The sequence below is a fragment of the Paenibacillus doosanensis genome, assembly GCF_025060755.1.
In the GTDB taxonomy this organism is placed as follows: domain Bacteria; phylum Bacillota; class Bacilli; order Paenibacillales; family NBRC-103111; genus Paenibacillus_S; species Paenibacillus_S doosanensis.
In genome coordinates this window covers 1-115,343 of the sequence record NZ_JANYUY010000017.1, presented here as the reverse complement: position 1 = coordinate 115,343, position 115,343 = coordinate 1, and the positions used below count along the sequence as shown (strand labels likewise).

Genomic DNA, 115,343 nt, shown 5'->3' with positions numbered 1-115,343 from the left:
GTTCGAGCTGCAGGAATCGGCCTGGATGGACGGGGCGTCCAATTTCCGGCTGCTCTTTACGATCGTGCTCCCGCTGTCCATGCCGATTATCGCGGTGATGGTGCTGTTTTACGGCGTAGGCCACTGGAACGCCTATTTCAATGCGATGATCTACTTAAAAGACCGGGAGCTGTTCCCGCTTCAGCTGATTTTGCGCGAAATTCTCATTCTCAATCAGTCGGAAAATATGGGACTGGACGGAGCGGGGATGACCGAGCGGGTTATGATGGCTGAAAGCATCAAGTATTCGGTTATTATTATTTCCAGCCTTCCGGTTCTGCTCCTGTATCCTTTCGTGCAAAAATATTTCGTGCAAGGGGTTATGATCGGCTCGATCAAAGGCTAGCTATCAGGAAGAGACCGCCTCTCAAATTCATAAAGGGAAGGGAATACGGGGATGAATAAACCTAATCTATTATTGATTCAAACCGATCAGCAGACGGCCGAGACGCTGAGCTTGTACGGCAATCCGGCGCTCGCCACTCCGGCGCTGGAGGCGCTGGCGCAGCGGGGCGTTGTATTCGAGCAGGCGTTCTGCAACTATCCGGCTTGCTCGCCGTCGCGCTCCTCCATGTTTACCGGCCGCTATTGCTCGACCTTAAACCTTCACGCTAACCATATGCTGATCAATCCCGCCGAAACGACGCTGCCGCAGGTGCTGAAGCGATGCGGTTATCAGACGGCGATTATCGGCAAAAATCATGCTTTCATGAATCAAGCCGAGTCGTATTATCCGGGAGGCGTTCCGGAGCAGCCGAGCACGCTGCGCGAGGTATTCGATTATGTCCGGCTTGCGGATCACGGCCATATGGTGGACGGCTACCGCGACGACCCCGGCGCCAGAGCGGCGCATGAATGGGCTGTGAAGCATTGCTGGAGCAGTCCGCTCGGCCATGGCATCAATCCGGCTCCGGCGGAGAAATGCGGCACGTTTCTGCTCGGAGAAACGATGCTCGATTATTTGGAGAACGTGCGCGACGAATCGAAGCCGTTCTTCACGTGGCTGTCGTTTCCGGACCCGCACACGCCTTATCAAACGCCGGAGCCGTATGCGAGCATGATCGATCCGGCGGACGTGCCGATGCCTCCCGTCGATACGCTGGAGGGCAAACCGGAGCGGGTGAAGGTCGCTCACTTGATGGATGCTATGGATACGGCGGACGAAGCGCTGATCCGGCGCATTCGCGCGATTCACTACGGCATGATTCGCTTTATCGACGATATATTGGCGAAAATATTCGCCAAAATGGATGAGCTGGGGCTGACGGACAATACCGTAATTATGTTCACCTCCGACCACGGAGACTCGATGGGAGCGCATGGCGTTATCCAGAAGCATAACTTTTTTTACGATTCCTTTAATCATGTGCCGCTAATTATGTCCGTGCCCGGCTATTCGGGCCCGAAGCGGACGGCGCATCCCGTCGAGCTGATCGACATCATGCCGACGCTGCTTGAGCTGGCCGGCGCGCCGGTCCCACCGGGCTGCCAAGGAAGAAGCGTCGCGCCGTTTCTGCAAGGCGATCCGTCGTACATTCCGCGGGAGTTTGTCGTCATAGAGAGCGGGGAGCACGGAACGCCGGTGAAAGTGTCGGATATTACGCTGCGTCCGGAGCATCCGCTGGACGAACGGTATTTTGTCTGGTGCGCGTATGCGGACGCGTGGATCGGCAAAGGCAAGGCCATTCGCACGAACGATTGGAAGCTGTGCGTTTATGCCAACGGGGAGGGCGAGCTCTACGATTTGAAGCAGGACCCGCATGAGCTGGACAACCGGTTCGACGATCCCGCCTGCGCCGGGGTCCGCACGGATATGGAGCGCAAGCTGCTGCAATGGACGATGGACAAGGAAGACCGGCTGCCGTTAAACCATACCGTCAAAATCTCCATGCAATCGATGCGCGAAAAATATCATTGTTCATAGTATGGGAAGCCGGGGAATGATCCATTCGTAAGCTGTAAAAGATAGATAAAGAAACGAAAAACAGCAGCTTCAGCGATTGAATGCGCGAACATGCGATGAACAAGCAGCCGGTGTTTGTTCATCGCGCCGCTGGAAGAAAAAATGACGAACACCGTTCTTTACGAACGGTGTTCGTTGTCGTATAATGAGGTCAGCAAAAGCTGCAGTATAACGAATCATAAAGGAGCTGATCATGATGACATTCGTTTCACATAAACAACAACCGCGCATCGCTATTATCGGGGGAGGCCCAGGGGGACTGACCTTGGCTTTAATACTTCAGCGTCACGGCATTCCGTCTATCGTCTACGAACGCGAAGCGAGCGATACGAATCGGGAGAGAGGAGGATCGCTGGACATTCATGAGGATTCCGGGCAAATCGCGCTCCGCGAAGCGGGTCTGCTCGACCCGTTTTTGGCGGTCGCCCGGTTTGAAGGAGAGGATTTCCGGCTATTGGACAAATCGGGAACGCTCTATATGGATGAAAGGGCGGAGGAAGACGAGCAGGGAAGCCGGCCCGAGATCGACCGCGGCGAACTGTGCGATCTTCTGCTTCATGCGCTGGACCCCGGCCGCATCCGCTACGGCTGCAAGCTGACGGATGCGGCGCCGTTAACGGACGGACGATATGAGCTCCGCTTCGAGAACGGCCTTACGGACGTCGCGGATCTCGTCGTCGGCGCCGACGGAGCCTTCTCGCGGGTGCGTCCGCTGCTGACGGAGGCCAAGGCCGAGTATGCCGGCATCAGCTTCATCGAGCTGAACGTGGAGAATGCGGCCGCCGCTCATCCCGATCTCGCCGCATTGAACGCGCGGGGCAAGCTGTTCGCTTTGTCCGGCGGCCAAGCGATTCTGGCCCAGCTGAACGGAGACGGGCGGATTAAGGTGTATCTCGCCTTCAAGACGGATCGAGGCTGGCTCGATACATGCGGCATCCCGTTCGACCGGCCGGAGGAAGCGAAGCGGCAGCTTCTGGGCTATTTCGAAGACTGGGACGACTCGCTGAAAAATTACATCCGCTATGCCGGCAGCACGGTGCTCCCGAGACGGATTTATATGCTGCCGGTCGGCTTGCAGTGGCCGCATAAGCCCGGCGCGACGCTGATCGGAGACGCCGCGCATCTGATGTCTCCCTTCGCCGGCGAAGGGGTCAATCTGGCGATGCTGGACGCAGCGGAGCTGGCGCTAGCCATCGTCGAGCACAAGGATGTAAACCTGGCGACGGCCGCTTACGAGGCGAAGATGTTCGCATATTCGTCCCGTTCGGCAAAAGAATCGGCCGATAATTTGGAGCTTATTTTCGCGGACAATGCCGCGCAAAAGCTGAAAGAGCTGTTCGACCATTATTATGAACATACCGCTTCCTCCGAAGATTTACAAACGGGTGCGGACATGCTATAAGTGACTTATGGATACTTCAAACCGAAACATTGTCAGCCGCCGGTCAAGGCCGGCCAAGGAGCCGTTAAGCCGGGAAATTATCGTGAATACGGCCCTGATTTTATTGAAGAACGAAGGACCCGCAGGTCTGAGCATGCGCAAAGTAGCCAAGGCGCTCGATACGGGACCTTCCTCGTTATACGTCTATGTAGCCAACCTGGAGGAGCTATGCGCTTACGTTCTCGACGCGGGACTCGCCGCCATCGAGCGGCCCGACCCGGGCGAGGGGGACTGGAAAGCCCGTCTGTTCGATGCCGTATATGCCTATTTGAAGGTACTGTACGAAGCGCCCGGCCTCGCCGAGCTCGCGCTGACGACGATTCCTGTCGGCCCGCGTTCGCTCGAATTGACGGAGTACATTTTGCAAAGACTGTACGAAGGCGGCATCCGCGCCGCGGCTGCGGCGTGGGGAGTGGATTTGCTGCTGCTGTACGCCTCGTCCGTGGCCTTCGAGCAATCTTCGCGCGACCGCAAAGGGACGACCTTGAACCTGTTGGCCGCTTCGTACCGTTCCATCGACCCGCAGCGATATCCGCTGCTGGCGAGTCTTAAGGAAGAGATGCTGTCCGGCGGAGACGGCCCCGACGGCGGCAAGGAACGTTTCCGCTGGGGGTTCGAGTCGATTGTGCAGGGGATTCTCCGGCACAATGAATAGGTTGGACGCAAAAGGGGCTGTTCTTAACGGGGCAGCCTCGTTTGCGTGTTGTAGAGCCCGGCGAAAAAGCAGTCTTCGCTAAGCGAGGGCAATCTGGAGAAGCGTCAGCGTTCGCCTTACAACAGCGAGTGGAGACTTCTATCGACCGCAGGACACGAACCAATCACCACTCTTTTTATAAGTTAAGAAAAAGTTTATCTTTGCCCTGCTTTTTGTTAAATGAATTTCCTTATCCTATCTGTATAACAGGCAGGGAGGAATCATGATGAAGAAGTGGTTGTGGGCATGGATCGTCATCTTTGGACTAATAAGTTACGGAGCTTATCAGCTGAAACCGATCGTCGCCGGCGATAAACAGAAGCAGGCGGACGTTCAGACCGGGCAGGGAATTTCTCCGAAGAACGGCCGGACGATCAAAGTGGAAAGCAAACAAATCTACCAAGGAAATCTCATCTTGGTCAATAAAGATTATCCGGTGCATCAAGAAGGCGTTCAATCCGATATCGTGAAGCTGTCACAGCACAAAGAACTGGTGCAAGGGTACGGCTTACTCGACAACACGATCCGTTTGTCGCAAAGCGTGGCGCAGCGGTTTGAGTCGATGATCGATGCGGCCGCCAAAGACGGGGTGACCCATTTCTTGATCAGCAGCGGCTACCGGGATAAGAAAGAACAAGACGAGCTTTACCGGGAAATGGGAGCCGATTACGCACTGCCCGCAGGCTACAGCGAGCATAACTTGGGCTTGTCGCTGGATATCGGGTCGAGCCAGATGGAGATGAATCGCGCTCCCGAAGGAAAGTGGCTGGCGCAACATGCCTGGGCTTACGGGTTTATTCTGCGTTATCCGAAGGATAAAACGGAGATTACGGGCATCCAGTACGAGCCGTGGCATTTTCGCTATGTCGGGTTGCCGCACAGTGCGATTATGCAGGAGAAGCAGTTTACGCTGGAACAATATTTGGACTATCTGAAAACGCAGAAGACGATTACGGCGACGGTAGAGGGGAAGCGGTATGAAGTTTCTTACTATCCGGTGTCCCGAAACGCATCGATTCAGGTTCCGGCGGGCCGCCGCTACGAGCTGTCGGGGAACAACACGGACGGCGTCATCGTCACCGTATTTCCTTGACAGCTTGGAATGAATCGCCAAATGTGTTAACGGACGTCAAAATTTTGTACAATAGAATGGTTAACTTCATGCAAGGGATGGGTACATATGAAACGTATCACGATTTTAGTTGCGGATGACGAGAAGGAAATTGCCGATCTGATCGGCCTGCATTTGACCAAAGAGGGTTATCATGTCATTAAAGCGTCGGACGGGCAGGAAGCGCTGAAGGCCGTGCAGACGAATTCCGTCGACTTAGCGATTCTGGATATTATGATGCCCAGAGCGGATGGATATGAAGTGACGCGGCAAATTCGGGAACAGAGCCCCATGCCGATCATTTTCTTGAGCGCCAAGACGTCCGATTTCGATAAAATCGCGGGGCTGGTGAAGGGTGCGGACGATTATATGACCAAGCCTTTCAATCCGATGGAGCTGATCGCCCGCGTGAACGCGCAGCTGAGGCGTTCCATGCTGCTGAATCAGTTGTCGTCCGACGCCAAGCCCGTGCTGGAAGCGGGCGGGCTGGCGATTTTCCCCGACCAGCGCACGGTTACCTTATACGGCGAGCCGGTGGAGCTGACGCCCAAAGAATTTGACATTTTGTATTTGCTCGCCAGCTATCCGAAGAAGGTGTTCAGCGCGGAAAATATTTTTCAGCAGGTGTGGGGCGAAGACTACTACGAAGGCGGCAATACGGTTATGGTGCATATCCGGAAGCTGCGAAAAAAGCTGGAGGAAGACGAACGCAAGCAGAAGCTGATCAAAACCGTATGGGGGGTGGGGTATACGTTCAATGGCTAGCATGGTACGAAGCTTCCGTTCCAAAATGCTCGTATTATTGGGGCTGAGCATGCTGTTTTCGGGCCTCATTACTTTTTTGTTCTATAAGGTGCTTCAGCTTTATTACCACACGTTTGTCAAATTCGAAGAGCCGCTTGCGTATGTGCGTCTGTTTATAAATAAGGTCGGGGATATTAACTTTTTCTTACTGTTTTTTGTCCCGCTCGCGACCTTGTTTTTCTTTTTTTTGACCAAGCCCTACGCCATGTATTTTAATGAAATTTCGAGCGGTATTCGTCATCTCGCAAGCGGCGACTTTCAACAGCGGGTGCATATTCCGTCCGGGGACGAGTTCGAGGACATTGCGACGGACATCAATCTGGCCAGCGAGAAATTGCAGCAAGCCGTGGAAAGAGGCGACTTCGCGGAAACAAGCAAGGACCGGCTAGTCTTGAATTTGGCTCACGATCTGCGCACTCCGCTCACTTCCGTGATAGGCTACCTCGATTTTATTCTGAACGACGAGCAGTTGACCCGTGAGCAGGTCAGGCAGTATGCGGTGATTGCATTTCAAAAGTCGCAGCGGCTGGAGAAGCTGGTCGACGAGCTGTTCGAAATTACAAGAATGAATTACGGCATGCTGGCCTTCGAGAAAAAAACGATCGATCTCAGCGAGCTGCTGATCCAATTGAACGAGGAGCTGTACCCGATCTTCGAGAAGCATCGGCTCGAGACCCGGCTGAACGTGGCTCCGGGCTTGCTTGTGGCGGGCGACGGAGATTTGTTGGCCCGCGTCTTTGAGAATTTGCTGACCAACGCCGTCCGTTACGGAAGAGACGGCCGGTTTATCGATATGAACGCGCATCCGGACGCGGAGGCGGCCGTCGTTCAAGTGGTCAATTACGGCAGCCCTATTCCGCCGGAGGAGCTGCCGCATATTTTCGATATGTTCTATACCGGCGACAAGGCGCGCTCTCATCTAGAGGGCGGCACCGGTCTCGGGCTGTTCATTACGAAGAACATAGTGACGCAGCACGACGGAACGGTGGCAGCCGAAAGCAGCAAGCAGCGCACCATATTTGAAGTTCGTCTTCCGCGAATCCTGCCGTCCGACAATTAAGAAAAATTTTAAGTTTATCCTACTTCTTTTTAAACAGTTTTCGTTACCCTATCCATCAAGGGCAGAAAAAACTGGGAAAAGGAAGTAGGTTTTTTTGTTTTCATTTCTTGCCTGACGAACATGACGAAACAGAAAGCGGGGATGATTCGATGATTGCGAAGCGGCGACTCCGAAGCGATGCGGCGGCGGCTCTCTTGTTTCTTGCGCCGAGCGGGATCGGGTTTGCGCTGTTTTACCTGATTCCGTTTGCGATGGCCGTCTATGACTCCTTCATAAACGGTGCGGCTTCGAACCGGTTCGTCGGTTTGGAAAACTACCGCGAGCTGCTGATAAGCGGCTCCTTTCGGAAAGCGGCATCCAATACGTTTTATTTTACTATGATTAGCGTTCCGCCCATGGTGGGGCTGTCTCTGGGCTTGGCGCTGCTGATGAACCGGGATTTGTTCGCCCGAAACGGGCTGAGGACGGCTTATGTGCTCCCGCTGGTCGTTCCTGTAGCCTCGGTTGTGTTCGTCTGGCAAATGCTGCTCGATTGGAACGGCTCGCTGAACGCATGGCTGGGCCATCTGGGAATCGCCCGTGTGGATTGGATGAAAACCGACACGGCCCGTTATGCGATAGCCGCGGTCTCCTTGTGGAAGAACATCGGCTATAACATGATTATTTTTTTGGCGGGACTGCAGCAAATTCCGAAGGACTATTACGAAACGGCGCGTATGGAAGGGGCCGGCCGCTTCCGGCAGTTTCGCAGCATTACGCTCGTGTATGTGACGCCGACGATGTTTCTGGTCGTCATCATGTCCATCATAAATTCGTTTAAAGTGTTTCGCGAAGCGTATTTGATCGCGGGCGATTACCCGCATGACAGCATCTATATGCTGCAGCATTACATGAACAATATGTTCATGTCCATGGATATTCAGAAATTGACCGCGGCCGCGGCGTTAATGGCGGGCTGCATGCTGCTGCTGACGCTCGGGCTGTTCGCGCTCGAACGCCGGTTCCGGCAGTTTATCGATTAACCGAGGGGAAGGAAAGTCTATGCAGCGTACAGGACGAGGACGTTCGGGAATAGGGCAAAAGATGGCGATTACGTTCATCTTGGCCGTCATCGCGGCGGCGATGCTTATGCCCGTTATCATTACTTTTACCAATTCGCTCATGAGCGAGAAGGAAATCGGGATCAATTACGGCTGGATCGGCAAGATGAGCGACGCCTCCGCAGGCGGTACGAGCCGTTTCGTGAATATGAAGCTGCTGCCGGACAGAGTGACGCCGGAGCAGTATGCGAGCGTACTGGTTCTGAACGCAGGCTATCTGCGAATGTTCTGGAACTCCGTAGGGATGGCGCTGCCGATCGTCGCAGGACAGACGCTCGTCGGCGCGCTCGCTTCCTACGCCTTCGCCAAGCTGCACTTTCGCGGGCGGGACTCATTGTTTCTCTTGTATGTCTTGACGATGCTCATGCCGTTCCAAGTGACACTGGTACCCAATTATATCATGGCCGGCAAGCTGGGGCTGTTGAACAGTCCGTCCGCGATCATAGGGCCCGGGATTTTCGCCGCATTCGGGGTATTTATGCTCCGGCAATTCGCGCTGCATATTCCTTACTCCTATATCGAAGCGGCCAAGATGGACGGAGCCGGGCACCTGAGGATTTTCCGCTCGATTATGATGCCGATGATCAAGCCGGGTGTGGCCGCGCTCGCCGTGCTGCTGTTCGCGGATTATTGGAATATGGTGGAGCAGCCGCTTATTTTTCTGAGCGATCCTCTCAAGCAGCCGTTGTCCGTTTATTTATCGCAGGCGAACGAAGGAGAACGGGGGATCGCTTTCGCCGCGTCGATGCTGTACATGACCCCGATGGTGCTGCTGTTCTTCTATGCGGAAACGTACTTCATCGAAGGCATTCAGCTATCCGGGATCAAAGGATAATGCAAATACATACAGGAGGCGGAGGACGGGGAAATGGGACCGTACGAAGAGGCTGAAGCAAGCAGCCGCAGAAGAATCGTCCGAACGGCTTTCGGCCTGTTTATGGGGCTGCTGGCGCTGCTCACGTTATTCGGCAATACGCTGCAGTCGCTGGCTTTGCCGAAAGTAAGAACGGAAACGCCGATTCCGGGGAGTCTTACCTATACGCTGGAGGGAAGCGGGATATTGAAACCGGCGGTTCAAGTTCCGTTAACGAACTCTGCCGGCTGGAAGGCTGCGGCCGTTCATGTGAAGGAGGGGGAGCGCGTGAAGCAGGGACAGCTGCTGATCGCCTATGACAGCTCTGCCGCCGAACGGGAGCTGGAGGATGAAACGGCGCAGCGGGAAAAACAAAAGATCGATCTGCAGACGACGCGGGAACGCTTCATCGCGGCGGCTCAGGAGGGGGATGAGGCGAAGCGGCGGAGCGCAAGCCGCGATCTGGAGAAAGGCGTCATCGATCTGAGCGTGCAGGAACGCAAAATCAAGCAATGGACCGATATGCTGGCCAGCCAAAAGGAGCTGACCGCTCCGTTCGACGGGATCGTGACGAGAGTGAATGCGGTCGCAGGCTTAGCCTCCGCGGGAGAGCCGGATATCGTGCTGTCGAACGAAAGCCGGGGCTACCGGTTCGAGTTTGCAGCCGATGCGCTCTTGCTATCCAATCTGGGACTGGCTCCGGAAGACAGCATCCAAGTCGAAGTAACGGCGGCCGCGGACCGGCAGGCCGATATTATGGACGGGGTCGTTGCCGAGCTGGCGGATGCGGAACCGCGGGCGGACAGCCCGTCAAGCGGGGCAGGCGGCAAGAGCACAGCGGTCGCGCAGAAAACGGTGCGTGTGAACGTATCCGCTCCCGGGCTGAAAGGAGGTGAGCAGGCGCATGTCAAGATCGTCAAACGATCCGGCCGGGAAGGCATCAAGCTGGCTAACGGGGCTATCCGCCAAGACCGCGCAGACCCGTTTATTTATACGGTGGAAGAAAGAAAAGGAGCTTGGGGCAATGTGTTTATCGCGCGAAAGATTCCGATTCGCCCATTGGAAACGAATGGAATCGAAACGTTGATTGCGGAGGATGGCGTGAGCCGAAACGAGCAGATTATTGTGGAAAGCAGCGAGCCTCTTCAGGACGGCAACCGGGTACGGCTGCAGTGAGGAAGCACAAACTAAACGTTGAATAGAAAAGGGGAAATGTTGCGATGAGAAAACGACTGGAGCTTGTATTCATCTGCCTGCTGCTGACTGCGGCGACCGCATGCCAAGCAGGAGGCGGCAGAGAAACCGTTGGCCGGGAGAAGCCGAAATCGAAGGACGGCAAGACGATCGTCGCCTTATCTGTCAAAGAACAGACGGCTTACTACGAAGCGGCGGCGAAGAAGTTCAACGAAAAGCATCCGGACATCGAACTGCAAATCCATAGCTTTAAGCCGCCGGGCGAGAAATGGGGCGGAGGCGATATGGAAAAATATGCAAAGGCGACGAACACGGCCGTACTCTCGGGAAACGGCGCCGATCTGCTCGAAATGACGGACCTGCCCGTCGGCGCGTATGCGAATAAAAAGCTGCTTCTGAACTTGAACGACATGCTGGAGCAGGATCCATCGCTCAATAAGAGCGATCTGCAAACGAATATTTTGGATGCGTTGAAAATGAACGGAGGCTTATATACGATACCGGGCGGTTTCATGCTAAGAGCGTTCGTTGGGGATGGAAACGTGCTGAACAAGCCGGACGTGAAGATCGATGATGCCGGCTGGAGCTGGAAGGAATTTGAAGATACAGCCCGCAAGCTTGTGCAGAAGACGGGGAGCGGCAAGGACCGCCGCTATGCCTTGGCGGATGACCCGCCGGAAGTTATTCTGCAAGAATGGGTAGCGGACAGCTACGGAGAATTCATTGACCGCGCCTCCCGGAAAGCGAGCTTCGATTCTCCCGCGTTCACGGCATTGCTGCGGCAAATCAAACAATTATACGACGAGAAAATGATGACTTCCGAGCCGATCGACAACGGGAAGCAGCTATTTTACTCCGCGCGGTTTATGTCCCCGGACGACATCATCAATGAGCCTTACCGCGTCTTTACGAATCCCCGGCTTCTCCAAAAGCCGCATCCGGAAGGCTCATCCGGCGGAATCCGTATCATTCCCTTCAGTGAGCTGGCGATACAAGCCAACTCCCCGGTCAAAGAGGAAGCATGGGAGGTCATCGCCTTTTTGCTGTCCGAGGAAGCGCAGTCGCTTCCCGACAGGGAGGGATTTGCGCTGCTTAAATCGGTGAACGAGAAGAGGCTCGGCGAGATGCAGAAGCAAGTCCGGAACGGGTCGTATAAGCTCTCCACGGGTCAAACGGTCAAGGTGCCGGACGACTACTTCGCCCGATTCAAACAGTTTCTGAATACGGCCGGTCGTTACTCGGAGATGGATGTGAAGGTGCTGTCCATTATCTATGAGGAATCCGAAGCGTTCTTCGCCGGTCAAAAGTCCGCAGAGGACGTGGCCAAGCTGATCCAGAACCGGACGACCACCTATTTGAACGAATAAGACTCCAGATTGCCTCAGGCTGTCGCGGCTTAAAGCGGCAGCCTTTTTGGGGCGCTTAACGAGGTGGGCAGCCGAACGATCGTATTGACTTACACGCTAAGGGGCAGTATGTTGGACGATAGGGGTCGAAAAAAAGATAACGAATAGGAGAAAGCACAGAGTGGGGAAGCGTACGGGAACATTCAATAAGATTTACGCTTTGCAGCTGGTTACGATTTTTTTAGGATTCGTCATCTTCGGGTTTTCGGAAAATATTAAAGGACCGGCCATTCCGCGCATACAATTCGATTTTATGCTGAACGAATCGCAGCTGGGCACCTTATTATCCCTTAACGCCCTCGGCTATTTGATCGCCTGCTCCTTTACGGCTTATTTAACCAGAAAATGGGGCATTAAGCCGGTAACGGTGACGGCATTTGCGGTGATGGCCGTCTCGGGCGTATTTATTTTTTGCTCGCGCTATTATCCTATGTTCTCGGCTTCTTACTTCCTGATGTACATCGGAAACGGCATGCTGGAGATCGGCCTGGCCATTCTCGGCGCGCGCATTTTTGTGAAAAACACAGGGACGATGATGAATTTGTCCCATGGCTTCTACGGCCTCAGCTCGACGGTCGCCCCGCTGATCGCCACGGGACTGATGGAGGTTACGGTCTACGGCCATGCGTTGGACTGGCGCGGCATGTATCTCGTTATGCTGCTGTTGTCCGTGCTGCCGATGATTTCCGCATGGTTCAGCACGTTCCCCGGGGACGACATTCATCATGAAGAACGCGTGCCTTTGCAAGCTTTGCTCAAAGATCCGGTGCTATGGTTCATGGTCTTTATTTTGTCGTTCGGCGTCGTATCGGAGATGGCCGTCGGAGGATGGCTCGTGAACTTTCTGGAGAAAGCTTACGGCTGGGATACGGTTGCCGCTTCGGGGATGCTGTCCGCCTTTTTCTTATGCTTTGCGCTGGCGCGGCTGCTGCTGGGACCGTTAACCGATAAAATCGGGTTTATCTTATCGCTGATCCTGTTCTCGGGATTTTCGGCCGTCTGTACGTTTGCCGCCGTTTGGGGCGGAGAACCTTTCGCCTTTCTGTTCGCGGCATCCGGCGCAGGCATTGCCATGATCTATCCGACGGTTATGGCTTTCATAGCCAGAAGATATCCGAAGGGCAGCGATACGGCCATTACTTTTACGGTGACCCTTATGGGATTAGGCAGCGTGATCGGCAATTACGTGATCGGGGGCGTCATCGAAGCCGTCAAACGGCTTTTCGGCGCAGAATCGCAAACGGGGCTGCTCCGCGGGCTCCAGGCCGGATACGGCGTCATCGGCTTGTGCGCTGCGTTATGCGCGGTCAGCGGGATGATTTTATTCCGCTATTTGCTTAAGCGCAAAGAAATCATTTAGACTGCGGGACGGCGAGCTATTTCGAGGCTGTCGGCATAAAGCCGGCGGCCTCGTTCTCATTGCATTCGGCGGGCGGGCAAAAACAGGAAAGTTTCCATGCTTTATTTGCTCTTTTTCCAAGGCGGGCGCGCCTATATTCTTAGTAAAAGATAAGGCGCTTATCACAACCGAGGTACAACACGGAGCGCCTTGGAGGGAGATCCATCCAATTGAAACCGATCATTCAACTGCTGCATTTCGGCTATCATCAGGCGATGAGCTGCCTATTTCCCGTCGCTATCTTCGGTACCTTGGCAATTACTAGCGTCGTGCAGATCCCGTTCATACATCGTTACGATGCCATTTTACTTATACTGCTTGGAGTGCAGTTCTTCATGTACCGCAGCGGATTAGAGACAGGCGATGAAATCAAAGTGATCTGCGTATTTCACTTCATCGGGTTGGCGCTGGAAATATTCAAGGTGCGGATGGGCTCGTGGTCGTATCCGGAGCCTGCGTATACGAAGCTGCTCGGCGTCCCGCTCTACAGCGGATTTATGTACGCAAGCGTAGCCAGCTTTATGTGCCAGGTATGGCGGAGGCTGCGGATGGACATGACGGGCTGGCCCGGGTTCATGCCGTCGATGCTGTTGGGCGGAGCCATTTACTTCAATTTTTTCACGCATCATGTTATGCCGGATTTTCGCTGGTGGCTGACGGCGCTTGTATTTATCGTTTTCCGGAAAACATGGATCATCTATCGGGTGCGGACGATCGCTTATCGAATGCCTTTAACGCTCGCTTTTCTCATTGTCGGTTTTTTCATCTGGCTGGCTGAAAATGTGGCCACGTTTCTCGGGGCTTGGAAATATCCCGATCAATACCAAACATGGCATATCGTTAGTTTCGGCAAAATCAGCTCGTGGTTCCTGCTCGTCATTATTAGCGTCATCATCGTGGCCCAGCTCAAATATGTGAAAGCTCGCCGGGCTGCAAAGGATTCATGGTTCAGCAGCTTCATCTAGCTTGCTTGTCTTGGTGATCGTGAGGCGGCGAAGATGCGAACGCGTTGTCCTTATTCCTCACTTTTTGATCCGTTAATTGTATTTACGGCTTCCTGCGGAAAGGATTACTATTACATGGTAAGCCTTGGATCGAACAATACCTATTCGAAAGGAAGTAACGCAATGCTCATTCCAAGACCTGAATACCCGCGCCCGCAGTTCGTTCGCGAGGAATGGATCAATTTGAACGGATCATGGGAGTTTGAGATGGACTTTGGACGAACAGGCAGAGGACGCGACCTTCACCGGGCGGATCGGCTGCAGCAGTCGATCCTGGTCCCTTTCTGCCCGGAAAGCCCGTTATCGGGTATAGGATATACCGATTTCATGCCTGCCGTCTGGTACCGGAGGACCTTTACGCTGCCTAAGGACTGGTCGGGCAAGCGCGTTCTTTTGCATTTCGGCGCCGTCGATTACGAAACGGAAGTATGGGTTAACGGCGAATCGGCGGGTACGCACCGCGGCGGGTACAGCTCGTTTCAGCTCGATATTACGAAGCTGGTTCGAGAAGAAGGCGATAACGTCGTGACCGTATGCGCGGAGGACGATGTGCGAACGGGAAGGCAGCCGGGAGGCAAGCAAAGCGGGAAGTATCATTCATATAATTGTTACTACACGCGGACTACCGGCATTTGGCAAACCGTATGGCTGGAATGCGTTCCGGATTTCCGTCTCGACTCGTATCGAATCGTAACCGACCCTGCCAACGGTCAGGCCAATTTGGCGATCCGCTTGAAGGGAAGCTTCCGAAAGGGGCTGTCGCTGCGAATCGACGCGTATTACGACGGAAAGCTCGCAGGCAGCCGTACGGCGCAAATTAGCAGCCATCAGCTTCACACGCAAGTAGCGCTGGACGAGGTGCATCTGTGGGAGCCGGGGCAGGGCAGGCTGTACGATCTCTGTTTTACGCTGGAAGAGGATGGCCGTGCGATCGATCGAGTAACCAGTTATTTCGGCATGCGGGAGATTACGCTGACCGATAAAGCGGTATTGATTAACGGACGGACCGTATTTCAGCGTCTCGTGCTGGATCAGGGCTTTTATCCGGACGGGATTTATACGGCGCCGACCGACGAGGCGCTCCGCCGGGACATCGAGCTTGCGATGGATCTGGGGTTCAACGGAGCGCGGCTGCATGAGAAAATGTTCGAGCCCCGCTTCTTGTATTGGGCCGACAAGCTCGGCTATCTGGTTTGGGCGGAGCACGCCAACTGGGGGCTAGACATTACAACGCCGGCAGGGCTAAGCAGCTTTTTGCCGGAATGGCTCGAAGGGATGGAGCGCGACTTCAATCATCCGTCCATCGTCGGCTGGTGCCCCTTCAACGAAACCTGGGACCGCGACGGCACGAAGCAGGACAACGAAGTGCTGCGCATCACTTACGAGGTGAGCAAGAGCGTCGATCCGACCCGTCCGGTGAAGGATACGAGCGGACATTTTCATGTGAAGACGGATCTGTTCAGTCTGCATGATTACGATCAAGATCCCGAATCGTTTGCCGCTCGATTGGAGACGATGAAAAACGGCGGCGAAGTGTACGTGCGGCATCCGAAACGGCAAAAGTACGAGGGACAGCCTTATCAGGTGGCGGAATATGGAGGCATCTGGTGGGACCCTGCCCAATCTCACGAAGAAGGCTGGGGATACGGCGACCGTCCGAAGAGCGAAGAGGAGTTTCTCGCCCGGTACGAGGGGCTGATGACGGTAATATTAGACAACCCGCATATTAGCGGCTTGTGCTATACCCAGCTGTATGACGTAGAGCAAGAGGTGAACGGCTTATATACATACGACCGCAAGCTGAAGTTTCCAAGGGAAGCGATTCGCAGAATCAATATGAAGCCGGCGGCTATTGAGCAAGCGGAGGGGCCGAACGATTAAAAGAACAGCGAACAGGCGGCCGGCGAGTCGATAGGAGCGACAACAGCGAGCGGAAATCTCTGTTGGCCGCCGGCGGGTCGTTCGTTGTTCACCGCGCTTGCAGGAAGGCTTTCTTGCGGTACCCATCGCATGAAAAGCCGCCTCCTCGCGCAGGGGTTAATCCATCGTGAAACCGCTTCAATCACGAGCTTTTCTTATCGGTGTTCGCTGAACCGGCTGCGGAAGGCGGTAGGGCGCACGCCGTTTTTTTGTTTGAACAGATTGGAGAAATAATGGGCATCCGAATAGCCCAATTGCTCGGAAATCTCGTTGACCGTTAAATTCGTCTCGATCAGCATCAGCTTGGCCGACTCCATTTTTTTGGTCAGCACATAATGATAAATGGTCGTGCCCAGCTCTTTTTTGAACACACGGTTCAAATGCTTGGCCGACATGCCGAGCTCCTTGACGAGCTGCTCCGTATGAAACGGCTGCAGTATCTGGTTATCCAGGTGCAGTTTAATCTGCCGTACAAGCATGGATAGAAGCTCGCCCCGGCTGCTTTGAATTTCCGATAGCCGGATGACGATCTGCATGAACAGCAGCTGCATGGCTCCCTGCATCTCCTCGATCGTCTTGCTCTCGGACCATTCAATCCCTTGCCTGAATAACGGTTCCATGGACGCATTCGGAACAACGACGGTCGAGAGCAGACGGTAAGCCTCCAGTACGTTGAGCGCCCACAGGCTGTGAACGTTATACCATATAAATACCCAAGGCTCCTCCGGCGTCGCTTCGGATATGACCTCGTGGAAGCAGCCGCTTCGCATGAGGAAGACGTCGCCTTGCTGCACGCGGCTTGTTTGTTCATTGACGCGAACCTTCCCTCGGCCTGACAGCACGCAGCCGATGACCGTAATTTGGGCCACTTTTCTCACATTGCGGTAAGCAGGGGTGCAGTAGTTGATGCCGATAAACGGTACGCTGATGGGGGGAGAGATTTCGCCGATTGACGGAATATGATAAATAGGCCCGTATTTGTCCATAATTCTCACCATTTCATCTGAAATTTATCGTCTGCAAAGGCCGTTTTTTTCTTATGCGCGATGAATGTATTGTACCATACTGCAACGAATCGCTGCGATGTCTGGAATACTCACTTTTTCGGCCCATAATTGTATTCAAACCTGCTGTGCCTCCTTGTATGATCATTATGACAAACAAATTAAGGGGTGTTTTCCGATGAAAGGAAAAAAAGCACTGTTGCTCGCTTCTGCCGCTATGCTGATCATGACCTCCGCCTGCTCCGGCTCCGATACGCCGAAGCAAGCGGCTCAAGAGGAGGAGAAGCAAGAACCGATCAAGCTTACCGTCCTTCAATATTTGCTCAATGTGACCGACGAAGACTTCAATAAGCTGATCGCCGAGCCGGTCAAAGCGAAGTTCCCGAACATTACGATGGAATTAGTGCGCAAGCCGGCCAATCAGTCTTTCGAAGATATGCTCACCGCCGGCACGTTTCCCGACATGATGCTGCAGGCCAATTTTGACATTTATAAGTACACGCCGCTCGGGCTTGCCGAGGACTTGAACTCTTATATTAAGAAAAGCGGCCTCGACATGTCCAAATTCGACCCGAACATTATTCAAACTCTGCAAAGCTATGGAAGCAAAGGCGAGCTGTATATGCTGCCTCTGTACAGCAATCCTGCGGCGCTTTATTACAACAAGGATATATTCGACCGGTTCGGCGTTCCCTATCCGAAGGACGGCATTACTTGGGACGAAACGATCGACCTCGCCCGCCAGCTGAGCAAAACGGACGGCGGCCAGCAGTATTACGGGCTGGATCTGATCGCGTCTCCGCGCATCTCGGCCTCCATGATGCTCCCGCTTCACGATCCGAAGACAGGCAAAGCGTTCCTGACGTCGGACGCCTGGAAGTCATATTTCGAGATGTACAAATCGATCAAGGATATACCGGGCAATCAAACGAAAGGCATATTCAACGATTTCGAGAAAAACAAAAATTTGGCGATGATGGTCGCCTATAACCGTCTCAATCAGCTGGAGGAGCTGCATCAGGCCGGTACCGAGCCGAACTGGGATATCGTTACGTTCCCAAGCCGCAAAGAGGCTCCGCTGGTGAAGGAAACCGACGTGTCCGGCCTGCTGCTGTCCACGCAGAGCAAGCATAAAGAAGAGGCGTTCAAGGTGATGGCCTTCTTAACGGAGATGGATAGTCAAGCTCGCATGGCGCGAAGAGGGCTGATCCCGGTGATCCAAGATAAAGACGCGACGAAGGATTTCGGGGCGGATCTGGCCTCGCTGCAAGGCAAAAACATACCGGCGCTGCTGAAAATGAAGATCGGTCAAAATCCGCCTCCTACCGAGTATGAGGAAATTATTAAAGACGTCATCAATAAATCGATGAACGAGTATTTGAAAGGGAAGCTGGATGTCAACACGGTTTTGAGACAGGCCGAGGATGAAGCGAACAAACGAATCGAGGAAGCCAAAAGATAATCGGATATTCGAAAAGGAGGAGAAACCATCAATGTCTCAATTCAACCAACCGGAAACCGCAGGAGGAGCTCCCGCCTATGTCATGGGATACTTTCGGTCCGGACCGAACCAGATGCATAAGGAGGAAAAGCTGCATTACGCCTATAGCAGGGACGGGCTCCACTGGTACGAGCTGAACGAAAACCGCCCCGTCTTCACAACATCGGTGGGGGAAGGCGTCCTGCGCGATCCATTCATCGCCAAGGGCGCAGACGGCTGCTGGCATATGGTGTTCACCATCCGCCCGAGGGGAATCCATATCGGGTATAGCCGTTCAACCGATCTGATCGTCTGGGAGGACGAGAGGAAGCTTCCGGTCATGCAGGGTATAGACGATGCAAAGAACAGCTGGGCGCCGGAATTTACTTACGATCACGGGCGCGATCAATATTTGCTGTATTGGGCTTCCAGCTGCGGACCGGATTTGGGCAACAGCAAGCATTATGCGGTCTGGACGCCGGATTGGCTTACGCTGACGGAGCCGTCGCTCTTCTTCGATCCCGGCTACCAGACAATCGACGCTTCGCTGGCGGAGCATGAGGGCAAATATTATATGGCCGTGAAAGATGAAAGCGTTGTATACGACCGCAGCGTCAAGCATCCTTGCCATAACGTTCTGGCCGTTGCCGACCGGCTGGAGGGGCCGTATACGGTCGTTCCGGGCGTGCGCACGCCGGACCACACGGAAGGGCCCGAGTTTCTGAAGCTGGAAGGAACGAATCGCTGGCTGCTGTTCTACGATTATTGGTCCTACGGCAAGTTCGGCATGATGGAGACAACTGATTTCCGCGAGTGGAGAGAGCTTGACCAGGACGAGTTCCGCATTCCGTACCGCGCAAGACATAATACGGTATTCCCGGTAAACGAATCTGAGCTGGCCCGGCTGCTCGACACGTACGCGCTGTTGGCCCAATACGGCACGCCGACCTATGCTCCCGTACGTTTGGCTGCGGAGGAGGCGGACGGCTTTCTGCACAACGCGTTTTCCTTGCGCACGATGACGATGCAGTTCTGCCCGAACCGTCTCGCAGGCACGCAAGTGTTATTTGACGAAGGGGACGGGAAGAACGGCTGGGCTTTGCGGCTTCGCGACGGGATGCTGGAAGCGGCCGTCGCGTCCGAGGGGGAGCGGATCATCCTTCAAACCCCGGTACAGGCGCATGCCGGCGATTCATGGCGTCATGCGGCGCTCAGCTTTGCCGAAGGCGCGGTTTCTCTATACCTGGACGGGAAGCTGGCGGGCAGCGTTCAAGCCGGTTTCGGCATCGTCGGACCGCATACGGGAGCCGGAGGATATGGCGGGCGCTTCGGCGGCGATGCGTTTGGTGACGCTTGCGGCGCGGATGCGTTTGACGGCGTGATCCGTCAAGTGAAGCTGTATTCGGTTCCGCTTCAGGAAGCGGATATCGCGATGATGATTCGCGGCCGATAGGCGATACGTATCGCGGGCTGCAAGACGAGCCGGCGACCGTCGGATGACAAGCCGTCTGCCATCTGCCATCTGCCGCCGGTCGTGTAAATAACGCGGGATAAACCGGGCAAAACGACCAATGCCGCCCTTTATGATGCAGTCAGAAAGCCGCCGATCGGCGGCTTTTTGCTTTTCATATGAAAATGTGAATATACATTGTAAATTTTTAACGCAATGGCGATCATTTTGTGGTATAACCGAAAGAGAGCAAGCCTTTCAACTGAAACGCGACTTGACGAAAGAGGTGTACGCATGGCTAATCATCGAAACTGGGCAGGAAACTATGAATACCGCGCTTCGGAGCTGCTGACTCCGGGCAGCGTGCAAGAGGTGCAGCAGGCGGTAGCGAGCCGCAGCAGGCTGAAGGTGCTCGGCACGCGCCATTCGTTCAATGGCATAGCCGACTCCGGTGAGTGTTTGTTATCGCTGCAAAATATGAACAAGGTGATCGGCTTGGACACAGCCGCCGGTCAAGTTACGGTCGAGGCCGGCATCCGCTACGGGGAGCTAAGCCGGTATTTGCACGATCACGGCTATGCGCTGCACAATTTGGCCTCGCTGCCGCATATTTCGGTTGTCGGCGCCATCGCGACTGCGACGCACGGATCAGGCGATAGCTGCGGCAATCTGGCCACCGCCGTAAGCGCTATGGAGATTGTGAAGGCGGACGGGAGCGTCGTCCGGCTTTCCCGCGATCAGCACGAAGACATCTGGGAAGGGGCCGTGGTCAATCTCGGCGGCTTGGGCGTTGTGACGAAGCTTACTTTGGACATCGTACCGGCATTTCAGATAAGCCAATCCGTGTACGATGATTTGGCATTCGAGCGTCTTCAAGACCATTTTGACGACATCACATCAAGCGCTTACAGCGTCAGCCTGTTTACGGATTGGAAACAGCCGGCGTTCAATCAGGTGTGGGTGAAGCAGAAGCTTGAAGACGGCAGCTCCGGCTCCGTGGCGGCGGAATTTTTCGGCTGCCGGCAGGCTGACGCAAACCGTCACCCGGTGAAGGGCTACCCGGCCGACAGCTGCAGTCCGCAGCTCGGGGTTCCGGGGCCGTCGTACGAACGTCTGCCGCATTTTCGCATGGAATTTACGCCAAGCGCCGGGGAGGAGCTGCAGAGCGAATATTTCGTGCCGCGCGAGCGCGCTTATGAAGCGCTATGCGCTCTCGACCGTCTGAGGGAGCGGATTGCTCCGCTGCTGTACGTTTCCGAAGTGCGTACGGTAGCGAAAGACAGCTTGTGGATGAGCCCTTGCTGCGGACGCGATTCGGTCGGCATTCATTTCACCTGGAAGCTGAATACGGATTCCGTGCTGCAATTACTGCCGTTCATCGAGGAGGCGCTTGCGCCGTTCGAAGCGCGCCCGCATTGGGCCAAGCTGTTCACGATGCCGGCGGCGCGACTGGAGGCGCTTTATGATAAACTGCCCGACTTCCGGGAGCTGCTGCTTCAGTTCGATCCGGAAGGCAAATTCAGAAACGATTACTTGAATCGTTATGTGATGAAAGCGCAGCCTTAAGCCGGCGAGAGCGATCATTTTCATAGAGAGGGGGTCGATTGGGATGGCAAATCATTTTGCCGGGATGACACGCGGCTCATGCAAAGCCTATTCTTAGGGCGAACCTTTGTATGGGCGGTGATAAGAAACCCTGTTCGCCTGCCGGACTCACAGGATGGGCTTTGCACCTTATAGTTCAATTCAAATAAGGGAGTGAAGCGCATTGACCAATCCATTGATTAGCAAACGTCAAGATCTTATCGATTTGCAGATTCAAGTCAAACGGCTGCTGGAGGAGCTTGCGGAAGAAGATACAGGCGCAGGCTTCCAGGCGGCGGCTTACTGGCACGGCGAGCCGATTCTTAATGTTGTTGCAGGAAGCGCGGATGCCGCAGGACAGCGGCCCGTTGCTGCGGATACGTTATTCGTGATCCAATCTTGCTCCAAAGGCGTCGTTTCAACGGCCGTTCATATTCTCGCGCAGCAGGGCAAACTGGCGTACGATGAGAAGATTGCCCATTACTGGCCCGAATTCGGAACGAACGGCAAAGAAAACATTACGCTCCGCCAGGTGCTTACGCATACGGCGGGAATCCCTCTGATGCCTGCGTACGCGGATATGCGGCTCGTCGCCGACTGGCAAGCGATGGTCTGCGAGATGGAGAAGCTGGAGCCCATCTGGGAGCCGGGCAGCAAGTCAGGCTACCATGGGCTGACCTTCGGCTGGATATTGGGCGAGACCGCATCCCGAGCGGACGGCCGGACAATTGCTCAAATTATCCAAGACGAGATAGGCAAGCCTTTGGGCATCGAACAGGGGCTGTACTTGGGCGCTCCCGCGGAAGCAGAAGCCCGTATCGCCGAAATTAGCGGCGAAGCCGTGCAGATTGCTTCCCTGCCGGATGACATGCTGTTCAAACGTGTTCTTCCCCCCGCTCTGGTTCCCGTCGCCAATCCGGAATGGAACTCGCCGTGGTTCCATGCTGCAGCCGTTCCCGCCGTGAATATCGTCGCTACGGCGCAGGCGTTAGCGTGCATGTATGCTTCGCTGATCGGCCAGGGCGTGAACGGCAGGCGCCTGCTCGGGCAGGACGCCATAGCGGCGGCGGCGGCGCTGCAGTTCGAAGGCATCGACGAAGTGGGGCTGGCTCCCAATCGATTGGGGCTCGGCTACAGCCTCGGCCAAGAAGGGGATGCGATGGGAGGCAGACCGACAGCTTTCGGCTATTCCGGTTTGGGCGGTATGATCGGGTATGCCGATCCGGAGAACCGTTTGGCTGCGGCGGTGCTGTGCAACCGCATGAAGGTCGGTAGAGGCAAGCGTTCCCCCGATCGGCTTGTCACCGATCTGATCCGCGAGAGATTGAGTTTAACGTAAACATAATTTTTACGATTTGGAACGAACAGCCCGGCATCTTATTAGAGCCGGGCTGTTTGCCGTTCGACTACATGGACTAAGCCCGGTGTTTGCCTTGCCGATAAAGCGTATCTGGAGTCGGGGGAGGCTCTGAATCATCATTTTTATTTGAGACATGATCATCAATAAGATCAGAATGGGGAATGTCGCGGAACATTATTCAATTTCACTCTGCATTAATGGTTCACGTGACATATCATGTTAGGTATTGAGACAGACTTCCGCCCTATATGACAATCAACCAGCTTTTCGCGCAATGTCAATTTATCATGACGAGAATCACGGAAATCGTCAATCAATCCAAATTATCGAACCACAGCAGGTCGGTTTCTAGTATAATCAATTATATTGAGCCGTCTTACATGGAAGACTGATCGCTAGATTTTTTTGCGGGAAAAAGCCCAAAACGTTTAAAAAACGTTACGGCATTACGCCGAACGATTACAAAAACTTTTTGTCGTAAATGAAGGAGGACAACAATGGTCATTGGCGCAATTGAAGCAGGAGGCACCAAATTTGTTTGCGGGATCGGCAGCGAGGATGGCGTGATTCTGGATCGCATCAGCTTTCCGACCGAGCAACCCGAACAAACGATGAGCAAAGTAATCGGCTATTTTCAAGACAAGCAGGTTGACGCGATCGGCATCGGCTCCTTCGGCCCTATTGATATCGATCCCCAAAGCCCGCAGTACGGTTACGTGACCACAACGCCGAAGCCCGGCTGGGGCGGGTATGATTTCCTGGGGACAATGAAGAACGTTTTCGACGTTCCCTGCGGATGGGACACGGACGTCAATGCCGCCGCCTTCGGCGAAGCCAAATGGGGAGCGGCTAAAGGGTTGGACAGCTGCGTTTATTACACCATCGGCACCGGCATCGGTATGGGCATTTACGCGGAGGGCCGGCTCGTTCACGGTCTTGTTCATCCTGAGGGCGGGCATATTCCGGTTCGCAGACATCCGGACGATCTCTTTGAAGGGTGCTGTCCGTATCATATGGATTGTCTGGAAGGAATGGCTTCGGGCCCTGCCATTGAGAAGCGATGGGGGAGCAAAGGGAGCGAGCTTGCGGCGGATCACACGGCATGGAGAATCGAAGCGCATTATATTGCGCAATCGATAACCTGCACCATCCTGACGCTGTCCCCGAAGAAAATGATCCTGGGAGGCGGCGTCATGCAGCAGAAGCAGTTATTCCCGATGATCCGCTCCGAGGTACTGCGCAATTTAAACGGTTATGTCAGCAGCCCGGTCATTTTATCGGATATAGACCATTATATCGTGGCTCCCGCTCTTGGAGCTAATGCAGGCTTGACCGGATCGCTGGCACTAGGGATAGCGGCTTTGACCAAATGTAACACGAAGGCGGATTAAAACGAGTATTTCTCTAGTTTCTCACATTTATAGATTAGGAAAAATGACATATGTCAACAGGCCCCTTGAGCATAGTTGCCAACAAATGATCTATTAATGACGACAGTTAGTCAGGTTACATAACATGTAAATTTTTTGTTGAACTATGAATAAAAATGAGGTAAAACTAATATATATTAGACATTTGTCTATCCCATACTAAGTTAAGGGTGGTTGAGCTGAGTGACTTTGCAAGTAGATAACGAAACCCAGGCAAAAGCATACGTACAATCCGTATATGAAACTGTAGTGAAGCGTAATCCTAATGAGAGTGAATTTCATCAGGCGGTAAAAGAAATTTTGGAATCTTTGACTCCCGTTTTCGCCAAGCATCCGAAATATATGCAGCACGGTATTCTTGAGCGTCTTGTAGAGCCGGAGCGCCTCATTACGTTCCGGGTACCTTGGGTCGACGACCAAGGGGTCATTCGCGTCAATCGCGGCTTCCGCGTCCAGTTTAACAGTGCGATCGGACCGTACAAAGGCGGTTTGCGCTTCCATCCTTCCGTAAATGCAAGCATCATTAAATTTCTCGGCTTCGAACAAACATTCAAAAACTCGCTTACAGGCCAGCAGATCGGCGGCGGTAAAGGCGGCTCCGACTTCGACCCCAAAGGCAAATCCGACAACGAAATCATGCGTTTCACCCAAAGCTTCATGACAGAGCTGAATAAATATATCGGGCAAGACATCGACGTGCCTGCAGGGGACATCGGCGTCGGTGCACGTGAAATCGGGTACATGTTCGGTCAATATAAAAGAATCCGCGGCGCTTATGAAGCGGGCGTATTGACAGGCAAAGGCATTATCTACGGCGGCAGCTTGGCGCGTACGGAAGCTACCGGCTACGGCTGCGTATACTTCGTTAACGAAATGCTGCAGTCTCAAGGTCTTAGCTTCGACGGCAGCACGGTTGTCGTGTCCGGCTCCGGCAACGTGGCTATTTATTCGATCCAAAAAGCGATGCAGCTGGGCGCCAAAGTTGTTGCTTGCAGCGACTCCAACGGTTACATTTACGATGAAAACGGAATTGACCTGGACACCGTCCGCCGCTTGAAGGAAGTCGAAAGAAAGCGGATCAGCGAGTATGTGAAAGAGCATCCGCATGCGACGTATCACGAGGGCTGCAACGGCATCTGGACGATTCCTTGCGACATCGCGCTCCCAAGCGCAACGCAAAACGAGATCGACGCTGAAGCCGCAAAAACGCTTGTGCGCAACGGCGTCAAAGCCGTCGGCGAAGGAGCCAATATGCCGTCCACACTGGAAGCGATCGAAATCTTCCTGGAAGCAGGCGTTCTGTTCGGACCGGCCAAAGCGGCAAATGCAGGCGGCGTTGCGGTATCCGCACTCGAAATGTCCCAGAACAGCATGAGATACTCGTGGCACTTCCATGAAGTAGACGATAAACTTCACGCTATCATGAAAAATATTTACAGAAGCTCCGTTCAAGCGGCAGAAGAGTACGGCCATCCGGGAAATCTTGTCGTTGGAGCGAACATTGCCGGCTTCATTAAAGTAGCAGATGCGATGATCGCGCAAGGGGTCATTTAAAAACCTCTGCCGATACAATTTTAAGCCATATGACTAATACTCCAGTTTCATTCATTTGGAGATGATGAAGGCCGCCGCGGGCAACCGGGCGGTCTTTCTTAATTGTTTAGGAAATGATGCGCAGCAATATCCTGTGGATATCCGTGGGCTCCCCCGAAAGTAATGTCTAACCATAGAACGATCCTGGCTGAATGGTTAGACGCCGATCCAGCTGAAGCTGGATGCGGACGGAATAAGCTTCAGAGCATCACGTCACTTTTGGGGGATTTGTTCTGCTCGGACAGCTTGACCGGAACGGATTTCCTGCACAAATGGAATTGATTACCGGGATGGATCGAAGTAATATAATTGTATGCACATGCCATTTACGTAAAATGTTCGCAGTAAAATGAAAACGTTTACTAAGGAGGCGGTGGAGTGGTAAGCATCATTATTGCCGACGACGAGCCGATTACAAGGCAAGGCTTGTCGATGTTGCCCTGGGAGGAAGAAGGGTTCGTTCTGTCAGGACTTGTAAGCAACGGGGTGGAGGCGCTTGACTTAATCCGTTCCTGCAGATCGGATATTTTATTGACCGATATCCGCATGCCCGGCATGAACGGACTTGAGCTGATGGAATGCGCAAGACATGAGCATCCTCAGCTCAAAGTCATTTTTATTACCGCCTATCATCAGCTGGAATATGCCCTGAAGGCGATTCAGCTGGGAGCTTCAGGCTTCGTGTTGAAGCCGACCGATCCGGATGAGATCATGAACGAATGTAGAAAAGTAAAGGAATCGATCGACAGCGAACGCGAACGGAAGAAAGCCGCCAAAGACATAGAGGAGCGGTTGAAGGAATATCAGTACATACTGGAGAGCAAGGTTAAAGCGGATGCTTCTTCCAACAGTGTGAGCAGCGTGATTGTGGATATTTTGCGCGAGATGGAAACCCGCTATATGGAAGACCTTACGCTCCAGCTATTTTCGCAGCGCTATCATTTTCATCCCGATTATTTGACCCGCTTGTTCAAAAAGGAAACCGGCGATAACTTCGTGAACGTCCTGGTGCGTATCCGGATGCAGCAAGCGGTTCATTTGTTGGCGGATGCCTCGATTAAAATCTATGAAATTGCGGAGCGCGTCGGAATCCGGGATTCGCGTTATTTCGGCCAGCTGTTCAAAAAGCATTACGGAGTCACGCCGCATGAATTTCGCAAGCGTCTTCATTCCGGGCAGGACGAAACGGAGGAATCTTGATGCGCGAAGCCGCATGGCTGTCGAAGCTGAAGAGAATCAGCGCCGACCTAAGTATTCGCAATAAGCTCTTTATCGCCTTCCTGTTGTTAAATTTCATTCCTCTCGCCATTATCGGCACACTCACTTACCAAAAATCCAACTTGCTCATTCAAGAAAAGACCAATGACTATACGATCGATCTTCTGAGCGAAGTCAGCAAAAATATTGAACTGAATTTGCGTGAGATCGACCGACTGTATTACGCCATCTTTACTAATCCCGAAGTGCGCCGCGCTCTGATGCAGGCCAATACGGGACAACTGTCCATGGTCGATTACTTATCGCTGTCTAACGCGGTAAGTCAAATATTGTACGCGGCTATTATCGACCGCGATGATGTGGAGAACGTTCATCTCATTTCGTTGAACGGACAAGTATTTCAAACGGGAGACCGGCCGTTTAAGACAAGCTTGAATAGGGACGACTGGGATCAGATTATAAGCAATAAGGGCGATCTGATCTGGATCAATCTGGAGAGCGATCCTCTATTTATCGCAGGGGGCAGCTCGATTTATGATGTCGATAATTTAAAGAAGATCGGTTATTTTATATTGGATTACAAGAAAACAGCAATATCCAAGTATTACAATCAGATTAAACTGATTGAGCAAGGAGATCTATATATTATCGATCAGAACGGTCAAATTATCTCACATGAAAACGAATCCTTGATTAACAGCCGACCGGACGCGTCGTACATTGATCGTATTCTCGGCGGAGGGAAGCAGGGCAACTTTGCGGAACAAGTGGACGGACGCAGGCAAATCATTACTTACCAGCAAATAGGTAACATGGGATGGAAGATAATTAGTGTCATTCCTGCAGAAAACTATTTGATCCAGTCGCTCATTTTGAAAAATTGGATGCTGCTTATTTTCTTGTCCGTATTCGTGCTGGCGATCCTTCTTGCCTACTGCATGTCGAACGGCATCTCCAGGCCGATTCGGCAGCTGTCGGAGATGATGAAGCATGTCGAACGCGACCGCCTCGATGTCAGCTTCCATTACCATTCGCGCAACGAAATTGGCGTTTTAAGCCGCAATTTTAACCGTATGATCGAAAGGATCAGCTATCTGATCAATCAGGTATATCAGGAAGAACTGTTAAAGCAGCGCTCCCAGTTAAAATACCTTATGTTTCAAATTAACCCGCATTTTCTGTTTAATACACTGGAAACGATTAATTGGTTGGCGCGCATTCAAGGGGCTCCCGATGTCGGCAGGCTGTCCAAGGCGTTAGGGGATCTCATGCGCGAAGCCATCAAAGGGAAGGAGCTGGTGACGCTCGACCGGGAAATCACGAATGTTAATAAGTATGTATATATCCAAAACTATCGCTATGCCGACAAATTTCATATGGTTATCGAGATGCATCCGGATACGCTTCGAGTGGTTGTTCCGCGCTTTATTCTGCAGCCGTTGGTTGAAAATGCGATCGTACACGGCCTGGAATTGAAGATGGGCCAAGGGACAATAGCGATCCGCAGCTGCTTCCGGGGCGATCAACTGGTGCTGAGCGTAACCGACGAAGGCCAGGGAATAGAGCCGTCCAAACTAGCGGACATTCAGACGGCGCTATCCGGGAAGGCGGAAAACCCGCAAACGGGTATCGGGCTGCTCAACGTTCATCAGCGTATCCAACTCCACTATGGAAAGGCGTACGGGCTCTCTATTCAAAGCATCCCCGGCAGCGGGACTTTCGTGCAGCTGACCCTTCCGGGCAACGGAGGTCCCGGGGAAAGACAGTCAGAATCTTCAACCTAAATGTCAGAAATACCGCATGGTGTCATGTGCAATTTACGATTATCCTAATTTTAGGAGGACCGGGGTGGGATTGGGAATGGTCAAATCGATAGCGTTGCTCTTGATGCTCGTCTTCTTTACCGCAGTAACCGCTTGCGCGAACACGCAGTTCCAAACGGGCAGGATGCCGTCCGTCGGGCATGCGGAGAAAGAAAAGGTAAGAATGGTTATGTATGACTGGATGCGGGAGCGCAACCCGATCACCGACATCTACAGCGAAGTCGTAGCCGAGTTCAATGCCCGAGAGGATGTGCATGCGTCCATGTCCGTTCGCCACATTCCCGGCACCCCATACTACGCGAAGCTCAATGCGGGAATTGCGGCGAACCACGGACCGGATCTTTTTATGAGCCATGCCGCCGGCGTATTGGGGAAATATGCCGCTGCGGATAGACTTCTTTCTCTGGACGATGCATTTGCTGTCGATCCGAAATGGAAGGAGAGCTTTAATCCCGGCGTGCTCGATCTATTGTCCTATCGGGATAAGATTTACGCGGTTCCCAGCTCTTTTGCGGTCGTAGCCTTATTTTACAACAAGCACATTTTCGAGCAGCACAGTCTTGTCCCCCCGCGGACGTACGAGCAATTGCTGTCGGTCGTCCGGGTATTGGCAGCGAACGGGGTGACTCCTTTGGCCTTCGGCGCGAAAACGCCGTGGACGGCCGCGCAGTTCAGCGAGATGGTGGCCAATCGCATCGGGGGCAATGAACCGTACGATGCGATCATGGAAGGCAGAGGAAGCTGGCTGCACCCGTCTTTCATTGAAACGGGCCATGTGATGCAGCAATTGCGGGATAACGGCGCTTTTCCGCAATCGTTCCTCGAGCTCGACAACGATGCCGTTAACTTAATGTTCAAACAGGGACAAGCGGCGATGCTGGTGACGGGCAGCTGGGCGATCAATCAGATGATTGCCGATGATTCCAAGATCAAGGACTCGGTCGGCGTCATCCCGTTCCCCGCTTTTCCGAACGGCAAGGGAGACATGGACACCTGGCTCGGGCAAACCTCCGTTAATTTTGCGGTCAATGCCGAGGCGAAGGATCAAGCGGCGGCGATCGAGCTTTTGAAGATGTTCACCGGCGAGAAATACCAGCGGAAGATCGCCGAGAAGGGCGGGGATATTCCTGTCATCAAGCTGGAGCTTAATCCCGGCCTTACCCCTCAGCTCACGCAGGCGCTGCAAGAGCAGCTGACGGGTATGAAACGGCTGTTTATCTTCTATGATGTGGGACTCGGCACAGTCATCGGCGATGAGTACAATCAAACCGTTCAAGCGATTTTGGCCGGGAAGCCGCCGGAGGAAGCGTTCGCGAATTTGGAAACGTTTACAAATCTTCATCGGGGCAACTGATGTGAGGTTTCCGCCGATCCATATGTAAGCGCTACGATAAGGAGGATTCCTATGGGTTTTGATGCAGATTCGGTAAAAATGAATTATTCCGCCCAGCTGACTGCAACTCGCCGCAAGAGACTCTGGAGACAAATCAAAATCGATTACCAGCTTTATGTCATTATTTTGCTTCCGTTCGCCTGGCTTCTTATTTTTCAATACGGCCCTATGTACGGTTTGCAGCTGGCGTTTAAGGATTTTCATGTATTTCAGGGAATATGGGGCAGTCCGTGGGTAGGCTTTAAGCATTTCGCCAAGTTTTTCGAATCGTACCAGTTTATCAGCGTCGTCAGAAACACGGTTTTGATCAGCGTCTATGAGCTGGTTGCCGGGTTTCCGATTCCGATTATTTTGGCGCTCGCCTTGAATGCCACCCTGCGGACCCAATTCAAGCAAGCCGTCCAATTCATTACGTACATGCCTTATTTTATATCTACGGTCGTGATGGTCGGAATTATCCTGCAATTTCTGAATCCGCGAATCGGCATTGTCAATCTCGCTCTTGGGCAATTGGGGATCGAACCGATGAACTTCATGGGGGACCCCTCCATGTTCAAGTCGATCTACGTATGGTCCGGCATATGGCAGCACGCAGGCTGGGGAACGATTATTTATTTGGCCGCCCTGTCCGGGATCAGTCAGGAAATTCACGAGGCGGCGACCATCGACGGGGCAAGCCGGATACAGCGCATCTGGAATGTGGATTTGCCCGGTATCGCGCCGACCATCACTACGCTGCTGATTTTGAACATGGGACATATTATGGGGATCGGTTTCGAGAAAATTTATTTGATGCAAAATCCGCTGAACATCGCTTCATCCGAGGTTATCTCGACCTATGTGTACTCCGTCAGCCTTGCTTCGTCGGCTCCGAACTATTCGTACGCGACGGCGATCGGATTTTTTAACTCCTTTATTAACTTATTCCTAATTATGACGGTGAACCAGATTGCCAAGAAAGTCGGAGAAACCAGCTTATGGTGAGGAGGCGAAGCGATGAAGGAATCGAAATTGGCGTTGACCCGGTCGGATAAAATGTTTTACTTCTGCAACGATTTGCTTCTGCTGCTTGCTCTCTTGATCGTATTATACCCTTTGATTTATATATTCAGCGCTTCCTTCAGCGGGAGAGAAGCGGTTGTCACCGGAAAAGTGTTTCTGTGGCCGGTCGATTTCTCCCTGGAAGGCTATGCAGCGGTGTTCCGCGACCCGCGCATTGTGATCGGCTATACGAATACGTTATTTTACACGGTGACCGGCACATTGATCAACATTACGTTAACGATTATGGCCGCCTATCCTTTATCGAGAAAGACGATGGTCGGGCGGAATATCATCATGTATCTGTTTGCGTTCACCATGCTGTTTAACGGCGGGCTGATTCCGAACTATTTGCTGATGAAAAACCTCCATATGATTGACACGAGATGGGCGATGCTGCTGCCGGCCGGTCTGAGCGTATTCAATGTGATTATCGCCCGGACGTTCTACCAGACGACCATAAGCCAGGAGCTGTATGAAGCGGCTGCGATAGACGGGTGCTCGCATGTGAAGTTCATTTGGCATATCGTCATGCCGTTGTCCAAAGCCATTACGGCCGTGCTGGTGCTGTTCTACGGCGTCTATCATTGGAATTCGTATTTCAACGCGTTTATTTATTTGAAGAGCGACACGCTCTATCCGCTGCAAATCGTTCTGCGCGATATTCTCGTCCAGAACAACATTGATCCGAGTACGATCACCGATCCCGAATCGATGATGCGCAAGCAGGGGCTAGCCGATCTGGTCAAATATGCCATCGTTGTCGTTGCCAGCCTGCCAGTCTGGCTGGTCTATCCGTTCGTACAAAAGCATTTCGTTAAAGGTGTGATGATCGGATCTATTAAAGGTTGACCGCAGCACGCTGGATATAGCCAACCGCAGCCCTTTATTCGGGGTTCCGGTTGATTTATATAAGATCCAATGGAAGGGAGAATGTATGTGAGAAAAGGGCTCATCGGCTTTCTAACGTCGCTTCTTGCAGTAACGATGGTTGTCAGCGCCTGCTCGAACCCGGAGTCGGCTTCCTCCTCGCAAACCGGCAATGACAGCAGCAACAAGACGGATCAACCTAAGGACGGCTCCAAGAAACTAACCCCCTTGACGGTCACGACACCGCGTTGGCCGAATACTTTATCGTACGAATACGGTGAAAACGAATTGACGACTTGGGAGCAGGATCAAACGAATATTCAGGTCAAATGGAATCTGTTTCCCGACGCCGACAAGATGCAGAAGCTGAACCTCGAGCTATCCTCCGGCGGTAATTTGGGCGATGTGGTTATGGGCGATTTCGGCGCCGACAACTCCTTCCTGGCGACCTACGGCTCCCAAGGCGCGCTCATTCCGCTCGAAGAGTTGATCGAGAAGTACGCGCCCAACATCAAGCAGCAGTTCGAGCAGTATCCGGATTTAAAAAAGTCGGTTACCGCGCCGGACGGACATATTTACGGACTTCGGGAGCTGGGGGTTTGCTATAACTGCGACCGGGCGATGCGCTTCTGGATCAACTCCGATTTTCTCAAAAAACTGAATATGAAAATGCCCGAAACGACGGACGAACTGGCGCAGTACTTGAGGGCGGTCAAAGAAAAGGACCCGAACGGCAACGGAAAAGCCGATGAGATCGGCATCACCGGATCGCCGAAAAGCTGGTACGCCAACGTTCATCAATTCATTTTGCATGCGTTTACTTATTTTGACGGGGACGGCCTCTACGTTAAAAACGACAAGGTTGCGGCCGCTTATGCAACGCCGGAATGGCGAGAGGGGCTGCGCTATCTGAACAAGCTGTACGGCGAAGGCTTAATCGATCCTTCGGCATTCACGAACGACGAAAATCAAATGAAGCAAACGGTCGAGCTGAACGGCGGCCTGACCGTTGCCGCAGTCGCCGGCGGCGGGCAGCATGTATTCGCAGCCAACGATTCCACGAGATTGAAGTATGAGATCGTTCCGCCGCTTAAAGGGCCGAACGGCTTCCAGAACGCTTACCGCAACGACTACGGCATTATTGCCAGCTACAAGTTCATGATCCCCGCATCGGTTAAAGACAAGGTCGCTGCGATCAAGTGGATCGATTTTCAATTCACGCCGGATGCGAGCGCCAGAGGACGTTACGGTACACCGGGCGTGAACTGGGAGAAGCCGAAGGCCGGGACGATTGCGGCCAACGGCGGCGACGCGCAATTCGCGATCATCGGCCACGACATTTGGCAGGACCCGCAGAAAGCGCATTGGCACGGCGCAAACAGCGTATGGCAGCGCTGGGGCTCCGATGCGCGGGCGAAGCTGGAGGCGGGCCAGTTCGACCTGGAGACCTCGTTGTTCGAATCAGCCAAACTGTACGATAAATACGCGGAAAAAGTTTCCGTGCCGAAGTTCTTCTTTAGCCCGGACACCGCACAGAAATACAATCAGCTCCGGCAGGACTTGAAAAAGTATTATGAAGCGGCTACGGCGGATTTTATCGTCGGCAACCGGAGCATCGATAAAGATTGGGATACGTATTTGGGCGAGCTGAAAAAAATCGGAAACGATGAATTTATCAGCATTCAGCAAAGCGAATACGACAAAAATTGGAAAGGTAAATAACCTATCAACCGGAAGGAGGGCGAAAGGAATGAACGATCTGCTGCAAATAGACCGGGATGTGAGCGCCAAGCTGCGCTCCATGAAAATCGGGGTACAAGGCAGCTTTTATCCAGCGCCGCCGGATATGCCCAAGGAAGACATCACGGAGTGGCAAATTCGCCGGCTGGCCGCTCTAGGCTGCACGGCGCACCAGATCGGATTCGGCGTGCTGCCGGACGACGAAGGCAAGCTGCTCGCCATCAAGGCGCTGGCCGATTCGCTTGGCGTAGAGCTGGAGCTGACCGCCCCCGGCGCTTTCGGGGTAAGCGGCCCTTATGCGGATGCCGAGGCCAGGCAGCGTTTCTTGAAAGCCGTCGGGCAGGCACGGCTTCTGGGTGTGCCGGTTGTGCGGACCGGCTACGGACGGTTGAATGTCAGTACGAGCCGCTTCAATCGAAGCATGAATGTTCGCGAGCATCTGGATTCTCTGGTTCCTGCTTTGCGCGAAGCGGGCCATATCGCTGCGGATGCGGGAGTGGGGCTGGCCGTGGAAAATCATTGCGATTTTACCGGACGGGAAATGGGTTATTTGTTGGACCAAACGGATTTGGCGAATGTCGGCGCCGCTCTGGATACGGCTAACGGATTTACGGTGTTTTGCGATCCGCAGGACGATATCGAAGCGCTGGCCCCCTATGCGTTCACGACCCATATGAAGGATATGGCTGTTGTCGATATGCCGGTCCGGGGATACATTCCGATGACGGCGCAAGGATGCGGCCTGGGGGAAGGTCATGTCGACTTGTCGCGGGCGATCGATCTTCTCGCAAGGCATAGTCCGCGCGCCGACGGCTTGCATCTGCTGATAGAGCCGGGATGGATGGCTTGGGACCCGAACCGGGACCAGTGGGAGCAGGAATATGAATATTTTGCGCAAGGCATCCGCTATTTGCAAGCATTGCTGGACGAAAAAGCGAACGGATCGGAGGAGCGCCCATGACGAAGCGGCGGATTCGAATCGGACATACAGCGATTACTTGGGATAACCATGAAGTGGATCAAGCTATTGAAGCCATCGGTTCTTGCGGTTATTGGGGAACGGAAACGTTCGGCTGGGTTCTGGATGATTGGGAGAAGAGCGGCCGGGATTTGCCGGAACGGTTTCAGCGAAGCGGGCTGCAATTAACCTCGTTATATTGTCATCTGGATCTCGTCGATCCGGGCAAACGCGAGGAAGGCATCCGGCAGGTGATGGATTGGGTACGGCTGTATAAGCAATTTAACGGGCCGGTTGTCGTCATCGGCGGTATGATGATACAGCGCAGCGGCTTCGACATTACGGAGTATGATTCCCATATTACGACAACGTTAAACGAGCTCGCCAGGCGGATTTGCGATCAAGGGCTGCTCTGCTGCTTTCATCCGCATACCGGAACGCCCGTTGAAACGGAGGAAGAAATACGCAGGGTGATGGACGGGGTGGATGCGGATGCGGTTACCTTCGCGCCGGACCTCGGCCAAATCGCCAAGGGCGGCTCCGACCCGTTCGAGCTGGTCAAGGAATATTACGAGCTGATTCGCATGGTGCATATCAAAGACTATATCGGCGGCCCGGTCGAGAGGGATGCGGAGGGGCGCGAAATCGACAAAACCGGATTTCTCGGCTACACGCCGCTCGGTATGGGGACGGTCAATATTCAAGGCATACTTGACTATTTGGAGGAGCGCGATTACAGCCACTATGCGCTGGTTGAGCTCGACGGCAATCAGTGGAGCCCGACCCGGAAGGGCCGTCCGATGATGCCGCCGCTGGAAGCGATTCAAGCAAGCAAGCGTTATTTAGAGCAGCTGGGATATCGCAACTTCCGCACGGTATAAGGGAGTGCATCAGTCAAATCAAGGGAAAGAAGGCTAGGGACGATGTCGACCAATAAGAACGTATTGATAACCGGAGGAGCCGGGCGGTTGGCCCGGTATACGATCGATTATTTGTTGGAGCGCAACTATCGAGTGACCGCCTTCGATATGGTTACGCCCGATCCGGACTCGTTTCCGAAGGGGGTTCCGTTCGTCAAAGGCAACTTAACCTCGCTTGAGGATAATATGCGCGCGCTTCACCTGTCCGGAGCGGACGCCATCGTTCATCTCGGCGCCATTACGCACGATACTTCGTTGCAGCCCGGGCGCAGCAGAATTCAGCGGATGCCGGAAGACGAGACGATGCGGGTCAATACGATGGGAACCTATTATTTGATGGATGCGGCGCGCCGATTCCATGTCAAGACCGTCGTTGCCGCTTCCTCCTACTATGTGCTGGGCCTTGGCTTTCGCATCAGCGACAGGCCGTTCCGGGTTCATTACTTGCCGATTGACGAAGAACATCCGCTGCAGCCGGAGGATTCCTACAGCCTTTCCAAGCTGATCAATGAGGAGACCTTGAAGGCATTCGGATTGGCGTACGGCATCCGCACCGTAGCGTTTCGTCTCAACGGGGTGGATTATCCGTTCCAAAGAGATACGTATAAATACAATATAACGCCCGAGGCGCGTCCGAATCATACGGGCGGCCCGATCGGCACGACGCATCAATATATCGACCCGCGCGATGCGGCGCAAGCGTTTGCCCTGGCGCTGGAGGCGACCAACCTGGAGCTGTTTGAGGCCTTTTATCTCCACACGGATAGCAGACATTGGGAGGATACGAAAACGGTCGTCGAACGGCATTGGCCGGATTTGAAGGAGCTCGCCGGCCATTTGGAAGGGACGGAGGGCGTGATCACCGGCAGGAAACTGCGCGAAAAGCTGGGCTACGAGCCAAAATATTCGTGGCGAAATCCGCCGCACGACTTCTAAGCCGCCGGAGAGCCGGGTGGCATGACTTTTAAAGACGCTTCCCAAACCACGTTCAGTGGAGACGGCAGCGTCTTTCTTCATTGGATCTCCCGTTTTGCCACCGGATTGCCTATGAAATTTAAAAATACAGTTGACACGACACTAAATGGTGTCCTATAATCCAAACAGACACCAAAAGGTGTCTCATATCGAAGCATCGCCTCATGCAAGGCGAAGGCGATATGAAAGACTGCCCTTTGGCAATACTATGTAGGAGAGGGTGTTGTGAGCAAGAATAGCCAGTTACGGGATGTATTTGACGCTATTGCAGACCCGACTAGGCGCCGGCTGATTCGTTTGTTAGCAGAAACAGAGGAGATGCCGCTTCATCAGCTAACGGCGCAATTTTCAATGGGCCGTACAGCGGTATCCAAGCATTTGAACGTTCTCAAAGAGGCGGGACTGGTGCTGGAACGAAAAGTCGGCAGAGAAACGCGATTTCGGCTAAACGCCGCCCCGCTTAAAGAAATACAAGATTGGGTAGCTTTCTACGGAAAATTCTGGAGCGCGAATATGCTGCGTTTGAACCAATTATTAGAGGAGGAAGAAACATGAGTTTATCATTAGCCTTGGATTTTCAATTTACGACATCGATTCAGAAGCTTTGGTCCGCCTTAACCGATTCCAGCAAGCTCGCCAAGTGGGTGGTTAATATTCACAGCGGCCAGGCGATGGATAACGATTTTAAGCCTGTCGTAGGGCACCGTTTTCAATTTCGCACTCAGCCGTCCGAATGGTGGGATGGGATTATTGACGGCGAAGTGCTTATTGTGGACGAACCTAACCGACTGTCCTATACTTGGGCCAGCGGAGGAGAGAAGCATACGGTCACCTGGACGCTGCAGGATTTAGGAGACGGAAAGGTAAACCTTCATCTCGATCAAACCGGATTCTCAAACCCGCAAGGTGTCGAAGGCGCCAAGTACGGCTGGACGAAATGGTGCGGCGAGCTTGAAAAGTTGTTGGTACAGTAATCGCACTCGGTACGAAATACCCGAAATGCCGTACCCGAATGAGCATAAACCGGCTGCAGCCTACTTGCGGCCGGTTTATGCTCATTTGGACCACTCTGACAAGCTTTTGTCGTGTAATTAGTATCATACCTTGTCGGAGCTCGCGCTGTCCGGCATTCCATCACGATGCATGGTACAATGAGTGAATAAGCCTAAATTGACATGATCGGAGGATGTTAAACATGAGCGAAGCAAATCAGGAATATATCGTCATCTCAGGTGCGAGAGAAAACAATCTCAAGAACGTATCGCTGCGCATTCCCAAACGGAAGATTACGATCTTCACTGGCGTATCCGGGTCCGGCAAGTCATCGATCGTCTTCGATACGATTGCCGCAGAATCGACGCGATTGCTGAACGAGAACTTCAGCATGTTCGTGCGCAATTTTCTGCCGCGCTATCCGCAGCCGGATGCGGACGCGATCGAGAACCTGAGCATGGCCGTCATTGTGGATCAGAAGCGGCTGGGCGGCGGGTCCCATTCCACGATGGGCACGATTACCGATATTTCTCCCATTCTCCGTCTGCTCTTTTCCCGAGTCGGCCGGCCCTATGTCGGACAAGCGCATATGTTCTCGTTTAACGATCCCCAGGGCATGTGTCCCGAGTGCAGCGGGATCGGCCGCAGCCTGCGCGTCGACATGAGCAAGGCGCTGGATAAGTCCAAGTCGCTGCGCGAAGGGGCCATTATGCTGCCCGGCTATGCGGTAGACGGGTTGGATTGGGCGATGCTCGTGCAGGCCGGGCCCTTCGATCCCGATAAGAAGCTGAGCGATTATCCGGAGGAGGAGCTGGAGCAGCTGCTGCACGGCAAGGCGAAGAAAGTGGGTACTCAGTTTGGCGGCAAGACTGTGAACATTACGGTGGAAGGCTGCATCGAGAAGTTTACCAATAAGTACATCAAGCGGGATTTGAAGACGATGTCCGAACGTACGCAGCAATCTGTTGCGCCGTACATCTCCGAGGGGGTTTGTCCAAGCTGCCGCGGCGCAAGACTCAACCAAGCCGTGCTCGGCTGCAGGATCAACGGACTGAACATTGCGGACATGTCCTCGATGGAGGTCGGGCGGCTCATCCGCGTCATCCGGGAGATTGACGACGCGGTCGCTGCGCCGATCGTGAGGTCGCTGACCGAACGGCTGCAGCATCTGGCGGATATCGGACTGGATTACTTGACGCTGGACCGCGAGACGGATACGTTATCCGGCGGCGAGTCGCAGCGCGTCAAGATGGTGAAGCACTTAAGCGGCAGCCTGGTGGACGTGACTTACATTTTCGATGAGCCCAGCGTCGGCCTGCACCCCCGCGATGTGCACCGGTTAAACGAACTGCTTCAAAAGCTGCGCGACAAGGGCAATACCGTCATTGTCGTCGAGCATGATCCCGATGTGATCAAGGTGGCGGATCATATCGTCGACGTCGGGCCTTACGCCGGCAGCCGCGGCGGCAGTATCGTATACGAAGGAAGCTTCCAAGGCTTGCTTGCGGCGGATACGCTGACAGGCACCCATATGAAGCGGCCGATCAGGCTGAAACGCGATTGCAGACAGCCGTCCGGCAAGCTGTCCGTCAAGGATGCGAATCTGCACAATTTGCAGAACGTAAGTGCAGATATTCCAACCGGAGTGCTGACGGTAGTAACGGGGGTCGCCGGCTCAGGCAAAAGCACGCTGATTAACGAAGTGTTCCTCGGCCGGCATCCGGATGCGATCGTCATCGACCAATCGGCGGTGGGCGTGTCGACACGCTCGAATCCCGCGACCTACACGGGCATTATGGATGACGTGCGCAAGGCGTTTGCTTCCGCGAACAAGGTGAACCAAGGCTTGTTCAGCTTCAATTCCATGGGGGCATGCGAGAACTGCCAAGGGCTCGGCGTCGTATATACAGACCTTGCCTTCCTCGACAGCGTGAAGCTGCCGTGCGAAGTATGCGGAGGCAGACGATTCAAGGAAGAGGTGCTGGCGTACAAGCTGAACGGCAAATCCATTGCGGAAGTGCTGGAGATGACGGTAGAGCAGGCATTGGATTTTTTCCAAATCAAAGAGGTTGTGCGCAAGCTCCGGGCTATGAGCGATGTGGGGCTGAACTATATTACGCTCGGCCAGCCGCTCAGCACGCTTTCGGGCGGGGAATGCCAGCGCATCAAGCTGGCCAGCGAGCTGCATAAAAACGGCAGCATCTACGTGATGGACGAGCCGACGACCGGCCTGCATATGTCCGATATCGGCCATCTTCTGGAAATCATGAACCGCCTTGTGGATGCCGGCAATACGGTGATCGTCATCGAGCATAACCTCGATGTGATCAGCCAAGCGGATTGGATCATCGATATGGGACCGGACGGAGGCAGCAAGGGCGGTCAGGTGGTGTTCGAAGGCACACCTGCGCAGATCATCCATGCGGAGCAGTCGATCACGGGAAGATATTTGAAGTAATTTGGATATACAAAGAACAAGGCCTCTCTTCTCAAGAGGGCCTTGTCTGTGTTACTTCGCATATTGTCGGATGGAAATACGTTCCGCACCTTTATGATCCCGATAGTTAATATATAAGATAAGGGCGATGCCAATGACTGTAATAAGTAAAGAGACGGCGGGAAGAGCTCTCATTCCAAGCGAGCTTTCAATGACCCATCCTCCGGCGAACGCTCCTGCCGCATTGCTTAAATTCAACACGGAGACGTTGACGATGGAAACGAGATTGGGGGCATCTTTTGCTTTATTGATAATGCTGAGCTGCAAGAAGCTGATCATTCCCATCATCGCAGCCCCTAGTAAGAATACATTGAGGAAGGCCGTGACGATATTTTCGGCGGACCAGTACATCGTACCTAGCACAATTGCAAGAAAGATAGCATTTCCCAGCAGCACATTTCCCGATTTCCATTTTGCCAATCGGCTTGTTAACATATTGCCTACCGTAAGGCCGATACCGAAGATTAGAAAAATCCAAGTGATTTGATTCGGAGAAACGTGAATAGACTGCTCCAGCATGGGTGCGATAAAAGTGAAGGTAGCAAAGATCCCGCCAAAGCTGAAAATAGCCATCACCAACGAGAGAATAATACGGGGTCGAACCAAGGCCCCTAATTCCGTACTTAATTTAGGTCGTTCTCCCAGCTCTATCTTGGGAATAAAGAGCAGAAGCGCGAGCACCGCGATAATTCCCAAGCAAGTGAGCACGGCAAAGGTGGCACGCCATCCAAATTGTTGACCGATGAAGGTGCCGAACGGAACCCCTAGCACATTGGCAATCGTAGACCCTCCGAAAATGATCGAGATGGCGGCCGCCTGTTTTTCGGCAGAGACGATTTTGGTTGCGGCGACAGTAGCGAGCCCGATGAATGAACCGTGCGTAAAGGAAGCGACAATGCGCCCGAGCAGTAAAAAGCTGTAATCTGAAGCGATCAAGGAAATCGCGTTCCCGACAACAAAGATTCCCATTAGCAAAAATAACTGGTTTCTCGTAGACATCCGTTTAATGAGAATCCCCATAATAGGAGAACCGACGGCAACCCCCAATGCATAGCCTGAAATTAAATATCCGGCCGAGGGGAGGGAAATATGCAAGTCGTTCGATATGTTCGGTATCAGCCCCATGATCACGAATTCTGCCATACAAATGGCAAAGGTGCTGAGCGCTAAAGCGATGAGAGGAATATGGGTTATCATTTTTTTGTTCATTTTAATCATCCGCCTATCTATTATTGTTATTTGTTTGTACATACAAATATAATATTAAAAAAATTAGTGATTTTTAATACGTTCACTTGCAAGCAGCGCTTGCTTGGTGAGCTCGTCGCCTGCTTCTTTCCCGAAAATCAAGGAGTACCGTTCATACAGCCGATCCCAGCAAAGCTTGATGTCGCCATGTAAGTTTGCGCCTTTTTCAGTGAGAAAGATTTTTGCAAGTTTTCCTTCCGTTCTTCGTTCTACTAGCCGTTTATGAATCAGTTTATCGATTAAGCGAGTACCGGTAGAAGGTGCGATGTTCAAAATTTTACATAAATCAGTCAAGGTTATCCCGGGTTCCTCTTTCACTGCCAGCATCAAAAAGGCGTAAGTAGGGGACAGACCAAGGGACATAAATTCTTCATCGGCTATTTTTCCAGCTTCACGAGCGAGTTGATTCGCCGTAAAGTAAAGGCATCCATTTAATAAATCAGCTATCATTTGTAATCACCCTTTCAAGTTGTTGTTTGTACATACAAACATTAACATGGAATAAATTTCTTGTCAATATCGAAATCGTCAAACCGGTTGAAAAAGGCTACTTCCAAGGATTCCTTGGAGTAGCCAGTTATAATCGGCAAAAGCTCGGTTGAGGGGAAGGCTTGTTTCCGTCTAATTTAAAATACGCGCGCGTTTCCCGGCAGCACTAGCCAGCTTCTACAAACCGGTCCAGATCGGAGCTGTGACCGCGGCTTGGCCGTCGGCTTGAGTTACCTTGATAAAGTAATATTTCTTGGTATTGTTCGTCACGGAAAAGCTGGTCCAGCTCACATTGTTGGAGTTGAAATTGGCGGAACCGGCCAGCTGCCCGCCCTCCGTATATACCTCGATTTTTTTGATCGTGTCGCCTGCGTCGGGATCTGCCGCACTGATCGTAAAATTCAAAGCGGACGGATTGGACAGCGTCGACCCCATCATTTGATTGTTGATTTTGAACATAACCTTCATGTTCGCATCCGTCGTCGCGTACACCCGGTGGCTGCGAATCGCGTCATAGATGTCTTCCCTCGTCAGCTTCTCCGCCAGTATCGCCGTTCTGCGCGTATCGAGCGTCCCCCAGTTCGCCGCGTGATTATCCTGATTGCCGCTCGGCGACACATGCCAGCCCAAATCAAGCGCCGTCGTATAATGACTCAAATCGTCGATGCCCGGGTTCCCGGACCGCGCCGTTTCTATTAAGTCCACGACGTTGTCGACATCCGCATCATAAGGGGTAAAGCCGTTAAAGTCGGCGTCCCACGGATGGTTCCACTGTACGATCGACGCCGGATACTGCTTCGCAGCCGCATAGAAGCGGTTCGCATCGTTATATTCCGTTTCATACGTGTTAATAAAATGCTCCATCGCGAACGTATTCATATGGCCGAACCCGCCCGGCGGGTACCAGGTCGTTTCGCTGCCGGCGATGGCGACGAAGCTGCCGTTCACCGTATTGCGGTCGGCGGACGCTTTCAAATCCCGCCATTCCAAGCTTTGATCCCAGGCGAGGTCGTGATCGTATAGATTGGAATGGTCGGTTACGGCGAGAAAATCGAGATGCGCCGTGTTTCTGGCGTAATTGAACGCCGTATCCGGGACGCTCTTGCCGTCGGAGAACGCGGTATGGCTGTGCAAATTGCCGAAATAGACGTTGTAAGCGACCGGAGCCGGGAGCGGGGCAGGTCTGGGCGCGGGAGACGGCAGCGCCGTCTTGCGCGCAAATTGGAACCAGTTGATCCCGAGCCCTTTGGCCGAATTGTTGCCGATGACCAAGTAGACGTTGTGCACGCCTGTCACGTTGGCCATGTCGCAGGCCAGGGTGCTGTTTCTCGTCCACTGCTTGAAGGCGGGAAGCGTGCCGGCCAGCGTCCCCGTCGGCGAATCGAGCCGCACCTCAAGCCGGACCGTCTCTTGCGGCTGCCCCGCATCGGCGTTCGGCGTATATACGCGGGCAATAAATTGATTCGCCCCTGTGGAGCCGAAATCCACATTGTCGAAGCGCAGATAACGACCGGCGACGGTGGCGCTGGAAGCGTCCGAGTCGCTGCCGATTCCGTATTCATGGGTCGAATCCGGGCTGGGAATAAATGTAATCCCGTTCGCCGCATCGTTATCGGACGATTGAATGATGCTGAAAGCGCTGCGGCTCGCGACGGGTTCAGGGACAGGCACATTTTCCCTATAGCCGTACGCTTTGAAATCGGAAATATGAAACACCGCGTTAGCAGAATTGTAGGTTCCCATCACCCGGATATACCGGCCGGCAGCGTCGACGGCATACGAGTCCCCTTGGTCGACCGCAGCCTTTTCGTCGGTTTTCGCCGCGACTTCCGTCCAGTTGAACTGATCCTTGCTGACATAAATATGGTACTGGTAATACCGGGTTCCGTCGGCGTAATTGCGGATATTCAGCTGCTTGATCCTGTAATTGTCCTGCAAGTCGACCTGCCAGTAATGCTGGTACGGCGAAATGCTGGCGTAGCTGCTGTTGGAGGCGTCGCCGTCGATCGCGTATTGCGGTTCGTGGCCCGACTGGGTGTAAGTGGTGATCGGATCGCCGGGGGAGGAGGGCAGCGCTTCCACCTCGGCCGTTTTGCCGGTTGTGAGCAAGGCCGGTTCCAGCGTGCACGCTTTATAACCGTAAACTTTAACATCGCTGATGTGCGTGCCCCGATTGGCGGAGTCATACGTCACGTTGACCCTAATGTAACGGCCGGTTCCGCTGACCGCATACGTGTCGCCGGCATCGGTCGCCGCGTCGTTATTCGTTTTCGCCGCAACGGTCGTCCAGTTCGTTCCGTCCGCGCTCGTCTGAATGTCATAGCGGTAATACCGGGTCCCGTCGACGTAGTTGCGGATGCGGACCGTCCTGATATCGTAGCTCGCACCGAGATCGAGCTGCCACCACTGCGGATACGGATACGCGGACCAATAGCTGGAGTTGGTCGCATCGGCGTCGTTGCCGTATTCCGGACCGTGACCGGCCTCGAAGCTTTGGGCGGTTGCCGTCTTTCCGGCGCTAATAAGCGGCGGCGTCTCGCTCATGCGGCTTTGCGGCACGATCTGCTTCGCCTGGCTTGCGCTGGACCAGTACAGTTTGACGGAGGCGTTCCCGGTATTGGAATAGTAATCGAGCCGGATGTCGTAATCGGCGCCCGCCGTTAAAGTAATGGACGAAGTCCATTCCGCCGCCGTCTGATCATGCCATTGATCCAGCAGCAATTCTCCGTTGACCCACAGCCTGACGCCGCCGTCGAAGCCTACGTAAAAACGATACTGCTGCGAATACAGTGGGCGAATTTGCCCGGTCCAGCGAACCGAGAACGTATCCGCGCCCATCGATGCGTCGGGAGCCCCTGAACCCCAGTTAAAATTGACGTTCGCATCGGTTCGGGTTATTTTCAAATCGGTAAAATCCATGTTGTCGAAATACTCGCCCTTCAGCCCATTGCCGATCTGACCGTATACCGTTGCGGGGGAAAATGTGAAGATGACAGCGGTTGCAAAAATAATGGCGGCCGCCCATACGACGACCAGCGTCGCGCGTATGTTTCTTGCTATACTCATCGCTTACTGCCTCCTTTGTGCCACTCGCATGGCGGGATATTCCCATCATGCCCCGAAGGCGGCGCTTGTTCAACGATCAAAAATTGATCGGACCCATATCATTTTTGCAAGGCAGGAATTGCGAACCGGAAAGCGAATAGTGTTGTTCGAAAGATCGACGATGAAGCAACCATTCAAAACAACGGGGAGGGTCCATCATGAAGAAGCTCATCTTCCGCGGCCGTTCGGGTTCCATATTCGCGAAGGTGCTGTACTCCTACATACTAATCATTACTTTGCCGCTGATCGTATTCGGTGTGGCGACCTATTATTGGCTGACGAATGCGATCGAGAAGGAAACGCACAAGACCTACAGCGGCATCGCGGAAGATATTCGCACGGAAGTCGACCGGAACTTTCAGACGCTGGACTCGTTTGCGGTTCAGCTGTCTTATATGCCTTGGGCGGTCAAGCTGATGAACATGGAGGGGAGCAGCTTAAGCTACGACCGGCTCGATATCGGGGTGCTGCTCGGCATTTTGCAGGAGCTTCGCATTTTCCAGGCGACGTATCCGTTCGTCGATGAGATCGCGATTGATTTCAACGGCAAGGACACGATCATTTCGACCGTCGGCAAAGACAGCCGTGAGCGGTTCTTCTCCGACCTGATCCGCTACAAGCGGCTGACGGCGGGAGACTGGTCGGATAGGCTGTCGCAGCTGAACAACCGGACGATGCTGCTGCCGGAGGAGGCGAGCGTCCTGAATCAGTCGAAACGCCTCCTTACCTACCTGCATGCGCTGCCTCCCGGAGATTCCGTGTTCCAGGCGACGCTGCTGCTTTTCATTAAGGAGGAGACGATTCAGCAGCTGCTCGGCAAATCGGCCCTGGTCAAGCAGAACGGCAGCGTCTATGTAACCGACCGGCAAGGGCGCTACGTTACCGGCTACGGCGGCAATGCCGCTATCCGGGCGGCGCTGGAGCGGCAGCTGGCCCAAGGTACGAGCGGCTCCGTGCAATCAATGCGCACTGAGGACGGAACCGGTTACGCGCATGTCCAATCTGCGGAGGGGGCGAACGGTTGGACGTATCATCTGGTCGTGCCGGACAATATGCTGACCGCCAAGCTGAAGAGCGTCCGGCTGATGGCGATAGCGCTTATGATGTTTTATTTGCTCATCGGCGTGACCGTCTCTCACTTGCTGGCGCGGCGGGACTACCGTCCGATCGAGCAGATGCTCAGTCTGGTGCGAGCCCGGCTGCGGCCGGCCGAGAACGGCAGCAACGAATATGCGATTTTGCAAAATGCGATCTACGCCATGCTGAATGACGCGGACCGCAGCGAGAGCGAAATATTGCTGTACAAGCCGCTCGCCCGAAACACATGCTTAAGCAAGCTGCTCAAGCATGAATCGGACCACGTGGACTATGCGGAGACGGCCCGCACGATGGAGCTGCTGGATATCTCGTTCCCGCACGAATATTACCGCTGCCTTGTTATGCTGCTGGACGAAGGGCAGTTGAACCCGGAAGCCCTGCTCGAGCAGCTAAAGCCCGAGCTGGATCAGCGGCTCGTCGCGATGTATTGGGTCGAGCTTGACGGGCGAAGCAAGGCGCTCATTCTTAATGCGGACAGCGGCGAAGCCGAGGAAGAAGCGGTTGGGCTATTGCGGGAAGGGCTGCGGGGGGCGTCCGTCGCCTACCGGGCGATCGGCGCCGGGAGGCAGTACCGGAGCCTTGTTGAGCTGCACTTGTCCTACGCCGAGGCGCTTCGCGCGCTGGAGTACCGGTTCATTCAGGAGGACGGCGCTATATTGTATGCGGAGCGATTCTCCGATACCCACGAATGGAAGGGAACGATCGGCGAGGAAGAGGAGCTGAAGCTGGCGATCCGGAACGGCAATGCGGCGAGCGCGGTCGAGATGGCGCATCGGGTCGTTCGGACCGAGCTGCAAGCAAGCCGTCTGCCGCTCGGCGGAATCCGGTTTTTGTGCTATCGGGTAGCTACATGCGCCCTCGCCGCTCTGGAGGAGCTCAATATCGCCCGGACGCCGTCGGTCAGTCCGAACGAGCTGCTGCAGCAGGAGGAGCCGGGTACTATGCTCGATACGATTCGCAGGCTGTACGAGGAAGCCGCCCGGCTCGCCGCGGAGGAGCGGCAAAGCCGCAACGACCATTTGATTCGGGAAATCCGGACGTATTTGGAGCAGCATTATACCGATCAAAATTTGTCGCTTACCTCGGTCGCGGATACGTTCGGAATCTCTCCCTCGTATTTGAGCCGTTACTTCAAAAGCCAGACCGGCACGAACTTCGTCGACTATGTGAATCGCCGCCGCATCGAGGCTTCGAAACGGCTGCTGACCGGCGAGACGACGATCGTGCAGGTCGCGCAAAAAGTCGGCTTCGACAACGACATTACGTTCCGCCGGCTGTTCAAAAAATATATGGGCATTACGCCGAGCCAATATAAGGGGAACCCGTAGGCCAGTTGGGCAAAAAACAAATTTTGTATGGCATAGAGCAAGCATCGTTCGTAGACCGCTATCGCCGCCGCCGACTATACTAAGGCCAGCCGGTGCATAAAACCGGCGAATACGAAAAGGGGGTTCCCATGAACAAAACAAGATCAGCAACAGCAGCGTTTGCCTTTATTATGACATGCGCTATCGCGGCCACCGGCTGTTCGAACGCCGGGACCGAAGGGATGGATGCAACGCCCGTCCCGTCTCCTCGCCCGTCAGAGGATGCCAAAACCGCAGGCTCGCCTTCCAACCCGATGCCTATCGTGAAGGACGGCTCCGTAACGCTGACGGTGGCGATGCCCGACAATCCGTACGCGGCGGCAAGCCTGACCCAGAACTTGCCTGTATGGCAGGAGATCGAGAAGGTGACCGGGGTGAAGATCAAATGGGAGGTCGTGCCGAACAGCCAGTTCACGACGGCGATCCAAACCCGGCTCGCCGCAAGAACGAATTTGCCGGATATCATCTTCACCCGATTCGATTTGGGCAAATACGGAGAAGACGGCTTGCTGCTCCAGCTGGACGATCTGCTGAAGAAGTACGGAGAGAACGCCGCTGCGGTATTCAAGGAGAAGCCTTTGCTGCCTGCGCTGCTTAAGACGCCGGACGGCAATACGTACCGGTTGGCCGGAGCCAGGGACGAGGAGGTGGCCGCAGGTCCATACGGCTGGCTCCTTCGCAAAGATTGGCTCGACAAGCTGGGACTTAAGGAGCCCGAGACGGTCGACGATTGGTACAGCGTTTTGAAAGCGTTTAAGGAGAAAGATCCGAACGGGAACGGCAAAGCCGACGAAATCCCGATGACCAACTACGACGGGACGGCGCAGCTCTACTACTGGGGCAACGCCTGGGGTTTGCATCTGCGGACGAGCGACGGTTTCTACCCGGACAAAAACGGCAAAATTCAATACGAATGGCTGGACCCGCGGGCCAAGGAAATGGTTGTGTTCCTGAACAAGCTTGTAAAAGAAGGCCTGCTCGACATGGAATTCGCAGTGAACAACAAGGACCAGGCCACTTCAAAAATTATTCGCAGCCTGTCCGGCGCCGTTCTGGGATGGCAGGAATCGAATCCGCTGTGGATCAACAAGCTCAAGGAAGCGGGCGAAGCCAATGCGCAGTGGGTTATGACGAAGCCGCCCGCAGGGCCGAACAATTACAAAGGACATATCGAGACGACGTGGCTCGCCAACGGCAACGCGGCCATCACCAAGGACTCCAAATATCCCGATATCGCATTGCGCTGGCTTGACTACGTTATCTACAGCATGGAAAATTCCAAGCGCTCCACGCTGGGCGTTGAAGGAAAGACGTATACGATGAAGGATGGGAAGCCCGTGTTTACGGACTTCGTTCTGCACAACCCGGACGGGCTCGGTCCGGTCGAGGCGGTGCGCTCGATCGGCGCCTGGCAGCTGAACAGTCTTGTAATGAAGAAGGAATATGTGTCGATGCTGAAGCTGACGGATGAGACGCTGGCCGAGCGGGCGAAGCTGGTGGAGCCGTATATCGTGCCCGTCGTGGAATTCGCCGCCCCGACGAATGAGGAATCCAGCCGCTTGAACCGGAAACTGACGGACATTACGACGTACAAGGACGAGATGGTCGCCAAGTTCATTCTCGGCCAAGAGCCGATCGATAAGTGGGACAGCTTCACCAAGAGAATTCGGGACATTGGCATCGACGATGTGCTTGCGGTGCGACAAGCCCAGTACGACCGCCTTATGGCGGGCAAGGCCAAGTGACGAACCAGCATAAACTGCACGGCGGCGCGGATTGCCGCGAGTCGGCGATCGTACACTGCGGCCGGCAGCCGTTTTCGCGCCCGACCGTGCCGAGGAGAGAATCGTTCCATGATTGACGACACCCGATTTCCGTCCCCGCTGGCCAAAGCGGGGACGATACAGCGCGAGTCATACTGGAGACGGCATGCGAAATTATACCGAAGAGACAAATATTTGCTGCTTATGACGGTTCCGGCCGTGCTCTATTTTCTTATCTTTCATTACATGCCGATGTACGGCCTGCTGATGGCGTTCAAAGACTTCTCGCCGTCGAGAGGCATCTGGAACAGCCCGTGGGTCGGGCTGCGCTGGTTCGAGGAGTTTTTCGGCTCCATTCACGCGTTCCGGTTGATTAAAAACGTCCTGCTGCTCAACCTGTACAATCTGATCTGGGGCTTCCCGATACCGATCGCCTTCGCTTTACTGGTTAACGAAGTCAGGAGGCAGGCGTTCAGGCGGTTCGTCCAGTCGGTCAGCTATATGCCGCATTTCATCTCCGTCGTCGTCATTGTCGGGATGACGGTGACGTTCCTGTCTCCGAACAGCGGCATCGTCAACGCAGCCCTGGTGAAGCTCGGCTTGGAGAAAATCAACTTTCTGAGCGAATCCGGCTGGTTCCGCACCATCTATATCGGCACGGACATCTGGGCAAGCTTCGGCTATAACTCCATCCTTTATTTGGCGGCCATCACCGCGATCGATCCCCAGCTGTACGAGGCGGCGAAAATCGACGGCGCGGGACGGTGGAAGCAGATGGTCTACGTCACGCTGCCCGGACTCGCTTCTACGATCGTCATCCTGCTGATCTTGCAGCTGGGGAGAATGATGAGCGTCGGATTCGAAAAAATTATTTTGCTGTACAATCCGGCTACATACGATGTAGCCGACGTCATATCGACTTATGTGTACCGGATCGGGCTCGTGGGAGGCGAATTCAGCTTTGCGGCCGCGATCGACTTGATGAACGCCGTCATCAATTTCATGCTGATCGTCGCGTTTAACCGGCTGGCGAGAAAATGGACGGCGATCTCATTATGGTAAGAAGGAGGACGCCATTGTCTACGACCGGAAGTTCCGCGGACAGGTGGATCGACGCGTTCATTACCGGCATCATGCTTGTCGTGATCGCCGTCTGCCTGTACCCGCTCTTATACGTATTCAGTATGTCGATCAGCGATCCGCTCGCAGCCGCGAAGCTGGAAGTATGGTTGTGGCCGAAAGGCTTTTCATTACAATCCTACAAACTGGTCATGAGCAATCCCGACGTATGGACAGCGTACGGCAATACGATCTTTTACACCGTCGTCGGGACCGCAGTCAATGTCGTCGTGACGCTGCTCATCGCCTACCCGTTGTCGCGCCGCAGCTTCGTCATTCGGAAACCGCTTACGCTGTTCATCGTGTTCACGATGCTTTTCAAGGGAGGCCTGATCCCGACGTTCATTCTGGTGAACCAGCTCGGGCTGTATAACACGCGATGGATATTGATTGTGCTCGGCGCGGTAGGCGTATGGTACGTCATCATTGCCCGCACGTTCTTCGAGTCGATCCCGGAGTCGCTGATCGAGTCGGCGAAGCTGGACGGCGCCAGCGATATGGGGATTTTGTGGCGCATCATCATCCCGCTGGCCATGCCGATCACGGCGGTGCTCATTTTATTTTACGCCGTCGAGCATTGGAACAGTTATTTCAGCGCGCTGATCTACCTTCCCGACAAGGATTTGCAGCCGCTCCAGCTTTATCTGGTGAAGGTGCTCGTCGAGAATACGCAAAGCTTGGCCGATTCGGTTACGATGGGGGAAGAGAAGAGTCTCGCCATCATGCAGGTGAAATATGCGATCATTATCGTATCGACGCTGCCGATTTTGTTCATTTACCCGTTTTTGCAAAAATATTTTATCAAAGGCGTCATGATCGGCGCGATTAAGGGCTAGGCCTGTCAGATGGTATCACAAGAAAACTCACCGGAACGAAGCAAGACGAAATCATAGACAATTGATAGAAGGCAGCTCTCGGGTGAAATGCCCCGGAGCTGTCATTGTTTGATTTAGCAAAAAATTGCCCCCAAAAAAAATCGCATGGATGTCGATTAAACCGTCTCCCGTTCGTCGTCTATATAGCGGCGAAGTTCAGGGAGGGAAGCGGGAAGGCCGCTATGCGCCTCATAGACCTTCATTTTACATTAAAGGAGCGAATAAAAAATGAATCAGGAAGTAACCGATTTTATCGAAGCGTTAAAAGAACCGTGGCATAAGGAGCTTTCCGCCGGTCTGCGTGAAGTGGTCCGTCAAGCGATTCCAAATGTACATGAACGCATCCAATATAAGAAGCCCCATTTTTTGAAAAACGGAAAATACGCCGCAGCCATCTCGACATCGAAAGAAGCGGTAAGTTTTACCATATTTAATTGTTCGGCTTTAGAATTTCCTGAAGGCATGTTCGAAGGTCCTCCGGAAAGAAAAACATTGAAGCTGCGCAAAGGGGATACGTTTGATTCCGAGCAATTGGTGTCACTGGTCGGACAGGCTTCCGGCAGGCTGTAGATAAAAGATTTTGCAAGCGTGTCGGCGCCTGGTACGGAAGGACAATGAAATCGGCGATGTATGGGCGGAAATAGCACAGAGGGGCGGCGAGCCCCTCTTCTTCTTATCCTATCTCTGCCAGGTAACTGGTTTATCGAGTATGACGCCATCTGTCTGCACCCATTGACGGAGACTGCCCTCTTGGGCTTGAATGACGATGAAATACAAATCGCCGGCACCATTATTGCGAAGCGTACGTTCGCCTTCAGGCGAAACACGAATAGCCGTTCCTTCCTGCACATCAAAAATCTGTCCGTCCACCTGAAACTGACCTCGTCCGCCGATGAAAAGATATAGCTCCTCATTCTCGCGATGGGTGTGATAGAACGGGATAGAGCCGCCCTCCGGCAGTTGGTTCAATGAAACTTCCATACCGGTTAGTCCAAGCCTGTCTTTCAGAAAGTACTTACCGGGAGCAGGGTCCTTTGACATATTCAAAAGATTGCTCAAAGGACCGGCTTCCACAACGCTGAAATGATTACCATTCATTTGTAAACTTCCTTTCAAGTGGAGTTAAGTAGGCGCATGAAGAATCATGCCTGACACTCAGTATATTCTATGTACTTGCAATTTGCAATTACAAACTTGCAGAATGCAAGCGTGAATTGTATAATTAAATTATGAAAAAGCGAACTTCCACCGTTTGTCCCATTGTATATGCACTCGACATCTGGGGCGATCCCTGGAGCCTGGTCATCTTGCGAGACGTCCTCATTCACAACAAGCGGTATTACCGCGAGTTTCTTGCCTCGCGCGAGCGGATCTCAACCAATATATTGAGCGCACGGCTCCAATCGCTCGTCGAAGCGGGCCTGCTCGTTAAGATCGAAGGAGAGACGAATCGCGCACAAACGATGTACCGTCCGACGCCAAAAGCTCTTGATCTGTTTCCGGTCGTATTTGCCATTATGCACTGGGGGCTTAAACACAATCCGAATACCGATATGAGTATACCGATCATGCAGGAGCTGATAACCGACGAAAAAGGGCTGGAGCAGCGTCTAAGGCGGAATTTCGACGATATTGCTCCATAGTAACCGCTGTATTTCTCTTGAGCATTGATACTGATCATGGCGGAAGAGTGCTCCGCCGGCCGTGTTCGCTCAAGTAGTGATTTATATCACATCCTATTATTTTCCTGAGCGCTATAATGTAACTATCAAACGTATGAGGTGATGGACGATGCTGTACTCTAAAATTCTTGTTGCTTACGACGGCTCGGAGGCTGCAGACAAAGCTCTCGATTCCGCAATAAAGCTAGCCAAATTGAACCATTATTCGAAAGTGGATATCATTCATGTTTACAGTCCCCCAACCTACGTCGTAGGCGGCGCGGTTTTCATTGCCCCCGTTGCGGTAGAAAACAACGATGCGGAATATTCCGAGCAAGTCGTAGCCAAGATCAAAGAGAAAATAAACGATTTTACGAATATACATATCGAGGTAAGACAGGGCGTTATAACGAAAGAAATTTTGGGCTATGCCAACGAAATCGAGGCGGATTTGATTGTGATTGGCAGCAGAGGACTTAGCGGCATTGGCGAATTTGTGCTCGGCAGCGTCAGCCACAATGTCGTTCAGCATGCCAAGGTTCCGGTGTTGGTAATTAAGTAAAATAAGTAAAGTCAAAGCAGCGGCAGACTAGGGCCATTCGGTTCTTCGTCTGTCGCTGCTTTTCTTTCGATCGGGGCAATAAAATTATGCATGTGGACATCCGTTCCGGCGAACGGCGAGTCCATTTTTTTATGAATATGAAGGCCAAATGTGATATGATATGGTTTATTTTAATTTGCAACCGCCCGGGAGGAACCGATGTGAGCCCGATTCGCTTAACCCGCAAAAGCTTCTCGCAAAAATTAATCGCCAGTCTGGCCGTTATTATCCTGTTCACCTTTGCCGTATCGGGCTATATCAGTTATAAAATTCATCTCAACTTGTTTACGGACGAGATCAGCGAGCAGTTCTCCAAGACGAACGAGCAGGCGGCGGCCCGGCTCGATTTGCAAATTCGCGATATTTACCGTATTTCCAATTTCATTGTATTCCACCCATATGTACAGCAGGTGCTTGAGCGTTCGGCACAGACCGAGCAGCGGGAGACGTATACGCAGCTTTCGGATCAAGACGAGCTGAACAAGCTGTTGTTTCAGGTCAAATACGACGAGCCGAAGCTGATCGGGATGTATCTTTACGACACGATGGAAAACGGATTTATATTCAGCGGGACGAATAGTTCCTTTACTGCTCAGCTGCCGAAGGAAGCGTTCACACAGATCAAAGCTTCGCTGGAAGGATCTTTCGGCAACCTGATCTGGTTCCCTCTTCAGCTGCCCAGCCGCAATGCGGATTCGGGGTATCAGACTTTTTTTGCGGCGGCCCGGCAAATGAAGACGGTGCAGCAGGAACCGTACGGAACGATGGTGATGCTGTTCGATCAATCGCTCATTTCCGAATATTTGGACGATCTTGTCAAGGATGCGCAGGCCAATGTATTTCTATATGATAAAATGGACCGTCTCGTCTATAGCGATATATCGGATGCGGGGGCGGCGCCGAAGCCCGGAGACGTGGGGAACCGCAGCACGATGGATGTGGATAGTAAACCGTATCTGTACGCGAAGAGCCGCTCCGGCCAAGTCGACTTTACGCTAATCAGCCGCGTATCGCTGGATTCGCTGCAATCGCGCAGCGGCATCATTGTTCAAGTGAATCTGCTGATCGGCATTATCAGCTTGTTATTCGCCGGGTTGCTGGTCGCCTGGACAGGCAGCCGGCTGCTCCGTCCTCTGCGCGAGCTCGTTCGGGGGATGGCCCGGATGAGGGAAGGCGATATGAAGACCCGGCTTGCAGTGCGTACGGACGATGAGCTGGGCTTCCTGGCGCGTAATTTCAACTCGATGGCGGAGCATGTGGATACGTTAATCAAGGAAGTATACGAGCGGCAGTTAAGTGAACGCGAGGCGGAGCTTACCGCGCTGCAGGCTCAGCTGAATCCCCATTTTCTTCATAATACGCTGGATACTATTTATTGGATGGTTTATTTGAAGGATGATCGCGAGACCGCCACGCTCGTCGTATCGCTATCCGATATGCTGCGCTACGCTCTGGAGCCGGTTGAGACCGACACGACGCTGGAAGACGAGCTGAACCAAATTCGCAGTTATTTGACGATTCAAAATCACCGGTTCGGCCATCAGCTCGAGACGATCGTTGAAATGGAGGAAGAGCTCGCGGGCATTCCTGTGCCGCGGTTAATTCTTCAGCCGCTGGTCGAAAATGCGTTCGTTCACGCCTTCACGGACATGCCTGCCGGTCAGATTCTCAGCATTCGCGCCTACCGGGGGATGACGTCTGATGCATCTGATGCTCGGACGACGGAAGCGGCGCCGGCGATCGTCATCGAGATTATTGATAACGGCAAGGGCCTGACGGCGGAGCAGATCCGTTCCATCCTGGGTTCAGCGCGGGGCGCCCGAAAGCAGATCCAGCCGGGTGAAACCGCTTCCGTCACCGAAAAGAGAAGACGCACTCACATCGGGATTCGCAGTGTGATCCGAAGGCTCGATCTGCTCTACGGCGAGCCGTACGGACTTAAGATCCAATCCTTGAATGGAGCTGGAACGACATTCAGAATGTATATACCACTGGGAGGGAACATAAGCAGATGACAGGCAGCATCATGATCGTAGACGACGAGCCGTTAATCCGCAGAGGGCTCAGGAAGCTGATCGAGACTAACGACCTGGGCTGGCGCGTGGCCGGCGAAGCGAGTAACGGGCAGGAAGCGCTGCTGCAGCTGGAGGAGCTGAAGCCGAATCTGATCCTGAGCGATATTCGGATGCCGCTGATGGACGGGCTGGAGCTGGCCCGGCACATATCGGAGCGCAGCTGCGGGACGGCGGTTATTCTTCTGACCGGCTTCCGGGATTTCGAATATGCTCAGGCGGCCGTGCGGTACGGCGTGAAAGATTTTTTGCTGAAGCCGTGCCCCGAGGAGGAGATTTGCCGCGTGCTTCGCCAAGCCTGCGAGCAGCTGCGGGTGAAGACGGAGCAGAGGCGAGTCCGGGAGGATCATGCCTTGCGTTCGGTTCTTCTGCGATTGCCCCAGCCGGCAGGGGAGCCGCCTCAGTCGATGGATTGGCTGAACGGACGGGACTTCTGGCTGGTCAGCGTAGAGACGTTTCTCCCCCAAGGCAAACAATACCGGGCCGAGGATGTAGAGCTGCTGCAGTTCGCGATAAGCAATATCGCAGCGGAGCTTATGTCGAGCCGGGGGAGCGGCGGACGCTGGATGACGGTGGAATACGGGAGATTTGCCTTTTTTCTCGAGCCGGATTCCGAGGACGGGGCATTCTTCGAGCATTTGCTGAAGACGGTGCAGCGTCTGCTCGGGCTTCCGCTAAAGGCGATGCGACTCGGGCCGGTCAAGACGGAAGCGGATGCCGAGCGGCTGTATGTTATGCACAGCGCCGCTTCGCCGCTCCTCGCAGCTTCCGACAGCAAGTACAGTCGGATCGACGAAGCGAAGGTGCAGGCGCTTCATGCGGAAATTACTTCCCTGCTGCTGCTGGGGAAGCATTCGGAGATCGGCGCCATCCTTCGGCAAAGCTTCGAGAGCCGGCCGGAGGTGCCGCTGGCCGAGCGGAAAGCGGATGCGCTCTGCCTCGCAGCGGTCGTCCGCGAGGTGCAGCGCAAGGAGCTGGAGAAAGAAGCGGAACCGGGAGACATCGCCTCCGAGCTGGAAGGGCTCCTGGGTCTGTCATCGACCGATGCCGTCAACGAATGGATTTCGGAGCGGATCAGCTCGCTGGAGCGCGCTACCGCGCAGTGGCTGGAGGAGCGCAAGAGCGGGCTCATCGAACGGGCCATCCGTTATTTGAAGCAGCATTACATGGAGGAATGCAGTCTCGCGGCTGTAGCGGCCCACGTTCATTTGAATCCGAACTACTTCAGCAACCTGTTCAAGAAGCAGACAGGCGAGAGCTTCAGCGGCTATTTGACCAGGCTCCGTATGGAGAAAGCCAAGCTGCTCTTAACGAATACGGATATGAAAATTATCGAGATCGCCGAAGCGGTCGGTTATGCGGATTCGAATTACTTCGCTACGGCCTTCAAGCAGTCGGCAGGCTGTTCGCCGAGCGAATACCGCAAGCAGCCTCGTACTTAAACTATAGCGCCCTGACGGAGATTCGAGCCGTTCAGGGTCTTTGTTTTTTTCACTTCTGTAAAAATTCAAGATTTGCCCGTAGAGAATGAAGGAATCGCCGGCGAATTTCGATTTACAATGAAGATGCGAAAGAAACAGAGAGGAGCAACCATGCTATGGCAACCGCACCAACCTCCGGGAAACCCGCTGTCATGACCGAGCAATCCGCATCCGCCGCAGAGCTGCAGCGAAGGATGAGACAGGCGTCGCGCCGCCGAAGATGGAAAGCGAATATTCCGTTAATGCTGCTATTTATTCCCGGACTGCTCTACTATGTCATCTTCAAGTATCTCCCGATGGGCGGCCTGATGATCGCCTTCAAGGATTACAATTTTTTTGACGGGGTGCTGGGCAGTCCCTGGATCGGCATGCATAACTTCGAGACGATCTTCAAGCAGCCGCAGACGCTGAACATTATCCGCAATACGATTGTGCTCAGTCTCTTGAACGTAATTGTCGGCTTTCCGTTTCCGATTGTTCTTGCGATTTTGCTGAACGAGGTCAGAAGAACATGGTATAAGAGATGGATTCAGACGATCGTGTATTTGCCTCATTTCTTCTCTTGGGTCATTATCGGGGGCTTTATCTTTACGCTGTTCGCCACGGAATCCGGGACGATCAACCAGCTGCTGAAAGGATGGATGGAAGAGCCTTTCCCGTTTTTGTTCAATCCCGGATCATGGATCGCCATCTATGTCGGCTCGGGCATCTGGAAGGAGATGGGCTTCAGCGCGATCATCTATTTGGCCGCCCTCACTTCGATTGACCCCAGCCTGTACGAATCCGCCAGCTTGGACGGGGCGAATAAGCTGCAGCAAATACGACATGTCACGCTCCCCGGCATCAGTACGACGATCGTGCTGTTGTTCATTCTCGCCATGGGACGCATTATGGAGGTCGGCTTCGATCATGTCTACGTGCTGCAGAATGCCGTCGTCTCCAATGTAGCGGACGTAATCAGCACTTATATGTACCGGGTAGGTCTGCAAGGAGCGCAGTTTAGTCTGACGACGGCTATGGGCTTGTTCGAATCGATCGTGGGCTTAATTCTCGTGCTCAGCGCCAATGCGCTGGCCCGCAAGTTCGACCGGGGACTCTGGTAGAGAAGGAGGAATCATGATGAGGGCTTCAATGGGAGAAAAATGGTTTTACGTGATCAACAACATCGTTCTGGCTTTGCTCGGGCTAACTTGTCTGTTTCCGTTAATCAATACGATTGCGATTGCCTTCAGCGATACGGCCGCAATCGAAGCGGGGCGCGTCAGCTTCTATCCGGTCGGATGGAATACGGAAGCATTTACTTCGCTGTTTACGGGGACGCCGATTGTAGGCGCTTTCCAGAATAGCGTTGTCATCACCGTCATCGGCGTCATACTCAGTATGGCTGCGACGATCATGACCGCTTATCCGATTTCCCGCCGCATCTTTTACGGCCGGCGATTTTTTACGCTGGCGATGGTATTCACGATTCTGTTCTCCGGAGGGCTTATTCCGACCTATTTGGTCGTCAAGTCGCTCGGACTTATGAATTCATACTTTGCGATCTGGCTCCCATCGCTGGTGAGCACGTACAATCTGCTGGTCATGAGGACCTTCTTCGAAAATATTCCGAGCGAAGTCGACGACGCCTCGAGAATCGACGGCTGCTCCGAGCTCGCTTACCTGCTGCGGATCGTGCTGCCGCTGTCCATGCCGGTCATTGCCACCTTGACCTTATTTTATGGCGTCGCTTACTGGAATACGTTCTTGCCCGTGCTCATCTACATCCAGGACACCGGCCGATTCAACCTGACGGTTCTTGTACAGAATATGATTCAAAGTCAAAATCTGCTGCAGGAGCTCGTAAACAGCGGCATAACCTCGGGCGTGCAGGCCAATGTCGTGCCTGAGTCGCTAAAAGCCGCCGGGGTGCTGGTTGTCGTGCTGCCGATGCTTGCCGTCTATCCTTTTCTGCAAAAATTTTTTGTCAAAGGTGTTATGCTTGGTTCCGTTAAGGGCTGAGATCATCATATACACATCTATATACATGGAGAGGGGTTTCAGTATGAAAAAGCAACGATTGGTAACCGGGGTGCTGCTGTTTACGATGACGGGAGGCACTCTGCTTGCGGGCTGCTCGTCCTCCAAATCCGATGGGGCGCAGAGCGGAGCGGACGGCTCGAAGACCGAACCGAAGAAGGATATTTCGGTATCCATCTATGACCGGGGCAACGTGTCGCCCGATGAAGGGACGATTGAGAACAACCGCTGGACCCAATGGATGAACGAGAACGGGCCGGCCAACGCGAAATTCGTCGCCATTCCTCGCGCCAAGCCGGAGGAGAAGATTAACGTGCTGTACGCCTCCGGCAGCGCTCCGGACTTGCTGTTCGAATATTCTCCGAAGATCAAGGACACGCTTCAGCAGCAGAAGCAGTTTATGCCGATTGACGAACTCATTGACAAATACAGTACGGAATATAAGAAGGTGCTGCAAGATAATCCCGCGCTGAAAAAAGCGGGTACGAAAAGCGACGGCAAGCTGTACTATTTCGGAAAAATCAACTGGGTCGAGCCTAACCGCGGTCTGTTGATCCGCACCGACTGGCTGAAGAAGCTGGGGCTCTCCGCACCGCAGACAACCGACGAATTGTACAAAGTGTTAAAAGCGTTTGCAGAGCAGGACCCTGACGGCAACGGCAAGAAGGATACTTACGGCATATCGCTCAGCAGCAACTCCAGTTTCAGTCTGAAGCAAATGTTCGGAGCCACCTCCAAATGGGTCGTGCACAACAACGAGCTGGCGCTCGATTGGGACCGCCAGAAGGAATATTATACTTTTGCCAAGCGTCTTTATGACGAAGGCTTGATCGATAAGGATTTCACGACGGACACCAACGGGGCCAAGGCGAAGCAGGATTTTATTACCGGCAAGGTCGGCATTTACGGTTTCCTTACTTCCGATGTTGTCACGGATACGCTGATGGGGACCATCGATCCGCTTAAGAAAAATGTATCCGGAGCCGATGTCGCGTTCATGCCGTATCCGAAGAGTCCTTTCGGAGCCTTCGTACCGACCTTCAAAAACCCGGTGCAGATGGTCGCGGCGATCAGCGCAACGGCGAAAAACCCCGAAGCCGTCGTCAAGTACATCGATTTTTCGCTGAAGGATACGACGACGAAAGCGCTCGATTACGGCATTGAAGGGACGCATTATAAAATGACCGACGGCTGCCCGGAAATTATCGACGCGGCAACGTCGAAGAAGCAGGTATCCGATCTTACGCTGGATATGAGAATGCTGGAAAATGTCGGCATCAGCTATAATAAATGCGATGTACCCAAAGTGGCGTTCAAGAGCGACCCGCGCAAGGACGAGTATCAGAACACCTACGATTCGTTCCGGTCGACCTACATGACGTTCGATCGCGGCTACCCGGAGCTGACGCATTCCGAGCATATGCCTACGCCTCCGAAGGATCTTAACGCTATTGAAACGAATGCCGACAAAGCCGTCGGCGACATTTGGCTCAAAGCGACGGTTAGCGGAAGCAAGTACAGCATCGAGCAGGCGCTCAAAGATGCGCAGGACGCTTGGTCCAAGGCCGGCGGCGCGCAAGTGGAGGAATGGTACAAAAATTGGTATCAAACCGACCGGAACAATTCCATATTGGCCAACGACATTTTCGATATTGCCAAAAAGCAAAATGAGCAGTATAAAAAAATTGTGCAAGATTTGAAGTAAATGCGAAGGGATGGAGAGTTTTTCTCCATCCTTTTTCACCACATTGGAGGGATATCCGTGAAAACCGTATTTATTTTAATGGACTCGTTGAATCGTCATTACTTGAATGCGTATGAACCTTCTTGGGTACAAACGCCGAATATCGACCGCTTGGCGAAGAAAGGCGTCGTCTTCGACAACCATTATGCCGGCTCTCTGCCATGCATGCCTGCGCGCAGGGAGATCATGACGGGCCGTCTCAATTTCCTGGAATCGCGCTGGTGCCCGCTGCAGCCTTTTGATGAGGCGTACCCGAAGGTGCTGAGCCAACAATCCGGGACCTACTGCCATATGATCACGGATCATTATCATTACTTTGAGGCGCCGGGCTTTGGCTATCATACCCCTTTTCGCACGTGGGAATTTATTCGCGGTCAGGAGGGCGATCATTGGCAGCCGCGCGTGAAGGACCCTGAGATTCCCGTCTATCGAGGGAAAAACCGCCGGCAGGACTGGATCAACCGCAGCTGCATGAACCTTGAGCGAGATGAGGATTATCCTACGACGCAATGCTTTATGCGGGGAATCAATTTTTTGCAAAACAATCACGATCAGGATAATTGGCTGCTGCACTTGGAAGTGTTCGATCCCCACGAGCCGTTCGTTTGTCCGCAGAAATACCGCGATCTTTATGCCGATACGTGGAGCGGGGCCTATCATTTCGATTGGCCGAATTATGCGCCTGTCGACCCGGAACACGAAGGACCCGATGCGATAGAGCATATTCGTAAAAGCTATGCCGGTACGCTGACGATGGCCGATGTGTGGCTGGGGAAGCTGCTCGACAAGATGGACGAGCTTGACTTATGGAAGGACACGACCGTTATTCTGACGACGGATCACGGACATTTGCTCGGCGATTACGGGTATTGGGCTAAAAATTACATGTTCGATTACCGGAAGCTGGCGCATATTCCGCTTATCGCATACCGTCCCGGCTCGCCGATGAACGGGAAGCGGGTAGAGGCGCTCACGTCTACCGTCGATTTGATGCCTACGCTGCTGGAGCTGCACGGAGCCGTTCCTTCCGGGCATGTACAGGGGAAATCGCTGGCGCACCTGTTGCAAAAAGACGGAAAGCACCATGACGCCGTCCTGTACGGTTACTTCGCCAAAGACATAACCCTAACCGACGGCCGGTGCACCTATACCCGCCAGCCGGTTCGCGATTCCGTCGCATACCATCATACGGCGACGCCGGTCGTATCCGATCCGGCTCGAACCGGGTACGAGCATGCCGAGCTCGGGACCTTTTTGCCGCAAACGTCCATGCCGGTCTATCGCGTAGCGGAAGCATCGCGCAGACATCATAACGCGCCGGAGCATCATTTATTGTACGACATCGAACAAGATCCTGAACAAACGTCGGCCATTCGCAATCCCGCTCTGGAGGATCAGTATGCCTCCAAGCTGCGTCAACTGCTGATGCAGTACCAAGCGCCGGAATGGCAGTTCGCTAGAATGGGTCTTCGTTAATCTTCCACCATGTTCTTCGTTGCCTGATACATATCTGCTGTATACTTGTCAATTTCATCGCGCGTCATACGTAAGCGAGCCGCGGAAGTGCCGTATCCGATTTCCTTCTTGCCTTCCGCTAACCCTTGAAAAATGCCGTCCGCAAAGGCATCCAAAGGCTCTCCATGCACGTGCAAGCCTTGTCCGCCTAAATCGGTGTTCACGGCCGGAGGAGCAATCTCGATCACTTCAACGGACGTATCCGACAGCTGATGCCTAAGACTCATGGTAAATGAGTGAAGCGCCGCTTTCGTCGCCGAATAAATCGGAGCAATCGCAAAAGGCGTAAACGCTAATCCGGACGTAACGTTCAAGATCGCCGCCGCTTCCCGGGCAGCGAAATACGGAGCGAATAGCATCGAGAGATGAATAGGAGCTTCGATGTTCGTTACTAATTCGTTATTGAAATAGTGCCAGTCGTTCTTGGCGTCGGCTTTCAAAACGTTAAAACGCTGCTGGATTCCCGCATTGTTCACCAGCACATTCACTTCCGGATAGTTCGCCGTTACCCAATCAAATAAGGCCGTACGGTCGGACTCGTTAGTCAAATCATTACCATAAGTGATTAGGCCAGGAAGCCGTTCCTTTACGGTTTGAAGCGCCTGTTCGCGTCGGCCGGTAACGATGACGGTATTTCCTGCTTTGAGAAAGCGTTCTGCAAAAGCGAGTCCGATGCCGGCGCTTCCGCCTGTAATCAATATAGTATTTCCGGAAAGTTTCATTGGAGTTCCTCGTTTCCTTTGTTTTTTAATTTTTTATAACGCGTGATTTTTGTCTCAATTCCTTGCAGGGATTCCGTCATCAACGAAATCTTGTCCAGCACGGCTTGCTTGTGATTTTCCATCATTTGAAGCCTGAGCTCGATGGTGCTGTCACCTTGTATGACCCAATCGACATACTGCTTAATCACGGTGATCGGCATATGGGTATTTTTTAGATAAATAATGATTTTGAGGAGCGTCATTTGATCTTCCGAAAATAACCGCCTGCCTGCTTCATCGCGCTCGATTAGCGGCAGCAATCCTCTTTTTTCATAATATCGTATCGTTGATTCCGGAATATTGAATTTGGCTGCAGCTTCGCTAATCGTACAATACTTCATTTGAAGACCTCCAAATTATTGTTGCCTTGTCGACATGTATAAGATACAACTTAAACCATGGTTTAAGTCAACAACAAATATAGCATGATCAGCATGCGAGGATCGGCTATCGTTCATTTCCGGAAGATTATGCCTTGATATCGGGCTGCTTATAATGATTTAATAGGTATAAAAAGCGGGAGGCGTCGGATGATGGGCATTTTGGAAAAAATGAGATTGGACGGGAAGAAGGCGTTTGTTACCGGGGGAGCAAGAGGCATCGGAAAGAACATTGCCATCGCTTTAGTGGAAGCGGGAGCAGATGTGGCTATCGTCGATGTCGATCTGGACGAGGCCCGCAAAACGGCGGAAGAACTGGCTGCGCTCGGCGCGAGCACCATGGCGCTTCAGACGGATGTCACCGTGCCCGAGCAAGTGAATGCCATGCTGGAAGAGATTGCGCAAAGATTCGGGAAACTGGATATTGCCTTCTGCAACGCGGGGATTTGCATCAATGCTCCGGCCTCGGAAATGACTTACGATCAGTGGAAAAAAGTGATGGACATTAATCTTACGGGCGTATTTCTCACCGCTCAGGCAGCCGGAAGACAGATGATCCGGCAAGGCAGCGGCGGTTCGATTATTAACACCGCGTCGATGTCGGCTCATGTGGTCAATACACCCCAGCCGCAATGCTCGTATAATGCATCCAAAGCGGGCGTGATCCAGCTAACCAAATCGCTGGCCGTCGAATGGGCTCAGCATCATATTCGCGTCAATTGCATTAGCCCCGGTTATATCGGCACCGAGCTGACGTTGAACTCGCCTACATTGAAGCCTCTCATCGAACAATGGAATGCCATGTCCCCGCTGCGCCGCATGGGCCGCCCGGAGGAGCTGCAAGCGATTGCCGTATATTTGGCCGGAGATGCGAGCCACTTTACAACAGGATCGGATTTTATTATTGACGGGGCCTATACTTGCATATAGTCGAAGCATGTCAGCAATTATCACATAATGAGGATGAGGTTAGCCGGTTAACAAGCGGCTGGCCTCTTTTTATTGAAGGGTTTACATTTACTTATATATTGTGTTACTTTTTAATAATAACGTGTCACGAAATTCCGAAGATACAATTTCATTATCGAGGTGAGCTATTCAGATGTCCATTTCATCCAAACGCTTCTTGAAATCGTCTTACTTGCTTGTTATCTTGTTCGCTGCAGTTTTTCTGTTTACCGCTTGCAGTTCAAGCTCCTCCCATTCGGCAACAGACAATCGCACATCGTCTGAAGCAGGGGGAAAAACGATTCGATTCTCGTCCGCTAACGATATCGGGCCGTTGAATCCTCATATGTACGCTCCGAACCAAATGTTCGCGCAAAATATGGTGTATGAATCGCTAGTTAAATATGTTGACGGAAAAGTCGTTCCTCATCTTGCCGAGAAATGGGAAGTGTCGAGCGACGGAAAAGAATATACGTTCTTTCTTCGCAAAGACGTCAAATTCTCTGACGGATCGGTCTTCAACGCTGACATTGTGGTGAAAAATATTCATGCGGTCTTGGCTAACAAACAGCGTCATAGCTGGCTGGAGCTGGTGAATCAGATTAACGACGCAGCAAAGGTCGACGACTACACCGTGAAAATCATATTGAACAACCCCTATTATCCTATGCTGCAGGAACTGGCCTTAATTCGGCCGATCCGTTTTTTGGGAGAAGCGGGTTTTCCCGAGAGCGGCAATACTTCCGAAGGGATTAAAGCGCCGATCGGAACCGGGCCTTGGGTGCTGACGGATTACAAGATCAATGAATACGCCGAATTTAGTAAAAATGAAAACTACTGGGGAGCAAAGCCGAAAGCAGATAAAATTCGCGTTGCCGTTATTCCCGACGGCGAATCTCGAGTGCTTGCATTTGAAAATAACGAGCTTGATGTGATTTACGGCGATGGGAGCATCAGCCTGGATTCGTTTAAATATTTGAAGGAGTCGGGAAAGTACGAAACAGCTATTTCCGATCCCCTTTTTACCAAATCCATAGCAATGAATTCCAACAAGGGACCGCTGAAAGATATTAACGTCAGAAAAGCCGTCGAATATGCTTTCAATAAAAAATCGGTCATCGACAATGTTTTCTACGGCACGGATAAGCTGGCCGATACGCTGTTTCCGGCTAATTTTCCTTATTCTAACGTGAAGTTAACGCCATATACGTATGATGTAAGCAAAGCGGAAAAGCTGCTGAATGATGCCGGCTGGGTGCTGCCCGCGAAGAAAGAGTTCCGGGAGAAAGACGGAAAGGCGCTGGAATTGGAGCTGAGCTTTGACAGTGCCAACAACGTACATAAAGCCATCGCGGAAGTGCTGCAAGGGGATTTGCGAAAAATCGGAATCAATGTAAAGCTTATCGGCGAAGAAAGCCAGTTATTCGGACAGCGGCAAACCAACGGCAATTTCGATATGATTTTCAGCGATACGTTCGGCATACCGTATGATCCGCATGCGATGGTATCCTCCATGCGCGTGCCTTCACATGCCGACTACCAGGCGCAAGCCGGATTGCCGATGAAAAAAGAGCTGGACCAAAAAATTGAGGAAGCGCTGCTCAGTACGGATGAGAATACGCGGCAGCAGCTATACAATTACATTCTCACTACGCTGCACGAGCAAGCCGTGTATTTGCCGATATCGTACGGCACGAATTTGACCGTGTATCATAAAAACATTAAAGGGTTGGAGTTCGGACAAATGAATAGCGAGATTCCCTTTGAGAAAATGGATAAAGAATAGGAGTCAATGAGGGAACTATGGCCTGGTTCATCGTAAAGCGCGTGCTCGGCATCATACCCATTTTATTCGGCGTTTCGCTCATCACTTTCCTGATCGTGCGCCTGCTTCCTGTCGATCCGGCCGAAGCATACTTGAGGTTATCGAAAATTCCCGTAACGGATGAGGCGGTTCAGCTTGTCCGAGAAGAGCTCGGATTGAATCAGCCGTTATATGTTCAATATGTTCATTGGCTAAGCGGTGCAGTGAAACTCGATTTCGGCAGCTCTTATATAAGCAAGAAGCCGGTGTGGGATGAGATGCTGCATTATCTTCCGGCGACACTGCAGCTTACGTTTTCATCGATTGTTCTGGCCTTTGTGATCAGTCTGCCGATCGGCATCTTGTCGGCGCTGTATAAAGACCGATGGGTTGACCATGTTAGCCGGACGCTCTCCTTTATCGGAGCGGCTGCGCCGAGTTTTTGTCTGGGCTTCCTGTTTATTTATATTTTTTCATTAAAGCTAGGCTATTTTCCGGTATCGGGGAGGGGGAGTCTACTGCACTTGATCCTGCCTTCCCTCACTTTGGCCTTGGCGTCCGTGGCGGTCTACACCCGGATGCTTCGGGGCAGTACATTAAACGAATTGCATCAGCCGTATGTTCTCTATGCCAGAGCAAGAGGACTTCGGGAGAAATGGGTCATCGGAAAGCATGTGCTGAGGAATGCGATAACCCCTCTGGTTACCACGATGGGCATGCATATCGGTCATAAATTAAGCGGTTCGATTATTGTGGAAAATGTATTTGCATGGCCGGGCATCGGGCGCCATTTTGTCAATGCTCTGTTCGGCAGGGACTATCCGGTCATATTATGCTACGTGCTGCTTGTTACGACGATTATTGTCATTTGCAATTTACTGATAGATATTTTTCATGCCATGATCGACCCCCGGGTGCGCAGGAATGGAGGGCAGTAGCAGCATGGATTCCGTTATGTGGAAAAAGTTAACAAGCAACAGATTGACATTGCTCAGCTGCACGATGCTTATCCTCATGCTCGTTCTTGCCCTGTTCGCGCCATGGCTCACGCCGCACGACCCTAACTTCGTTAGTCTGGAGCATAAGCTGGAACGGCCTTCGGCTGCCTATTGGCTTGGAACGGATCATCTGGGTAGAGACATCTTATCCCGATTGATCTACGGGACAAGAATTTCACTAGGGATTTCTTTTATCGTGATGGTGTTGATTATTATCATCAGTGTAGCTATCGGAACGCTATCGGGGTATAGCGGCGGCGTTATCGATCGCATATTTATGCGTTTTTGCGATTTGTTAATGGCATTTCCCAGTCTCATTCTATCTCTTGCCATGCTCGGAATTCTCGGACCCGGACTGGTCAACGTCATCTTTGCGATGGTCATGTCTTACTGGGTGTGGTATGCGCGCTGGATTCGCGGTATGGTCATGACGGCCAAGCAGCAAAATTTTATTTTAGCCGCTAAAATCGCCGGAACTCCCGGTTATAAAATTATTTGGTTCCACATTCTTCCTAATATATGGCCTCCTACAATCGTATTGGCCACTTTAAATTTGGGGAGTATGATTTTAAGCATTTCCGGCCTCTCCTTTTTGGGACTGGGCATTCAGCCTCCTATGCCGGAATGGGGGGCCATGCTGAATGACAGCAAGCAATTTCTGAAAAGCAATCCGATGCTGATGCTGTATCCGGGCTTATGTATTATGCTGGTCGTCATGGCCTTTAATTTTATCGGAGACGCTTTGAGGGATGCGTTAGATCCACGTCAAGAAAGGATGAGGTAGTGTCCGTGGACAAGCACATCGTTTTAAGCGTAGATCATCTGCATATTAGCGTGTCAACGCCTCATGGAATGAAGAAAATAGTGAACGATGTCAGCTTCCGATTAAACCGCGGAGAGGTACTAGGACTTGTGGGGGCCAGCGGGAGCGGGAAAACGATGACTTGCCTGGCGATCATGGGCCTGCTCCAGGAGTCCGCCATCATAGAAGAGGGATCGATACTTCTGGAAGGCAAAAATCTGCTGCAGGCGACCCCAGCTCAAATGAGAAGCATACGAGGAGGGCGTCTCGCGGTCGTTATGCAAAATCCGATGAGCGCCTTTAACCCTACGGTGACGATAGGCAGTCATTTTATGGAGACGCTTCGAGCCCAACGTTCATTGTCGCGGGCGGAAGCTCGCGAGCTGGCAGAGACGTATCTCGGTAAAACCGGTCTGCCTCGCCCGGCTGAAATCATGAAGCAGTATCCGTTTCAATTGAGCGGAGGGATGCTTCAGCGGGCGATGATCGCCATCGCGATGTCGTTGCAGCCGGCTGTATTGATCGCCGATGAGCCTACTACGGCTTTGGATACGGTTCATCAGATGCGGTTGCTGGAGCAAATGCGCCGTCTGTGTGAGGAGCAGGAGACGGCTATGCTGCTTGTTTCCCATGATCTTGGCGTTATTGCCTATATGGCTGACGAGGTGATGGTCATGCAAGAGGGGAGCATTGTAGAAAAAGCCCCGGTCGCCCGGTTGTTCGATGGTCCAGAGCATCCGTATACCCGTATGCTGCTGGAAGCAAGACCGGGTATCGGTCTCGTTTAAAATGCTCGTGTTGCGAACAGGAAGCTTTCTTAGGGGTGGGAGTATGCTTGAATTAAGGAATGTAAGTAAAAGCTATACTATAGGTGCCTCAACCTTGTTGAATAAGCAAACCTTGAAAGCGGCGGACAACATTTGCCTTTCCTTGGAGCAAGGCATGTGTCTGGGGCTGGTCGGCGAGAGCGGCTCCGGCAAGAGTACGCTGGGTAAGATGATCTTGGGTCTGGAGAAGCCGGATGACGGCGAAATTTGGTTTGAAGGCAAAAACTTGTTAACCATGAGCAGGAGAGAACGCCAGAGCGTTCGCCGCAAAATTCAAACGGTTTTTCAAGATTGCTACAGCTCATTGAATCCTAGATGGCCTGTCTATGAATCCATAAGAGAACCTTTAAAAAATTTCGAGAAACTGAGCGCGCGCGAGGAAAAGAGAACCGTTCAAGAATTACTGGTATCGGTAGGCTTAAGCCCGGATGATATGGCTAAGTATCCTCATCAATTTAGCGGCGGGCAATTGCAACGAATAAGTATTGCCCGCGCCATCGCGCTCAAGCCCAAGCTAATAGTCCTGGATGAAGCCGTCAGCAGTCTTGACGTGCTCATCCAGCATCAAATTCTGAAGCTTCTGGATGAGTTGAAAGAGCAGTATTTGTTGTCCTACTTGTTTATCTCCCACGATATGATGGCCGTTCGTTCAATCTCGGATCGATTGGCGGTCATGCACAAAGGACAAATTGTCGAAACAATACATTGTTCCGACCCGCTGTCTTCAATGAAGCATCCTGCATCCAAGCAGCTTTTGGAATCCGTTCTCCCTAGCCGCCCGAGAGCTCGGGCAAATATTCATAATAATAAGGAGTGGGTAAGCAATGACAGCCAATGAACAAAGTTATGAGGTATGGTGGAACAACAACGAACGCGAAGCTCTAATGGAAGAAGGGCATCTGAAGGGCTGGCTTCAGCTGATCGCAGCCTTAAAGGAAGAAGATTTATCGGAATATTCCGTTCTGGACTTCGGTTGTAATCGGGGCGGCTTTTTAAGGCTGCTGCATCAAATCAAGCCGTATAAGAAAGCGACAGGCATCGATTTGGGACGGCAGTCCATTGACATTGCCAATGAAAGAAAGGGCAGCTTACCTATCGATTATAGGGTATCTGGATCTCCTGAACAGCTCGAAGGCCAATTCGATCTTGCTTTTTGTCTGTCCGTCATTTATTTGATCGATGATTTAAAGACGCATGCCTGGAAGTTGAGCAAGGCGCTAAAGCCCGGCGGCGTCTATTATGTCACCTACACGGATTTAACGGCGAACCCCAGCCGCGATTTTTTTAAAGAAGAGATTGAAAAGTACAGCCATTTGAATGCTAATATGCATACTCTCGACGATATTGCCTCCGCTTTTAGTAACGAGGGGTTTCGGGTGGAAATCAAGCGAAGAGTGCCGACCGACTTTATTACAGTCTCCGGCAAGGAGAAATATTTCAGGAACTTGAACGACGAATTGATGTCCGTCTATGAGAACGGTTATATATTCCGATTTACGAAAATGTAAAAAAAACGCCCGGACTATTTGAATAGTCGGGCGTTTATGCTTACCTACTTAGTAGAGAAATCCACGAGAAACAATGACGAGCAGAATGAAAAGTACGAGAATCACACCCGTAGAAGTAAACAAACCTCCACAACTGCAGCTACCTGCTACTCCCAATCCCATTGCGACTTCCTCCCTCCCGAGTTCTAAGGTATTGTATGTGTTTGTGCCGCTCATGGACTGGGCAAAACGGAAAATTGTTTAAATATTAGAGCGTTAAGTTTAATTGCCCCCCAACCTTTCACGGACTTGCTGCCGAAGAATTTAACGCTGCCTTGCTTTGGTTACGTAATAAAAATAAGGATTCCGACATATTTTTACAGTAGATTTTGGGTTTGCGGATAACGGTATGACCGGGTTCTCGAACCGTGTAATGTCATGGATGGAGGTAGACTAATGTCTTCTCAAGGTGAAGGGGTACTGGCAGTCGGTTCAGGAACCATCTTGATCGAGCTGGTTAAAGCATGGTATGAATCGCGTTTATCGAAGCTATCCGTGTTGGCAGTCAACATGCCGCGAGCCGAAGCGGAGCAGCTTAAGGAAGCCTCGGAACAGGCGCTTACGGGCAATCCGGAAACATCTCCGAATATTATTCTAGCCGAAGCGGAGGGAGTCGAAGTGAATTGGGCCGCGGCGATCAGGCCGTTTTCGTTTATTTTGTATGCTGCTGAGCACAACGACCTGGAGGAGCTTGAAAAGCTTCAGACCGCCTGCACGGCAGAAAAGAAACCGCTCCTTCCTGCAACGAATCTGCGAGGAATAGGCATGGCCGGGCCGCTGCTTCATCCGGACGGAGAGGGGGGCGGGCAGAGTGCATGGCGGCGCATTCACGCGTCCGTATTCCCTCCTGGATGGGAAACGTATCCTTTATATAGGACGACCGCAACCCTCTTATCCAATCTTGTCGTATATGAATACCATAAACGGCTTGCCGGAGAGGGCGAGCCGAATCGCAATAATCATTGTTATATCTTGAATCCGCTCACGCTGGAGGGAAGCTGGCATCAGGTTCTCCCGCATCCTTCCTTATCGGCTCGCAAGGCGGTCGTCATGACGACGGAGCTGGAGCGAAATCTCGAATCGGATCAGGAACCGGATGTGGAGCAATGGTTTTCTTGGTTTGAAGGGCTGACCTCCAAGGTGTCGGGTATTTTCCATGTTTGGGAGGAAGGTGCGTTGAAGCAGCTTCCGCTGGCGCAATGTCTCGTGCAGCCCGTTGACCCGCTATCCGAAGGCTTTGCGCAGCTTTTGCCGGCCATCGTCTGCAGCGCTTTAACGCATGTAGAGGCCCGGCGGGAGTCCGGGCTTGCAGGAGTGGAAGCCTATGCCGCTCGCATGACCCCGCTATGGATACCTCGGCTATCCTCGAGCCAGGAGGACATCGGCATCGGAGCAGGACTCACGTTCGCCGAAGCGGTCGGGCGCGGGCTGGTCGCTTGTTTGACCCAAGAGCTGGAAAGACGGACCCTTCATCATGAGAGGGTCCTCACCCGCATGGAAATTGGCCGAATCGAAGATACTCACTGCCGGTATTATTTGCAAGCTCTGAATATTCAGGAGGGCGAGATTCTCGTAGCATCCGAAGAGCCGTTGCTCGGGTTTCCGGTCGTATGGGTCCTCTCGGATCAATCCTGGTATGGCGCAGTAGGCCTTGACATAACCTTGGCGCTTCGCCGATCGCTGCAACATGCATTGATGAAAACGGAAAGCGCCGCGGTTCGTTCCGTTGCTTGGAGCGACGATAAGCCGCAGCGCATCGCCGTTTTTCCTGCAGCCTCCATCGGTCACGCCGCTAGAATGCTTTCAGCGCTAAAGACCTTGAAGCAGCATCATAAACGGCTGGAGGTGTTCGACATGCGGTGCGAGCCTTTTATGAAAGAAGGGCTGCTTGAAGTCGTTGGCGTACTGCTCGGTGAGGAGGAATCCCTATGAATACCGTCGTTATTATCGGAGAGGGGCCGTTGGCGGATACGGTGTGCAAGTATTTGTCGGAATTCCCGATAGTGCGCAGATCCGCTTTCGGCGAGGATTTGCCGCCTGCGAGGCTGGTATTGGTGCTGAGCGGGAACACCTCCGTTCATCTCCAGGCAGAAGAGATACTGCAGCCGCTCGGCATCCCTTGGCTGCGCTGTTATGAATCCGATGGAGAAGGAGTGGTGGGGCCGCTAGTCCGTCCCGGGACGGCGGGCTGTTCGCAATGCGCGGAAAACAGGTACTCCATGGCAAGGAACAGCAAGGAGGATATAGGCGACCTGCTCATGAGACTCACCTCCTCCGATTCTCTCCCTATACCGGTTCCGGAGGTATCTCCTTTCGCATTGCGGCATCTGGCGTCTATAGTTTCTGCAGAAGCGGCTAAAGCGCTTCAAGGAGATAAACCGCATTCGGAAAACCGCATCTATCTGGTTAACCTGATGGATCTGAATACGACAATTCACTACATTTTGCCGGACGCATCATGTCCTGTTTGCGGCCAATGTCCGGAGGATTCGAAGGAAGCAGCTCAGCTAACGCTTGGATCTTGCAAAAAGCTCAGCAGGGATACTTACCGCAGCCGCTCGATGAGCGATTTGCAGAAGGTTCTGGTTAAGGATTATTGGGACAGCCGGACCGGGCTCTTCAACGGCAGGGAGTTTAGCTTCCTGTCCACTTTTGCATGCGCGGTTGTGAATCTTCCTTTGCCTATGGCCAATGAATTGACGGGAGGTCATTCGCATTCGTTTGCAGACAGCGAGCTGGCAGCCATCCTCGAAGGATTGGAGAGATATTGCGGGATCGCCCCCAGAGGAAAACGAACGGTTGTGTATGACAGCTTCGTTAACTTGAAGGATGATGCCATCGATCCGTTGAAGGTGGGGCTCCATGCGCAGGAGCACATGGAACGGCCGGATTTTCCCTATCTGCGGTTCGATCCCGATGCCGATATTTCATGGGTTTGGGGATACTCGTTACTGCAGGAACGGCCGATTTTGGTTCCCGAGCTGCTGGCTTATTACAGCCTGGGCTATGGAGGCGGTTTTGTCTATGAGACCTCTAACGGCTGCGCGTTAGGCGGGAGCCGGGAAGAAGCCATCTTGCACGGCATTTTGGAAATCGTTGAGCGCGATTCGTTCTTGATGACCTGGTACGCCAAGCTGCCCGTTCCACGGCTCGATTATCGTTCGTCGGGCGACAAAGAACTGGTGACGATGATCGAACGCGTAAGAGCCGTAACGGGATATGAAGTGCTGTTGTACAATACGACGATGGAAAACGGCATTCCAAGCATCTGGGCTATAGCGAAGGGGGGAGCGAATCAGTCATTGAACCTTGTTTGCGCCGCAGGAGCCCATCTGGACCCTATCCGTGCAGCCAAGAGCGCCGTGTATGAGCTGGCTGGAACGATCACCAGAGTGGAGGCAAGCTGGAACGAACGCCGAGATGATGCCGAAGCGATGTTCCATGATTCATTCCTGGTGGAATATATGGAGGATCATTCCATACTGTATAGTTTGCCGGAAGCGGAGGAGCGGCTAGGATTTTTGCTGGATGAACGGCGTCCTCTGCGGACATTCGGCGAAGAATTCGGCCCTGCAGCGGCTAATGACGATTTAACGGATGATCTGAAGCAGGTTCTTGAGGTATTTCGCGGCTTGCAGTTGGACGTCGTTGTCGTCGACCAGTCAACGAGCGAGACGCTCCGCAACGAGCTGTACTGCTTCAAAGTGCTGATACCGGGAATGCTGCCGATGACGTTCGGACATACGCTTACCCGCTTGGCAGGTTTGAACAGAGTGTTGGAAGTGCCGATGCAGCTCGGATATACCGATCACAAGCTGTCGCCGGAGGAGCTGAATCCTTATCCGCATCCGTTTCCGTAGACCCGTAAGGCTCCATTATCAGCCTATACTTTCGAAGATAATTCTTGTATGTTATTACATACGGAGCAAACAATCAATTCGAGGCTGTTAAGGAGGGACCGGTTTGAGGACGGATATAAGCAATTGGATGCCGCTTAGTGTTAAGGAAATCAATGAAATTTTTTCGGCTATTCCGATACGTTGGTGTATTGCCGGGGGCTGGGCCTTGGACTTGCATCTGCGCAAACAAACTAGGGAGCATAGCGATGTTGACGTTATTATTACCCGTGAAGAGCAGTTCACCGCTTATCGGTATTTAAAAGAGGATTGGATATTATACAGGGCCGAGGACGGCAAGCTGAGTTTGTGGGAAGACGGGGAGTATTTGAACTCGACGAATGACGTATGGATTAGTAAGAGCGACGAGTCGCCTTGGGCTTTTCAGCTGATGATCATTGATACCGAAGAACCCTATTGGACTTATAAGAGAGACAGATCCATTCGAAGGCCGGTAGCGGACATTATTTTGAAAACGGAAGAAGGCATACCTTATTTGAGACCCGAAATCCAGCTTCTGCATAAAGCAGGCAGTTCGAAAGTAAGGGAGAAAGATTACCGTGATTTTCAAACGATGCTGCCGTCGCTTCGGGAACAAGAAAAAGTATGGCTGAAATCTTCTTTACTCCGGCAGTTCCCGCAAGGTCATGATTGGGTCCGTTTTTTGTAAATGCTGATCCAAGAAGCTCGAATACAATCAAAAAAGCCTGATTCAATTGAATCAGGTTCTTTATATTGCATATGAGCAGGCACAGTGCTATAATCAATTTACGACTTTTTATTTTATGTGGACATAAATAATCTATCTTACAATTTAATTGTAGCATACCAGTCAAGCTCTTGTCAAATGTTTTTCTCAAATGAATGGTTAGGAGAGATGTTGGATGCATTCGTTGGTTCTCGATTTTCAAGAAATGGAAAAAACGCAGCTTTCGCTCGTTGGCGGGAAAGGATTCCATTTAGGGAAATTATCTAAAATTGAGGGAATACGAGTACCGGAAGGATTTTGTGTTACAACAGCGGCATATCAACAAGCCATCGAACCAAACGAGACGTACTACGCTCTGCTCCATAGACTAACCACGCTGCAAGCAGAAGACCGCGAGTCCATCGGTGAAATTAGCGGGAAGATTCGGCAAGTCATTATCGAAGCGGAAATGCCTTCCGATGTTACGGAAGCCGTTAGTCGCTATCTCTCCCGGTTTGGCGAGGAACATGCGTATGCGGTTCGTTCCAGCGCGACGGCCGAAGATTTGCCGCATGCCTCGTTTGCCGGCCAACAAGACACCTACTTAAATATTATCGGCCTGGACGCGATTTTGCAGCATATTCGCAAATGCTGGGCCTCCCTCTACACGGATCGAGCGGTCATCTACCGGATGCAGAACGGATTTGACCACAGCCAAGCGTATGTATCGGTCATCGTTCAAAGAATGGTGTTCCCGCAGGCTTCGGGCATTTTATTCACCGCCGATCCGATGAGCGGGAACCGCAAGCTGCTGACGATCGATGCCGGTTTCGGCCTGGGAGAAGCGCTCGTCTCCGGCCTGGTCTCGGCCGATGTTTATAAAGTACAGGATGAGACTATCGTCGATAAGAGGATAGCGGCCAAAACATTGGCTATCTATGGACGGGAAGGGGGCGGAACAGCGACCAAGCAGATCGATCCTGACCGGCAAAAGACTCCGGCACTTACCGAACGGCAAATTGTACAGCTGGCACGCATCGGAAGACAGATCGAAGCTTACTTCGGCCAGCCGCAGGATATCGAATGGTGCCTGGATCAAGATGCATTTTATATTCTTCAAAGTCGGCCGATTACGACGTTATACCCGATCCCTGAAGCGAATGATGGGGACAATCACGTCTATTTATCCGTTGGCCATCAACAAATGATGACAGATCCCATCAAACCGTTAGGATTGTCTTTTTTCCTGTTAATTACTCCCGCACCTATGCGCAAAGCCGGCGGGAGGTTGTTTATTGATGTTGCACCGATGCTGGCTACACCTGCCGGCCGGGAAGCTCTATTAAAAAATTTGGGCTCCGATCCGCTTATAAAAGGCGCACTCGTGACCATCATAGAGCGGGATTTTATAAAATTGTTACCAAATGATCCAACAGCGCCGATTCCGAACAGAATGAATACGGATATGCCGACACCATTCGAGAACGGTCCGGCAATCGTTTCCGATTTGATTAAACGTAGCCAAGCTTCGATAGAAGAGTTGCAACAAAACATCCAAACGAAATCGGGAGCGGATTTATTTGATTTTATTCGGGAAGATATCCAGCAATTAAAGAAGATCTTATTTGACCCGCAAAGCTCGGCTGTGTTTATGTCCGCCATAAACGCTTCAGCATGGATCAATGAAAATATGAACAAGTGGCTGGGTGAAAAAAACGCAGCAGATACGCTTTCTCAATCCGTACCGAACAATATTACTTCGGAGATGGGGCTGGCGCTGCTCAATGTCGCGGATGCGATTCGCCCTTACCCGGAAGTCGTTAATTATTTGCAGCAGGTTAAAGACGATCGCTTCCTGGACGAACTGATTCAACTGGAGGGCGGACAGGAAGCCCGAGACGCTATCGAGGCTTATCTCCATAAATACGGGATGCGATGTACCGGAGAAATCGATATTACGAGAACCAGGTGGAAGGAAAAACCAGTTACACTGGTCCCGATGATTGTTAGTAACATCAAAAACTTCGAGCCGCAGGCCGGGAAACGGAAATTTGAGCAAGGCCTCCGGGAAGCGTTGGAGAAAGAGCAAGAGTTATTGGAGCGATTGAAGTTATTGCCGGATGGCGAACAAAAAGCCGAGGAAACGAAACGAAGGATCGATCTTATCCGGAATTTTATCGGCTATCGCGAATATCCGAAATACGGCATGATTAACCGCTTATTCGTGTACAGGCAAGCTTTATTGAAAGAGGCCGAACAACTCGTGCAAGCCGGCGTTATTCATGAACAAGAAGATATCTATTATCTCACGTTTGAAGAGCTTCACGAAGTCGTACGCGCAAACAAACTGGATGAGCAGATCGTCAACAAACGAAAGGACGAGTACAAATTATATGATAAACTGACTCCCCCGCGTGTCATTACGTCGGACGGGGAAATCATTACCGGTGAGTACGATCAGGATCATCTCCCGGCCGGAGCGATCGCAGGTCTGGCTGTTTCTTCCGGGGTGATTGAGGGGCGGGCACGCGTCATCTTAAAGATGGAGGACGCCGATCTGGAAGAAGGGGATATATTGGTCACCCCCTTCACTGACCCTGGCTGGACGCCGCTGTTCGTCTCCATTAAAGGACTGGTCACCGAAGTCGGCGGACTGATGACCCATGGAGCAGTGATCGCGCGCGAGTACGGCTTGCCGGCCGTTGTCGGGGTAGATCATGCCACCAAACGGATCAAAGACGGACAGCGAATCCGCGTGAACGGAACAGAAGGGTATATCGAGCTACTGTAACCTGGATAAACATCGGAAGGACTTTGTTTCGCCAATAAGCGACACAAAGTCCTTCTTACTTATATTGCCGCGGGCTTTTGCCCGTATGTTTTTTGAAAAATTTCGAAAACGAAAATACATCATGAAACCCGAGGTCCGCAGCGATTTCGGAAATGCTTTGTTCTCTATAGCGAAGCAATTCCTCTATCTTCTGAATCCGAATATGATCGATAAACGATTTCAAGCTTTCACCGGTATTCTCCTTGAACTTCTTCGATAAGTGACTGCGTGAATACGACAATTCTTCAGCAAGTTCGTAGATCGTCATCGATTTTCCGTTTCGTTTATATATGCTGTCCATCATTCGCTTGACTAACAACTCGGACGAATCGTTAATTTCCCGGAATTCGCCGGAGTGAACGTAATGAAGTATCGTTTCAAGAAAGCCGCCCACAAATACTTTTTCGTATTGCATGTAAGGCGATGCATGAATGGCCGTCTTGAACGCGGAGATGAGCTTCCTCGTAATCATATTGCTGTGAATAATCCCGGTCCAATAGGGAAGATCGCCTGTTTCGCGCTCAAATTTGATCGATATCCAGGCGACAGGCGGCTCATTGTACCCAAATCCATGCTCTACGCCTGGGGGAACCAGGAGCATATCGCCAATCTCCAGAGATCGCATCTCACCGAGCAAATTGCATGTAATGACTCCTTCTGTTGCAATCTCAAGCTGCCAATAATCATGCGTATGCGGCAGCACCTTAGACGGGGATAGCTTCGAGCCGAAGCCGACGGAGAGCACTTGGGATTTCATAGGCATCCTCTCTATAAGTGCAGGAATTATGATAGAAAACGGCATTTATACAAGTATTACGACGATTTGGACATTCATTTTACATAACGCCCATGTTATTTTAAAAGTATTATAGAATAAAATGTATGCGTTAACAAGAGGAGGAGCTCTGGCTCCGGCACAATCATGCAACAAGGAGAGAACGCTTACAATGTCATTCAGAATGAAATTAAATGGAATGTTTTTAGGACTTTTGCTCGCATTCATGGTCATTTCCTCCTTGATTATTTACTTTGTTTCCCAGCATTTAATTATCGATAACGTAAAACTCTCGAATGAAAGCGAACTGTCGATCAACCTTGAAACGATGGAAGATTCCATTTATAAGAGCAAGGAAAAGTTTCAGTTGTTTATGGACGACTTCCAATTTACGCTTGACAGCGATATCCAAGACGACAATACCCTATTAAGAAAGGCCTTTGACTTCAATTCCGAGCTGAGAACGTTTCTGTATTCCAATAAAGAATTCAAGGGCATTTTTTTGTATCAAAATCAAGTATTAATGGGAACTTCACTGGCGAACGAAGTGATTTCATATACAGATACTATGGAAGAGAGAGCGGCCGGCCAATCGATCCAAGAATACTTGTGGACTCAATTGAAGGAAGATTGGAAATACGGGCAGAGCGACTTTTTTGAAGAAAATTTATTCATTGCCCCGCTCCAAGACGGAGCCTATATGATTGCCGTATTGGATTATCAGAAGCTGATCGACCAGAGCGATCTCGGATTAATCAAACTCAACGCGAAAAATCAGGTGATCTATGGAGATCAACAAAAGATAAAAGAACTGTTTAACAATCACATTATAGAAAGTGTGGGACCCGATTCCGGGGCTATGGTCACATCCCGATTCGAAAATCAGATTGTCTCTATAAAGAATAAACAGGGAGACAGATACATTTTATTGAGGGATATGAGTCAAATCGACCGCAGTATCGATCGAATCGTGCGTAATCTTGTCGGTTATGGGTTGATAATATTCATTGTATTTGCCGCGATTTCCCATGTCGCTACGGGGTGGATATTGAAGCCGGTATATGATTTCATTCACAAGCTGAAGCAGGTAAAAGGGTTTGAACAGCGAGAATCGATCCACCGCTATATTGCAACCTATCAAGAGCACTCCAGCGCCTATAAGAAGCTGTTCCTTTTTTTCTCCATGATGATTATTCCTACTCTGTGCATGATCCTTATTTCATATCATCAATTCGACCGTATGATCGAAGAGAATTCACGGCAAGATCATATTCGAATTTTCAAGCAGACTGCCACAAACATCGAAAATAACTTGCAATCGTACCATTCCTATATGCGGTATTTGACCCTTAACGGAGAGTTTCAAGAACTAATGATGAAAGAGAACGGCGACTCATTGCCACGAAATCGGGAATTTGCGGACATCTTAATTAGGAAGGGAATCATTGATAAAAGCTTAAGTTATATATCCATCTACGATGCCGATAACCGGCTTGTGTTCTCCAATGCGAAAAATAAACCGGCGATGGAGCCCAGGCAGCCGTTATTGGTAATGAAAAAGGAGATCAAATACTTAGGCAATACGGTCGATAAATCGAACTTGTTTAAATATATGGGATATATCGAATTCGGAATCAACGGCGTTCTCGATAATCAGCTGCATACGAACAGGATGTCGGCCGTCATTCTTATGAATCGTGACAGCGGAAGCGGCCGTTTCCAAACGATCAGCTCACCCATAGATCATCCTTATATGGAATACATGGAGGCGCACATTCCGGATATGACAGGCGAGCCCATTGACCATCAATATATAACCGTGAAAGGCCAGAAAACGTTGTTTTCCACAATCCCTATCGTCATGGAGCAGGAAAAGTGGAATTTAGGTTTATTTGCTCCGGCATCTTGGGAAGAGCAGCAATACATTTTTATCCTCCTGTATTCGTTCGAAGTGTTTTGCATGTTATGCATTATTATTATCGCCTCTACCTTATTGGGGAAACGGATGACTGCTCCGGTGCGCCGAGCGATCCATTTGATGGAGGCCTATCCGCATGACCAATCGATCCGGTTGCGCGGAACCGAGCATGACTTTGAATTTGTTGTTCTTGCCCACAATTTTAACCATATGCTAAGCCGGCTGGAAACGTTGTCGATGGAGTTAATGACGAAAAAGAACGAAAACCTGGAAATGGAAAAACGCATCAACAAGCTCTTGTTTAAAGCGCTGCAATCGCAAATCAAGCCGCATTTTCTGCAAAATATTTTCACCTCCATCTTGCTGCTTCTCAAAACCGGGAAGCCGGAGGAGGCGAGTATGATGCTTGTGGCGACAGCCAAATTTCTGAAAACGGGTTTATCCGGTTCCAGGGACTTAATTACGCTGGAAGAGGAGCTGGAGCATGTGCACAATTATGTGCAGCTCCAAAGTATCCGATTTGAGCGACAGCTGGCTTTTCATGTTGATGTAGACGCTGCCTGTTATAAAGTGCTGCTTCCTAAATTTATTTTTCAGCCTCTTGTGGAAAATGCCATTCATCATGCGATGGAAAAAAATCGGCTCTTAACCGTCAAAATATCCGGCGCCGTGGATAACAAAGACTTGATCATCATAATTGAAGATGACGGGAAAGGCATGGATACCGAACAATTAGCGAGCACATTGATTACGATGAACAATAAAACGCAGTCCATTCATTGCGGGTTATCCAATGTTCACGAAAGGCTGAGCCTTGAATTTGGCGAGGGCTACGGACTGGAGCTCAAAAGCGTCAAGGGGACGGGCACTCAGATCAGAATGAAGATCAGCCTGCAGAAGGAGCTGGAACCATGAACAAATTTACACTTATGATTGCGGACGATGAGAAGATCATTAGAGACGGCTTGGAACACTCCATCCATTGGGATTCGCTGGGATTTAATCTGGTAGCCGTCGCCGCTGACGGCGAAGAGGCGTTAGAGCTATTCCAAGCCTATAAGCCGGAGGCCGTTATTATGGATATTCATATGCCCGTCTTAAGCGGGTTGGAAGTGCTGGAGAAGATGAAAGGCTTGCGTCCCGAAACGGAGATTATTTTGCTTAGCGGCTACGACGAATTCGCTTATGCCAAAAAAGGCATTCAGCAAGGCGCATTCGACTATGTCGTTAAAATTAATATGTTCCCGGAGCTGGAAGAAGCCTTGGCGAGGCTGTATCGGGTCTTGTCCCATAAGCAAGAGGAAAACCGGCAATACAATCAGCTTCTGCTGCTCAAAAACGATTATACGTTTCAACAATATATGAAGGGTTCTCCTCCCTCAGAGCTTAATCAAGCTGGGGAGCCGTCGCATTACAGTGTGGCAAGCCTATGGCTTCCGTCGCCCTATCCATTGGATGTGATTGGTTTCTACCAAACCGCATTTCCCTTGAAGCTGATATTGAAACAGGATGACCGGTATATTCACTTTATTTTCTTAGAGGAAGGGGAAGAATTTCAGCACTTTCACAAGAAGTTAGCGGATTGTATTCAAATGATAACGGCTCACTTGCGCGAGATCGCCGCCGATGCGTATAAAATCGGAATGGGCTCCATTCAACGCTGCCTATCGCAAATCCCCCTTATGTATAAAGAAGCGATGAAGACGATCGATTTCCTAAGAGCGGAAGATCCGGATAATTCGGCACGATCGGTTTTATTGTACGAAGATTGGCAGGGACAGGATACGTGCATTGAATTTAACAACGTTTCAAGCATGCACTGGGTCAATTGGGTTTATACCGGGGATGCCGTGAATTTAGTGCATTGGATGAGAACGGTATTTGCCGAAGGCTGCTTACATAAAAAGCTGAGCGTTTCCGATATGAAGTACTTTTGCCTTCAAATAGCTGCGCAATTCGAGAAAATGACGAAAGTCCAAGAGAATAAAGCTCTTACTTTGAATGAATTTGATTCGATTATGGACTTGGAAGCTTATATGCTGCCGATCGTCCAAGAGCAATGCGAGCTTATCCATCATAGAGCACAGCTGCAGAAGAACGAAAATATATCGTTCATTAAAGAGTATGTGGATGAGATGTATAGAACCAATTTGAACCTGGAGGATGTCGCTCGGCAATTTTATTTCAGCCCCGGTTACTTATCTTCCAAGTTTAAAGAGTACACCGGCATGACTTTCTCCAAATATGTAATCACGAAACGAATCGAAACCGCCTGCCAATTATTGGTTAGAACCGACATGAAAATTTATGAGATTGCCAGCGAAGTCGGGTATTCGGATGAAAAGCATTTTAGCAAGCTGTTCACTCAAATCATGAACACGGGGCCAAGGGAGTACCGCAAACATAATAAATAAGGAATGCTGTGTGCCGCAGTGGAAAATAACCCACCTTTTTTCTGTTTTTCACCTTCTGTTTTTCATGGGGGTGTAATCGTATACTAAAACCATTAAATGTATGCGATTACATTTCAAAAAAAGGGGAGATAAGATGGAGCCAAACCAGTTTTTTTACAAGATTCGAATGCTGTATTCAAAACACCAAATTATTCTTTTTATTATTCCGGCGCTCATTTACTATGTGATTTTCAGATACAAGCCGTTGTACTTTGTTCAGATTGCATTTAGGGATTTCAGAATAACACGGCCGCTGGAGAAGAGCCCCTGGGTTGGTTTCGAGCATTTTGTCACGCTATTCAGTTCAACCGACTTTCAACAAGCTCTAGTCAACACGTTGATTATCAGTTTTTATAAAATTTTGTTCGGTTTTCCGGCGCCTATCGTGTTGGCTCTAATGCTGAATGCTCTGAGAAATGCAATGTTTAAAAGAATCAGCCAATCGATCCTGTATCTTCCTCATTTTATTTCCTGGTCGGTGCTCGGAGGCATCATATACAGCTTGCTATCCGTCCATGACGGCTTGGTCAACGAGATTGTGAAATGGTTTGGCTTCGAGCCGATTTATTTTGTAGGCGACAAAGCCTATTTCCGGGGGATTCTGGTTGCATCGGAAATCTGGAAAACGATGGGGTGGGGAACCATCTTGTATTTGGCGGCTTTGACCCGGATCGACGTATCCCTATATGAAGCGGCCCGTGTCGACGGCGCTTCCCGTTCGCAGCAGCTGTGGCATATTACGCTTCCGGGCATATCCACTACGATCGTGGTGCTGTTCATCATTAATATCGGCCATTTGCTGGATGTAGGTTTTGAACAAATTATGGTCATGAGCAACCCTATGGTAACGAGTGTAGCGGACATTATCGATACTTATGTATTTCGCGTAGGGCTCCAAGAAGGCAAGCACAGCTTGGCTACGGCGGCAGGACTATTTAAAACGTTAGTGGCGGCCGTCCTCGTCTATTCGGCGGATCGGCTGGCCAAAGTTATAGGGCAGAGGGGAATTATTTGATGACGAGTACCATTCGCGATCGCAAACACCCGATAGGAGATACGTTGAATGCGGCAATCATGATATTGTTATGCGTCATTATGCTCTATCCGTTTTGGCAGACGGTAGTCGCTTCCTTCATGTCGGACTCCGAATATTTGACCTCTCGGTTCAAAGTGATGGTGACGGCGCCTACTTTAGCGTCATATAAGCAAATATTTGCAGACGGTACGATCTTCATTCATCTCCGGGTGACGTTCTTGATTACGGTCATAGGCACTGCTGTCGCCTTATTTATGACGGCCTACTCGGCTTACGGATTATCCAAACCGTTCAAAGGGTCAAAAGCCGTCATGTTTCTGATCGTCATGACGATGTTCATGCATGCCGGCCTCATTCCTGACTATATGAACTATAAAGAGCTCGGGCTGATCAATCATTTTGCGGTATATATTATTCCTTATATGATCAATACGTTTTATTTAATTATTATGAGATCGACTTTTATGGAATTTCCTAAAGAATTAGAAGAGGCCGCCCGCATCGACGGCTGCAATGACTTCCGGATCTTCTTCACTATCGTTTTGCCGTTATCCAAACCGATATTGGCGGCCATCGGCTTGTTTTTTATGGTGGGCTTCTGGAACACGTATATGCAATCGGTATTTTTTATTACCGACAATGAGTTGAAGACGGTTCAAGAATATTTGCAAAAAATGATTAACAGCACGCAGGATTTGGAATCCGTCATGCTGGCTGAATCCGGGGAAGAGGGATTTAGTACGGAAACGGTACGTTTAGCGAATATCGTTATGGTTTTATTGCCAATTATTTCGGTATATCCTTTTTTGCAAAAATATTTTGTGAGCGGAATCATGATGGGTTCTTTGAAAGGCTAAATGATTCAAAGCTTAGAGACATGAAAGGGTGGTTCAAGTATGTTGTTCAAAAAAATGACCGTGTTAATCCTTATTCTCGTTCTGACGATCGCTGTTTTCGGGTGTTCCAATCCTTCCGGGAACAGCACCGATTCCAAGAAAGACGCGAATCCGGATTCCGCTGCGGCGCCCGGTAAAATAAGTTTGGCGAAAAAATATGACATCAAGTGGTTTCAGTGGGGTCCCCGCGATATTGCCCCCGATGATGCCATTATCCAATATTTGAATGATAAATTTAATGTGAATATTAAAGTGGAGCGGATCTTGGCCAAAGAATATCAAAAGAACCTGGAGTTGAAAATTGCGGCAGGTGATGTGCCTGATGTATTTCGCTATTCGCTTAGCACAGGAACGCATATTTATAACCAGCTGTATGAAGACGATTTTTTGATGGATTTCAAGGAGTATGCCGATAAATATGATTTAAAAGGATTACAAGCTTACATGAAACAGCCGGGGATCGAGGAATTCCGCGAAGAAAACGGAATTTTCCAGCTTCCGTCCCGTAAATCCGGAGTCATTCCCAGCGTGATCGTCGTCCGGCAAGATTGGCTGGATAAGCTCGGACTGAAGAAGCCGGCGACGATGGATGAATTCAAAGCGATGCTGAAAGCTTTCAAGGATAATAAAATGGGGGGCGCGAATACAGTGCCTGCCACGTTTGCCTTCGGATCGTCCGCGCTTCTTGGATTCTCCACCGCTTACACCGGCGCCAACACTTGGGGGAAGGCGGACGGCAAATGGATGTATGAAGCGGTCATGCCGCAGTACAAAACATTCCTGCAATTTGCCGGCGAGTTATACCGGGAGGGCTTAATCGACCGGGAGGTGTTTACAGCGAATGAGGCTCAGGCTAAAGCCAAGTTTCTCTCCGGGAGCTCCGGGGTCATCGTGGCTCCTACGGAAAGATATGCGGCGCTTGAAAAGGATTTATCGGAATCCAACAAAGAGGCCAAGCTGTCGTTGATCATTCCGCTGCCTAAAGGACCGGCTGGAAATTCGGGCAGAGCTTCCACGAGCTTTACCGAGCCTATCGTAGTCATTAAAAAAGACCGGGATGAAGATTTCCTGGCAAGGGTTGCCGCTATCATCGATTATACTCACAGCGAAGAAGGCATCAAGCTGCTCAACTATGGGATAGAAGGTGTCCACTATAAAACGGAAAACGGTAAGATGGTTAAAACCGCGCTCTATGATCGGGATATTATTCCGTCATTGGGACACTTACTGGCCATGACCACAGATTACTCGTTAGCGTCGGGGGATGTAGAAGGCGCATTAAAGGAAAACTTCGAATATTCCCTAACCTCCGGTATTGCCCCTCCGGTTACGGCGCTGTCCTACGGAGACTCCAAGGATTCGGTGCCGGCGATTGATAAAAAATACAATGAGTGGATGATCAATTTTGTGACCGGCGCTAAGGATATTAACGCAAGCTGGGATCAATATGTGAAAGAGATGAACGATGCCGGGCTCGGCAAGCTGACTTCGGCCGTCGAACAAAATACGAAGAAATGGAGCAAATAAATCGGATGACGAATCCAAAGCCTAACGTAATTATCATTATGGCCGATCAGTTGAGATATGATGCGATCGGGAGATGGACTCCACATTTAAATGAATTGAAAAATGAATCCGTTGTTTTCAACAGAGCCTACTGCGCCTCCCCCTTATGCGTTCCCGCCCGGGGGGCGTTCTTCACCGGAAAATATCCCAACGAAACCGGATGCTTAATTAACCCTTGGGCGGAGCAGGATCGGATGCACGGGATGGTCAAGGAAGGAACTCCTCATTTGTATCAGTTGATGGAGGAGCATTGGGACAGCTGGCATACCGGTAAACAGCATTTATTTTATCCGTTGAAGCCGGAAGCACAGCCTGAATCGCAAACCCATTGGGATACCGAAGCCAATTATAAGGCTTTCTTGAAAGAACACGGAAAACAAGCTCCGGGCGGCCCGAAATTCAAAGGACTCGTGCCCGAGATGATATCCGGCAAGCATACGGCCGTCAAAAGCTATTCCGTACCCGTTACAGACCGCTACACGGAAGATGTGGATTATTTTTTTGACGGGTACATCACCAATCGTACGCTGGAGGCCCTAACGTCCAGAGACCCCAATAAACCTTTGTTCTTGAGCGCAATGTATTTGGCGCCTCATCCGCCGTTCCACCTTCCGGAGCCTTGGTACTCCATGGTCGGAGAAGAAGAGATCGAGCTGCCGGATAATGTCGGGGTCTGGTATCCGGATCAGTCGCCGCTGCAAATGTATAATGTGACGGGAGTGCTGGGAACCCGCTATTCCCGTGAAGAATGGCGTTCAATCTGGGCCAAATATCTAGGGCTAGTTCATCTGCTGGACGAGGGCATCGGACGAATCATTGAAGAGCTGAAAAGACAGGGCATCTACGATAATTCCCTTATCCTCTTCACCAGCGATCACGGAGAAATGCTGGGCTCGCATCGGCTATGGCAAAAATTTTGCATGTACGAGGAATCGGTGCGAACGCCGTTGTGGATCAAATTCCCTGCCGGGTTTACTCCTGCGGAGAATGAAATCCATGAGACGGTCAGCTCGATCGACATATTGCCAACCTTATGCGAATTCCTCGGTTTGGATAGTCCGGCATCCTTGTCCGGCCAATCGCTTATGCCGCTGCTTCGCGGAGAGGCCCGGAACGCCGAAGCCGTATATATACAGTATGACGGGAACGGCTCGTTGGGAAATTTTCAGAGGTGCGTCGTCAAGGGGAGATATAAGCTTATCGTGGATATATTCAAGGACGAGACTTTCCTGGAGCTGTACGACGTGGTGGACGATCCGCAGGAGAAGACCAATCTGGCCGCTTTACGCACACATGATCATGAATTGAATCAGCTTCTGGCTATGCTGGAGAAGCATATGGAACGGACGGGCGATCATTTATCGTTCCGAATGGGCATACGCAGACTTGTCTAGTGAGGAGAAGACAGCGGCAGTCCGGACTCGCAAATTCCGGACTGCCGCTGTCTTCCTTAGGGTCTGAAGTTTTCAGCTCAATATTTCAATATACCCGAGATCGCCGTTAACCCTTATTCTGTCGCCGTCTTTAATCAGCGTTGTGGCATCATCGACTCCTACGACTGCCGGAATGCCGTATTCCCGGGCAACAACCGAGCCATGCGTCATTAACCCGCCGACTTCCGTAATGACTGCAACCGCGGATTGGAACAGCGGGGTCCAACCCGGATCAGTGTGAGGTGCCACAAGAATTTCCCCTTCCTTCAGCATAGCGTTCTCAGGTCTTAGGATCACCCGGGCAATCCCTTCCGCAATGCCGGCAGAAACGGGACTGCCGATGATCGTCCCTTCCGGGATATTGTCTTTTTTGGGAGGAACGATAACGATTTCCCCTTCGCTTGTCATAACTCTTGGCGGCTTCAAGCCTTGGTACCTTTGAAACTCTTCTTTGCGCTGGGCAATCAGCTGAGATAGGTTCCCTTCAAAGCGCCCCAGCAAAATATCAAGCAGCTCGCTCAATTCCAGGAAATAGACGTCGTCGGCTTGCGAGAGATGTCCTTTTTGTACAAGCGTCTCAGCTTCCTCCATAATAGCCTTCTTGCATTCGCCCATGGCGGTAATGAGAATATATTTATGTTGTTCCCGCAGCCCGCCTAAATGGCGATATACCGAAATCAGCCGTTTAGTGATTTTGGCTTTGAAAAAGTCTCCTTTTACCGAATCCAAAATAGCGTGACTAGCGGATTCCGCTTCTTTCTTGCCCTCGGCGAATCGCTGCCGGTGTTCGCCGGGCCGGTGACTATGAATGTGGCTGAACAATGCAGAATTCAATTGCGTAGGCGCTTCGTACCAGCGCAGAGAAGTCATATCGATTTCACCCGGGCATCTCATCCCGTATTTATCGATAAATTTTGCAAAAGCATGTCTATACGCTTCGCCGCCCGGCACGCGGTCGAGGCCGGAGTAAAAGGTTCGATCGTCAGCTTGTTTAAGGTATTGTTGAACCTCGGGAAGTTCCCGCAGCATATCTGCCAGGTCGCCCAGCTCAAGCCCCATGTCGCTTGTTACATTATGGGGCAGAGACTTATTCAATTTATTAAGCTCGGCCTCGTCTCCAAACCTCCGGATAATCGTTTTTTTAAGCAAGGCGCTAGAGACTAATCCGGGCCAGACGTAAGGGATCACGTTATTTATAATATCGCGGAGTACGTGTCCGAGTTGCTCCTGAACGATGAGGATTCGCTCAGCGCCGTGTTTCCTGTGGAGGGACCGCTTTACACTTTCTCTATATTCCAAGGTATATCTCTCTACCTCGGCTATAGCGGCTTCCAGATCGCCGGCACGAAGAATGTTCCACGCCTTGCCTACGACGGGCGCCGCCATTTTTCTAACGGATGAGAGAGAGATGCTTTGGGAAGACGGGTTATCCTTGAGAAATTCGGGACGCGAAACGATAGCATCTACGGACCGGTTCATACCTTCATCGACATTCCCAAGCAATGCCAGGACGCCTTTGCGCGCTATCTTATGATGCAGAATACCGGTGATGTCGCCGAATATTCTTCCTCCGGCCGCCTTCAGCAGATTGGAAGGGAATATGTGATGTAGTACAGATAAGCCGAGCGGCTTCATTGCGTTCGTCATCATTTGTGCATGGCCGAACGATAGCAAGATTCTCAACGGCCGTTGCGGTATATCCGGCAAAGGATACAGGGTCGTAATGGGCCGGCTCTGGACAATAAATAATTCATCGTCCGCTACACAGAACTCGATATCCTGAGGAGCGCCATAGTGACGCTCAATCTTCTTGCCCAGAGCGGCAAGCTCCATAATCTGCTTATCGGTTAAAGCTTGCCGTTCCTGCATCTGAGCGGAAAGCTCTTTGGTTACTGTACCGCCTTCAGGCAGAGCATAGATCGCTAACTTCTTTTTCGATATTTTTTTATCGATAATCTGATTGTTCTTCACTTTATACAGATCGGCAGTCACCTGACCGGAAACTAGTGCTTCCCCCAAGCCAAAACTGGCATCAATCGAGACAACCGCACGATTCCCGTTGACAGGATCGGCTGTGAACATGATCCCCGACGTATCCGGTATGACCATTTGCTGAACGACTATGGACAAATAGACCTCGCGATGATCAAAGCCGTTCTTGGCTCTATACACAATGGCGCGATCTGTAAAAAGCGATGCCCAGCAGTGCTTGACATGCTGCAGCAGCTCTTCCCGGCCTCTTACGTTCAGATAAGTGTCCTGCTGACCGGCAAAGGATGCGTTAGGCAAATCTTCCGCTGTCGCGCTGGATCTGATAGCATAAAAGCTCTCCGACCCTTCTTTGGTCCATGCCTGAATGACGGCATCCATAATAGGAGAGGGGATAGACAATTGCTGCAGATGGGTCCTTATGCGCTCGCCGATTTGATGGACCTGTTCTAATTGCGACGGTTCGAGCCGGTCCAGTTCAGCAAAATAGCTATCCATTTCTGTACTGGTTTGCAAAAAGTCATTATAGGCATGCGTCGTTATGCAAAACCCGCCCGGTACAGGAAAGCCGGCCTGAGTCATCTCGCCCAAATTTGCGCCTTTTCCGCCGACATAGGGAAGACTGGAGCGATCTATTTGATGAAAAAAGAGCACATAGGGTTTCATAGTATAGCCTCCTAAGCTATCGATTCGCACGCAATTATTTTTATGCATCAAGCTTTTGCTGTTTGTGCATTGACTGAGGTTTCAGCACGGAACCAAATATTACAATCGCGCTCACTACACCAATCCAAGTAAGCGACGATACTGCATGATTCCAGCTTAACCCTTTACCGAAGAAGAACAGCTCACGAAGACCTTCTATCATAAAGCGCATTGGCAGCCAAGAGTAAATCCAGTCCCGGTAGAACGGGGACATCATCTCAGGAGCTAAAGCGAGTAACGGCGCACCAAAGAAAAGCAATAAGGCAAAGACGGCAATTCCTTTCATTCCTAACAATGACATTACAGCAGATATCAGAAGGAAGAAGCTGAAAAAGGTAATCGTTAAGAAAAGCGCTGTATCCGCAAACTGCGGAATGTGAAGCCCCACCATGTTTTCTGCGAGCCAAGTTAACCCGAATCCAACGACTACCGCAACAACCGCACCCGCTACAACCTGCATTAACTTCGCAATAAGGTTCTCTGTTCGAGTTTTAGTCGTCGTCTTGCTGATGACCATAAAGAGAACCGCCGCGCTTGCAAGACATGCCATCCAGAGAGGTTGGAATAAAGATACAGGGGCATTGCCGTTTGCGCTTTTTGTACCTGTTTCGTTGACATTAGTAATTTCCTTGATAATAGGACTTGTCAATTTGGAAGCCTGGTCCGGTGTCAGTGTGACGCCTTGATTGGTAAATCCTTCAAAGAGCTGGGTGCGAATATTATTGTTCATGTTATCGACGATTCCATTCAGGACTTGGTCTGCCATTGTAGATGCCGCAGGGTTCATTCCTTGATTAATAAAGATTTGAATTTTCGGAGAAACAGGCGTTGGAGTGCGCAAGGAAGCTTGTTTTTCGCTGAAATCATTCGGAATCATAAGCGCTGCGTAATAGTCTTGATTATCTAAACCGTTTTGTACTTCTTCGGCACTGTTTACTTCCACCCATTTAACAGCGGGTTCCTCGCCAGAGGTTGAAGATGCCGTTTTCTGCATCATGTCAACGATAGTCTGCCCCATATTCACCTTTGGTTGATTTGGGATTTCTAATCCTTGATCTTCATTGAAAATGGCGATCGGTAAATTTTTGGGCTGAACTTGGACAGATGGAAAAAGTGTAAGCAAAAAAATAAATATGACCAACAAAGCAATAATAGGCGACAACAGGACGAGCTTGTTTTTAAATATATTCATAAAGGACCCACTCCTTTTCCACTCATTAGTTATTGGAAGATGAGCTTCCTATACCATGAAGCATAAAACGAACGGCATCTTCAATTTCCTGTTCATCAATAGACTCCTTATTCAACAACACCAACTGCGAAGCAAAAAATCCGCCGACGAACGTAAATAACGATTTCAGCATTTTGCCGGTCGGAATGTCCGTGAGTTCTCCGCGTTCTTTAAATAACTCGATAACTTGGGTGAGGCGAGAAGCAGCTACCTCGAAAATATAAGGGATGAGTTCTTTTTTCAATTCCTCTTTATAAATAAGTTCCTTGATGATAATTTGGAAAATTTCCTTGTTTTTCAAGGCCAATTCAATACGATTTTTCAGAAACTCCCTCAAGAAGCCTTCAAAGGTCGATTGAGATCGGCAAAGTTGACCGAGGACCTCGTCCGCCATAGAAGGAAAAAATTCCTTAAATTGAGGAATAATAAGGGCAAGCAATAATTTGTCTTTCGTCCCGTACTGTTTGAAAATGCTTGCTTCAGAAACCTCGGCCAGCTTGGCAATTTCGGCAGTTGAAGTATTGGAATAACCCTTTTCGGCGAACAATCGAATGGCGGCCTGAACAATCCGTTGTTGTTTTACGGTTAGTTTTACCGATTCCGACGAGAGGAATTCATTGAACATGTTGTTGGACAAATCGGCTTCACCTCTTTATAGGTTATATTTATGTCGAAAATAAAAAGTAAGTAATTACTTACTCAATAATGTTATAACATCGCGCCTAGCTTTATGTCAACTTAAACATCAATCAACACTTCATGCAACATTGTTGATTGAACTGGAAAAGCAAGCATTATAAAATGAACTTCGAGAAACAATCAACATGTTGTTGAGCGAAAAATTCGATAAAAGCAGAGGTGTAGCATGTTATGAAAGCAGTGCGATATCATCAATATGGGGGACCGGAAGTTCTTCGTTACGAGGAAGCTCCGATTCCGGAAGTCAAGTCAGACGAAGTGTTGATTAAAGTTTCGGCGACCGCTTTTAATCCGGCAGACGCCATGTTAAGAATGGGGGCTCTGAAAGAGGTTCTGCCTTTAGCATTGCCATTTATTCCAAACGTAGACGTATCCGGCGTCATTGAGAAAATAGGGGGAGCGGTTACAGATCTGCGAGTAGGGGATCAAGTGTTTGCTTTTCTCGACATGCTGAGAAACGGGGGAGCCGCAGAGTATGTGGTCAGCAAGGCTGCGGATGTTGCTCTTGCACCTGCAAATATAGACTTACAAGCTGCTGCCGCCATTCCAAGCGGGGCGATGACAGCTTGGCAAGGTCTGTTCGATCACGGCCATCTTCAATCGGGCCAACGTGTGCTGATTACAGCTGCCGCCGGCGGTGTCGGGTCTATGGCCGTTCAATTTGCGAAATGGAAGGGCGCTTACGTTATTGGTACGGCTTCCGAAAGAAGCTTCTCCACCCTTCAAGAGCTGGGGATCGACGAGATCATCGATTATAACCATGAATCCGTTGAAGAGAAACTAACCGAGAAGGTGGATGTGATTTTCAATCTTTCGCCACTGAGTTCAGACGAAGTGACGAAATGGCTGCATGTGCTCAAACAAGGCGGCACGCTTGTCACAGCTTTACATCCGGCGGATGAAGAACTTGCCAAGAAATTAACGGTCAATACGGTGAGAATGGCCGTACAACGAAATGCACGGCAACTGGCCCAAATCGCCGAGCTAGTAGACGAGGGACATGTTAAGCCGGTGATCACGGAAAAACTACCATTACTTCATCTTGCGGCTGCCCATGAGAAAGTGGGAGAAACGCGCGGAAAAGTCCTCGTTATTGTAGATGATAAAATTTGATTTTCAAATAAATAAGCGCTATTTCTTCGGGGGTTTGCCGCATTTCGTTATTCAGCCAATATTCTATAATACCGAGAAGAGCTGAAGTTGCAAAAGCAGAAACATAGGCATTAGGGATGGAGGGATCATGGATACGATCATTCAACACTTCAAAAATGCCGTTATTCAAAGACAGCTTCAGCTTGTGTGGGAACGCAGGGTCTCCTTTGGTGCCCAATAAGCTTTTTAAAATCCGTCCATTCGCATTCAAATACTGAAAAACTTCCACTAAAGGAGAATAGGGAATATTTAGTTTAGAGCATTCCAGCATTTCTTGATAATTTAGGGAGTTCATGTTCTTCTGCAATCCAACAAGTAATTCATCTTCCATTTGTTCGATCAAGTCGTATTTATCCCGATAATGAAGGTAAAACGTACCCCGATTTACGTTTGCCTTCAGCGTCAAGTCTCGGACGGTTACATCGCTGAACCCTGTTTCTTCCATCATGAGAAGCAGGGTTTCTTTAAGTAGTTGCCGTGTTCTTGCAACCATCCGGTCATGCATGGTTTCTGTCATAAAATAATCTTACCTTTCTTAAACGCTGCAATGATAGTCTAGCCGTTTTTTTATTATATTGTAGTATAAGTAATAAAAAACAATCAATGCACTACTTTGAGTAATTACTCACTTCTCAAAAGCGGTTGTCCTATGTTAATATTGAATAATGAGTACATACTCACTTTGCCTTCATTTATTCATTTTGCCTATTTCTAAGGAGGGACCTATGGACAACGCGAATCCCATATCCTCTTGTGTTCTGCTGAAGAACGTGAATAAAAGCTTCGGGAGCAAGCAGGTGCTGTACGATATCAGCTTACAAATATCGGAGGGAGACATTCTTGGACTGCTAGGGCCATCCGGCTCCGGCAAATCCACCATTATCAAGCTGATCAACGGCGTCGATCAATCCAATAGCGGCGAGGTCTATGTGCTTGGCGAAAAGATGCCGAAGCTTGCCGTGATGAATCAGATCGGTTATATGGCCCAATCGGATGCGCTGTACGGCGATTTGACGGCCGCGGAGAACATCGTGTTCTTTTCGTCCATGTACAAACTTTCCAGATCGAAGCAAAAACAACGCATGAACGAAGTCATGGAGCTTGTCGATTTATCCGCCCACCTCAAAAAACAAGTCAAGCATTATTCAGGGGGGATGAAGCGCAGGCTTTCCCTTGCTATCGCCCTCATGCACGAGCCTCCCATACTGATATTGGATGAGCCGACCGTCGGGATTGATCCGATTCTAAAAAGGGCCATTTGGGAGGAACTCAAGAAGTTGAACCAGCAGGGAACTACTCTTATTGTTACGACTCATGTCATGGATGAGGTGGAGAACTGCAGCAAACTCGGCATGATTCGAGATGGAAGGTTGATCGCGTTCGGTACTCCGGAGCAATTAAAGAACGCAACAGCCTCCAACACCATTGAGGAAGCGTTTTTGTATTATGGGGGTACGGCCAAATGAGAGTCCGCGCAATCATGATTCGCATTCTGCTTCAGCTCAAGCATGATAAGCGAACGATGGCATTGATGATTTTCGCCCCGATGCTCATCATGACTTTCATGACCCTCATTTTCGGCGGATCGGATTACCACCCCAAGATCGGAATCGTCAATGCGCCGCAGAGCTTCGTTACGATTCTGGAAAATGAGGATGCGAAGGTAACATTTTATTCGGAAGGGGAGGCGGAAGAAAGCATTCGCGATTCGCAGCTGGATGCGGTCATCAATTTTAAGAACGGAGCTCCGTATGTTCTGTTGGAGGGAAGCGATCCGAGCAAGAGCAAAGCCGTTCTTATGCTGATTCAAAAGCTCACGCAGCAGTCCCTTCCGTTAATGAAGCCGGATATTACCTACGTCTACGGATATGCCAACATGTCTTCTATTGATAATTTCGGCCCTATTCTTATCGGTTTTTTCGTCTTTTTTATTGTTTTCTTAATTGCGGGAGTCTCATTCCTGGGAGAACGAACTACCGGCACGCTGGAACGTCTGTTGGCGACGCCGCTGCGGAGATGGGAAATCGTAGTAGGGTACGTACTGGGCTTTGGCGTGTTCACCATTATACAGTCGGCGCTGATCTCGCTGTACTCCGTCTATGTGCTTCATCTATTTATGGTGGGATCGTTTGCTCTGGTGCTGCTGATTACCGTGCTGACCGCTATGGTTTCGCTGACTATCGGCATTTTCATATCTGCGTTTACGAACAATGAACTGCAAATGATTCAGTTTATCCCTATTGTCATCGTTCCGCAAGTTTTTTTCTCGGGATTGCTTGACGTTAGTACTATGGCTCCCTGGCTTCAGGCGTTGGGCCGTTTCATGCCGCTGACCTATATAGCGGATGCCTTGAGAAACATTATGATTCGTGGTAAAGGATGGTACGACATACAGAATGATGTGTTCGTGCTCGCGGGGATCTGTCTGTTCTTTATCGTCGCTAATGTATTGGTTCTCAAAAGATATCGTTCAATCTAAGAGGAGGATCGCGAATGAAAAAAAGAGCGGCGTTAAGTATCGTTATGGTTCTGCTGCTGTCAGGCTGCTCATTGCGAACCGGCAGCGCCGGAACGGAGATTAAAGGAAGCGTCGAATTCAATAAAATGTCCGCGGTCAGCACGGTGGCCGGCAAAATTATCGAGATGAATAAAGGGCAGGGAGAGCCGGTTAAAAAAGGGGACATCCTGGCTGTGATCGATCCGGCGAACCAAAAATATGCTGCCGAGCAATTAGAAGCCGTAGTCGCTATGAAGAAAGCCAAGCTGGAAGAGCTTAATGCCGGAACAAGACCGGAGCAAATAAAGCAGGCTCAGGCTCAGGCCGATGCGGCCAAAGCGCAGATGGAGCTTCTGTTGGCTGGCAGCCAGGCGGACCAGATTGAACAAGGAAAAGCCAATGTTTCGGCTGCCGAGGAATCCTTCAATGCCGCGCAAATCACACTGGATTACGTAACGGCCCAGCATAACCGAGCTATGAATTTGTATCAAGAGGGACAACTAAGCAAGGAGGATCTGGATAGCTCCGCCTACAAGCTGAACACGACCAAGAAACAAACCGCCGTGGCTCGTTCTCAGTTGGAAGCGGCCAAAGACCAGTTAGCTCAGCTGGAAAAAGGTCCGCGACCGCAAGAAATCAGCGCCGCAACGGCGGGCTACGAAGCGGCCAAGGCACAACTGGAGCTGCTGCAAAGCGGGAATACGAAGGAGAGCATTGCCATGGCTCAAGCGGATCTGGATCAAGCTACAGCTCAGTGGAATCAGGCCAAAAATTTGCTGGAGCAATACACGATCAAGGCGCTGGCGGACGGAATTATCACTAGCAAGAACGTTGAGCTCGGCGATGTGATTAATATAGGAACCAATCTTGCTGATATAGCAAAAACGGACGATATTTATGTGCTCTGTTATGTCCCGGATTCCTATTTGGACAAAATCAGCTATAATCAGCCAATCACAATCACTGCAGGCCAGAAAACAATCGAAGGCACGGTCAGCTACATCGCTCTTAAACACGAATATACCCCAAAAGATTTACAATCGAATGCAGACGGCAATCATGTAACAACCAAGGTGAAGATCACCATCAAAGGAGAAGACATCCAGTTCAACCCGGGAATGATTGTTACCGTCCATCTTCCCGCGGCGTAGCCTTCAGCTGCTGATACCCTGCAAACGTTGATGTTTCAACGGATGCGGGGTCGGCTTGTTTCATCAGCTCCGCGCAGACTTCCCAATACCCTCCATCACAAAACGTACGGCATCTTCGATTTCATCGTCGCTGATAGAATGTTGATTCAATATCACGAAGCGGGAAGCCAACAATCCGCCTATGAATGTGAAAAGCATATTACAGATTCTATCGGTGGGAAGGTCAACGAGCTCTCCGCGTTCCTTGGCCGATTCAACTAAGAGCGTCAGGCGCGGTGTAATGATCTCTGATATAAATGGTAGGATTTCGTTTTTTAATTCTTCTTGATATATGATTTCCTTTATAATGACCTGAAAAAGTTCTCTGTTCTCCGAAATAAATTCAACCCGATTTTTTAGAACTCCCTTTAGGACTCCTTCAAAGCTTGTACCATCATTGATCGTGAATTGACTAAGCACTACATCGGCTTGAGAAGCAAAGAGATCCTTTAAATGAGGAGCAATAAGAGAGATCAATAATTTATCTTTTTTGCCATAGTGCTTGAAAATGCTTCCTTCCGAAACTTCTGCAACTTTGGCGATTTCAGCGGTCGAGGTGTTTGAGTAGCCCTTTTCGGCAAACAATGCAATGGCTGCTTCTACAATTCTTTTCTGCTTCACAGTTTGTTTCCCGGAATGCAGCGATTGAAGCTCTTTGAACAAATTATGAGTTTGCAATGTAACTCTCCTTTCAATGAATATTGGAGCAGTTGGAAGCTCACATTAGAGTAAGTAATTACTCAGACAAAACAGTTATACCAATGAAGTCGGTCTTCGTCAACTAATAATCATAGCGTTGCAATAGGAATTCATATAATGTATGCCCATTTGGTAGAAAACAAATTCAAAAATTACCTGAATAGTAAGAAGCGGGCTGACCAGCCGCACTGGCGCTGAACTTTTGCGAAAACTCAATGCATAATAACTTACAATGTGGCTAAGGATATTCCATGTAAGTGAAAAGATGTAAGGATATTCTTGTAATGCCTCAAGCCCTTCGTGTGTCTAAGATGAGAACATGCAAAACAGTGAGAAAAACGAACAAAACATTCATTCTTTAAAGGAGGGGCTGGTTCAATGAATCAAAATATCATTTTGAACGAAATTTCGAAACTAAAGTCGAAGCAGTCGCAATGGGAACCTTTTACTTGGTACAAAGATATGAGGGAGAACAACCCTGTCTATTACGATGCTGAGCAGGATGTCTGGAATGTGTTTTTATATGAACATACCAAGCGAGTACTGTCTGATCACGAATTATTTTCCAACAAAAAACAGCGAAGCCTCATTCCCGTTCCCAGAGAGCATTTTGATAACCGAAGTAATATCAATCTTGTCGATCCACCGGAACATCGAAAACGCCGTGCTCTTCAATCCCAAGCGTTCACTCCCCGCAGCCTTAAAGAGTGGGAACCCCGAATCAAGGCTATTGTTGATGAATTGATTGCGGATTTGGAGGGCGAATCCACTGTGGATATTGTGGAGAAGCTGGCGATCCCTCTTCCGGTGACTGTCATCGCAGAACTGCTCGGTGTTCCTTTCAAAGATCGCGGGCTCATTAGCTCCTGGTCTGATATCATCTTTCTCCCCTATAATCAAGAAGCTTATGTCGATATCGACAAACAAAAAGGGCAGGCAATGAAGGAATTTCACGACTATTTGTTGCCCATCGTTCAAGAAAAACGGAAGCGGGCTGTAGATGACATTATCTCTGACTTGACTAAAGCTGAGCTTGATGGAGAACAATTAACGGATGAAGAAGTGGTCATGTCTGCGATCGGACTGCTCGGTGCGGGAAATGAAACGACGACAAAACTAATTTCCAATATATTCTATAGTATGCTGTTTGACAAGCCTGGCGTTTATCAGGAGTTGAGAACCGATGTATCATTAGTTCCCAACTTGATTGAAGAGGTGTTGCGCTTCCGCTTCACGGCTAGTATGGATCGCAGGGTAGCTCAAGATACCAGTGTCTTTGGGCCTAAGATGAAGGAAGGGCAAGTAGTCGTTGCATGGCTTGGCGCCGCCAACCGGGATGAATCCGAATTTGCCCATGCGGAAGAGCTTGATATCCATCGTCCGAATAGTCAACACCATCTCAGTTTTGGAAATGGTCCGCATTTCTGCTTGGGCGCCCCGTTAGCTCGTATGGAAGCGCGCATCGCTTTGAACGCATTTGTGAACCAGTTTGCCGATATTCAGCCGGTGAAGGGTTTCGATGTCACCGAACACTTGACCGACTCGGTGTTGGGCCAATCTCTTAAGAACTTACCTATATTGTTTGACCGTAATAGGTAATGCCATTCATTACCCATTAACGCATAGTGTAAAGAAGATCGCCGGTTCCCGCTCATCATGATCAAGAAAATGGCGATCTTTCGTATTATTTAGGTCAGCGGACCCCAATTAGCACCAAAGCAGAGACGCCAAATAATCTATAGGAACTTGAAAAGATGAGATCGGAAAGATTATCCGGGAGTTGCGTGAGCGCCAGGGCCGATGTAATCTACAGTCTAAGCCGTGATTATGACTTATTTGCAGCTGGAAAAATTGTTTACATTCACTAATGGGTTGTGTTACTTTTTAATATAAATAGTTGGATGCGCTTTCAAGCGATTCGAGCTGAGAACAAATGTTGTGCAGCATCCCGGCGCAGCGATCATGATGATTCTTTAATAAGGAGGCGCTCGCATGAAAGCTTACTTGCAATACGGGAGAGGGCAGCTTCAGGTGGAGGTGCCGGACACGGCGACGGTCATTGAACCGGTTCATCTGGGTCGGCTGCCCGATGAGAAGGAGGCGGTGCTGAACGCTCTGCGTCAGCCGATTGGAGCCGTCCGTCCTCTTCGCGACATGGTGAAACGGACCGATAAGGTCGTCATCGTTATCAGCGATATTACTCGCCCAACCCCGAATCACAAGCTGGTACCCTGGCTGCTGGAAGAGCTTGCTCATGTTCCGGCGGAGCAGTTCGTCATCATTAACGGCACGGGGACGCACCGCGATCAAACGCGCGAAGAGTTCGTGCGGATGCTCGGCGAAGATGTCGTGAGGCGTGTGCGCGTCATCAATCACCACTGTCACGAGAAGGCGGAGCTGGTTAATCTGGGACAATGCTCCTTCGGCTGCGACGTCTATCTGAATAAGGAATACGCAGAGGCGGACTTCCGCATCGTAACCGGGTTTATCGAACCGCATTTCTTCGCCGGGTTTTCCGGAGGTCCCAAAGGCATCATGCCCGGCATTGCGGGCATTGAAACGATTATGACGTTCCATAACGCCCGGATGATCGGAGATCCTTTGGCCACCTGGGGCACTATGACGGGGAACCCGCTGCAGCAAATGGCCGGCGAGGTGAACCGCATGTGTCCGGCGGATTTCATGCTGAACGTGACGCTGAATAAGGATAAGGAGATAACCGGCGTCTTCGCGGGAGAATTATTCGAGGCGCATGCGGCAGGCTGCGCTTTTGTCCAAAAACATGCCATGGCTCCCGTGCCGGCGCGTTTTGACGTTGTCATTACATCCAATTCCGGTTATCCTCTCGACCAGAATTTGTATCAGGCGGTCAAAGGAATTAGCGCCGCTCATAAGATCGTCAAGCAGGGAGGGGCGATTATTTGCGCCGCCGAATGCTCGGACGGCATTCCCAATCACGGGAACTATGCCGAGATTCTTCAGCTTCGGAAGACGCCGCGGGAAATTCTCCAGCTGATTAACGAAGGCGCTTTTCAGAAGTTCGATCAATGGCAGGTACAGAAGCAGGCGGTCGTGCAGGTGTGGGCCGACGTGCATGTGCTGTCATCTCTCCCGGATGAGGACATCCGGAAAGCGATGTTTACCCCGGTGCACGATATCGAGTCACTGTTGATCCGGCTCGGACAACGGTACGGCAGCGACATGAGCGTCGCCGTGCTGCCGCTGGGACCTTTGACGATTCCTTACGTGCAAGGGGAGTAGGAAAGTTCGTCATAAAGCTTGTGAAGCGATGAAGATATCTTTCCGAATGAAGAAATGGATGGACCGCTTCGCTTCAATGGCGTTGCAACCCAATATTTGCAACCATTTGCAACATTATTTGGCTTGGTTCCGTTATATAGACAATAAGAACTACGGGAATACCTCATCGAATAGTAAAAATATGTAAAATGCGCTTTGTTACTGTCACTGACACGAATACAAAGCTTCGGCTTTCCGCTTATTCTTGTTAATGGGATTAGCAATCCATAAGAAACAACCTAAGTTGAATTCTGCTAAAATGTAGTGTGTAATGTAATATCCCACAGCAATAAAGGAGAACTGAAAATGAGAAAACTCGTTCTATTTTTGCACGCATCGCTTGACGGTTTTGTAGAAGGGCCGAATGGTGAAATGGACATTGGCTGGGTTTCCTACGATGCGGATTTGGAGAAACATGCGAAAGAAATTTTGAGTACCGCCGATACAGTCATTTGGGGACGCGGGACTTATCAGATGATGCACAGTTACTGGCCATCTGTGCCCTCGAATCCATCAGCTTCGCAGCATGAACGGGATCATGCCGAGTGGATCGAAAAGACAGCCAAAGTCGTTTTTTCCACGACGCTGGAGAAAGTCGAATGGAATAATTCCAGACTCGTGAAAGAAGATGTCGAGGAAGAAATCAATAATCTCAAACAGCAGCCAGGCGAGGATATGGTCATCCTCGGCAGTCCTAGACTCGCACACCACCTTATGCAGCTTGATTTAATTGATGAGTATAAAATTACGGTTTCTCCCGTCCTGATCGGTAAGGGATTGCCGTTATTCCAAGGGCTCAAGGAGAGGATCAATCTGAAGTTAATCGAAAACAAGACCTTTGATTCCGGAGCCATAGGTCTCGTTTACCAGACGGTAAGATGACCTTGTCGCTTATAGTGATTAGCTAACGGGAGATGATAGCTCAATTAACCGCCTTTTCACAAAGGCGGTTTTCTTATAGTCACAAATTACTGGACCCCGCAAAGACAAAGTTTCCTTATTAATAGCGGGGGCATTACTCAGGCGGGAAAAATCCTTAAAGGATTGAGCAGTAAACCTTTAGTGTAGGAGGGGGCTATGAACCATGAATCTATTTAATGAAGAAATCGGAAGCTGGCAAGACTGGAGCCATGTCTCTCAGTCATTATTCGCTTTTACTGCTCTTGTTAATTTCATATTCCAAAAAGAAAATTTGCCGCCCGCAAAACTCGAAAACCTGCCGCCGGCAACGAATGCTGTTTTCAAATCTGGCGACTTTGTTATTAAAATATTCGTTCCACGCGAAGGAGGAATGGACCAGACAGCGGAAATACAGACAGAACAGTTTTCCATGCAGCGAGCAAATCGGCTCGGAATTCGCTCCCCTAAACTAATAGCACATGGTTTTGTGGAGGATAAATACCGTTTTGCTTACATGATAATGGAATATGTTCATGGGATCGGATTCGGCGAAGCCGTGAAAAGCATGACACAAATTGAAAAATCTGAAGCAGCAAAGCAGCTTCGCAAAATCACGGATATAATGAACACCCCTTGCCCACGGTTCAATGACATTGATGCCATCGCCGATGAAGATCGCGCCGAGAGATGGAATGTTTATCCAGATGACTTTAGATCGGATAGACTTACTTACATCACTTCTCGTGATTACGGCGAGAAAGTACATGTTCATGGCGATCTAAACAGCAACAACATTATCATTACCGATGAAGGTAAGCTCTGTATGATTGACTTTGCAGATGCCGTGCTTGCGCCGAAGGTTTACGAGGATGCGTACATTGCGGCCGAATTGTTCCAATTCGATTCTGTGCTGCTGCGCGGTTATTTCGGTGATTATTCCAAAGAAGAGCTTGTCGGAATCATCACGGATGGCCTGCTTATCCACGATTTCGGCGGAGATGTTGTCAGCAAGCATCTTGGTAAGCCAGAAGAGTTTCACTGCATTAATGATCTGCGAAAACGTATATATGAAAAGCTGACAAACGAACCGTCGGACCAGTGAACATTCGGGCAGCAATCGGACAGTATGAGAGACAAGAGAAGCAGCAACATCATGCAAAAGTGCCGGCTCATTCCGAGACCGGCACTCTTTGTTCGTAGCTACCGGCTGGAAGCAAGCAGCTGCGTCAGTACATGCGCCAGATGACTCACCGCTTGCAGCGTTTGCCTGTAAAACGTCGTCCGGCTCATATGGAACGCTTCGGCCAGCTGATTTTTGTTCAGAGCCTTGTGGAGAAAACTCTCCCGCAATATTCGCTGCTCAAGCTGCGTCAGCGGGAGCGGCGGGTTTTCGGCAGTTAGAACCGCCTGAACGCACGCCCGAACGGCTGCTCCCGGTATGTGCAGCTGCCGGATAACGGGTAATTGCTCGAGCTCCTCGACTTGAAACAACTGCTGCAAAATTTGTTTCGCCTCACTCGCATCGATCTTTATTTCCATCCCGCGTCCGAATCGGGGACCCTCTTCTTCGTGTCCCCCGATCGTCCCGGCTGGTCCCGTTTGCCGAATAATGAGCTGCACCCATTCGTCGAAGGTAATATGCCGGAAATCCAGTTCCCATCGGGTCATTTCGTTTGCCGCCGAATCGGCCTGCCGGAGCAAGTTCTCATTCTTGGCTTGAAATCCAAGTATCGGCAGCAAAGCGCTCATCTGCGGATCGGCCGTGACGATGATTCCCCGCCAGCCGCCGGTCATATGGATCAGCCATTGCTGCATGAGCAGGGCGCCCAGCTCTTCGGGACTATATAAGGATTGGTCCACGTCAACTGCAGCCAGAAGCACGCACAGGGTGTCTGCCGCTTCCGGAGAAACATCGCGATAGACAGGGCCTTCTTCTCCGAGTAACGGAAAGAACGAGGGGGCGTACCGCTCCAGCAGAGGGGCGGACAGCGCGTGCAGCCGGAGGCCTGCGCAGAAACCGAGCGGTGTGCCGCTGTCGCTGCGCACAATACAGATTCCTTCGGGACTATGCCTAGCGATCTCGTCAAGAACGGCGTGGCATTCCGCCGACCGGACCAGTTCGGACTGCCAGTCGGCGCGTGCAAGCGAATCGGCCAAAAACCGGTGCAGATAAGGCAAATCCTCCGGCCGATACGGCATAGGCTCTCCCGCCTGAAGAGTCGAAGAAAAGTCGACATAAGCATGGGCGGAAGGCAGAAATTCGCGATACAGTTCAAGCACATGGGCGGCAATGCGCATTTGCGTTCGCCGGTCCGCAGTATGAAACCGATCGGCCATCAGCCGAAACGCCCGATGGCGCAGCGCCCCGAACTGCTGCGGATCGCGGCGGCTGTAATCGTCTCTTAACAGGCGGGACACCACATGATGCAAGGACAAGCCTTGGGATGTTGACCGGATGAACGATAATTTGGCGAGATCGTAGTAGTCGGACGCTTCAAGAGGCTTGTCCAGCAATGCGTTCAGCGTGAACTGATCCGCCGCCGGCAGCAGCGACAGAACCGTCAAAGCCCGGTGCATGGCCGGTGAAGCGGCTTCCCGCAGCCAGTCGGCGCTCAGTATGGCCGGAATGTCATTCCACCGGCTTGTTCCCTCTCCCTCATGGGAGCGAAGCAAGTCGACGGTCAGCGCGAGGAGCAGAGGATGCCCGTCCGTTTTTTGAGCGATTTCCATTTGCGCTTTCGCCTCCAGACCGCTTCCGCGCAAGTAATCCAGCACCTGCTCCCGGTTGAACAGCTGCAATGCGAAGGTTTCGATCCGGCCGCTGCCGCCCCAATCCGGGTTTGTCTGCCATTTTACGGGAAGACCGCTTCTCGAGGCGACAATGAGCAGCACGCCGGCCGATCGGAGCCGGGACAGGAAGCTTGACAGCAGCCAGCCTTCCAGACGATCGAGACGTTCTCCGTTATCCAGTATCAACACGGTTCGCTGCCGCGATAGCTCGGTAACGATATAAGGCAGAAGAGGCGCCCCCGCCGCTCTGAATTTGCCGTATTCGCTCTCCAGTCCCATCTCGAGGCTCGACAGGAATGCGCTCGATGTGGCCAGCTCGCCTTGCCCGTCCAGCCATAGAGTGAGCGCGGATGCCCGCCTCGCCCGATGAGCCATCTCCATAAGCAGCGTCGTCTTGCCGATCCCCCCGATCCCTGAAACCGAAAACAGCTGCGCCTCGGCCAAAGGATCGGCGAGCCACTGTTCCAAGCGGTCCAATTCCCGGCCGAAGCCGATCACAGGGCGGCGGGACGCGGAGTTTTCTATTGCCGATAAGGATTCCATCCTATACACTTCTTTCCGCATGAAAAATTGAAACAAAAATGAAACACAACCATTTCGCTTCTTATTTTACACTAGGACAAGCATTCAAATAAACGATTTCATTAATAAAAGGAGATTTGTACTGCATGAAACGGTTATCTACTTTCTTAGCCATGCTGCTTGCGATCTCGGTTTTTATCGGCCCAATGGCTCTTTTTCCACCGATCGCGCGGGCCGATGCCAATTCCGTCCCGCCTGAAGCTTCCGGATGGGTGGTGGTTTCCACCGCGGAACAGCTGGCTTATATCGATCAAAATCAAGCCTCGTATCTCGACCGCAGCATCCGCCTGACGAATCATATCGATATGACCGGATTCGACTGGATTCCATTCGGGGGCAACGAGAACCTGGCTTTCAGCGGAACGTTCGACGGCAGGGGATACGACATTTCCGGACTTACGATTCATGATGACACACGGCAAAATGTAGGCTTCTTTGGTCAAATATCGGGGAGCGTTAGGGATTTGGGCATCTCGGTCCAAGCGGAGGGCGGCAGCTCCACGGGCGGCCTGGCCGGCATCCTGAACGGGGGAAATATTCTCCGTTCGTATACGCAGGGCACTGTTATCGGCGGAAATACCGGATCTATCGGCGGTGTGAGTGTGGCCGGAGGGCTGGTAGGGACGGCGCTTAATTCGACCATAGAACGCTCCCGCTCGTCCGCATCCGTGAAAAGCGGCGCCGCCTCCAATCAATATGCAGGCGGTCTTGTCGGATCGCAAGGCGCGGGTAAGATCAGCAGCGCTTACGCGACCGGAACGGTTACCAATTCATCCTTCTCCGGCTCTTTTTTCAATGCCGGCAGTTTGGCGGGACACATCATTTACGGAACGATCGAAAAAAGTTATGCGACCGGGGCCGTTACATCGGGCGGAGGATCGGATTATCTTCTGATGGGCGGTTTTGTGGGAGCTTTCACAGAATCTGCCTCTATCGACGATTCGTTCTTCGATCAACAGAGTACCGGACAAACCGCAGGTATAGGAGGTGGTTTCATCAACGGATCGCCGGATCTCACAGGACGGGCAACGGCTGACATGCGGCAGCAAACGAATTACGGAGGATGGGATTTCGTCAATACCTGGAGCATGAACCCGATTATAAATGGAGGCTACCCTTATCTGTCTCCCGTCATCCTGACGACCGAGCTGCCGAGGGCGAGGAAGGATGCTCCTTACTCATTGCAGCTCGAAGCTTTCAAGGATACGCCGACCGAATTGGGCTGGAGCGCTTCCTGGCTTCCGGCGGGTATGCGGCTGAGCGGCTCCGGCGTGCTGGAAGGCGTGCCTTCCCAGGCAGGTTTGTTCCCTATAACCGTTACGGCAATCGACGCAGGATTGAAAACCGCCGTTTCGCTTCTAATTTTGAGCGTTGACGAATTGGCGCCGGATCTTGCCGGGCTCGGCGTTGCACCGGGCAGCACGCTCGGTTCGACGAAAGCGACGGCTGTTCCCCTCGGAGCAGATTCTACCTTCGCTTATACCCTCGGTGAAGCGGCGGGCGCACGCCCTATAGTCGGAGCCGCGGTTCCGGACGGTGCGATACCATACTCGCTCGGAGAGGATATCCCCGCCGTAAGCGCAGGACAGGTTCTAGAAATCTACGAGCTCGATGAGGCTCATAAGATTCGGGCATGGAGCAGCATTCGCTTAGAAGCGGGTCATATTCAAGATAAAGTGCGTGTGACGGGCATCAGCCTGGATTCTACGGAGCTGACCCTTACGGCGGGGCAGTCGCCGCAGAAGCTGACGGCTGCGGTACAACCCGCGAATGCGAGCAACCAAGCGGTGAGCTGGAGCTCGAGCAATGCGTCGGTCGCTACGGTGAACCGAGACGGCGAAGTGACGCCGATCGCCGAAGGAACGGCGGTGATCACGGCCACGACCGCTGACGGTTCGTATACAGCAAGCGCGACGGTTACGGTGCAGCCGGCTCCTCCGACCACCGGAACCGTGACGGGGACGGTGTACGGCATCGGCAATGCTCCGTTGTCCGGTGCGACGGTGAAAATAAACGAAATCCGCAGCATCACCGGCAGTCAAGGGGAATTTACGCTGGCGGATGTGGCAGAGGGAAGCCATACCTTGACGGTAGAGGCTGCGGGATATAACGCCTATACGGCATCGGTGACCGTCGCTGCCGGAAAGACCGCCGATGCAGGGCGAATCGATCTGACTCTCGCTCCGGTTCCGGTAACGGGCGTCAGCTTGGATTCTACGGAGCTGACCCTTACGGCGGGGCAGCCGCCGCAGAAGCTGACGGCGACCGTCCAGCCTGCGAACGCGAGCAACCAAGCGGTGAGCTGGAGCTCGAGCAATGCGTCGGTCGCTACGGTGAACCGAGACGGAGAAGTGACGCCGATCGCCGAGGGAACGGCGGTGATCACGGCCACGACCGCGGAAGGTTCGTATACAGCGAGCGCGACGGTTACGGTGCAGCCGGTTCCTCCGACCGCCGGAACCGTGACGGGAACGGTGTATGGAACTGGAAATGCCCCGTTGTCGGGTGCGGAGGTAAGGATAGACGGAATCCGAGGAGCAACTGATGCTCTAGGTCAGTTTACGCTGGCGGATGTGGCAGAGGGAAGCCATACCTTGTCGGTAGAGGCTGCGGGATATAACGCCTATACGGCATCCGTAACCGTCGCTGCCGGAAAGACCGCCGATGCAGGGCGAATCGAGTTGACTCTCGCTCCGGTTCCGGTAACGGGCGTCAGCCTGGATAAGGAGGAGCTGACCCTTACGGCGAGCCAGCTGCCGCAGAAGCTGACGGCTGCGGTTCAACCCGCGAATGCGAGCAACAAAACGGTGAGCTGGAGCTCGAGCAATGTGTCGGTCGCTGCGGTGAACCGAGACGGCGAAGTGACGCCGGTCGCCGAAGGAACGGCGGTGATCGCGGTTACGACCGCCGACGGTTCCTATACGGCGAGCGCGACGGTTACGGTGCAGCCCGCTCCTCCGACCGCCGGAACGGTGACGGGAACGGTGTATAGGGCAGGGAACGTTCCATTGCCCGGTGTGACGGTATCGCTAGATGAAACTGGCGGCACTACCGATAATCAAGGCGGCTTTATATTGACGGACGTAGCGGCAGGAAATCATACGTTAACCGTCATAGCCTCCGGATACCAGACGTTTACGACATCGGTGACCGTTGTTGCCGGAAAGACCGTCGACGTAGGCCGCATCGATCTGAAGGCCGTCGAATCTTCGGGCTCCTCTGGCGGCTCGGACTCTTCAGATAGCTCGGATTCCTCGGACAGTTCCGATTCTTCGCAAGGCTCGGGTCCGATTCAGGTATCAAATCCGAACATGGAGATTACGGTGAACATGAACGGTCAGGACGTTCGGGTCATCGCGGTAAAAGAACAGGCAAGCGACGGCAGGTCGGTGATTCGGTTCGGACTGAGCGCGGAAGTTTTGAAGCCGCTGTTTGCCCCAGAAGGGACAGCCGTCATCAAGATAGATAACGCCGATCCGATCGTGAAGGTCGACCTTCACGCAGGAACGATGCAGGAAGTGCTCCGTACGCAGCCGGAAGCTGTAATACGCATCCAAGTGAACGGCGCCAGCTACAGTCTGCCGCTGCGTATCTGGGCCAGCGTGCCGAATAATGCGACCGTCACGGTAGCTATCGCCAAATCATCCGATGCGGCACGGAGCAAGCTGGATGCCGACTTGACCCGGCAAGGCTACACAATGCTCGCGCAGCCGATGGACTTTTCGCTTTCCATCAACGGCAGCGAAATGACGGATAACGACGGCATTTACACGGAACGGTCGATCGCGTTGGATGCCGCGGCAATTCCGGACCAATCCACCGTCGTTTGGGTGAGCGCGGATGGATGGCCGTATTTTGTTCCTTCCGTATTCGGAACGGGGGATCATCGCGCGGAAGCGACGTTCTTCGCACCGCATAACAGCTTGTACACCGCGATTCGTTCGGATCGAACGTTCGAGGATGTAAAGGGACACTGGGCCCAAGGCGATATTGAGCTGCTGGCGAGCAAACTAGTCCTTCAAGGCGTGAACACAAATTCGTTTGACCCGGAACGCAGAGTGACTCGAGCCGAGTTTGCGGCGATGCTCGTACGCTCGCTTGGATTGGCCGAAAAACCCGGCAAAGCGCTGTATAAAGATGTGCGGCCGGAAGCGGCCTGGTATGCCGGAGCGGTCGCGGCGGCTTCGGAAGCGGGACTCATTGAGGGCTATGAAGACGGAACATTTCAACCGGATGCGCTCATCACCCGCGAACAGCTTGCGGTGATGCTGGCCCGTGCGATCCGATATGCCGGGGAGCTTCCAGCTGCGGATGTTGCGGCGCTGGAACGATTTTCCGACAAGGCCGGCTTGGCCGGCTGGGCTGAGCAAGCGACAGCGCAGTTGCTGACTGCGAACATCATCGAAGGCACCACCGAAACGACGTTCAATCCGCAAGATCCTGCCACGCGCGCCCAAAGCGCCGTTCTGCTGAAACGATTGCTGCAATATTTGAAATTTATCGATTAACGTAAGAACCCCCCAAGCTGCGTGCCGTTCACCGGTACAAACTTGGGGGATTTCTTATTCCATCAACTAAATCGTTCCCGTGCTTAAGTTTCCGCCGCTGAAAGGAATATGCTTATTTTCCCAGAATTATAATAATGATGTTAATTTGGTTCGGGAGGCGATGTTCCGGTGATTGGGTGCAAGCTAAAAGCGATTGAACACTGCCCGGAAGAAATGGGTTAGATGTCGTGTATGAAGCTTGTACGGGTTCGCATCGCTAACGCTAAACTATAATGATGGTTATAAAAGATGGGAGATGTTCACATGAATGCAGCCAAAAAAGCGCAAATCCAAAAGTCGGTGACCGATAAAGTACCCGGTAAAGTACTCAGTAACCGCGAGTTAAATCGCGCACTACTGGCAAGGCAAATGCTGCTTAGCCGTGTGAAGCTCCCCGTCTTGGAGGCCATTGAGAAGCTGGCTGGGATGCAGGCACAATCCCCGAACGCCCCTTATTTCGGCTTATGGTCGCGGATAGAAGCTTTTCGGCATGAAGAACTGTCGGAGCTTTTGCGGGATAGGCAGGTTGTGCGCATGGCGCTAATGCGTTCGACTCTGCATCTGGTTTCTGCCCGTGACGCTTTGCGGCTGCGCCCATTGCTGCAGCCCGTCATGAACCGCAGCCTGAACGGAGCCTTCGGCAAGCAGCTTAAGGGAATAGACCAAGAAACGCTTGCTTCAGATGGAAGGAAACTGGTTGAAACGGAGCCCCTGACGTTCAGTGAATTGGGCATGCGACTTTGTGAACATTGGTTCGGTCTCGATCCGGAAGCTGCAGCGGGAGCGGTTCGGAATAGGGTGCCGTTAGTGCAAATACCGCCGCGGGGCATATGGGGGGAAAGCGGCCAGGCTATACATACGTCAATTGAAGCATGGCTTGGCCAGCCTCTATGCTCATCGCCGGAGCCGGAGTGGATCATTCGGAGTTACTTGGCTGCGTTCGGACCGGCTACAGTTATGGATATTCAGGTTTGGTCGGGACTTACACGCATTCAAGAAGATATAAGATCTCTTCGTCCCCATCTAATCACATTCCGCAACGAACGAGGCGAGGAGCTGTTCGATCTACCGGATGCCCCTCGGCCTGATGCAGATACGCCGTCTGTTCCGCGGTTCCTCGGCGAGTTCGATAATATGCTGCTGTCCTATGCGGACCGCAGCAGAATCATGGATGAGACGTACCGCAAACGTGTGTTCACGTCGAACGGAATCATCCGTGCAACCATTCTCATCGACGGATTCGTCGCCGGAACCTGGAAGCTGATAAGCGGACGTAAGCGGGCTGTTCTGCATATCGAACCATTTCATGAGCTTTCCAAACAAGAGCTAGATGCTCTATCTGAGGAGGGGGCTCGTATGCTTCATTTCGCAGTTTCGAATGCGGCGATCTCCGAAATTATTTTTCATTAAACAGTTAGCGTATCGAAGGCAAACACTGCTAAATCGATTCCGTGCTCAAGCTTCCGTTAAAAGGAATATCCTTATTTTTCGAGAACTATAATAAATATGCTAATTGGGTTCGAGAGGCGGTAGTCCGATGATTAACTGTAAGCTGAAAGTGATTGAACAAATGTCCGGAGGAAATGGGCTAGAAGCCGTGTACGAAGATATAACCATTCAAGGAGTGTCCATTGATTCAAGAACAGTAAAAACAGGCAATTTATTTATCCCGATACAACGGCAGCTCGATGGTCATGATTACGTGGAAGCCGCATATTCTCAAGGAGCGGCAGCTTCATTTTGGCAAAAGGATCATCCAAACCCGCCCCAACATATTCCGCTTATTTATGTAGATGATTGCTTGGAAGCATTGCAGGCTCTTGCAGCTCATTATCGGAAAGAATTATCCGTAAAAGTAATTGGAGTTACCGGCAGCAACGGCAAGACAACCACCAAAGACATGATTAATTCCGTGCTGGGAACAACATTCAGGGTCCACAAGACATCGGGTAATTTAAACAGCCAGATAGGACTGCCTTTAACTATATTGGAAATGGAAAAAAACGCAGAAATTGCGGTTTTAGAGATGAGGATGAGCGAACGAGGCCAGATCGAGCGCCTTTCAGAGATTGCTAAGCCGGACTTTGCCGTTATAACCATGATTGGTGTGTCTCATTTATCGACACTCGGGTCACGTGAAGAAATTGCCGCCGCGAAGCTGGAAATCGTCAACGGATTACCGGATAATGGCGTGCTGATCTACAATGGAGACGAACCCCTCCTGAGCGACAGGCTTAAAGAGATCACAAGCAAACAAGCGATATCTACCATTACATTCGGCGAAGGTGAAGCGAATGATTTTCATGTTACTTCAAGCGTAACGAACCCGGAAGGTTCTTTTTTCACCGTGGAAGATCATCCGTTTTTTATACCGCTTCTTGGCGCACATAATATTTCAAATGCGCTTGCAGCTATTGCTATCGCATCCAAACTGGGTCTAAGTCCAACTGAAATAGACAGTGGTTTCCGGGCTTTGCAAGTAACGGGCATGAGAATGGAGAAGATCGTCTCATCCTCAGGAATTGCCATTATAAACGATGCATGGAATGCGAGTCCAGTCTCCATGTCCGCAGCAATCAAAACATTCGAGGAATTAACAGGTTATGCAAGAAAGTTTCTAGTCCTGGGAGATATGCTCGAATTAGGCGATCAAGAACAGGAATTTCATCGGGAGATCGGTCGCATCGTCGACTCCGGCAAAATTGATTTTGTTTATACTTTCGGCAATCTTGCTAAGCATATAGCAGAGGAAGCACAGGCACGGTTCCCTGAAGGCCATGTCCAATCTTTTTTAGATAAAGAAGAATTAATGCAGGTTTTAAAGAAAATGGTAAAGCCAACTGACGCTGTACTACTCAAGGGATCAAGGGGAATGAAATTGGAGTCCGTCATACCAGAGCTTCTGTGTTGAGCGATATCCAAAGTGACCGAAACAGACTGCCGCAGTTGTCTGTTTGTTGTTGCATAAGGATACGTATGCTGATCACGATAAAAACTTTTTTGATTATACACTGGGACGCCATCGAAGCCATACATCCGGCAGAAAAACGGAAGAATTCAAATAGCAGGTATTGAGGAAAATGCAGCAGCGATAGGAGAAAGGAAGGGGAATAAACTGGCGCTGCAGCTTGTGGCGCCAGTTTATTTTTTTCAACATTGTCCAGTGCTGCAACGAGGCAGCGTAAAACATTGTATAACCATGATAAGCAAGATATTTTATTTCTTCCGAAGGCAGGTCATTTACTTAGATAATAATGAAAAAATTAGGGGCAGTCACCCCTAATTTTATTCATGTTAAGATGTATAATTTAATGTTCCACCATAATTAAATATTTGTTCCAGCGGTTGACATATATTCGCGCTATTTCAGATCAAATCCTTTGCTTTTCACGTATTCCGTATACCCCTCCAACGGCAAATCCTTATCCAGCATGGCGATGAATTTCCCCGACCAGCTCGCCTTCTGCTTGTTATTCGTTCGCGCGCCGTAATACGCCTCCAAGTCCCGGTCATAGCTTTCAACCTGTTCTTTAAGATCGCGATCGTACCGGTTTTCAAAAAATACGGCGAAACGCGGCAAACGCGGCTTTTGCTCGGGGTGCTCATCAGGAACGCCGACCGCAAAACCGACCAAAGGAATAACGAAGTCCGGCAGGTCCAGCCATTCGTCCAAGGAGGGGAGAGCGCTGTTAATGCCGCCGATGATTACAACTCCGAGCCCCATCGATTCCGCCGCCAAATTGGCGTTTTGCAAAGCAAGCGCCGCACTCAGCACAGCGGTTTGGTAAAAATAGGAGAAGCTCAGGTTGCGGCTCATTTTTTCCTGCTGCTCCGGTCCCGCAGCCAGCATCATGCGATGAAGATCGGCGCAAAAAATAAAAAAGTACCCGCATTCCTCAATCGACGGATTTTCCGAATGCACCGCGATCTTCTTGCGAAGCTCATGATCCGTGACGCCGATGATCGAAAACGGCTGCATATGCGCAGAAGTCGGCGCCATTTGCGCCGCGTCGACAATGGCTTCAATTTGCTCGGCGGTCAACGGAATATTTTTAAACTTACGAATAGAGCGATGCTGATGAATTAATTGTAGGACCTCATTCATAAAATGTTCCTCCAGACAATATGGTTTCTACGGAAACTATATGAATAAAAAAATTTGAAAATATGGTTTCCATGGAAACTACAATAGCAAGAAAATGATGCTTTGTCAAATGGTTTCTACGGAAACTATGCTATAATGAAAAGAAAAAAAGGTAGGCTTGTCTTATGACAGAGATGAATGACGATTTGCTTAAGCTCAAAAACCGCATCGAAAAATCCATGTACCGGATTTTCATCAGCGAGAGCGACGAGGATAATGACCGGGCTTGGATCGTGGAGCGTATTACCGACGACAGGCTGAAAAAGCTGGTGCCCCGGCTGTCCGTCTCAAGCCTGCATATTTTGGACGTCATCCATCGGCATGACGGTATTAAAGGGGTCGATATCGCCCGCGAGATGGATATAACGAAAGGGACCGTTTCCAAAATTACCCGTAAATTACTGGAGCAAGGCCTGATTCGGAAAACCCAGCTGCCGGACAACCTGAAAGAAATTTATTTTTCCGTGACTCCGCTTGGCGCCGAATTGGCTGAACTGCATCGGTTATTTCACCGGGAGCAGGATCAAAAAGCAATGGAACTGTTAGCGAGCTTCGACTTAGCGTCGCTGGAAATCGTGGCAAACTTTCTGGAGAAGCTGGCTCGTTTGCGGCAGCTTTAATGACGCTGATCATCAAATATCCGAGCCAGGATAAGTCCAGCGGTATGATGTGAAGTCCCCGAATCGGTGGAATTGGAAATTTTCTTGGCTGTAACAGCTGGGAGTGCCGAAAAAAGGACAGCTCAAACTAAACCCAGCAAAAAATCGAGATAATATCCAGATTTTAACTGGGAATTATGCCAGGGACTTTAGCAAAGGAGGCGTTAATCCTTCGCAGGCGTCACCTTCTTCCGTGGCGTATAGAGTTGGCCGTTGCGTAGCAGCAC

At 51.3% G+C, this 115,343-nt stretch carries 91 protein-coding genes (1 of these 91 running past the window's edge); 74 read left to right on the top strand and 17 right to left on the bottom strand.

Going from position 1 to position 115,343, the window contains the following annotated elements; genetic code table 11:
* The 14 genes from N0M98_RS14450 to N0M98_RS14385 all read left to right on the top strand — a co-directional run.
* Positions 1–385 carry the 3' end of a carbohydrate ABC transporter permease gene (locus N0M98_RS14450; protein WP_249863388.1) on the top strand. The gene continues 518 nt to the left of window position 1, outside the view, so 385 of the gene's 903 nt are visible here — the last part of the coding sequence; its start codon lies off the left edge, out of view; the stop codon is at positions 383–385.
* Positions 386–436: 51 nt separating this feature from the next.
* Positions 437–1,963, top strand: a complete 1,527-nt coding sequence (locus N0M98_RS14445) for a sulfatase-like hydrolase/transferase (protein WP_259618311.1) — start codon at positions 437–439, stop codon at positions 1,961–1,963.
* A gap of 235 nt (positions 1,964–2,198) precedes the next feature.
* Positions 2,199–3,404 (top strand): FAD-dependent oxidoreductase, encoded by a 1,206-nt coding sequence (locus N0M98_RS14440; protein ID WP_259618320.1) that lies wholly within the window; start codon positions 2,199–2,201, stop codon positions 3,402–3,404.
* 7 nt (positions 3,405–3,411) lie between these two features.
* On the top strand, positions 3,412–4,098 hold the full coding sequence (locus tag N0M98_RS14435) for a TetR/AcrR family transcriptional regulator (protein ID WP_259618310.1): 687 nt from the start codon (positions 3,412–3,414) through the stop codon (positions 4,096–4,098).
* A gap of 265 nt (positions 4,099–4,363) precedes the next feature.
* Complete coding sequence (vanY, locus tag N0M98_RS14430; protein WP_259618319.1) at positions 4,364–5,230, top strand: VanY-A/VanY-F/VanY-M family D-Ala-D-Ala carboxypeptidase; 867 nt, start codon at positions 4,364–4,366, stop codon at positions 5,228–5,230.
* Between the two features lie 87 nt (positions 5,231–5,317).
* Complete coding sequence (locus N0M98_RS14425; RefSeq protein ID WP_249863385.1) at positions 5,318–6,013, top strand: response regulator transcription factor; 696 nt, start codon at positions 5,318–5,320, stop codon at positions 6,011–6,013.
* On the top strand, positions 6,006–7,112 hold the full coding sequence (locus tag N0M98_RS14420) for a sensor histidine kinase (RefSeq protein ID WP_249863384.1): 1,107 nt from the start codon (positions 6,006–6,008) through the stop codon (positions 7,110–7,112). The genes N0M98_RS14425 and N0M98_RS14420 overlap by 8 nt, the downstream gene beginning before the upstream one ends.
* 149 nt (positions 7,113–7,261) lie before the next feature.
* Complete coding sequence (locus N0M98_RS14415; RefSeq protein WP_249866142.1) at positions 7,262–8,134, top strand: carbohydrate ABC transporter permease; 873 nt, start codon at positions 7,262–7,264, stop codon at positions 8,132–8,134.
* 19 nt (positions 8,135–8,153) lie between these two features.
* Positions 8,154–9,047 carry a carbohydrate ABC transporter permease gene (locus tag N0M98_RS14410; protein ID WP_249863383.1) on the top strand — a complete coding sequence of 298 codons (894 nt, stop codon included), beginning with the start codon at positions 8,154–8,156 and terminating at the stop codon, positions 9,045–9,047.
* A gap of 33 nt (positions 9,048–9,080) precedes the next feature.
* On the top strand, positions 9,081–10,241 hold the full coding sequence (locus N0M98_RS14405; RefSeq protein ID WP_249863382.1) for an efflux RND transporter periplasmic adaptor subunit: 1,161 nt from the start codon (positions 9,081–9,083) through the stop codon (positions 10,239–10,241).
* A 44-nt stretch (positions 10,242–10,285) separates the two neighbouring features.
* Entirely contained in the window at positions 10,286–11,626 is a 1,341-nt protein-coding gene (locus N0M98_RS14400; protein WP_259618309.1) for an ABC transporter substrate-binding protein, read from the top strand.
* A gap of 160 nt (positions 11,627–11,786) precedes the next feature.
* Positions 11,787–13,025 (top strand): MFS transporter, encoded by a 1,239-nt coding sequence (locus N0M98_RS14395; RefSeq protein ID WP_259618308.1) that lies wholly within the window; start codon positions 11,787–11,789, stop codon positions 13,023–13,025.
* A gap of 209 nt (positions 13,026–13,234) precedes the next feature.
* Positions 13,235–14,029, top strand: coding sequence for a DUF817 domain-containing protein (locus N0M98_RS14390; RefSeq protein WP_249863380.1), 795 nt, complete (start codon positions 13,235–13,237; stop codon positions 14,027–14,029).
* Positions 14,030–14,191: 162 nt separating this feature from the next.
* The gene (locus N0M98_RS14385; RefSeq protein WP_259618307.1) at positions 14,192–15,949 is read left to right on the top strand and encodes a glycoside hydrolase family 2 protein; all 1,758 of its coding nucleotides are present in this window, start codon (positions 14,192–14,194) and stop codon (positions 15,947–15,949) included.
* On the opposite strand, the gene N0M98_RS14380 is transcribed toward N0M98_RS14385, so the two are convergent.
* Positions 15,946–16,080, bottom strand: a complete 135-nt coding sequence (locus N0M98_RS14380; protein WP_259618306.1) for a hypothetical protein — start codon at positions 16,078–16,080, stop codon at positions 15,946–15,948. The genes N0M98_RS14385 and N0M98_RS14380 overlap by 4 nt on opposite strands.
* 63 nt (positions 16,081–16,143) lie before the next feature.
* On the bottom strand, positions 16,144–16,974 hold the full coding sequence (locus tag N0M98_RS14375) for an AraC family transcriptional regulator (RefSeq protein ID WP_259618305.1): 831 nt from the start codon (positions 16,972–16,974) through the stop codon (positions 16,144–16,146).
* A 196-nt stretch (positions 16,975–17,170) separates the two neighbouring features.
* Between N0M98_RS14375 and N0M98_RS14370 the strand changes: the two genes are divergently transcribed.
* The 18 genes from N0M98_RS14370 to N0M98_RS14285 all read left to right on the top strand — a co-directional run bounded on the left by N0M98_RS14370 (position 17,171) and on the right by N0M98_RS14285 (position 40,278).
* Positions 17,171–18,454: an ABC transporter substrate-binding protein gene (locus N0M98_RS14370; RefSeq protein WP_249863377.1), complete on the top strand. Its 1,284-nt coding sequence runs from the start codon at positions 17,171–17,173 to the stop codon at positions 18,452–18,454.
* A gap of 31 nt (positions 18,455–18,485) precedes the next feature.
* A complete protein-coding gene (locus tag N0M98_RS14365) occupies positions 18,486–19,925 on the top strand; it encodes a LamG-like jellyroll fold domain-containing protein (RefSeq protein WP_259618304.1) in 1,440 nt (479 codons plus the stop codon).
* A gap of 291 nt (positions 19,926–20,216) precedes the next feature.
* Positions 20,217–21,488, top strand: coding sequence for an FAD-binding protein (locus tag N0M98_RS14360; protein WP_249863375.1), 1,272 nt, complete (start codon positions 20,217–20,219; stop codon positions 21,486–21,488).
* Between the two features lie 202 nt (positions 21,489–21,690).
* On the top strand, positions 21,691–22,845 hold the full coding sequence (locus N0M98_RS14355; protein ID WP_259618303.1) for a serine hydrolase domain-containing protein: 1,155 nt from the start codon (positions 21,691–21,693) through the stop codon (positions 22,843–22,845).
* A gap of 518 nt (positions 22,846–23,363) precedes the next feature.
* Positions 23,364–24,257, top strand: coding sequence for an ROK family protein (locus tag N0M98_RS14350; protein ID WP_259618302.1), 894 nt, complete (start codon positions 23,364–23,366; stop codon positions 24,255–24,257).
* A gap of 222 nt (positions 24,258–24,479) precedes the next feature.
* Positions 24,480–25,850, top strand: coding sequence for an NADP-specific glutamate dehydrogenase (gene gdhA / locus N0M98_RS14345; RefSeq protein ID WP_249863372.1), 1,371 nt, complete (start codon positions 24,480–24,482; stop codon positions 25,848–25,850).
* Between the two features lie 417 nt (positions 25,851–26,267).
* Positions 26,268–27,089 (top strand): response regulator transcription factor, encoded by an 822-nt coding sequence (locus tag N0M98_RS14340; protein ID WP_249863371.1) that lies wholly within the window; start codon positions 26,268–26,270, stop codon positions 27,087–27,089.
* Positions 27,089–28,891, top strand: a complete 1,803-nt coding sequence (locus tag N0M98_RS14335) for a sensor histidine kinase (protein ID WP_249863370.1) — start codon at positions 27,089–27,091, stop codon at positions 28,889–28,891. The genes N0M98_RS14340 and N0M98_RS14335 overlap by 1 nt, the downstream gene beginning before the upstream one ends.
* Positions 28,892–28,955: 64 nt before the next feature.
* Complete coding sequence (locus N0M98_RS14330) at positions 28,956–30,284, top strand: ABC transporter substrate-binding protein (RefSeq protein ID WP_259618301.1); 1,329 nt, start codon at positions 28,956–28,958, stop codon at positions 30,282–30,284.
* A gap of 51 nt (positions 30,285–30,335) precedes the next feature.
* Positions 30,336–31,307, top strand: a complete 972-nt coding sequence (locus tag N0M98_RS14325) for an ABC transporter permease (RefSeq protein WP_249863368.1) — start codon at positions 30,336–30,338, stop codon at positions 31,305–31,307.
* A gap of 12 nt (positions 31,308–31,319) precedes the next feature.
* Positions 31,320–32,216 carry a carbohydrate ABC transporter permease gene (locus tag N0M98_RS14320; protein WP_249863367.1) on the top strand — a complete coding sequence of 299 codons (897 nt, stop codon included), beginning with the start codon at positions 31,320–31,322 and terminating at the stop codon, positions 32,214–32,216.
* An 87-nt stretch (positions 32,217–32,303) separates the two neighbouring features.
* Positions 32,304–33,956 carry an extracellular solute-binding protein gene (locus N0M98_RS14315; protein WP_259618300.1) on the top strand — a complete coding sequence of 551 codons (1,653 nt, stop codon included), beginning with the start codon at positions 32,304–32,306 and terminating at the stop codon, positions 33,954–33,956.
* A gap of 28 nt (positions 33,957–33,984) precedes the next feature.
* Positions 33,985–34,935: a sugar phosphate isomerase/epimerase family protein gene (locus N0M98_RS14310; RefSeq protein ID WP_249863365.1), complete on the top strand. Its 951-nt coding sequence runs from the start codon at positions 33,985–33,987 to the stop codon at positions 34,933–34,935.
* Positions 34,932–35,813 (top strand): sugar phosphate isomerase/epimerase family protein, encoded by an 882-nt coding sequence (locus N0M98_RS14305; RefSeq protein ID WP_249863364.1) that lies wholly within the window; start codon positions 34,932–34,934, stop codon positions 35,811–35,813. Before N0M98_RS14310 ends, N0M98_RS14305 begins: the two co-directional genes overlap by 4 nt.
* Positions 35,814–35,855: 42 nt before the next feature.
* The gene (locus N0M98_RS14300; protein ID WP_259618299.1) at positions 35,856–36,788 is read left to right on the top strand and encodes an NAD-dependent epimerase/dehydratase family protein; all 933 of its coding nucleotides are present in this window, start codon (positions 35,856–35,858) and stop codon (positions 36,786–36,788) included.
* 264 nt (positions 36,789–37,052) lie between these two features.
* Entirely contained in the window at positions 37,053–37,382 is a 330-nt protein-coding gene (locus N0M98_RS14295; protein ID WP_259618298.1) for an ArsR/SmtB family transcription factor, read from the top strand.
* Positions 37,379–37,801 (top strand): SRPBCC family protein, encoded by a 423-nt coding sequence (locus N0M98_RS14290; RefSeq protein WP_249863361.1) that lies wholly within the window; start codon positions 37,379–37,381, stop codon positions 37,799–37,801. Before N0M98_RS14295 ends, N0M98_RS14290 begins: the two co-directional genes overlap by 4 nt.
* Positions 37,802–38,022: 221 nt before the next feature.
* Complete coding sequence (locus N0M98_RS14285; RefSeq protein ID WP_259618297.1) at positions 38,023–40,278, top strand: ATP-binding cassette domain-containing protein; 2,256 nt, start codon at positions 38,023–38,025, stop codon at positions 40,276–40,278.
* Positions 40,279–40,329: 51 nt separating this feature from the next.
* Here the strand turns inward: N0M98_RS14285 and N0M98_RS14280 are convergent, their stop codons facing one another.
* The 3 genes from N0M98_RS14280 to N0M98_RS14270 form a co-directional block, all read right to left on the bottom strand.
* A complete protein-coding gene (locus N0M98_RS14280) occupies positions 40,330–41,526 on the bottom strand; it encodes an MFS transporter (RefSeq protein WP_249863359.1) in 1,197 nt (398 codons plus the stop codon).
* Between the two features lie 63 nt (positions 41,527–41,589).
* Positions 41,590–42,015 (bottom strand): MarR family winged helix-turn-helix transcriptional regulator, encoded by a 426-nt coding sequence (locus N0M98_RS14275; RefSeq protein ID WP_249863358.1) that lies wholly within the window; start codon positions 42,013–42,015, stop codon positions 41,590–41,592.
* A 216-nt stretch (positions 42,016–42,231) separates the two neighbouring features.
* Positions 42,232–45,120, bottom strand: coding sequence for a galactose-binding domain-containing protein (locus N0M98_RS14270; protein WP_259618296.1), 2,889 nt, complete (start codon positions 45,118–45,120; stop codon positions 42,232–42,234).
* A 197-nt stretch (positions 45,121–45,317) separates the two neighbouring features.
* Here N0M98_RS14270 and N0M98_RS14265 point away from each other — a divergent pair, with 197 nt between their 5' ends.
* From N0M98_RS14265 to N0M98_RS14245, 5 genes are all read left to right on the top strand, one after another.
* Positions 45,318–47,585, top strand: a complete 2,268-nt coding sequence (locus tag N0M98_RS14265; protein WP_259618295.1) for a helix-turn-helix domain-containing protein — start codon at positions 45,318–45,320, stop codon at positions 47,583–47,585.
* 128 nt (positions 47,586–47,713) lie between these two features.
* Positions 47,714–49,369, top strand: coding sequence for an extracellular solute-binding protein (locus N0M98_RS14260; RefSeq protein WP_249863355.1), 1,656 nt, complete (start codon positions 47,714–47,716; stop codon positions 49,367–49,369).
* A gap of 108 nt (positions 49,370–49,477) precedes the next feature.
* A complete protein-coding gene (locus tag N0M98_RS14255) occupies positions 49,478–50,449 on the top strand; it encodes an ABC transporter permease (protein WP_249863354.1) in 972 nt (323 codons plus the stop codon).
* Positions 50,450–50,463: 14 nt separating this feature from the next.
* Positions 50,464–51,342 carry a carbohydrate ABC transporter permease gene (locus N0M98_RS14250; RefSeq protein WP_249863353.1) on the top strand — a complete coding sequence of 293 codons (879 nt, stop codon included), beginning with the start codon at positions 50,464–50,466 and terminating at the stop codon, positions 51,340–51,342.
* A gap of 267 nt (positions 51,343–51,609) precedes the next feature.
* Positions 51,610–51,951 (top strand): DUF1801 domain-containing protein, encoded by a 342-nt coding sequence (locus tag N0M98_RS14245; RefSeq protein WP_259618294.1) that lies wholly within the window; start codon positions 51,610–51,612, stop codon positions 51,949–51,951.
* Positions 51,952–52,059: 108 nt separating this feature from the next.
* Here the strand turns inward: N0M98_RS14245 and N0M98_RS14240 are convergent, their stop codons facing one another.
* Positions 52,060–52,479 (bottom strand): cupin domain-containing protein, encoded by a 420-nt coding sequence (locus N0M98_RS14240; protein WP_259618293.1) that lies wholly within the window; start codon positions 52,477–52,479, stop codon positions 52,060–52,062.
* A 131-nt stretch (positions 52,480–52,610) separates the two neighbouring features.
* Between N0M98_RS14240 and N0M98_RS14235 the strand changes: the two genes are divergently transcribed.
* The 8 genes from N0M98_RS14235 to N0M98_RS14200 all read left to right on the top strand — a co-directional run bounded on the left by N0M98_RS14235 (position 52,611) and on the right by N0M98_RS14200 (position 62,435).
* Positions 52,611–53,024: a winged helix-turn-helix transcriptional regulator gene (locus N0M98_RS14235; RefSeq protein WP_249863350.1), complete on the top strand. Its 414-nt coding sequence runs from the start codon at positions 52,611–52,613 to the stop codon at positions 53,022–53,024.
* Between the two features lie 148 nt (positions 53,025–53,172).
* A complete protein-coding gene (locus N0M98_RS14230) occupies positions 53,173–53,604 on the top strand; it encodes a universal stress protein (RefSeq protein WP_249863349.1) in 432 nt (143 codons plus the stop codon).
* A gap of 200 nt (positions 53,605–53,804) precedes the next feature.
* The gene (locus N0M98_RS14225; protein WP_259618292.1) at positions 53,805–55,658 is read left to right on the top strand and encodes a sensor histidine kinase; all 1,854 of its coding nucleotides are present in this window, start codon (positions 53,805–53,807) and stop codon (positions 55,656–55,658) included.
* Complete coding sequence (locus N0M98_RS14220) at positions 55,655–57,157, top strand: response regulator transcription factor (protein ID WP_259618291.1); 1,503 nt, start codon at positions 55,655–55,657, stop codon at positions 57,155–57,157. Before N0M98_RS14225 ends, N0M98_RS14220 begins: the two co-directional genes overlap by 4 nt.
* Positions 57,158–57,348: 191 nt before the next feature.
* Complete coding sequence (locus N0M98_RS14215) at positions 57,349–58,299, top strand: ABC transporter permease (protein ID WP_259618318.1); 951 nt, start codon at positions 57,349–57,351, stop codon at positions 58,297–58,299.
* A 16-nt stretch (positions 58,300–58,315) separates the two neighbouring features.
* Positions 58,316–59,197 carry a carbohydrate ABC transporter permease gene (locus N0M98_RS14210; protein ID WP_259618317.1) on the top strand — a complete coding sequence of 294 codons (882 nt, stop codon included), beginning with the start codon at positions 58,316–58,318 and terminating at the stop codon, positions 59,195–59,197.
* 43 nt (positions 59,198–59,240) lie between these two features.
* On the top strand, positions 59,241–60,920 hold the full coding sequence (locus tag N0M98_RS14205; RefSeq protein WP_259618290.1) for a type 2 periplasmic-binding domain-containing protein: 1,680 nt from the start codon (positions 59,241–59,243) through the stop codon (positions 60,918–60,920).
* A gap of 57 nt (positions 60,921–60,977) precedes the next feature.
* Positions 60,978–62,435: a sulfatase gene (locus N0M98_RS14200; RefSeq protein WP_259618289.1), complete on the top strand. Its 1,458-nt coding sequence runs from the start codon at positions 60,978–60,980 to the stop codon at positions 62,433–62,435.
* Here the strand turns inward: N0M98_RS14200 and N0M98_RS14195 are convergent.
* Complete coding sequence (locus N0M98_RS14195; RefSeq protein ID WP_259618288.1) at positions 62,432–63,196, bottom strand: SDR family oxidoreductase; 765 nt, start codon at positions 63,194–63,196, stop codon at positions 62,432–62,434. The genes N0M98_RS14200 and N0M98_RS14195 overlap by 4 nt on opposite strands.
* Positions 63,193–63,576, bottom strand: coding sequence for a MerR family transcriptional regulator (locus tag N0M98_RS14190; RefSeq protein ID WP_259618287.1), 384 nt, complete (start codon positions 63,574–63,576; stop codon positions 63,193–63,195). Before N0M98_RS14190 ends, N0M98_RS14195 begins: the two co-directional genes overlap by 4 nt.
* Before the next feature lie 192 nt (positions 63,577–63,768).
* On the opposite strand from N0M98_RS14190, the gene N0M98_RS14185 reads away from it, so the two are divergent.
* The 7 genes from N0M98_RS14185 to N0M98_RS14155 all read left to right on the top strand — a co-directional run bounded on the left by N0M98_RS14185 (position 63,769) and on the right by N0M98_RS14155 (position 70,502).
* A complete protein-coding gene (locus N0M98_RS14185) occupies positions 63,769–64,545 on the top strand; it encodes an SDR family oxidoreductase (RefSeq protein ID WP_259618316.1) in 777 nt (258 codons plus the stop codon).
* 172 nt (positions 64,546–64,717) lie between these two features.
* Complete coding sequence (gene nikA / locus N0M98_RS14180; RefSeq protein ID WP_259618286.1) at positions 64,718–66,349, top strand: nickel ABC transporter substrate-binding protein; 1,632 nt, start codon at positions 64,718–64,720, stop codon at positions 66,347–66,349.
* Positions 66,350–66,366: 17 nt separating this feature from the next.
* A complete protein-coding gene (gene nikB / locus N0M98_RS14175) occupies positions 66,367–67,305 on the top strand; it encodes a nickel ABC transporter permease (protein ID WP_249863341.1) in 939 nt (312 codons plus the stop codon).
* Between the two features lie 4 nt (positions 67,306–67,309).
* Complete coding sequence (nikC, locus tag N0M98_RS14170) at positions 67,310–68,149, top strand: nickel ABC transporter permease subunit NikC (protein WP_259618285.1); 840 nt, start codon at positions 67,310–67,312, stop codon at positions 68,147–68,149.
* Between the two features lie 5 nt (positions 68,150–68,154).
* Positions 68,155–68,955 (top strand): ABC transporter ATP-binding protein, encoded by an 801-nt coding sequence (locus tag N0M98_RS14165; protein WP_259618284.1) that lies wholly within the window; start codon positions 68,155–68,157, stop codon positions 68,953–68,955.
* A 1-nt stretch (position 68,956) separates the two neighbouring features.
* Complete coding sequence (gene nikE, locus N0M98_RS14160; RefSeq protein ID WP_310943720.1) at positions 68,957–69,832, top strand: nickel import ATP-binding protein NikE; 876 nt, start codon at positions 68,957–68,959, stop codon at positions 69,830–69,832.
* Positions 69,819–70,502 carry a class I SAM-dependent methyltransferase gene (locus tag N0M98_RS14155; protein ID WP_249863337.1) on the top strand — a complete coding sequence of 228 codons (684 nt, stop codon included), beginning with the start codon at positions 69,819–69,821 and terminating at the stop codon, positions 70,500–70,502. The genes nikE and N0M98_RS14155 overlap by 14 nt, the downstream gene beginning before the upstream one ends.
* Positions 70,503–70,550: 48 nt before the next feature.
* Here the strand turns inward: N0M98_RS14155 and N0M98_RS14150 are convergent, their stop codons facing one another.
* Entirely contained in the window at positions 70,551–70,664 is a 114-nt protein-coding gene (locus N0M98_RS14150; RefSeq protein WP_249863336.1) for a YjcZ family sporulation protein, read from the bottom strand.
* A 273-nt stretch (positions 70,665–70,937) separates the two neighbouring features.
* Here N0M98_RS14150 and N0M98_RS14145 point away from each other — a divergent pair, with 273 nt between their 5' ends.
* From N0M98_RS14145 to ppsA, 4 genes are all read left to right on the top strand, one after another.
* Positions 70,938–72,473: a hypothetical protein gene (locus N0M98_RS14145; RefSeq protein ID WP_259618282.1), complete on the top strand. Its 1,536-nt coding sequence runs from the start codon at positions 70,938–70,940 to the stop codon at positions 72,471–72,473.
* Positions 72,470–74,401 carry a TOMM precursor leader peptide-binding protein gene (locus tag N0M98_RS14140; RefSeq protein WP_259618281.1) on the top strand — a complete coding sequence of 644 codons (1,932 nt, stop codon included), beginning with the start codon at positions 72,470–72,472 and terminating at the stop codon, positions 74,399–74,401. The genes N0M98_RS14145 and N0M98_RS14140 overlap by 4 nt, the downstream gene beginning before the upstream one ends.
* Positions 74,402–74,504: 103 nt before the next feature.
* A complete protein-coding gene (locus N0M98_RS14135; protein WP_259618280.1) occupies positions 74,505–75,107 on the top strand; it encodes a nucleotidyltransferase domain-containing protein in 603 nt (200 codons plus the stop codon).
* Positions 75,108–75,321: 214 nt separating this feature from the next.
* Complete coding sequence (ppsA, locus tag N0M98_RS14130; protein WP_259618279.1) at positions 75,322–77,916, top strand: phosphoenolpyruvate synthase; 2,595 nt, start codon at positions 75,322–75,324, stop codon at positions 77,914–77,916.
* Positions 77,917–77,971: 55 nt separating this feature from the next.
* On the opposite strand, the gene N0M98_RS14125 is transcribed toward ppsA, so the two are convergent.
* On the bottom strand, positions 77,972–78,712 hold the full coding sequence (locus tag N0M98_RS14125) for an AraC family transcriptional regulator (RefSeq protein WP_259618278.1): 741 nt from the start codon (positions 78,710–78,712) through the stop codon (positions 77,972–77,974).
* 190 nt (positions 78,713–78,902) lie between these two features.
* Between N0M98_RS14125 and N0M98_RS14120 the strand changes: the two genes are divergently transcribed.
* From N0M98_RS14120 to N0M98_RS14095, 6 genes are all read left to right on the top strand, one after another.
* Positions 78,903–81,563: a cache domain-containing sensor histidine kinase gene (locus tag N0M98_RS14120; RefSeq protein WP_259618277.1), complete on the top strand. Its 2,661-nt coding sequence runs from the start codon at positions 78,903–78,905 to the stop codon at positions 81,561–81,563.
* Positions 81,560–83,062 carry a response regulator transcription factor gene (locus N0M98_RS14115; RefSeq protein ID WP_259618276.1) on the top strand — a complete coding sequence of 501 codons (1,503 nt, stop codon included), beginning with the start codon at positions 81,560–81,562 and terminating at the stop codon, positions 83,060–83,062. The genes N0M98_RS14120 and N0M98_RS14115 overlap by 4 nt, the downstream gene beginning before the upstream one ends.
* Positions 83,063–83,162: 100 nt before the next feature.
* A complete protein-coding gene (locus tag N0M98_RS14110; RefSeq protein WP_310943714.1) occupies positions 83,163–84,116 on the top strand; it encodes an ABC transporter permease in 954 nt (317 codons plus the stop codon).
* Positions 84,116–84,994, top strand: coding sequence for a carbohydrate ABC transporter permease (locus N0M98_RS14105; RefSeq protein ID WP_259618275.1), 879 nt, complete (start codon positions 84,116–84,118; stop codon positions 84,992–84,994). The genes N0M98_RS14110 and N0M98_RS14105 overlap by 1 nt, the downstream gene beginning before the upstream one ends.
* 39 nt (positions 84,995–85,033) lie before the next feature.
* Positions 85,034–86,560: an extracellular solute-binding protein gene (locus N0M98_RS14100; protein ID WP_259618274.1), complete on the top strand. Its 1,527-nt coding sequence runs from the start codon at positions 85,034–85,036 to the stop codon at positions 86,558–86,560.
* Between the two features lie 5 nt (positions 86,561–86,565).
* Positions 86,566–87,993 carry a sulfatase family protein gene (locus tag N0M98_RS14095; protein WP_259618273.1) on the top strand — a complete coding sequence of 476 codons (1,428 nt, stop codon included), beginning with the start codon at positions 86,566–86,568 and terminating at the stop codon, positions 87,991–87,993.
* Between the two features lie 72 nt (positions 87,994–88,065).
* Here the strand turns inward: N0M98_RS14095 and N0M98_RS14090 are convergent, their stop codons facing one another.
* The 3 genes from N0M98_RS14090 to N0M98_RS14080 are packed head-to-tail and all read right to left on the bottom strand — an operon-like array spanning position 88,066 to position 92,594.
* Positions 88,066–90,687: a phosphoenolpyruvate synthase gene (locus N0M98_RS14090; protein ID WP_259618272.1), complete on the bottom strand. Its 2,622-nt coding sequence runs from the start codon at positions 90,685–90,687 to the stop codon at positions 88,066–88,068.
* A gap of 40 nt (positions 90,688–90,727) precedes the next feature.
* Positions 90,728–91,912, bottom strand: a complete 1,185-nt coding sequence (locus N0M98_RS14085) for a YhgE/Pip domain-containing protein (protein ID WP_259618314.1) — start codon at positions 91,910–91,912, stop codon at positions 90,728–90,730.
* Positions 91,913–91,943: 31 nt separating this feature from the next.
* A complete protein-coding gene (locus N0M98_RS14080; RefSeq protein WP_259618271.1) occupies positions 91,944–92,594 on the bottom strand; it encodes a TetR/AcrR family transcriptional regulator in 651 nt (216 codons plus the stop codon).
* A 233-nt stretch (positions 92,595–92,827) separates the two neighbouring features.
* Here N0M98_RS14080 and N0M98_RS14075 point away from each other — a divergent pair, with 233 nt between their 5' ends.
* The gene (locus N0M98_RS14075) at positions 92,828–93,769 is read left to right on the top strand and encodes an NADP-dependent oxidoreductase (RefSeq protein ID WP_259618270.1); all 942 of its coding nucleotides are present in this window, start codon (positions 92,828–92,830) and stop codon (positions 93,767–93,769) included.
* Here the strand turns inward: N0M98_RS14075 and N0M98_RS14070 are convergent.
* Entirely contained in the window at positions 93,747–94,325 is a 579-nt protein-coding gene (locus N0M98_RS14070; RefSeq protein WP_259618269.1) for a TetR/AcrR family transcriptional regulator, read from the bottom strand. The two genes, N0M98_RS14075 and N0M98_RS14070, sit on opposite strands and share 23 nt — an antisense overlap.
* Before the next feature lie 208 nt (positions 94,326–94,533).
* Between N0M98_RS14070 and N0M98_RS14065 the strand changes: the two genes are divergently transcribed.
* From N0M98_RS14065 to N0M98_RS14055, 3 genes are read left to right on the top strand one after another with little or no spacing between them, the layout of a single operon-like run.
* A complete protein-coding gene (locus N0M98_RS14065; protein WP_259618268.1) occupies positions 94,534–95,274 on the top strand; it encodes an ABC transporter ATP-binding protein in 741 nt (246 codons plus the stop codon).
* Positions 95,271–96,287, top strand: coding sequence for an ABC transporter permease (locus tag N0M98_RS14060; RefSeq protein WP_259618267.1), 1,017 nt, complete (start codon positions 95,271–95,273; stop codon positions 96,285–96,287). The genes N0M98_RS14065 and N0M98_RS14060 overlap by 4 nt, the downstream gene beginning before the upstream one ends.
* A 14-nt stretch (positions 96,288–96,301) precedes the next feature.
* Positions 96,302–97,456 carry an HlyD family secretion protein gene (locus tag N0M98_RS14055; RefSeq protein WP_259618266.1) on the top strand — a complete coding sequence of 385 codons (1,155 nt, stop codon included), beginning with the start codon at positions 96,302–96,304 and terminating at the stop codon, positions 97,454–97,456.
* 63 nt (positions 97,457–97,519) lie between these two features.
* Here the strand turns inward: N0M98_RS14055 and N0M98_RS14050 are convergent, their stop codons facing one another.
* The gene (locus tag N0M98_RS14050; protein ID WP_259618265.1) at positions 97,520–98,173 is read right to left on the bottom strand and encodes a TetR/AcrR family transcriptional regulator; all 654 of its coding nucleotides are present in this window, start codon (positions 98,171–98,173) and stop codon (positions 97,520–97,522) included.
* Positions 98,174–98,572: 399 nt separating this feature from the next.
* Here N0M98_RS14050 and N0M98_RS14045 point away from each other — a divergent pair, with 399 nt between their 5' ends.
* The 4 genes from N0M98_RS14045 (at position 98,573) to N0M98_RS14030 (ending at position 103,496) form a co-directional block, all read left to right on the top strand.
* Positions 98,573–99,793, top strand: coding sequence for a cytochrome P450 (locus tag N0M98_RS14045; RefSeq protein ID WP_259618264.1), 1,221 nt, complete (start codon positions 98,573–98,575; stop codon positions 99,791–99,793).
* 393 nt (positions 99,794–100,186) lie between these two features.
* Positions 100,187–101,455, top strand: a complete 1,269-nt coding sequence (gene larA / locus N0M98_RS14040) for a nickel-dependent lactate racemase (protein WP_259618263.1) — start codon at positions 100,187–100,189, stop codon at positions 101,453–101,455.
* Positions 101,456–101,800: 345 nt separating this feature from the next.
* On the top strand, positions 101,801–102,376 hold the full coding sequence (locus N0M98_RS14035) for a dihydrofolate reductase family protein (RefSeq protein ID WP_259618262.1): 576 nt from the start codon (positions 101,801–101,803) through the stop codon (positions 102,374–102,376).
* A 202-nt stretch (positions 102,377–102,578) separates the two neighbouring features.
* On the top strand, positions 102,579–103,496 hold the full coding sequence (locus N0M98_RS14030; protein ID WP_259618261.1) for an aminoglycoside phosphotransferase family protein: 918 nt from the start codon (positions 102,579–102,581) through the stop codon (positions 103,494–103,496).
* A 98-nt stretch (positions 103,497–103,594) separates the two neighbouring features.
* Here the strand turns inward: N0M98_RS14030 and N0M98_RS14025 are convergent, their stop codons facing one another.
* Positions 103,595–105,727, bottom strand: a complete 2,133-nt coding sequence (locus N0M98_RS14025) for a P-loop NTPase family protein (RefSeq protein WP_259618260.1) — start codon at positions 105,725–105,727, stop codon at positions 103,595–103,597.
* 125 nt (positions 105,728–105,852) lie between these two features.
* Between N0M98_RS14025 and N0M98_RS14020 the strand changes: the two genes are divergently transcribed.
* The 3 genes from N0M98_RS14020 (at position 105,853) to N0M98_RS14010 (ending at position 113,224) form a co-directional block, all read left to right on the top strand.
* On the top strand, positions 105,853–110,274 hold the full coding sequence (locus N0M98_RS14020) for an Ig-like domain-containing protein (protein ID WP_259618259.1): 4,422 nt from the start codon (positions 105,853–105,855) through the stop codon (positions 110,272–110,274).
* 303 nt (positions 110,275–110,577) lie between these two features.
* Positions 110,578–111,723, top strand: a complete 1,146-nt coding sequence (locus tag N0M98_RS14015) for a winged helix DNA-binding domain-containing protein (RefSeq protein ID WP_259618258.1) — start codon at positions 110,578–110,580, stop codon at positions 111,721–111,723.
* A 127-nt stretch (positions 111,724–111,850) separates the two neighbouring features.
* Entirely contained in the window at positions 111,851–113,224 is a 1,374-nt protein-coding gene (locus N0M98_RS14010; RefSeq protein WP_259618257.1) for a UDP-N-acetylmuramoyl-tripeptide--D-alanyl-D-alanine ligase, read from the top strand.
* A gap of 450 nt (positions 113,225–113,674) precedes the next feature.
* Here N0M98_RS14010 and N0M98_RS14005 read toward each other — a convergent pair whose 3' ends face one another.
* Complete coding sequence (locus N0M98_RS14005; RefSeq protein WP_259618256.1) at positions 113,675–114,418, bottom strand: NADPH-dependent oxidoreductase; 744 nt, start codon at positions 114,416–114,418, stop codon at positions 113,675–113,677.
* Positions 114,419–114,582: 164 nt separating this feature from the next.
* On the opposite strand from N0M98_RS14005, the gene N0M98_RS14000 reads away from it, so the two are divergent.
* Positions 114,583–115,077: a MarR family transcriptional regulator gene (locus tag N0M98_RS14000; RefSeq protein WP_259618255.1), complete on the top strand. Its 495-nt coding sequence runs from the start codon at positions 114,583–114,585 to the stop codon at positions 115,075–115,077.
* Positions 115,078–115,343: the final 266 nt, after the last annotated feature.

Coding starts and splice junctions, on each gene's coding strand:
- N0M98_RS14245 (WP_259618294.1), top strand. CDS start 51,610: ATGAATCAGGAAGTAACCGATTTTATCGAAGCGTTAAAAGAACCGTGG.
- N0M98_RS14380 (WP_259618306.1), bottom strand. CDS start 16,080: ATGCGATGGGTACCGCAAGAAAGCCTTCCTGCAAGCGCGGTGAACAAC.
- N0M98_RS14075 (WP_259618270.1), top strand. CDS start 92,828: ATGAAAGCAGTGCGATATCATCAATATGGGGGACCGGAAGTTCTTCGT.
- N0M98_RS14275 (WP_249863358.1), bottom strand. CDS start 42,015: ATGATAGCTGATTTATTAAATGGATGCCTTTACTTTACGGCGAATCAA.
- N0M98_RS14020 (WP_259618259.1), top strand. CDS start 105,853: ATGAAACGGTTATCTACTTTCTTAGCCATGCTGCTTGCGATCTCGGTT.
- N0M98_RS14000 (WP_259618255.1), top strand. CDS start 114,583: ATGACAGAGATGAATGACGATTTGCTTAAGCTCAAAAACCGCATCGAA.
- N0M98_RS14045 (WP_259618264.1), top strand. CDS start 98,573: ATGAATCAAAATATCATTTTGAACGAAATTTCGAAACTAAAGTCGAAG.
- N0M98_RS14025 (WP_259618260.1), bottom strand. CDS start 105,727: ATGGAATCCTTATCGGCAATAGAAAACTCCGCGTCCCGCCGCCCTGTG.
- N0M98_RS14385 (WP_259618307.1), top strand. CDS start 14,192: ATGCTCATTCCAAGACCTGAATACCCGCGCCCGCAGTTCGTTCGCGAG.
- N0M98_RS14055 (WP_259618266.1), top strand. CDS start 96,302: ATGAAAAAAAGAGCGGCGTTAAGTATCGTTATGGTTCTGCTGCTGTCA.
- N0M98_RS14435 (WP_259618310.1), top strand. CDS start 3,412: ATGGATACTTCAAACCGAAACATTGTCAGCCGCCGGTCAAGGCCGGCC.
- vanY (WP_259618319.1), top strand. CDS start 4,364: ATGAAGAAGTGGTTGTGGGCATGGATCGTCATCTTTGGACTAATAAGT.
- N0M98_RS14290 (WP_249863361.1), top strand. CDS start 37,379: ATGAGTTTATCATTAGCCTTGGATTTTCAATTTACGACATCGATTCAG.
- N0M98_RS14140 (WP_259618281.1), top strand. CDS start 72,470: ATGAATACCGTCGTTATTATCGGAGAGGGGCCGTTGGCGGATACGGTG.
- N0M98_RS14440 (WP_259618320.1), top strand. CDS start 2,199: ATGACATTCGTTTCACATAAACAACAACCGCGCATCGCTATTATCGGG.
- N0M98_RS14115 (WP_259618276.1), top strand. CDS start 81,560: ATGAACAAATTTACACTTATGATTGCGGACGATGAGAAGATCATTAGA.
- N0M98_RS14335 (WP_249863370.1), top strand. CDS start 27,089: ATGCGCGAAGCCGCATGGCTGTCGAAGCTGAAGAGAATCAGCGCCGAC.
- N0M98_RS14405 (WP_249863382.1), top strand. CDS start 9,081: ATGGGACCGTACGAAGAGGCTGAAGCAAGCAGCCGCAGAAGAATCGTC.
- N0M98_RS14365 (WP_259618304.1), top strand. CDS start 18,486: ATGTCTCAATTCAACCAACCGGAAACCGCAGGAGGAGCTCCCGCCTAT.
- N0M98_RS14030 (WP_259618261.1), top strand. CDS start 102,579: ATGAATCTATTTAATGAAGAAATCGGAAGCTGGCAAGACTGGAGCCAT.
- N0M98_RS14230 (WP_249863349.1), top strand. CDS start 53,173: ATGCTGTACTCTAAAATTCTTGTTGCTTACGACGGCTCGGAGGCTGCA.
- N0M98_RS14280 (WP_249863359.1), bottom strand. CDS start 41,526: ATGAACAAAAAAATGATAACCCATATTCCTCTCATCGCTTTAGCGCTC.
- N0M98_RS14400 (WP_259618309.1), top strand. CDS start 10,286: ATGAGAAAACGACTGGAGCTTGTATTCATCTGCCTGCTGCTGACTGCG.
- nikC (WP_259618285.1), top strand. CDS start 67,310: ATGGATTCCGTTATGTGGAAAAAGTTAACAAGCAACAGATTGACATTG.
- N0M98_RS14255 (WP_249863354.1), top strand. CDS start 49,478: ATGATTGACGACACCCGATTTCCGTCCCCGCTGGCCAAAGCGGGGACG.
- N0M98_RS14235 (WP_249863350.1), top strand. CDS start 52,611: ATGAAAAAGCGAACTTCCACCGTTTGTCCCATTGTATATGCACTCGAC.
- N0M98_RS14320 (WP_249863367.1), top strand. CDS start 31,320: ATGAAGGAATCGAAATTGGCGTTGACCCGGTCGGATAAAATGTTTTAC.
- N0M98_RS14100 (WP_259618274.1), top strand. CDS start 85,034: ATGTTGTTCAAAAAAATGACCGTGTTAATCCTTATTCTCGTTCTGACG.
- ppsA (WP_259618279.1), top strand. CDS start 75,322: ATGCATTCGTTGGTTCTCGATTTTCAAGAAATGGAAAAAACGCAGCTT.
- N0M98_RS14220 (WP_259618291.1), top strand. CDS start 55,655: ATGACAGGCAGCATCATGATCGTAGACGACGAGCCGTTAATCCGCAGA.
- nikB (WP_249863341.1), top strand. CDS start 66,367: ATGGCCTGGTTCATCGTAAAGCGCGTGCTCGGCATCATACCCATTTTA.
- N0M98_RS14070 (WP_259618269.1), bottom strand. CDS start 94,325: ATGACAGAAACCATGCATGACCGGATGGTTGCAAGAACACGGCAACTA.
- nikA (WP_259618286.1), top strand. CDS start 64,718: ATGTCCATTTCATCCAAACGCTTCTTGAAATCGTCTTACTTGCTTGTT.
- N0M98_RS14205 (WP_259618290.1), top strand. CDS start 59,241: ATGAAAAAGCAACGATTGGTAACCGGGGTGCTGCTGTTTACGATGACG.
- N0M98_RS14415 (WP_249866142.1), top strand. CDS start 7,262: ATGATTGCGAAGCGGCGACTCCGAAGCGATGCGGCGGCGGCTCTCTTG.
- N0M98_RS14420 (WP_249863384.1), top strand. CDS start 6,006: ATGGCTAGCATGGTACGAAGCTTCCGTTCCAAAATGCTCGTATTATTG.
- N0M98_RS14215 (WP_259618318.1), top strand. CDS start 57,349: ATGACCGAGCAATCCGCATCCGCCGCAGAGCTGCAGCGAAGGATGAGA.
- N0M98_RS14360 (WP_249863375.1), top strand. CDS start 20,217: ATGGCTAATCATCGAAACTGGGCAGGAAACTATGAATACCGCGCTTCG.
- N0M98_RS14310 (WP_249863365.1), top strand. CDS start 33,985: ATGAACGATCTGCTGCAAATAGACCGGGATGTGAGCGCCAAGCTGCGC.
- N0M98_RS14095 (WP_259618273.1), top strand. CDS start 86,566: ATGACGAATCCAAAGCCTAACGTAATTATCATTATGGCCGATCAGTTG.
- N0M98_RS14060 (WP_259618267.1), top strand. CDS start 95,271: ATGAGAGTCCGCGCAATCATGATTCGCATTCTGCTTCAGCTCAAGCAT.
- larA (WP_259618263.1), top strand. CDS start 100,187: ATGAAAGCTTACTTGCAATACGGGAGAGGGCAGCTTCAGGTGGAGGTG.
- N0M98_RS14190 (WP_259618287.1), bottom strand. CDS start 63,576: ATGAAGTATTGTACGATTAGCGAAGCTGCAGCCAAATTCAATATTCCG.
- N0M98_RS14150 (WP_249863336.1), bottom strand. CDS start 70,664: ATGGGATTGGGAGTAGCAGGTAGCTGCAGTTGTGGAGGTTTGTTTACT.
- N0M98_RS14010 (WP_259618257.1), top strand. CDS start 111,851: ATGATTAACTGTAAGCTGAAAGTGATTGAACAAATGTCCGGAGGAAAT.
- N0M98_RS14090 (WP_259618272.1), bottom strand. CDS start 90,687: ATGAAACCCTATGTGCTCTTTTTTCATCAAATAGATCGCTCCAGTCTT.
- N0M98_RS14210 (WP_259618317.1), top strand. CDS start 58,316: ATGAGGGCTTCAATGGGAGAAAAATGGTTTTACGTGATCAACAACATC.
- N0M98_RS14260 (WP_249863355.1), top strand. CDS start 47,714: ATGAACAAAACAAGATCAGCAACAGCAGCGTTTGCCTTTATTATGACA.
- N0M98_RS14410 (WP_249863383.1), top strand. CDS start 8,154: ATGCAGCGTACAGGACGAGGACGTTCGGGAATAGGGCAAAAGATGGCG.
- N0M98_RS14445 (WP_259618311.1), top strand. CDS start 437: ATGAATAAACCTAATCTATTATTGATTCAAACCGATCAGCAGACGGCC.
- N0M98_RS14145 (WP_259618282.1), top strand. CDS start 70,938: ATGTCTTCTCAAGGTGAAGGGGTACTGGCAGTCGGTTCAGGAACCATC.
- N0M98_RS14300 (WP_259618299.1), top strand. CDS start 35,856: ATGTCGACCAATAAGAACGTATTGATAACCGGAGGAGCCGGGCGGTTG.
- N0M98_RS14350 (WP_259618302.1), top strand. CDS start 23,364: ATGGTCATTGGCGCAATTGAAGCAGGAGGCACCAAATTTGTTTGCGGG.
- N0M98_RS14035 (WP_259618262.1), top strand. CDS start 101,801: ATGAGAAAACTCGTTCTATTTTTGCACGCATCGCTTGACGGTTTTGTA.
- N0M98_RS14240 (WP_259618293.1), bottom strand. CDS start 52,479: ATGAATGGTAATCATTTCAGCGTTGTGGAAGCCGGTCCTTTGAGCAAT.
- N0M98_RS14270 (WP_259618296.1), bottom strand. CDS start 45,120: ATGAGTATAGCAAGAAACATACGCGCGACGCTGGTCGTCGTATGGGCG.
- N0M98_RS14155 (WP_249863337.1), top strand. CDS start 69,819: ATGACAGCCAATGAACAAAGTTATGAGGTATGGTGGAACAACAACGAA.
- N0M98_RS14110 (WP_310943714.1), top strand. CDS start 83,163: ATGCGATTACATTTCAAAAAAAGGGGAGATAAGATGGAGCCAAACCAG.
- N0M98_RS14425 (WP_249863385.1), top strand. CDS start 5,318: ATGAAACGTATCACGATTTTAGTTGCGGATGACGAGAAGGAAATTGCC.
- nikE (WP_310943720.1), top strand. CDS start 68,957: ATGCTCGTGTTGCGAACAGGAAGCTTTCTTAGGGGTGGGAGTATGCTT.
- N0M98_RS14265 (WP_259618295.1), top strand. CDS start 45,318: ATGAAGAAGCTCATCTTCCGCGGCCGTTCGGGTTCCATATTCGCGAAG.
- N0M98_RS14285 (WP_259618297.1), top strand. CDS start 38,023: ATGAGCGAAGCAAATCAGGAATATATCGTCATCTCAGGTGCGAGAGAA.
- N0M98_RS14325 (WP_249863368.1), top strand. CDS start 30,336: ATGGGTTTTGATGCAGATTCGGTAAAAATGAATTATTCCGCCCAGCTG.
- N0M98_RS14005 (WP_259618256.1), bottom strand. CDS start 114,418: ATGAATGAGGTCCTACAATTAATTCATCAGCATCGCTCTATTCGTAAG.
- N0M98_RS14195 (WP_259618288.1), bottom strand. CDS start 63,196: ATGAAACTTTCCGGAAATACTATATTGATTACAGGCGGAAGCGCCGGC.
- N0M98_RS14185 (WP_259618316.1), top strand. CDS start 63,769: ATGGGCATTTTGGAAAAAATGAGATTGGACGGGAAGAAGGCGTTTGTT.
- N0M98_RS14125 (WP_259618278.1), bottom strand. CDS start 78,712: ATGAAATCCCAAGTGCTCTCCGTCGGCTTCGGCTCGAAGCTATCCCCG.
- N0M98_RS14015 (WP_259618258.1), top strand. CDS start 110,578: ATGAATGCAGCCAAAAAAGCGCAAATCCAAAAGTCGGTGACCGATAAA.
- N0M98_RS14370 (WP_249863377.1), top strand. CDS start 17,171: ATGAAAGGAAAAAAAGCACTGTTGCTCGCTTCTGCCGCTATGCTGATC.
- N0M98_RS14105 (WP_259618275.1), top strand. CDS start 84,116: ATGACGAGTACCATTCGCGATCGCAAACACCCGATAGGAGATACGTTG.
- N0M98_RS14305 (WP_249863364.1), top strand. CDS start 34,932: ATGACGAAGCGGCGGATTCGAATCGGACATACAGCGATTACTTGGGAT.
- N0M98_RS14120 (WP_259618277.1), top strand. CDS start 78,903: ATGTCATTCAGAATGAAATTAAATGGAATGTTTTTAGGACTTTTGCTC.
- N0M98_RS14375 (WP_259618305.1), bottom strand. CDS start 16,974: ATGGACAAATACGGGCCTATTTATCATATTCCGTCAATCGGCGAAATC.
- N0M98_RS14065 (WP_259618268.1), top strand. CDS start 94,534: ATGGACAACGCGAATCCCATATCCTCTTGTGTTCTGCTGAAGAACGTG.